This is a genomic window from Lactobacillus sp. WILCCON 0058, assembly GCF_057198005.1.
In genome coordinates this window covers 1,836,456-1,951,798 of the sequence record NZ_JBUBHM010000001.1, presented here as the reverse complement: position 1 = coordinate 1,951,798, position 115,343 = coordinate 1,836,456, and the positions used below count along the sequence as shown (strand labels likewise).

The 115,343-nt window shown below is 50.2% G+C and carries 96 protein-coding genes, 9 tRNA genes and 3 rRNA genes (2 of these 108 cut by a window edge); 81 read left to right on the top strand and 27 right to left on the bottom strand.

Translation table 11 applies throughout. The features are described 5' to 3' along the window. The 12 genes from ACYVUU_RS08980 to ACYVUU_RS08925 all read left to right on the top strand — a co-directional run. Positions 1-233: the final stretch of a glycosyltransferase family 4 protein gene (locus ACYVUU_RS08980; protein WP_484500701.1), read on the top strand. It extends 817 nt beyond the left edge of the window; only the last 233 of its 1,050 coding nucleotides appear in the window; its start codon lies beyond the left edge, outside the window; the stop codon is at positions 231-233. Next, complete coding sequence (locus ACYVUU_RS08975) at positions 226-1,239, top strand: lysylphosphatidylglycerol synthase transmembrane domain-containing protein (RefSeq protein WP_484500700.1); 1,014 nt, start codon at positions 226-228, stop codon at positions 1,237-1,239. Before ACYVUU_RS08980 ends, ACYVUU_RS08975 begins: the two co-directional genes overlap by 8 nt. Positions 1,240-1,258: 19 nt before the next feature. Continuing rightward, positions 1,259-3,331 (top strand): LTA synthase family protein, encoded by a 2,073-nt coding sequence (locus tag ACYVUU_RS08970; protein ID WP_484500699.1) that lies wholly within the window; start codon positions 1,259-1,261, stop codon positions 3,329-3,331. 54 nt (positions 3,332-3,385) lie between these two features. Beyond that, positions 3,386-3,619 carry a preprotein translocase subunit SecG gene (secG, locus tag ACYVUU_RS08965; RefSeq protein WP_002876914.1) on the top strand — a complete coding sequence of 78 codons (234 nt, stop codon included), beginning with the start codon at positions 3,386-3,388 and terminating at the stop codon, positions 3,617-3,619. Between the two features lie 67 nt (positions 3,620-3,686). After that, a complete protein-coding gene (gene rnr, locus ACYVUU_RS08960; RefSeq protein WP_484500698.1) occupies positions 3,687-6,056 on the top strand; it encodes a ribonuclease R in 2,370 nt (789 codons plus the stop codon). Between the two features lie 22 nt (positions 6,057-6,078). Continuing rightward, entirely contained in the window at positions 6,079-6,540 is a 462-nt protein-coding gene (smpB, locus tag ACYVUU_RS08955; RefSeq protein WP_003611142.1) for an SsrA-binding protein SmpB, read from the top strand. A gap of 146 nt (positions 6,541-6,686) precedes the next feature. Continuing rightward, positions 6,687-6,854, top strand: a complete 168-nt coding sequence (locus ACYVUU_RS08950; protein ID WP_484500697.1) for a hypothetical protein — start codon at positions 6,687-6,689, stop codon at positions 6,852-6,854. Positions 6,855-7,118: 264 nt separating this feature from the next. Further along, entirely contained in the window at positions 7,119-8,453 is a 1,335-nt protein-coding gene (locus ACYVUU_RS08945; protein WP_484498920.1) for a family 4 glycosyl hydrolase, read from the top strand. A 70-nt stretch (positions 8,454-8,523) separates the two neighbouring features. Then, on the top strand, positions 8,524-10,407 hold the full coding sequence (locus tag ACYVUU_RS08940; protein WP_484500696.1) for a PTS sugar transporter subunit IIBC: 1,884 nt from the start codon (positions 8,524-8,526) through the stop codon (positions 10,405-10,407). Positions 10,408-10,500: 93 nt separating this feature from the next. Continuing rightward, on the top strand, positions 10,501-11,283 hold the full coding sequence (locus tag ACYVUU_RS08935; protein WP_484500695.1) for a MurR/RpiR family transcriptional regulator: 783 nt from the start codon (positions 10,501-10,503) through the stop codon (positions 11,281-11,283). Continuing rightward, entirely contained in the window at positions 11,283-11,783 is a 501-nt protein-coding gene (locus tag ACYVUU_RS08930) for a hypothetical protein (protein ID WP_439775893.1), read from the top strand. The genes ACYVUU_RS08935 and ACYVUU_RS08930 overlap by 1 nt, the downstream gene beginning before the upstream one ends. Positions 11,784-11,788: 5 nt before the next feature. After that, a complete protein-coding gene (locus ACYVUU_RS08925) occupies positions 11,789-12,277 on the top strand; it encodes a PTS sugar transporter subunit IIA (RefSeq protein WP_439775897.1) in 489 nt (162 codons plus the stop codon). A 169-nt stretch (positions 12,278-12,446) separates the two neighbouring features. On the opposite strand, the gene ACYVUU_RS08920 is transcribed toward ACYVUU_RS08925, so the two are convergent. Continuing rightward, the gene (locus ACYVUU_RS08920) at positions 12,447-12,920 is read right to left on the bottom strand and encodes a GNAT family N-acetyltransferase (protein WP_484500694.1); all 474 of its coding nucleotides are present in this window, start codon (positions 12,918-12,920) and stop codon (positions 12,447-12,449) included. A 233-nt stretch (positions 12,921-13,153) separates the two neighbouring features. On the opposite strand from ACYVUU_RS08920, the gene sufC reads away from it, so the two are divergent. The 5 genes from sufC to sufB are packed head-to-tail and all read left to right on the top strand — an operon-like array spanning position 13,154 to position 18,156. Next, positions 13,154-13,933 carry a Fe-S cluster assembly ATPase SufC gene (gene sufC / locus ACYVUU_RS08915; protein ID WP_484500693.1) on the top strand — a complete coding sequence of 260 codons (780 nt, stop codon included), beginning with the start codon at positions 13,154-13,156 and terminating at the stop codon, positions 13,931-13,933. A 9-nt stretch (positions 13,934-13,942) separates the two neighbouring features. Continuing rightward, the gene (gene sufD, locus ACYVUU_RS08910) at positions 13,943-15,106 is read left to right on the top strand and encodes a Fe-S cluster assembly protein SufD (protein ID WP_484500692.1); all 1,164 of its coding nucleotides are present in this window, start codon (positions 13,943-13,945) and stop codon (positions 15,104-15,106) included. After that, positions 15,087-16,301 carry a SufS family cysteine desulfurase gene (locus ACYVUU_RS08905; protein ID WP_484500691.1) on the top strand — a complete coding sequence of 405 codons (1,215 nt, stop codon included), beginning with the start codon at positions 15,087-15,089 and terminating at the stop codon, positions 16,299-16,301. The genes sufD and ACYVUU_RS08905 overlap by 20 nt, the downstream gene beginning before the upstream one ends. Beyond that, the gene (sufU, locus tag ACYVUU_RS08900) at positions 16,288-16,728 is read left to right on the top strand and encodes a Fe-S cluster assembly sulfur transfer protein SufU (RefSeq protein ID WP_484500690.1); all 441 of its coding nucleotides are present in this window, start codon (positions 16,288-16,290) and stop codon (positions 16,726-16,728) included. Before ACYVUU_RS08905 ends, sufU begins: the two co-directional genes overlap by 14 nt. Then, positions 16,729-18,156 carry a Fe-S cluster assembly protein SufB gene (gene sufB / locus ACYVUU_RS08895; RefSeq protein ID WP_439775554.1) on the top strand — a complete coding sequence of 476 codons (1,428 nt, stop codon included), beginning with the start codon at positions 16,729-16,731 and terminating at the stop codon, positions 18,154-18,156. 45 nt (positions 18,157-18,201) lie between these two features. Here the strand turns inward: sufB and ACYVUU_RS08890 are convergent, their stop codons facing one another. Next, positions 18,202-19,839 carry an amino acid ABC transporter ATP-binding/permease protein gene (locus ACYVUU_RS08890; RefSeq protein WP_484500689.1) on the bottom strand — a complete coding sequence of 546 codons (1,638 nt, stop codon included), beginning with the start codon at positions 19,837-19,839 and terminating at the stop codon, positions 18,202-18,204. Then, positions 19,829-21,538 (bottom strand): ABC transporter ATP-binding protein/permease, encoded by a 1,710-nt coding sequence (locus tag ACYVUU_RS08885; protein ID WP_484500688.1) that lies wholly within the window; start codon positions 21,536-21,538, stop codon positions 19,829-19,831. Before ACYVUU_RS08885 ends, ACYVUU_RS08890 begins: the two co-directional genes overlap by 11 nt. A 712-nt stretch (positions 21,539-22,250) precedes the next feature. On the opposite strand from ACYVUU_RS08885, the gene ACYVUU_RS08880 reads away from it, so the two are divergent. The 3 genes from ACYVUU_RS08880 (at position 22,251) to rrf (ending at position 27,124) form a co-directional block, all read left to right on the top strand. Next, a 16S ribosomal RNA gene (locus tag ACYVUU_RS08880) occupies positions 22,251-23,813 on the top strand. Between the two features lie 217 nt (positions 23,814-24,030). Further along, positions 24,031-26,936: ribosomal RNA gene (locus ACYVUU_RS08875) — 23S ribosomal RNA — on the top strand. Between the two features lie 71 nt (positions 26,937-27,007). Then, positions 27,008-27,124, top strand: a 5S ribosomal RNA gene (rrf, locus tag ACYVUU_RS08870). The 16S, 23S and 5S rRNA genes sit together here, the layout of an rRNA operon. Positions 27,125-27,402: 278 nt before the next feature. Here rrf and nhaC read toward each other — a convergent pair. Continuing rightward, positions 27,403-28,779: a Na+/H+ antiporter NhaC gene (gene nhaC / locus ACYVUU_RS08865; RefSeq protein WP_484498921.1), complete on the bottom strand. Its 1,377-nt coding sequence runs from the start codon at positions 28,777-28,779 to the stop codon at positions 27,403-27,405. A gap of 489 nt (positions 28,780-29,268) precedes the next feature. Here nhaC and ACYVUU_RS08860 point away from each other — a divergent pair, with 489 nt between their 5' ends. From ACYVUU_RS08860 to ACYVUU_RS08830, 7 genes are all read left to right on the top strand, one after another. After that, positions 29,269-30,639, top strand: a complete 1,371-nt coding sequence (locus ACYVUU_RS08860; RefSeq protein ID WP_484499798.1) for an ISNCY family transposase — start codon at positions 29,269-29,271, stop codon at positions 30,637-30,639. A gap of 265 nt (positions 30,640-30,904) precedes the next feature. Further along, a tRNA-Ser gene (locus ACYVUU_RS08855) sits at positions 30,905-30,992 on the top strand. Between the two features lie 269 nt (positions 30,993-31,261). Further along, complete coding sequence (locus ACYVUU_RS08850) at positions 31,262-32,266, top strand: PTS sugar transporter subunit IIB (protein ID WP_439774807.1); 1,005 nt, start codon at positions 31,262-31,264, stop codon at positions 32,264-32,266. Positions 32,267-32,284: 18 nt separating this feature from the next. Further along, entirely contained in the window at positions 32,285-33,097 is an 813-nt protein-coding gene (locus ACYVUU_RS08845) for a PTS mannose/fructose/sorbose transporter subunit IIC (RefSeq protein WP_439774806.1), read from the top strand. 28 nt (positions 33,098-33,125) lie between these two features. Then, a complete protein-coding gene (locus ACYVUU_RS08840) occupies positions 33,126-34,040 on the top strand; it encodes a PTS system mannose/fructose/sorbose family transporter subunit IID (protein ID WP_484500687.1) in 915 nt (304 codons plus the stop codon). A gap of 9 nt (positions 34,041-34,049) precedes the next feature. Then, complete coding sequence (locus ACYVUU_RS08835) at positions 34,050-34,418, top strand: DUF956 family protein (RefSeq protein WP_439775106.1); 369 nt, start codon at positions 34,050-34,052, stop codon at positions 34,416-34,418. A 102-nt stretch (positions 34,419-34,520) separates the two neighbouring features. After that, a complete protein-coding gene (locus ACYVUU_RS08830) occupies positions 34,521-35,006 on the top strand; it encodes a hypothetical protein (RefSeq protein ID WP_484500686.1) in 486 nt (161 codons plus the stop codon). Positions 35,007-35,059: 53 nt separating this feature from the next. Here the strand turns inward: ACYVUU_RS08830 and ACYVUU_RS08825 are convergent, their stop codons facing one another. After that, on the bottom strand, positions 35,060-36,430 hold the full coding sequence (locus tag ACYVUU_RS08825; RefSeq protein ID WP_484500685.1) for an amino acid permease: 1,371 nt from the start codon (positions 36,428-36,430) through the stop codon (positions 35,060-35,062). A gap of 194 nt (positions 36,431-36,624) precedes the next feature. On the opposite strand from ACYVUU_RS08825, the gene ACYVUU_RS08820 reads away from it, so the two are divergent. The 4 genes from ACYVUU_RS08820 to ACYVUU_RS08805 all read left to right on the top strand — a co-directional run bounded on the left by ACYVUU_RS08820 (position 36,625) and on the right by ACYVUU_RS08805 (position 39,366). Next, positions 36,625-37,467, top strand: coding sequence for a C40 family peptidase (locus ACYVUU_RS08820; RefSeq protein ID WP_484500684.1), 843 nt, complete (start codon positions 36,625-36,627; stop codon positions 37,465-37,467). Positions 37,468-37,649: 182 nt separating this feature from the next. Continuing rightward, complete coding sequence (locus ACYVUU_RS08815; protein ID WP_439775110.1) at positions 37,650-38,264, top strand: hypothetical protein; 615 nt, start codon at positions 37,650-37,652, stop codon at positions 38,262-38,264. A 19-nt stretch (positions 38,265-38,283) separates the two neighbouring features. Further along, positions 38,284-38,472, top strand: a complete 189-nt coding sequence (locus ACYVUU_RS08810; RefSeq protein ID WP_439775111.1) for a hypothetical protein — start codon at positions 38,284-38,286, stop codon at positions 38,470-38,472. A gap of 108 nt (positions 38,473-38,580) precedes the next feature. Continuing rightward, positions 38,581-39,366: a helix-turn-helix domain-containing protein gene (locus ACYVUU_RS08805; protein WP_439775112.1), complete on the top strand. Its 786-nt coding sequence runs from the start codon at positions 38,581-38,583 to the stop codon at positions 39,364-39,366. 53 nt (positions 39,367-39,419) lie between these two features. Here the strand turns inward: ACYVUU_RS08805 and galE are convergent, their stop codons facing one another. Both galE and ACYVUU_RS08795 read right to left on the bottom strand, forming a co-directional pair. Next, complete coding sequence (galE, locus tag ACYVUU_RS08800; protein WP_484500683.1) at positions 39,420-40,409, bottom strand: UDP-glucose 4-epimerase GalE; 990 nt, start codon at positions 40,407-40,409, stop codon at positions 39,420-39,422. Positions 40,410-40,489: 80 nt separating this feature from the next. Next, positions 40,490-43,630: a DUF3427 domain-containing protein gene (locus tag ACYVUU_RS08795; RefSeq protein WP_484500682.1), complete on the bottom strand. Its 3,141-nt coding sequence runs from the start codon at positions 43,628-43,630 to the stop codon at positions 40,490-40,492. Positions 43,631-43,774: 144 nt separating this feature from the next. Here ACYVUU_RS08795 and ACYVUU_RS08790 point away from each other — a divergent pair, with 144 nt between their 5' ends. Then, positions 43,775-44,080, top strand: a complete 306-nt coding sequence (locus ACYVUU_RS08790) for a hypothetical protein (protein WP_484500681.1) — start codon at positions 43,775-43,777, stop codon at positions 44,078-44,080. 44 nt (positions 44,081-44,124) lie between these two features. On the opposite strand, the gene ACYVUU_RS08785 is transcribed toward ACYVUU_RS08790, so the two are convergent. Both ACYVUU_RS08785 and ACYVUU_RS08780 read right to left on the bottom strand, forming a co-directional pair. Beyond that, positions 44,125-44,556: a helix-turn-helix domain-containing protein gene (locus ACYVUU_RS08785; RefSeq protein WP_484500680.1), complete on the bottom strand. Its 432-nt coding sequence runs from the start codon at positions 44,554-44,556 to the stop codon at positions 44,125-44,127. Positions 44,557-44,665: 109 nt separating this feature from the next. Continuing rightward, positions 44,666-45,901 carry an L-lactate MFS transporter gene (locus ACYVUU_RS08780; RefSeq protein WP_484500679.1) on the bottom strand — a complete coding sequence of 412 codons (1,236 nt, stop codon included), beginning with the start codon at positions 45,899-45,901 and terminating at the stop codon, positions 44,666-44,668. Positions 45,902-46,188: 287 nt separating this feature from the next. Between ACYVUU_RS08780 and ACYVUU_RS08775 the strand changes: the two genes are divergently transcribed. Continuing rightward, complete coding sequence (locus ACYVUU_RS08775; RefSeq protein ID WP_484500678.1) at positions 46,189-47,478, top strand: alpha-amylase family glycosyl hydrolase; 1,290 nt, start codon at positions 46,189-46,191, stop codon at positions 47,476-47,478. A gap of 103 nt (positions 47,479-47,581) precedes the next feature. After that, positions 47,582-47,654, top strand: a tRNA-Thr gene (locus tag ACYVUU_RS08770). Positions 47,655-47,723: 69 nt separating this feature from the next. Here the strand turns inward: ACYVUU_RS08770 and gap are convergent. After that, positions 47,724-48,728 carry a type I glyceraldehyde-3-phosphate dehydrogenase gene (gene gap / locus ACYVUU_RS08765; RefSeq protein WP_484500677.1) on the bottom strand — a complete coding sequence of 335 codons (1,005 nt, stop codon included), beginning with the start codon at positions 48,726-48,728 and terminating at the stop codon, positions 47,724-47,726. Positions 48,729-48,906: 178 nt separating this feature from the next. On the opposite strand from gap, the gene ACYVUU_RS08760 reads away from it, so the two are divergent. The 13 genes from ACYVUU_RS08760 to ACYVUU_RS08700 all read left to right on the top strand — a co-directional run bounded on the left by ACYVUU_RS08760 (position 48,907) and on the right by ACYVUU_RS08700 (position 74,355). Next, entirely contained in the window at positions 48,907-49,740 is an 834-nt protein-coding gene (locus tag ACYVUU_RS08760) for a helix-turn-helix domain-containing protein (RefSeq protein WP_484500676.1), read from the top strand. Between the two features lie 135 nt (positions 49,741-49,875). Further along, positions 49,876-50,694, top strand: a complete 819-nt coding sequence (locus tag ACYVUU_RS08755; protein ID WP_484499364.1) for an oxidoreductase — start codon at positions 49,876-49,878, stop codon at positions 50,692-50,694. Between the two features lie 411 nt (positions 50,695-51,105). Continuing rightward, positions 51,106-60,303 carry a mucin-binding protein gene (locus tag ACYVUU_RS08750; RefSeq protein WP_484500675.1) on the top strand — a complete coding sequence of 3,066 codons (9,198 nt, stop codon included), beginning with the start codon at positions 51,106-51,108 and terminating at the stop codon, positions 60,301-60,303. A gap of 169 nt (positions 60,304-60,472) precedes the next feature. Next, positions 60,473-61,000, top strand: coding sequence for a hypothetical protein (locus tag ACYVUU_RS08745; RefSeq protein ID WP_484500674.1), 528 nt, complete (start codon positions 60,473-60,475; stop codon positions 60,998-61,000). A gap of 16 nt (positions 61,001-61,016) precedes the next feature. After that, positions 61,017-61,727: an acetolactate decarboxylase gene (gene budA, locus ACYVUU_RS08740; protein ID WP_484500673.1), complete on the top strand. Its 711-nt coding sequence runs from the start codon at positions 61,017-61,019 to the stop codon at positions 61,725-61,727. Positions 61,728-61,741: 14 nt separating this feature from the next. After that, on the top strand, positions 61,742-62,128 hold the full coding sequence (locus tag ACYVUU_RS08735) for a YkvA family protein (protein WP_484500672.1): 387 nt from the start codon (positions 61,742-61,744) through the stop codon (positions 62,126-62,128). A 526-nt stretch (positions 62,129-62,654) separates the two neighbouring features. Further along, the gene (glgB, locus tag ACYVUU_RS08730; protein ID WP_484500671.1) at positions 62,655-64,553 is read left to right on the top strand and encodes a 1,4-alpha-glucan branching protein GlgB; all 1,899 of its coding nucleotides are present in this window, start codon (positions 62,655-62,657) and stop codon (positions 64,551-64,553) included. Positions 64,554-64,608: 55 nt separating this feature from the next. Beyond that, the gene (locus tag ACYVUU_RS08725) at positions 64,609-65,757 is read left to right on the top strand and encodes a glucose-1-phosphate adenylyltransferase (protein WP_439775840.1); all 1,149 of its coding nucleotides are present in this window, start codon (positions 64,609-64,611) and stop codon (positions 65,755-65,757) included. Beyond that, positions 65,744-66,886, top strand: coding sequence for a glucose-1-phosphate adenylyltransferase subunit GlgD (gene glgD, locus ACYVUU_RS08720; protein ID WP_439775841.1), 1,143 nt, complete (start codon positions 65,744-65,746; stop codon positions 66,884-66,886). The genes ACYVUU_RS08725 and glgD overlap by 14 nt, the downstream gene beginning before the upstream one ends. 15 nt (positions 66,887-66,901) lie before the next feature. Next, positions 66,902-68,332, top strand: coding sequence for a glycogen synthase GlgA (gene glgA / locus ACYVUU_RS08715; protein WP_439775842.1), 1,431 nt, complete (start codon positions 66,902-66,904; stop codon positions 68,330-68,332). A 24-nt stretch (positions 68,333-68,356) separates the two neighbouring features. After that, positions 68,357-70,807: a glycogen/starch/alpha-glucan phosphorylase gene (locus tag ACYVUU_RS08710; RefSeq protein WP_484500670.1), complete on the top strand. Its 2,451-nt coding sequence runs from the start codon at positions 68,357-68,359 to the stop codon at positions 70,805-70,807. Between the two features lie 9 nt (positions 70,808-70,816). After that, positions 70,817-72,619: a glycoside hydrolase family 13 protein gene (locus ACYVUU_RS08705; protein WP_484500669.1), complete on the top strand. Its 1,803-nt coding sequence runs from the start codon at positions 70,817-70,819 to the stop codon at positions 72,617-72,619. A 14-nt stretch (positions 72,620-72,633) separates the two neighbouring features. Further along, on the top strand, positions 72,634-74,355 hold the full coding sequence (locus tag ACYVUU_RS08700) for a phospho-sugar mutase (protein WP_439775845.1): 1,722 nt from the start codon (positions 72,634-72,636) through the stop codon (positions 74,353-74,355). An 86-nt stretch (positions 74,356-74,441) separates the two neighbouring features. Here ACYVUU_RS08700 and ACYVUU_RS08695 read toward each other — a convergent pair whose 3' ends face one another. Continuing rightward, positions 74,442-75,521, bottom strand: coding sequence for a 6-phosphofructokinase (locus ACYVUU_RS08695; RefSeq protein ID WP_484500668.1), 1,080 nt, complete (start codon positions 75,519-75,521; stop codon positions 74,442-74,444). 171 nt (positions 75,522-75,692) lie between these two features. Then, positions 75,693-77,633 (bottom strand): sucrose-specific PTS transporter subunit IIBC, encoded by a 1,941-nt coding sequence (locus ACYVUU_RS08690; RefSeq protein ID WP_484500903.1) that lies wholly within the window; start codon positions 77,631-77,633, stop codon positions 75,693-75,695. Between the two features lie 284 nt (positions 77,634-77,917). Between ACYVUU_RS08690 and ACYVUU_RS08685 the strand changes: the two genes are divergently transcribed. The 4 genes from ACYVUU_RS08685 to ACYVUU_RS08670 all read left to right on the top strand — a co-directional run bounded on the left by ACYVUU_RS08685 (position 77,918) and on the right by ACYVUU_RS08670 (position 81,402). Beyond that, complete coding sequence (locus ACYVUU_RS08685) at positions 77,918-79,375, top strand: sucrose-6-phosphate hydrolase (RefSeq protein WP_484498926.1); 1,458 nt, start codon at positions 77,918-77,920, stop codon at positions 79,373-79,375. Positions 79,376-79,398: 23 nt separating this feature from the next. Next, positions 79,399-80,385 (top strand): LacI family DNA-binding transcriptional regulator, encoded by a 987-nt coding sequence (locus tag ACYVUU_RS08680; RefSeq protein ID WP_439775849.1) that lies wholly within the window; start codon positions 79,399-79,401, stop codon positions 80,383-80,385. A gap of 122 nt (positions 80,386-80,507) precedes the next feature. Next, positions 80,508-80,693, top strand: a complete 186-nt coding sequence (locus ACYVUU_RS08675) for a hypothetical protein (RefSeq protein WP_439775850.1) — start codon at positions 80,508-80,510, stop codon at positions 80,691-80,693. A gap of 124 nt (positions 80,694-80,817) precedes the next feature. Continuing rightward, positions 80,818-81,402: a TMEM175 family protein gene (locus ACYVUU_RS08670; protein ID WP_439775851.1), complete on the top strand. Its 585-nt coding sequence runs from the start codon at positions 80,818-80,820 to the stop codon at positions 81,400-81,402. Positions 81,403-81,460: 58 nt separating this feature from the next. Here the strand turns inward: ACYVUU_RS08670 and ACYVUU_RS08665 are convergent, their stop codons facing one another. Further along, positions 81,461-81,991: a GNAT family N-acetyltransferase gene (locus ACYVUU_RS08665; RefSeq protein WP_484500667.1), complete on the bottom strand. Its 531-nt coding sequence runs from the start codon at positions 81,989-81,991 to the stop codon at positions 81,461-81,463. Between the two features lie 144 nt (positions 81,992-82,135). After that, positions 82,136-82,221, bottom strand: a tRNA-Leu gene (locus ACYVUU_RS08660). A 151-nt stretch (positions 82,222-82,372) separates the two neighbouring features. Here ACYVUU_RS08660 and ACYVUU_RS08655 point away from each other — a divergent pair. Both ACYVUU_RS08655 and ACYVUU_RS08650 read left to right on the top strand, forming a co-directional pair. Further along, positions 82,373-82,444 (top strand) — tRNA-Glu (locus ACYVUU_RS08655). Positions 82,445-82,447: 3 nt separating this feature from the next. Next, positions 82,448-82,520: transfer RNA gene (locus tag ACYVUU_RS08650), tRNA-Val, on the top strand. A 104-nt stretch (positions 82,521-82,624) separates the two neighbouring features. Here the strand turns inward: ACYVUU_RS08650 and thrC are convergent. After that, positions 82,625-84,103 carry a threonine synthase gene (gene thrC, locus ACYVUU_RS08645; RefSeq protein WP_484500666.1) on the bottom strand — a complete coding sequence of 493 codons (1,479 nt, stop codon included), beginning with the start codon at positions 84,101-84,103 and terminating at the stop codon, positions 82,625-82,627. Between the two features lie 166 nt (positions 84,104-84,269). Between thrC and thrB the strand changes: the two genes are divergently transcribed. From thrB to ACYVUU_RS08610, 7 genes are all read left to right on the top strand, one after another. Further along, positions 84,270-85,133, top strand: coding sequence for a homoserine kinase (gene thrB, locus ACYVUU_RS08640; protein ID WP_484500665.1), 864 nt, complete (start codon positions 84,270-84,272; stop codon positions 85,131-85,133). A gap of 141 nt (positions 85,134-85,274) precedes the next feature. Beyond that, positions 85,275-85,347, top strand: a tRNA-Lys gene (locus tag ACYVUU_RS08635). Positions 85,348-85,379: 32 nt separating this feature from the next. Next, a tRNA-Lys gene (locus tag ACYVUU_RS08630) sits at positions 85,380-85,452 on the top strand. A gap of 33 nt (positions 85,453-85,485) precedes the next feature. Then, positions 85,486-85,558: transfer RNA gene (locus ACYVUU_RS08625), tRNA-Lys, on the top strand. Between the two features lie 32 nt (positions 85,559-85,590). Further along, positions 85,591-85,663 (top strand) — tRNA-Lys (locus ACYVUU_RS08620). A 257-nt stretch (positions 85,664-85,920) separates the two neighbouring features. Beyond that, on the top strand, positions 85,921-86,760 hold the full coding sequence (apf, locus tag ACYVUU_RS08615) for an aggregation-promoting factor (protein ID WP_484500664.1): 840 nt from the start codon (positions 85,921-85,923) through the stop codon (positions 86,758-86,760). 169 nt (positions 86,761-86,929) lie between these two features. Next, positions 86,930-87,823: an SEC10/PgrA surface exclusion domain-containing protein gene (locus tag ACYVUU_RS08610; protein WP_484500663.1), complete on the top strand. Its 894-nt coding sequence runs from the start codon at positions 86,930-86,932 to the stop codon at positions 87,821-87,823. A gap of 97 nt (positions 87,824-87,920) precedes the next feature. Here the strand turns inward: ACYVUU_RS08610 and ACYVUU_RS08605 are convergent, their stop codons facing one another. Beyond that, positions 87,921-89,390: a UDP-glucose--hexose-1-phosphate uridylyltransferase gene (locus ACYVUU_RS08605; RefSeq protein ID WP_484500662.1), complete on the bottom strand. Its 1,470-nt coding sequence runs from the start codon at positions 89,388-89,390 to the stop codon at positions 87,921-87,923. A gap of 24 nt (positions 89,391-89,414) precedes the next feature. Further along, positions 89,415-90,581: a galactokinase gene (locus ACYVUU_RS08600; RefSeq protein ID WP_484500661.1), complete on the bottom strand. Its 1,167-nt coding sequence runs from the start codon at positions 90,579-90,581 to the stop codon at positions 89,415-89,417. Positions 90,582-90,928: 347 nt separating this feature from the next. Between ACYVUU_RS08600 and ACYVUU_RS08595 the strand changes: the two genes are divergently transcribed. Next, entirely contained in the window at positions 90,929-92,296 is a 1,368-nt protein-coding gene (locus tag ACYVUU_RS08595) for an aspartate ammonia-lyase (RefSeq protein WP_484500660.1), read from the top strand. A 95-nt stretch (positions 92,297-92,391) separates the two neighbouring features. Here the strand turns inward: ACYVUU_RS08595 and ACYVUU_RS08590 are convergent, their stop codons facing one another. Further along, positions 92,392-93,156, bottom strand: a complete 765-nt coding sequence (locus ACYVUU_RS08590) for a DUF1129 family protein (RefSeq protein WP_484500659.1) — start codon at positions 93,154-93,156, stop codon at positions 92,392-92,394. A gap of 330 nt (positions 93,157-93,486) precedes the next feature. Between ACYVUU_RS08590 and ACYVUU_RS08585 the strand changes: the two genes are divergently transcribed. The 11 genes from ACYVUU_RS08585 (at position 93,487) to ACYVUU_RS08535 (ending at position 101,891) form a co-directional block, all read left to right on the top strand. Further along, the gene (locus ACYVUU_RS08585; protein WP_439774872.1) at positions 93,487-93,975 is read left to right on the top strand and encodes a PTS sugar transporter subunit IIA; all 489 of its coding nucleotides are present in this window, start codon (positions 93,487-93,489) and stop codon (positions 93,973-93,975) included. Between the two features lie 30 nt (positions 93,976-94,005). After that, complete coding sequence (locus tag ACYVUU_RS08580) at positions 94,006-94,320, top strand: PTS sugar transporter subunit IIB (protein ID WP_439774873.1); 315 nt, start codon at positions 94,006-94,008, stop codon at positions 94,318-94,320. A 51-nt stretch (positions 94,321-94,371) separates the two neighbouring features. After that, complete coding sequence (locus ACYVUU_RS08575) at positions 94,372-95,793, top strand: PTS transporter subunit IIC (RefSeq protein WP_439774874.1); 1,422 nt, start codon at positions 94,372-94,374, stop codon at positions 95,791-95,793. Between the two features lie 30 nt (positions 95,794-95,823). Beyond that, on the top strand, positions 95,824-96,081 hold the full coding sequence (locus ACYVUU_RS08570) for a hypothetical protein (protein WP_484500658.1): 258 nt from the start codon (positions 95,824-95,826) through the stop codon (positions 96,079-96,081). Positions 96,082-96,129: 48 nt separating this feature from the next. Then, on the top strand, positions 96,130-97,122 hold the full coding sequence (locus ACYVUU_RS08565) for a tagatose 1,6-diphosphate aldolase (RefSeq protein ID WP_484500657.1): 993 nt from the start codon (positions 96,130-96,132) through the stop codon (positions 97,120-97,122). A 229-nt stretch (positions 97,123-97,351) separates the two neighbouring features. Further along, positions 97,352-98,284 (top strand): hexose kinase, encoded by a 933-nt coding sequence (locus tag ACYVUU_RS08560; RefSeq protein WP_484500656.1) that lies wholly within the window; start codon positions 97,352-97,354, stop codon positions 98,282-98,284. Between the two features lie 12 nt (positions 98,285-98,296). Further along, a complete protein-coding gene (locus ACYVUU_RS08555; protein ID WP_484500655.1) occupies positions 98,297-99,169 on the top strand; it encodes an aldose 1-epimerase family protein in 873 nt (290 codons plus the stop codon). Between the two features lie 245 nt (positions 99,170-99,414). Then, positions 99,415-100,182 (top strand): DeoR/GlpR family DNA-binding transcription regulator, encoded by a 768-nt coding sequence (locus tag ACYVUU_RS08550; RefSeq protein WP_484500654.1) that lies wholly within the window; start codon positions 99,415-99,417, stop codon positions 100,180-100,182. An 18-nt stretch (positions 100,183-100,200) separates the two neighbouring features. Further along, complete coding sequence (gene lacA, locus ACYVUU_RS08545) at positions 100,201-100,629, top strand: galactose-6-phosphate isomerase subunit LacA (protein ID WP_003615881.1); 429 nt, start codon at positions 100,201-100,203, stop codon at positions 100,627-100,629. Positions 100,630-100,648: 19 nt separating this feature from the next. Continuing rightward, positions 100,649-101,224, top strand: coding sequence for a galactose-6-phosphate isomerase subunit LacB (gene lacB, locus ACYVUU_RS08540; protein WP_439774880.1), 576 nt, complete (start codon positions 100,649-100,651; stop codon positions 101,222-101,224). Then, positions 101,217-101,891 carry a DUF4867 family protein gene (locus ACYVUU_RS08535; RefSeq protein WP_439774881.1) on the top strand — a complete coding sequence of 225 codons (675 nt, stop codon included), beginning with the start codon at positions 101,217-101,219 and terminating at the stop codon, positions 101,889-101,891. Before lacB ends, ACYVUU_RS08535 begins: the two co-directional genes overlap by 8 nt. 89 nt (positions 101,892-101,980) lie before the next feature. Here the strand turns inward: ACYVUU_RS08535 and ACYVUU_RS08530 are convergent, their stop codons facing one another. Together ACYVUU_RS08530 and pepV are read right to left on the bottom strand one after the other, a co-directional pair. Continuing rightward, positions 101,981-103,378, bottom strand: coding sequence for an amino acid permease (locus tag ACYVUU_RS08530; RefSeq protein ID WP_439774882.1), 1,398 nt, complete (start codon positions 103,376-103,378; stop codon positions 101,981-101,983). A 234-nt stretch (positions 103,379-103,612) separates the two neighbouring features. Continuing rightward, a complete protein-coding gene (gene pepV / locus ACYVUU_RS08525) occupies positions 103,613-105,025 on the bottom strand; it encodes a dipeptidase PepV (RefSeq protein WP_484500653.1) in 1,413 nt (470 codons plus the stop codon). Positions 105,026-105,137: 112 nt separating this feature from the next. Between pepV and ACYVUU_RS08520 the strand changes: the two genes are divergently transcribed. Next, a complete protein-coding gene (locus ACYVUU_RS08520; RefSeq protein WP_484500652.1) occupies positions 105,138-105,593 on the top strand; it encodes a hypothetical protein in 456 nt (151 codons plus the stop codon). Between the two features lie 7 nt (positions 105,594-105,600). Next, entirely contained in the window at positions 105,601-106,194 is a 594-nt protein-coding gene (locus tag ACYVUU_RS08515; protein ID WP_484500651.1) for a hypothetical protein, read from the top strand. A 102-nt stretch (positions 106,195-106,296) separates the two neighbouring features. On the opposite strand, the gene ACYVUU_RS08510 is transcribed toward ACYVUU_RS08515, so the two are convergent. The 5 genes from ACYVUU_RS08510 to ACYVUU_RS08490 form a co-directional block, all read right to left on the bottom strand. After that, positions 106,297-107,052 carry a MurR/RpiR family transcriptional regulator gene (locus ACYVUU_RS08510; RefSeq protein ID WP_439775141.1) on the bottom strand — a complete coding sequence of 252 codons (756 nt, stop codon included), beginning with the start codon at positions 107,050-107,052 and terminating at the stop codon, positions 106,297-106,299. 81 nt (positions 107,053-107,133) lie between these two features. Then, entirely contained in the window at positions 107,134-107,874 is a 741-nt protein-coding gene (locus tag ACYVUU_RS08505) for a serine hydrolase (RefSeq protein ID WP_484500650.1), read from the bottom strand. Between the two features lies 1 nt (position 107,875). Continuing rightward, positions 107,876-108,934: a dipeptide epimerase gene (locus ACYVUU_RS08500; protein ID WP_484500649.1), complete on the bottom strand. Its 1,059-nt coding sequence runs from the start codon at positions 108,932-108,934 to the stop codon at positions 107,876-107,878. A gap of 46 nt (positions 108,935-108,980) precedes the next feature. Further along, the gene (locus ACYVUU_RS08495; RefSeq protein WP_484500648.1) at positions 108,981-109,508 is read right to left on the bottom strand and encodes a GNAT family N-acetyltransferase; all 528 of its coding nucleotides are present in this window, start codon (positions 109,506-109,508) and stop codon (positions 108,981-108,983) included. Between the two features lies 1 nt (position 109,509). Further along, entirely contained in the window at positions 109,510-110,091 is a 582-nt protein-coding gene (locus ACYVUU_RS08490) for a DJ-1/PfpI family protein (RefSeq protein ID WP_484500647.1), read from the bottom strand. 228 nt (positions 110,092-110,319) lie between these two features. On the opposite strand from ACYVUU_RS08490, the gene ACYVUU_RS08485 reads away from it, so the two are divergent. The 7 genes from ACYVUU_RS08485 to ACYVUU_RS08455 all read left to right on the top strand — a co-directional run bounded on the left by ACYVUU_RS08485 (position 110,320) and on the right by ACYVUU_RS08455 (position 114,560). After that, on the top strand, positions 110,320-111,060 hold the full coding sequence (locus tag ACYVUU_RS08485) for a sulfite exporter TauE/SafE family protein (RefSeq protein ID WP_484500646.1): 741 nt from the start codon (positions 110,320-110,322) through the stop codon (positions 111,058-111,060). A gap of 59 nt (positions 111,061-111,119) precedes the next feature. After that, positions 111,120-111,800 carry a histidine phosphatase family protein gene (locus ACYVUU_RS08480; RefSeq protein WP_439776197.1) on the top strand — a complete coding sequence of 227 codons (681 nt, stop codon included), beginning with the start codon at positions 111,120-111,122 and terminating at the stop codon, positions 111,798-111,800. Between the two features lie 20 nt (positions 111,801-111,820). After that, positions 111,821-112,006, top strand: coding sequence for a hypothetical protein (locus ACYVUU_RS08475; RefSeq protein WP_484500645.1), 186 nt, complete (start codon positions 111,821-111,823; stop codon positions 112,004-112,006). A gap of 1 nt (position 112,007) precedes the next feature. Beyond that, positions 112,008-112,193: a hypothetical protein gene (locus tag ACYVUU_RS08470; RefSeq protein WP_484500644.1), complete on the top strand. Its 186-nt coding sequence runs from the start codon at positions 112,008-112,010 to the stop codon at positions 112,191-112,193. Between the two features lie 12 nt (positions 112,194-112,205). Further along, positions 112,206-112,883 carry a 2,3-bisphosphoglycerate-dependent phosphoglycerate mutase gene (locus ACYVUU_RS08465; protein ID WP_484500642.1) on the top strand — a complete coding sequence of 226 codons (678 nt, stop codon included), beginning with the start codon at positions 112,206-112,208 and terminating at the stop codon, positions 112,881-112,883. Positions 112,884-113,051: 168 nt separating this feature from the next. Further along, entirely contained in the window at positions 113,052-113,513 is a 462-nt protein-coding gene (gene fabZ / locus ACYVUU_RS08460) for a 3-hydroxyacyl-ACP dehydratase FabZ (protein ID WP_484500641.1), read from the top strand. A gap of 111 nt (positions 113,514-113,624) precedes the next feature. Further along, positions 113,625-114,560: an AAA family ATPase gene (locus ACYVUU_RS08455; protein ID WP_484498935.1), complete on the top strand. Its 936-nt coding sequence runs from the start codon at positions 113,625-113,627 to the stop codon at positions 114,558-114,560. A 58-nt stretch (positions 114,561-114,618) separates the two neighbouring features. Here the strand turns inward: ACYVUU_RS08455 and ACYVUU_RS08450 are convergent, their stop codons facing one another. Both ACYVUU_RS08450 and ACYVUU_RS08445 read right to left on the bottom strand, forming a co-directional pair. Beyond that, positions 114,619-115,188, bottom strand: a complete 570-nt coding sequence (locus tag ACYVUU_RS08450; RefSeq protein ID WP_484500640.1) for a peptidylprolyl isomerase — start codon at positions 115,186-115,188, stop codon at positions 114,619-114,621. 9 nt (positions 115,189-115,197) lie between these two features. Further along, positions 115,198-115,343, bottom strand: partial view of a peptide ABC transporter substrate-binding protein gene (locus ACYVUU_RS08445; protein WP_484500639.1) — the final stretch only. 1,465 nt of this gene lie beyond the right edge of the window; only the last 146 of its 1,611 coding nucleotides appear in the window; the start codon falls outside the window, past its right edge — the gene reads right to left on this strand; its stop codon occupies positions 115,198-115,200.

The following is a 115,343-nucleotide window of genomic DNA, read 5'->3' as shown; positions in this document are numbered from 1 at the left end:
ACCTCTACCGGGCCATCATCGATGGCTACTACCTGTCTGGCAAGGACTTTGCCGAAATGAACGAACAGCTGCGCTTCGCGGCTACTCATCCGGAAGTCCTGGCCCGCCAGCAGGAGCTTTCCCGCAAGGCCAGCCAGCAGTACTCTGAAGACCACCTGGCTGAAATCTGGCGGGACTTCTACCAAGAGCAGTACCAGCTGGGCCGGGAATTGGGGCAGATCAGCTATGAATAAGAAAAATCTGTGGGGAGTTCTGATCGTCTTATTGATCAGCTCCCTTGTTTTATACTTTGACCTGCGGTCAACGCCAATGGCCACTTTAAAGGCGGCAGCCGGAGAGATCATTCCCTGGCGCCTGGCCCTAGTCTTTTTGGCCATGGCCTTGTCCTATGTCTGTGAAGCCTTGATCCTCCGTCTTTTGGCCAAAAGGCCGGGGACAGCCAAGCGGAGCTTCTGGTCTTATATGCGGATTCCACTCATTCAGGCCCTTTTCAACGGGATCACCCCGATGGCGACAGGCGGGCAGCCGTCGCAATTAGCGGCCATGGTGGAAATGGGCATGGCCGGTGGCCGGGCAACTTCAATTTTGATGATGAAGTTCATCTGCTACCAGCTGGTGGTCTTATTTGCCTACTTGACTGCCTTTATCTTTGGCTTTCACTTTGTGGCTGGCAAGTTCGCGGCTTTGGCCATCTTTATTTTCCTGGGCTTTGCCCTCCACGTTTTCTCAATCATCCTGCTCCTGCTAGCCATGTTCGCCCATGACTGGACGGTTAAGGCGGTTAAGAAGCTGATGAAGCTTTTGGGGCGGATTTTTGGCCAGGAAAGGGCCCAAGCTTGGGAGAAATCGACCCTGGAGCAAGTGGAAAGCTTCTACCAGGAAAGCCAGGCCCTCAAGGCGGAGAAGAAAAAGCTCTGGGGCGTGGTGCTCCTAACGGTTGGACAACTTCTTTGCTACTACTCAGCTCCATACTTGACTTTGCGGGCTTTGGGCCAGCCGGTTGACTATGTCCAGGTGACCTTGATGACGATCCTAATCATCATGTTCATGGCCGTGATCCCCTTGCCTGGGGCCAGCGGAGGGGCGGAATTCAGCTTCCAGACCCTCTTTGCCAGCTTCATCAGCCAGCCGGGGGTGGTCGTTTTGGCCATGTTCTTGTGGCGGTTCGCGACCTACTTCTTTGGCATGATTCTTGGCATCTTTGGCTGGTCCTTCAAGCCGGCTAAGTTGCGGGACTGATTTTTTTGAGGTGAAAGAAATGCAGAAAATCAAGGCATTTGGGACCTGGCTCAGGACCTCTAAGAACGGCTTCTTTGCCCTGGCGGTCTTCGGCTACTGGCTCAAGTGTTACCTAATCTATCTGACCAAGTTTACCCTGGGGGCGACGGGGCCGATGCAGAACTTCCTCTTGCTCATCAACCCCATTCCGTCGGGGATGCTGATTCTGGGTTTGGGGATGCTGATGAAGGGCCGCAAGTCCTACTGGACCATGATTGTCCTGGACTTTCTCTTGGCCACCTGGCTTTTTGCCAACATCCTTTACTACCGGGAATTCTCCAACTTCCTCTCTTTCTCTTTGCTGCAGAATTCGGGCAGTGCTTCGGAGAATTTGGGCAAAAGCATTGCCGGCATCCTCAAGGGCAGTGACTTTTTAGCCTTCGCTGACCCCTTGATTTTGCTGGGGCTTTTATTGGGGAAATTTTTCAAAATGGACCTCTACGCCCAGTCCTGGAAAAGGAAGGTCGCGATTGAACTGACGGCCCTCATCTTGATGGGGGGCAACCTCCTTTTGGCCCAAAAGGACCGGTCAGGGCTGCTCACGCGGACTTTTGACAACAACTACATCGTCAAGTATTTAGGGATCAACGAATATGCCCTTTATGACGGGATCAAGACGGCCCAGACCAATGCCCAGATGGCCAATGCCAAGGTGTCGGATTTGAGCTCGGTCAAAAAATACCTCAAGGCCAATTACGTTCAGCCAAACTCAGCTTATACGGGCGCAGCCAAAGGGAAAAACGTCATCGTCATCCACCTGGAAAGCTTCCAGCAGTTTTTGATCGGCTACAAGTGGAAGGGCAAGGAAGTCACGCCTAACTTGAACAAGATCTACCATTCCAAGCACACCCTGGCTTTTGACAACTTCTTCAACCAGGTGGGGCAGGGGAAGACTTCTGACGCGGAACTGATGCTGGAAAACTCCCTCTTCGGGGTCCAGTCCGGCTCAGCCATGTCGACTTACGGGACCAGCAACACCTTTGAATCCATGCCGGCCATTTTAAAGCAAAAGGGCGGCTACACTACCGCCGTCATGCACGGGGGGACGGGGTCCTTCTGGAACCGGAACAATGCCTACAAGTCTTTTGGCTACGATTATTTTGCTTCCTTGAACTACTACCAGTACCAAAACAGCTGGTACTTGGGCTACGGTTTAAAGGACAAGATCTTCTTCAAGCAGTCGGCCAAGTATATCTCTGAACTGCCCCAGCCTTTTTACCTGAAGATGATCACGGTCACCAACCACTATCCATATACCCTGGACAAGCAGAACCAGTCGATCAAGAAGACCACGACCGGTGACAACACGGTTGACGGCTACGTGCAGACGGCCCACTACCTGGACCAGGCGATCGGTGAATTCATGACCTGGCTGAAGAAGACCGGCCTGGACAAAAAGACCCTCTTGGTCTTCTACGGAGACCACTACGGGATTTCCAACAACCACAACGAGGCCATGGCCCAGCTGACCGGCAAGAAAAATTACGGTGAGTTCGACGACCAGCAGCAGCAAAGAGTGCCGCTCATGTTCTACTCAAGCAACTTAAAAGGCGGCATCAAGCATACCTATGGCGGGGAAATCGACGTGATGCCAACCCTGCTCAACCTGCTGGGGATCAAGAGCAAGGACCTGATTTTGTTTGGGCATGACCTTTTAAGCAAAAAGAACCCGCAAGTCGTGGCCCAGCGAAACGGGAACTTTATTACCCCGGTCTACACCAAGGTGGGGAGCAGCTACTATTACACTAAGACGGGCAAGAAGGTTACGAATGCCAAGGAAAAGAAGGCCTGCCGCTTGATCGCCAACCAGGTTTTGACCCAGCTGACTCTGTCTGACCGGGTCGTCACCGGGAACTTGCTCCGCTTCTACCACCCATCCTGGTTTACTCCGGTCAAGACCAGTGACTATGACTACAACAAGACCGACTCTTTAAAGAAGCTGGAGGAAGCCGGAAAGAGCAAGACCAGCTTAAAGAGCCAGCTGGGCAAGAAGGACGCAGAGAAGCTTTATAAAACTGACGCGCCTGAACTGAAAAAAACTAAGACAAAGTAAGTCTATCTATGATAGAATAGTAAAGTAATTGTAGAATAAATTGGAGGCAGTGCATTGTACAACTTTATTATGACGCTGTTGATCATTGTTTCAGTGCTGATCATTATTGCGACAATGATGCAACCACAGAAGCAGCAAGATGCCTTGAACGCTTTGTCAGGCGGTGCCGTCTTTAGCGGCCAGACCAAGAAGCGGGGCTTTGAAGCCTTTATGGAAAAAGTGACGTCAGTTCTACTGGTATTGTTCTTTGCTTTTTCGATTATTTTGGCAATCCTGTCTTCTAAATAATCATTAACCTCCCGATCACTTGCTTGATGGGAGGTTTTTTTTAACGAAAATACAGATGGAGAAAATAATGGCGCAAAATGAGACTGTATTGGCGGGCGTGCTGGAGATCTTCCGGCACAACCCGCAAAAGCAATTCAGCGTTGACCAAATTGAGCGGCAGGCCCGCCGGGACCGCTTGGGCAACTTTACCGACCTGGTTAAGGCCCTGGCCTACCTGGAGCAGGAAAAGCAGATCATCACTGATGGCAACGGCCGCTACCAGCTGGCCCAGGAAAATACTGAAGTCGAAGGGGTCTTCCGGGCCAACGACAAGGGCTTTGGCTTTGTCCGCTTGGATGATGAAGAGGCCGATGACGTGTTCATCAACTCTGACGCTACCAAGCTGGCTTTAGACGGGGACCGGGTCAAGGTCAAGATCACGGCTGGCGGCAACCCTTGGAACGGGAAGGGGCCGGAAGGACAGGTTGAAGAAATCTTGGAGCGCGGGGCCAGCAGCATTGTCGGCGAATACACGCCTTTAGAAGACCTGCAGGTCAAGATCAGCCACTTTGCCGGCTACGTGATTTCGACCAACAAGAAGTTCAAGAAGTACCGGGTCTATGTATCGGAAAACGGCTTGATTCCGCAAATGGGGGACATGGTCAAGGTATCTCTGAAGACCTACCCGACTGAAGACTTGCCAGACCAGATGACCGGGGCAGTTGTCGAAATTATCGGTAACAAAAATGACCCGGGCGTGGACATCATGTCCATCGTGGCTGAACACGACATCCGGACTGAATGGCCAGAAGATGCCTTAGAGCAGGCCAATGCCATCCCGGACCACGTGACTGAAGAAGAAAAGCATGAACCAGGCCGGCGGGACATTACTGACCAGCCAGCCGTCACGATCGACGGGGATGACTCCAAGGACTTTGACGACGCGGTCGTTTTGTGGAAGCTGGACAACGGCAACTACCACCTGGGCGTTCACATCGCTGACGTGGCCCACTATGTTAAGGAAGGAACGCCACTAGACCGGGAAGCTTTTGCCCGGGGCAACAGTACCTACTTGGTCGACCGGGTTATTCCGATGCTGCCGTTCAGACTGTCCAACGGGATCTGTTCCTTGAACGAAGGCGTTGACCGTTTGGTTCTGTCCTGCGACATGGAAATCACCCCGGAAGGTGAGCGGGTATCTTATGATATCTACCCAGCCTTGATGCGGTCCCACGGCCGCTTGACCTACAACAAGGTCAACCAGGCCTTGCGCGGCGACGTGCCGGACAGCGACTTGGAAGACAAGTATGTCAAGGTGCGGCCAATGCTTAAGGACATGGCGGCCTTGCATGAAGCCCTGTATAACCAGCGCCATGCCCGGGGGGCCATCGACTTTGAAGAACCAGAAGCCAAGATCATCGTGGATGAAAAGGGCAAGCCGGTGGATATCGTCCTGCACAGCCGGGGGACGGCCGAAAAGATGATCGAATCCTTCATGCTTTTGGCCAATGAAACGGTAGCGGAAGCCTACTACAGAAAAAAGGTGCCTTTCCTTTACCGGGTGCACGAGACGCCGGAAGCTGACCGGATCACCAGATTTTTTGAATTCTGCAGTGCCTTCGGCTTGAACGTCAAGGCAGATCCAAACGACATCAAGCCGCTGGACTTGCAGAAGGTGGTTACCAAGACTTTGGGGACGCCGGAAGAAGCGGTTGTCCAGATGATGATGCTGCGGAGCTTGAAGCAGGCCCACTATTCAGAAGATCCGCTGGGGCACTTCGGGATCGCGGCCAAGTACTACACTCACTTCACTTCCCCGATCCGCCGGTATTCAGACACCATGGTCCATCGGATGATCCACGCCTACCTGGAAGAAGGAACAGGCGAGGAAGTCAAGGAGCACTTTAAGGAAGAACTGCCAGAAGTAGCTGACCAGACTTCAACCCAAGAGCGGCGGTCAATCGACACGGAACGGGCAACCAACGACTTGAAGATGACCGAATACATGGCTGACCAAGTTGGCAACAAGTTTGACGCGGTCGTTTCATCAGTCACCAGCTTTGGGATGTTCGTTCAGTTGGAGAACACGGTGGAAGGTTTGATCCACATCTCCAACTTGAAGGACGACTACTACTCATACGATGAAAAGACCATGACTTTGACCGGCCGGGCAACCCACAAGAAATATAAGGTAGGGATGCCGATCAAGGTTGTCTTGACCAATGCTAATGTTGAGCAGCACCAGCTGGACTTTGAAGTTTACGATCCAGATGCCAAAAAGCGGGCCCACAATGACCGCGGGATGGGCAGAAGAAACGGGGACCGGAACTTCAAGGGCCGGCGCAATTACGGCGGCCGCGACAAGAGCGGTGACAGACGCCACAAGCCAAGCCGCAACAACCGCGGCCAGCGGCTGGGGCAAAGCGAGCGAGGCAATCGCCGGCGGCCAAACCGCTAGAAAGTAAGCGGGAGGATTTTTTATGAAACAAAAAGCCAAGGATGAAAATGTCCTCGCGCAGAACCGGCAAGCCCGGCACGACTACTTCATCAAGGATACTTATGAAGCCGGGATTGCTTTGACGGGGACGGAAATCAAGTCAGTCAGAGCCCGGCATGTGACCTTGCGTGACGGCTATGTGCAGATCATCAACGGGTCGGCCTTCCTGGAAAATGTTCATATCGATGAATATAAGGAAGGCAACCGCTACAACCATGACCCGCTGAGAAGCCGCCGACTCCTTTTGCACAAGAAGGAGATTGCCAAACTGGCCGATGTGAAGGCCCAAAAGGGGATGACCATCGTGCCGCTCAAGGTTTACTTGAAGCACGGCTTTGCCAAGGTCTTGATTGGCGTAGCGCAGGGTAAGAAGGAATACGACAAGCGCGAAACGATCAAGAAGCGCGACCAGGACCGGGAACTGCGCAGAAAATACAGAATTTAGGAAATCCGCCGGAAGGCGGATTTTTTGTATTCACGTATACTTATCTACATATTAAGCTTTCAAAAAAGTCCTTGAAAAGGCCAGCATTAGTTGTAGAATGGATATAAGCAAAAAAATTAGTTTAGAGTGATAGAAAGAGGATAGCAATGGGTTTTTGGATGATGCTTTTGTCTGGCTTGATTGGTCTGGGCTTGGTAATTTTTGGGGTTGAAAAGGATATGCCAAAGGGGCAGAAGATCATTTTTTGGGGGATCGGTGCTGCTCTGCTGATCTTCGCTGTGGCCTTGGCTCTGCCAAATGGTCTGCAGCTTTAGTTAACTAAATTAAGTCAATCGCGAGGTACTGGCAAGACCAGTGCCTTTTTTCTTTGCAAAAATTCTTCCAGCTTGCTTTCCGAAATATTTTTCGCCCTTGCGAAATACTTTTCTCAATCTGAAATATGGTCCGTTGTTTTCGTAAACGCTTTACATATCTGGAAGCGGTGACATAATTAAAGTGTAAGCTAGCTCACGGGAGGTCGGGGCGCCTGAAAGGCCCCATGTGATGAAACAATGTCTTTTGTAAGGAGCAATTGATTTATGTCAGACAAGAAATTTTCAGTAGTTATTGCCGGCGGTGGCAGTACCTTCACCCCTGGCTTTGTCATCAGTCTCTGTGCCAACCAAGACAAGCTTCCCCTGCGGAAACTGAAACTGTACGACATTGATGCTGACCGGCAAAAGAAGATCGGTGACGCCTGCGCCATCATCGTCAAGGAAAAGGCACCGCAAGTCGAATTCGAATATACGACTGACCCGGAAGAAGCCTTCACTGACGTTGACTTCGTCTTGGGCTCAATCAGAGTCGGCAAGTACGAAATGCGCAGCCAGGATGAAAAGATTCCTTTGAAGTACGGGGTCAACGGCCAGGAAACTACCGGCCCCGGAGGCATGGCCTACGGTTTGCGGTCAATCCCGGCCATCATTGAAATCATCGACTTCATGGAAAAGTACTCGCCAAACGCTTGGATGGTCAACTACTCCAACACGATCGCGATTGTTTCTGAAGCCTGCCGGCGCTTCCGCCCGAACTCCAAGGTCGTCAACATCTGCGACATGCCAATCGATGACATGGGCAGAATGGCTGCCATTGCCGGGCTCAAGAGCTTCAAGGACCTCGACTTTACCTACTACGGCTTGAACCACTTCGGCTGGTGGAAGAGCGTCACCAACAAGAAGACCGGGGAAGACCTGATGCCGCTTTTGAAAGACTATGTCAAGAAGAACGGCTACTATGTGGGTGGAGACTTCGACAAGGAAACCGAAGCCAGCTGGGTCGCAACTTTCAAGAAGGTTGCTGACTGCTACGCCTTGGACCCGACGACTCTGCCAAACAACTACATGCAGTACTACTACTTCCCGCAATACGAAGTGGAAAACGCCAACCCGCACTACACCAGAACCGATGAAATCCTGGAATACCGGCAAAAGATCGTCTTCGGTGAATGTGCCCGGATCGTCAAGGAAGGCACGGCCAAGGGCAACCTTTGGGAAAGCGAAGTGCACTCCAACTACATCATTGACATCTGCCACGCGATTGCCTTCAACACCCACGAGAAGTACCTGGCCAACATCCCGAACAACGGGGCCATCAGCAACTTCCCAGACGACGCCATCGTTGAAGTGCCTTGCCTCTTTGGCTCAGACGGCGTGCAACCATTGGTAGTTGGTGAAGCCGGCCGCTTCCAATTAGGTCTGATGATGGAACAAGTTACCTGCGAAAAGCTGGTTGTTGATGCTTATGAGCAAAAGTCCTACATCAAGATGCTGCAGGCCTTTGCCTTGAACAAGACTGTTCCAGACGCTAGCGTTGCCAAGAAGATCCTGGACGACATGATGGTCGTCAACAAGCCTTACTGGCCGGATTTGAAGTAGTCAGAATGAATTGAAATAAGAAACAACAAGCAAGATACTTGCAATAAGCAGCAAGGGAGGAAGATTGCTTATGATGCAGAAACTGCAGAAATTCGGGGCGGCTATGTTCGTGCCTGTCCTGCTTTTCTCTTTCGCCGGTATCGTGGTTGCCTTGACCAGCCTGTTCAACAACCCGTTGATCTTTGGCTCGCTGGCAAACACTAATACCTTCTGGTACGGTCTTTGGGACACCGTTCAACAAGGTGGCTGGACCGTCTTTAACCAAGTCGACATGCTCTTCGTGGTCGGCCTGCCAATCGGGCTGGCTAAGAAGGCCCATGGGCGGGCAGCCATGGAAGCCATCGTTACCTACTGGACTTTCAACTACTTTATCGCTGGTTTTCTGACCCACTGGGGCGCCTTCTTCGGCCTTAAGGACTACGTCAAGACCCAGATCGTGGCCAACTCAACCAACAATGGTTTGACCATGATTGCCGGGATCAAGACCCTGGACACCAGTATCGTTGGTTCCCTGGTCATTGCCGGTATCGTGGTTTGGCTGCACAACCGCTACTTTGACAAGAAGCTGCCGGACTTCCTGGGTACCTTCCAGGGCTCAGCCTTCGTTGTCATCCTGGGCTTCGTGGCTATGTTCCCAGTTGCCTTCCTGACCTGCCTTATCTGGCCAAAGGTGCAAATGGGTATCACTGCTTTGCAGGAATTCATGGCTTCCAGCGGCTTGATCGGGGTTTGGATCTTCAACTTCCTGAACCGGGTTCTGATCCCAACCGGCCTGCACCACTTGGTCTACATTCCATTCCAATACGGCCCAGCCGTTGTTGCTGGGGGGCTGCAGCCATGGTGGCTCAAGCACTTGACTGAATTTGCCGAAAGCACCAAGAGCTTGAAGAGCCTGGCTCCAAACATGGGCTTCATGCTTTACGGGAATGAAAAAGTCTTCCTTGTGCCAGCCATCTGCCTGGCCTTCTACCACACCGCCAAGAAGAACAAGAAGAAGCAGACTTCAGCCTTGCTTTTGCCAGCTGCTTTGACTTCATTCCTGGCCGGGATTACCGAACCTGTTGACTTTACCTACCTCTTCGCGGCTCCAATCCTCTGGGTTGTCTACTCAGTTCTGGCCGCAACCATGAACACGACCATGTACATCTTCGGCGTTGTCGGCCAAATGACTGACGGGGCCATCGGGATTGCTTCTATGAACTGGCTGCCACTCTGGGCTAACCACTGGCACACTTACATGGCCCAATTCATCATTGGTCTGATCTATGCCGTTATCATCTACTTCGTCTTCCGCTTCATGATCGTCAAGTTCAACTACGCTACTCCAGGCCGGGAAGCTGACGACCAGGAAGTCAAGCTGATGAACAAGAAGCAATACAAGGAAGCCAAGGCTGCTGAACAAGCAGCTGAAGCTGCCGGGCAAAACTCCTCTGACCCATACATCGCCAGAGCTACGGCTTACACGACTCTCTTGGGCGGGCCGGAAAACATTGCTGAAATCACTTCCTGCGCTACCCGTTTGCGGGTAACTGTCAAGGACCCTGACAAGGTCGGTGCCGACGCTGCCTTCAGAAAGAACCAGGCAGTCGGGGTTGTCCGTCACGGTTCAGCCATCCAGGTCATCGTTGGTCTGGACGTTGCCCAAGTTCTGGAAAGAATTGAAAGCATCATCGCCGACAGCGGCAATACCGTTGCCAAGGCTGAAGCCGATCCTGACGAAGAAAAGGCTACCGGCTACCTGGACCTGCTGGGCGGCAGAAGCAACATCAAGGACTTGACCTCCTGCTCAACCAGAGTAAGAGCCCACGTCTTTGACACTAAGAAGGTCGCTGCTGACGATGACTTCAAGAAGGTCGGGGCCAGTGCCGTTGAAAGACGGGATGACCAGGAAATCGACATCGTGGTCGGCCTGGAAGCTGAACGAGTTGTCGATAAAATGAAAGAAATTATGTAAGTAGTGTAAGCCTTTTAAATTGGTCTGAAAGCGTAAAAGTGCTATTCTGTTAACTAGGTGAAAACGTCAACAAGTTAGCAAGAGGAGACTTTTATGGCAGGACTAAAAGCACGAATCGTGGACAAATCAAGCGATCTCAATCCATCGGATAAGAAGATCTTGAATTACTTGCTGAACAATGCTGCTGAATGCAGCGAACTCAGTCTGGCGAAATTGGCCAAGAAACTTTATGTTTCAGAATCGGCCATTTTTCGCTTATGCAAGAAGATCGGTCTAAGTGGCTACAGTGAATTGAAATACGAGCTGGCGGATTTTTCCAAGGGGGAGAAGCAAATGGTCAAGCAACAGGATACCTTTGCCGAGCGCCTGGTCAAAAATCTCCGTTCAGAGCTCAGCTATTTCAGAACTCTGGATTTTGAAAGCTTCTATTCGACCTTAAACCAGACGAAAAATATCTACATTTACACCACCGGCTGGCAACAGGCATCAATCGCCAGTTATCTCTCCAACCAGCTGTTGGTGAATGTGGGCAAGCCGACGGTCATCATGCCGTCAGCGATTAGTGAATTGAAGATGTCGAAGAATTGGCTGCAAGATCATGACCAATTGATCGTGATTTCCTTCTCCGGGGAAGATCCCGACTTGTGCCAGCTCCTAGAAGAGCTGCACCTGGTCAACGCGGATTTGACGATTACTTCGCTGACGACCATCAAGGAGAGCCGGCTGGCCAGCCTGTCTGACTACAGTCTCTTTTTCCAGCCAAGTCTCTTCCATGAGAGCATCAGCACCAAGAACTGGGCTTTTAGTCCGGCTTACATAATGATTGATTTATTGATTAACGGCTACTGCGAGTGGCTGAGAAAAGAGGATGAATAATGCAGGAGAAAGCTTTGAATTGGCTGGACAGGTTGACCAAGTCAGCAGGTCTGACGCCGAAAAGAATTTTAAAGATCTACACCTTTGTCCTCTTTTTCGCCCCGCTGGCCTACCTGCTGCTTTTGCAGCTGCGGGCCGGGGCGGCCAAGCAGACGATCACTGACTTTATCGCGGCCAGTCCCGCGACCACGGTGTCAATCATCGTGGCAGCCGGTGACTTCCTCTTGGGCTACCTCTGCTGGATTGACGGCGGGGCCCTCTTGGCCGACCGGCGCCAGTATATGAAGTTTATGAAGCTGCAGCTGTGGACCCAGCTGATCGTTGGCAACTGGTTCTGCCTTCTCTTCGCCATTTTTGCCCTGCGGCGGGGAGGAGATCTGCCTGAAGAGAGCAAGGTAAAGCCGAGCCAGCTGCTGTCCTTGACCTACTTGATTGCTTCTTTATTCGTAATTTGTTTTGTATTCTATGTAGTTCTCGCCTTTAGAGCGGTGAAAGGGTGATGTTCATGTTTAATTTCTTTAAAAAGTCCAAGTCAAAAGGCAATGAAGTCAAGGCGCCCATCAAGGGCAATCTGATTCCCCTGTCCGAAGTCAGCGATGACGTCTTCTCCCAAAAGATGCTGGGCGACGGTTTTGCCGTTAAGCCGACCGGCCAGGAAGTAGTTGCCCCGGTTTCCGGGACCATTACCACTCTTTTTCCAACCAAGCACGCCATCGGCATCAAGACGGCTGAAGGGCTGGAAGTCCTGATCCACTTGGGGATCGACACGGTGGAACTGAAGGGGGAACCCTTCAAGCTTTTCGTCGACCAAGGCGATTCTGTCAAGGCCGGCGACAAGCTGGCTGAAATGGACATCAAGGCAGTTGCTGACCACGGCCTGGACAACACGGTCATGGTGGTTTACACAAACATGGACCTGCTTAAAGAAGTCAAGGATGTCGACCCGCGCCCTGTAGAGGCGGGTGACGACGCGCAGGAAATTGTCTTTAACTAACGCGCGGCGCGATGATTTTTACCATTTTTAACATTACTCTTTAATCCAAATTTTTTATTTTTACTCCTCTATTTAATAAAACTTTCTTTACTAACTCACAAATCGCCAGACTGCTCCAGGACCTTTCCCGGGGCAGTTTTTTGCATGAAAAAAGCAGCCTTGCGGCTGCTTAAGCGAGGGATTTAGCCATCATTTGGTGGGGGATGCCGGCTTCCATGAAGACGGGGCCAACATCGTGGTAGCCATTGGCCAGGTAGAAGTCCCGGGCACTGGCCTGGGCGTGGAGGTAAAGCTCCTGGGTCAAATCGTTCTCCAAGACATAGTTCTCAATGGCCTTTAAAAGCTGGCTGGCGATGCCGCGGTGGCGGGCAACTTTTTGCACGGCGACCCGGCCGATGTAAAAGCGGCCTTCTTCGTTAAAGAAGCGGGCGGCGGCCAGGGCATTGCTCTTGTCCTCGTTTAAAAGGAAAACGTGATAAGCGGAAAGGTCCTGGTCATCCAGTTCAGGAACCGTGATTTCCTGCTCGGCGACGAAAACGTCATCGCGGATTCTGGACAGGCAGAAGACCTCCCGGGCAGAGAGCTCGTTAAAAGGCTTGACTTGGATTTCTTTGGCAAAGTCGTTTTTTTGACGTTTTTTCACGGTTGACAGAGTTCCTTTCCATAACTGCTTGATTATGTTTAGCTATTGTAGCAGGCTAAAAAGATTTGTCAAATCACTTGCTTATTTTCTGAAAAAAGTCGGATATTTTTCTGCTGATTTGCAATCTTTTAAAAAATCGCATATTTCTCCTTTTGCCCTCTGTAACCACTAGGTCTTGTGTGCTATAAATAGACGTGACACTAAATTTTGTAGATAACTAGTTGAGGTGAGTCATGTCAGAGTTAGCAATCACTGATTTGCACGTAGAAATTGCCGGCAAGGAGATTCTCAAAGGGGTCAACCTCCAGCTTAAAACCGGAGAGATCCATGCCATTATGGGGCCAAATGGGACGGGGAAGTCAACCCTGTCAGAAGCCATTATGGGCAACCCGGCATATAAGGTGACCCAGGGGTCTGTCAAGCTGGATGGGCAAGAACTGCTGGATTTGCCAGTTGACGAGCGGGCCCGGGCCGGCCTCTTTTTGGCCATGCAGTACCCGGCTGAAATCCCCGGCGTCAGCAACGCCGAATTCATCCGGGGCGCCTTGAACGCCCGCCGGCCGGAAGGCGATCCAGTCCCGGCCAGGGAATTTCTCCAAGAGCTCTATGAAAAGATGGACTTTTTGGACATGAAGGCTGAAATGGCCCAGCGCTACTTGAACCAGGGCTTTTCCGGCGGGGAAAAGAAGCGCAACGAGATCTTGCAGATGCTGATGATCAAGCCTAAGTTCGCGATTTTAGACGAGATCGACTCGGGCCTGGACATCGATGCCTTGAAGGTGGTCTCAAAAGGGGTCAACGACTTGCGGGGGCCGGACTTCGGCGCCTTGATGATCACCCACTACCAGCGCCTTTTGGACTACGTGGTGCCTGACAAGGTCCATGTCATGATGGGCGGCCGGGTCGTGGCTGAAGGCGGGCCGGATTTGGCCAAGCGCCTGGAAAAGGAAGGCTATACCAAGCTGCGCGATGAGCTGGGCCTGGATATTGAACTGACAGATGAAGACGTTTAAGGAGGTAGCATGACCGCACAAGCATGGTTTGCAAAAATGCAGGCAGAAGCCGCTGCCGCTTTGCCGGACTTGCCTAGGCCCGACTTTGCCAAGGTGGACTACCGGGCCTGGCCCCTGTCTTTGACCCGGCCCTTGCAAAAGACGGCAGCTTTTTCCATTGAAGCTGGAGCTGAATTTTGGACAAAAGGCTGCGTCGCCTGCGACTGGGAGACGGCTTTAACTGAGCACGGGGACCTGGTGGAAAAGTACTTTGGCCGGGCGGCCAGCTTTAAGGAAAACCGCCTTTTAGCCGAAAACGTGGCCAAAATGGAGCAAGGGCTCTTCGTCTATGTGCCAGACAACGTAGCCTTGGCTGAACTCTTGACGGTGACTTATTTGCAAGATGGCCAAAAGCAAGAGGACTTTGCCTTGCACGTCTTGCTCGTCGCCGGGAAGAACGCGGATTTTTCCTATTTTGAAAAAGTGGCCAGCCAAGGAGACAACGAAGCTACCGCCAACCTGGTGGTGGAGATCTGCGCCTTAGCCGGCAGCCGGGTTAAGTATGCCGGAATCGACCGCTTGAGCAAAAACACGACCGCCTACTTAAAGCGGGTGGCCTGGGTCGGCCGGGACGCCAAAGTTGACTGGGCCATGGGGATGCTGAGCGACGGGAAGATTCTGGCTGACTATGACTCCGACCTTTACGGGCAGGGAGCCAGAGCTGAGATGAACGTGATCGCCATCACTATCGGCGACCAGGTCCAGGGCCTGAACACCGTCGTCAATAATTACGGCAAAAAGTCAGATGGCCGCATCCTCCAGCACGGGGTGATCCTGCAGAAGTCCTGCCTGGTCTTCAACGGGATCGGCCATGTCATGAAGGGGGCAAAGGGGGCCAACGCCCAGCAGGAAAACCGGGTCTTGATGCTGTCCAGGTCGGCCAGAGGGGATGCCAACCCTATCCTTTTGATCGATGACAACGATGTTTTTGCCGGGCACGCGGCTAGCGTCGGCCGGGTCGATGACCAGCAGCTCTATTACCTGATGAGCCGGGGCCTGCCCAAGCCTTTGGCTGAGCGTTTAGTCATCCGGGGCTTTTTGGGTCCGGTTTTGACCAAGATCCCGGAAGCCAGCCGGCAGCCTTTGTTTGCAATGGTAGAAAGAAAGCTGATCGATGGACAAGAATTGGAATAAATTCAGGCAGGATTTTCCCATCCTGGCTGAAAAAATGAATGGCGAGCCCTTGGTCTACCTGGATAACGCGGCGACCAGCCAGAAGCCCAAGTGCGTGATTGAGGCAATCAATACTTTTTATCAAAAGGAAAACGCCAATATCTACCGGGGAACCTACGCTTTGTCGGCAAAGGCAACTGAGGCTTACGAAGGGGTCCGGCAGAAAGTCGGTGATTTTATCAATGCCGAGGCCAGTGAAATAGTTTTTACCAAGGGAACGACTTCAGCCATCAATTTGGCTGCCTTTGGCTATTTTTCGCGGCATTTAAAAAAGGGAGACGAGATCGCGTTAACTGCCGCCGAGCACCACAGCAATCTGGTCCCTTGGCAGCAGCTTGCCGCCTTGACTGGGGCCAAGCTGGTCTTTTTGCCCCTGGACAAAAAGGGCCGGGTTGACTTAAAGGAAGCAGAAAAAGTCATGTCTGACCGCCTCCGCCTTTTGGCCTTGGCCCAAGTTACCAATGTCTTAGGGACTGAGCAAGCGGTCAAAGAGCTGGCCGCTTTGGCCAAAAAGCGCGGGGCCCTGGTCTTAGTCGACGGGGCCCAGGCAGCGGGCCATTTGCCGGTTGACGTCAAAAAATTAGGCGCTGACTTTTACGCTTTTTCCGCCCATAAGATGCTGGGCCAGACCGGGACCGGGGTCTTGTATGGCCGAAAAGAACTCTTAGACCAGACCCAGCCTTTGGAATTTGGCGGGGAGATGATCCAGGAGGTCAGCAAAACTACAGCAACTTTCAAGCCGGCCCCGCAAAAGTTTGAGGCTGGCAGCCAGAATGTGTCCGGCGTAGTTGCCCTGGGAGCAGCGATTGACTATTTGAATGAAATCGGCTTAGACGCTGTTAAAGACAGGGAAGCAGAATTAGGCCAGGCCATGGCTGCCGGCTTGAGAAAAACGGGAGTCACGGTTTACGGCCAAGGTGGCGGCATCGTCTCTTTCAACCTGCCTGGCGTTCACCCCCATGATCTGGCAACGGCCCTGGACGCCCAGGGCATTGCCATCCGGGCCGGCCAGCACTGCGCCCAGCCCATGATGGACTGGTTAGGAGTCAAGGCAGTTGCCCGGGCCAGCGCGGCTTTTTACAATAACGAAGCTGATGTGGAAGCCTTGATTAAGGGGGTTCAGGCGGCGAAGGAGTTTTTCAATGGCACTAGATGATTTAAAGCAGGTCTACCAGGCAGTCCTTTTGGACTACGCGGCTAGCCAAAAATACCGGCAGCCTTTGGCCAGTCCGACAAAGGTGGTCAGCCTGGTCAATGAAAGCTGCGGGGACCGGTTGACCTTGCAAGTCGAAATCGCCGATGGCAAGATCGTGCAGGTCGCCTGCCTGGCTGAGGGATGCACGATCTCCCAGGCTTCAGCGGCGATCATGGCCGGCTTGGTCGACCAGGCCCCAGTTGAAAAAGCACTTGCTCTTTTGCCAATTTTTTGGCGGATGCTTGAAGGAGAAAAAATCAGCCAGGAAGAAGAAAAGGAGCTGGGCGACGCGGCCCTTTTACAGGGCGTTTCCCGCTTTCCGGCCCGGGTCAAGTGCGCGGGTCTGGCCTGGCAAGGCTTGAGTGAAGCAATAGAAAGGAAAAATTAGATGACCGCTGAAAAAGATGAAACCTTACAGGCCCTGGACCAGGACTACCAGTACGGCTTCAAAGACGAGATCGAACCCATCTATACCACGGGTACAGGCTTGAGTGAAGAGGTGGTCCGGCAGATTTCCGCGGCGAAAAATGAGCCGGACTGGATGCTGGACTTCCGCCTCAAGGCCTACCAGACCTATCTTAAAATGCCCCTGCCGACTTTTGGCCCGGATTTGACCAAGATCGACTTTGACCACTTGAACTACTTCCGCCGGGATGCCAAAAAGGCGGTCCGGGACTGGGACGAGGTGCCGGACAAGATCAAGGAGACCTTTGAAAAGCTGGGTGTTCCCCAGGCCGAGCGCCAGTATCTGGCCGGATCATCCGCCCAGTACGAGTCAGAAGTCGTTTATGAAAAAATCAAAGAGGACCTGGCCCGGCAGGGCGTTTTGTTCATGTCAACCGACGCCGCCGTCCAAGTGGTGCCTGATTTGGTCAAAAAGTACTTTGGTAAGCTGGTCAAGCCGGATGACAACAAGATGGCGGCCCTCAACTCCGCCGTCTGGTCCGGTGGGACTTTTATCTACGTGCCAAAAGGGGTTCAGGCCAAAGTCCCGATTCAGAGCTACTTCCGGATCAATGCCGGCAATTCCGGCCAGTTTGAGCGGACCTTGATCATTGTCGATGAAGGGGCCAGCGTCAACTATGTGGAAGGCTGCACGGCACCCAACTATTCAGCTGACAGTCTGCACGCGGCGGTCGTGGAGGTCAATGTCTTAAAAGACGCCTACTGCCGCTACACGACCATCCAGAACTGGTCAGACAATGTCTACAGCTTGGAAACCAAGCGGGCGCAAGCTCTGGAGAACGCGACCATGGAATGGGTGGACGGCAATCTTGGCTCTAAAGTTACCATGAAGTACCCCAGCGTCTACCTAAACGGCCGCCGGGCCCGGGGGACCATGCTGTCGATTGCTTTTGCCGGCTGCGACTCAAATGGCCAGGGGATCGACTCCGACACTGGTGCCCGGATGGTTCATAATGCTCCCCAGACCACCAGCTCCATTGTTTCCAAGTCCCTTTGCAAAGATGGGGGCCGGGTGGACTACCGGGGGCAGGTCCGCTTCAATCCGGACAGTGATGGGTCTTTGGCCCATGTGGAATGTGACACCATCATCATGGATGACAAGTCAGCCAGCAATACGATTCCTTATAATGAGGTTTTGAACGGGAACGTCTCCATGGAGCATGAGGCCAAGGTGTCCAAAATTTCTGAAGAGCAGCTCTACTATTTGATGAGCCGGGGGATTTCAGAAGCCAAGGCCACGGAGATGATCGTGATGGGATTTTTGGAACCCTTCACCAAGGAACTGCCGATGGAATACGCGGTGGAACTGAACCGCCTGATCAAGTACCAGATGGTGGGCTCGATCGGCTAAGATGAAGCAAAAAAACGTCTGGAATTTCTTCCAGGCGTTTTTAGTTTATTCGCGGCTTGGCAGCTCGATGACCTGGTCGGCGATGGCCAGGGTGCTGAGCCGGTGGGAGACCAGGATCACGGTCTTGCCGTGTCTGGCTTCCTTGAGGGCCTTGAGGATGATGCCTTCGTTTAAGGCGTCGAGGTTGGCAGTGATTTCGTCTAAAAGGAGAAGTTCGCCTCCGTGCAGGAAGGCCCGGGCGATCCCGATCCGCTGCTTTTGCCCGGCTGACAGGCTGTTGCCATTTTCGCCCAGCAGGCTGTCGTAGCCTTTGGGCAGGGTCATGATAAAGTCGTGGATGTTGGCCATTTTGGCGCAGGCGACTACTTCTTCGCGGCTGGCGGATTTGCCCAGTTTGATGTTGTTTTCAACCGTGTCCGTAGCCAGCCAGGTCTCCTGGGGCATGTAGCTTTCCAGGCCCCGGAGGGCGGAAGTTTCGATGTCCTTGATGTTGGTCTCTGAAATTGCCACTTGCCCTTTTTGCACGTCATAGAAGCGGGCGAGGAGCTTGAGGATGGTGGATTTACCGCTGCCGCTTGGGGCGTGGATGCCGATGATTTTTCCTTTAGGAATGGTCAAGGAGTAGTCTTCTAGGACTGGCCGGTCTCCATCTGGGTAGGTGAAGGCAACTTTTTCTAAGCTGGCTGAGGAAAAAGCCGGCTTGACCCCGGCCGCGTTTTCTTCTACGACTGGCTCTTCAGCCAAGATTGCCAATACCCGGCGGGCACTGGCGACAGTTTCGGTCAAGCCTGTCGAGAGAGCGGAAAGGGCGCTGACCGGGCCAAAGCTGGCCAGCGCGGCGCTGGTTGCTGTTAAGCTCTGGCTAAAGGGCAGGTGAAGGAGCCGCGTGGTCAAAAAGAGCATGGTACTTGCGGCTAAAAGGATGACCAGGCTCGTCAAGGTCTGCTGAAGGGCAGTCAGCTGGTTTAGCTTGGCCCGGCTTTGGGTCAGGTCCTGGTCAGTTGCTGCCAATTCTTTTTTCCGCTTATCTCCTTGCCCGTACTGGAGGCTTTCTGCCAAACCCAGAATCGAGTCCAGCATAAAGTTGCTGATCTGGCCCATTTTTTCCCGGATATCCTGGCCAGGGAGGCTGGAGAAGCGGGAAAAAACAAGTGGGATGACGAGGCCGGCCAGGGCGTAAAAAATTAGGGCCAAAAGGGCACAGGCGAATGAGTAGCGGGCAAAGAAGGCCAGCAGGCAAATGGTATAGACGCAGGCGATGGCGATGGGGGAAATGGTGTGGGCGTAAAAGACCTCCAGGAGCTCGATGTCGCTGGTGATAAGGGAAAGCAGGTCCCCCTTGTCCTTGCCTTCCAATTTAGCGGGGCTGAGCAGACGGAGTTTATGGAAGACTTTGACCCTGATTAGGGCCAGCATTTTAAAAGCGAGCAAGTGGTTGCAGTAGTGCTCTCCGTAGTGGAGGATTCCCCGGGAAAAGGCGCAGATGAGGAGAAGGATAATCAAGGCAGAAGCATTTTGTCCGTTAATTAATTTGCCAGCCGCGGCCACGGCATTGATGGTGACGAAGCTGGCGGCTAATTGGCCGGCGCTGCCCAAGATGATGGCCAGGACCATGACCGGCCAGAGGGGCTTGACCAGGCCCAGCAGGCGCCAGAGGATCTTAAAGTTGCTGTTATTCTTCATGCTTTCCTCCAAATTTCGCGTAATTTTCCAGGTCAGCCTGGTCTTTAAAGAGCTGGGCGTAGGAAGTTCCCTTGGCTAAGAGTTCTTCATGTTTGCCCTTTTCAACTAAGCGACCTTTTTCCAAAAAGTAGATCTGGTCGCTCTTAGTGACGTTGGCCAGGCGGTGGGAGATGAGGATGACGGTCTTCTTTTGAGCAAGTTCGTGCAAGACGGCCATGATGGCGGCTTCGCTTTCCAGGTCGATATTGGAAGTGGCCTCATCGAAGATGTAGATCTGGCTGTCTTTTAAAAGTGCCCGGGCCAGGGCCAGGCGCTGCTTTTGCCCGCCGGAGAGGTTGGTCGCCCCGGCTGTCAGCTGGTAGTCCAGGCCGGAATTTTTGGCCAAAAAGTCCCAGAGGCGGACTTCCTTTAAGGCGGTGACTAAGTCGCTGTCACTGGCTGGTCCGGCCATAAGCAGGTTGTCTTTGACGCTGCCCTTGAAAAGGTAGCTGCCTGAAGTGACTAGGGTGACGGTTTTTTGCCAGGCGGAAGGGGAAAGATCGGATAAAGGGATGCCGGCAATCGTGATTTGCCCCTTGCTTGGCGACAGGCGGCCGGCTAGAAGAGCGGCCAGGGTGCTTTTACCCGATCCAGACAGGCCAACGACGGAAGTAAAGCCGGGGGCAGGGATGGTCAGATTGATTTCCCTTAAAGCGGCCTGATCAGCATCCGGATAAGCAAAGGAAAGATCTTTGACGGAAATATCGGTATTTTCCGGCAGGGAAATTTGCCCGGCGGCTTTTTCTGGCAGGTCCAGGAAGGCAAAAATCTGGTCACTGGCCTTCATGCCGTTCATGCCAATATGGAAGTAGCTGCCCAGCTGCCGCATGGGAAGGAAGTAGGCAGCGGCCAAGAGAATCAAGATGATGGCTCCTTGCTTGTCCACCTGTCCTTGGCGCAGGTTATTAAGGGCAATGACGATCCCGCAGGCAGCGCCGCCATAGGCCACGGTATCCATGACCACGGTGCTGAGCAGTTGCATGGTCAGGACTTTCATGGTGATCTGCCGGAAGTGTTCAGATTCTGCTGCCAGTTCGGCTTCAGCGGCAGAATCGTTTTGGTAGACCTTTAAAGTAGTCATGCCCTGCATTTTTTCCAAAAAGGTATCGGCTAATTGGTGGTAGATGGCAAAGTAGCGGCTGAGGATCTTTTTAGCGACCAGCATGACGACCATGATGACGATGGGAATCAGAGGCACAGTGCATAAAAGGAAGATGCTGGCCGGGGCATTGATTTTGACTAAGATGGCAAAAAGGGTCAAGGGAGCCAGGAAGGCATAGGCAAACTGGCTGAGGTAGCGGCTGAAGTAGCTGTCGACGGATTCGATCCCTTCGCTGGTCAATTGGACCAGTTCGGCTGGCTTGACTGCTTCTTTATAGCTGTCGCCTAAAATAAGCAGCTTGGCGTAGATTTTTTGCCGCAAGACTTCTTTGACCTTGCTGCTTGCTTGGAAGCTGGCCTGGTTATAGGCGTACTGGCCCAAAAGCTGGATAGCAGCGCCAGCGAGTAAGGCAAGCCAGGAATTTTGCCCGGTTAAGATTTGCGCCAGGGCAAAGATAAAGACGATTTGGCCCAATAAAGAGAGCCATTGGCAGAGGATCTGCCAGAGGACATAGCGGCTGGAAGAGCCCAGCTGCTTGATAAGACGGATTTTGATCATGGAAGTTGGATCAGCCTTTCTAAACAAGAAAACAATAGTCCAAAATGGAATATAGAACATAAAGGACACAAGAAAAATTATATGAAAAATCAAGGGGATTTGATAACTGTACCGAGGCAGAAAAAGTGAGGGAAAGGGCTGTCATAAGCCCAATATCGCGGCGACTTTATTTTCGAAGATCTTTATATAAGCGAGACAGACAAGCAAATAAAGGAAAAAGAGAGTTAATAAGCACAGTTAAAAGAGAAAAGAGAAGCTAAAAAGGAAAAATAGAAAAGATAAAAATATTTTTTCCGGTAAAAAAAGCAAAAAGCGAACAAAGAATTCATTGAGGAATTAAAAAGAAAGATAAAGCAGAATAAAAGAGGCGGGACTGACAAGGTTAAATATTACAACACCACCTGCTGTTCCTCACGTAAACCGGATGAAAAGGTTAATTTGACCTTTCAAAAATAACGAGTATACTAATATTTGTTGCCGCGTGAGACAGGAAGTTCTCACGGAGGCACGAAAAAGAAAATATCGAAAACTTGTTGACAAGAATCAAACAAGCGAGTAAGATATAAAACGTTGCGTCACTTGACGCAAGTTGGTACTTTGAAAACTGAACAAAGTTTCGCAGTGTGCGGGTCAAACATTGTTTGATCCAAACAAATAAGCGAAGTCAATTCGCAAGCAAATAATCTGGAGCAGATTAAAAAGGCTCAATTTTCAAATTGAGAGTTTGATCCTGGCTCAGGACGAACGCTGGCGGCGTGCCTAATACATGCAAGTCGAGCGAGCTGAATTCAAAGATTCCTTCGGGATGATTTGTTGGACGCTAGCGGCGGATGGGTGAGTAACACGTGGGCAATCTGCCCTAAAGACTGGGATACCACTTGGAAACAGGTGCTAATACCGGATAACAACATGAATCGCATGATTCAAGTTTGAAAGGCGGCTTTTAGCTGTCACTTTAGGATGAGCCCGCGGCGCATTAGCTAGTTGGTGGGGTAAAGGCCTACCAAGGCAATGATGCGTAGCCGAGTTGAGAGACTGATCGGCCACATTGGGACTGAGACACGGCCCAAACTCCTACGGGAGGCAGCAGTAGGGAATCTTCCACAATGGACGCAAGTCTGATGGAGCAACGCCGCGTGAGTGAAGAAGGTTTTCGGATCGTAAAGCTCTGTTGTTGGTGAAGAAGGATAGAGGCAGTAACTGGTCTTTATTTGACGGTAATCAACCAGAAAGTCACGGCTAACTACGTGCCAGCAGCCGCGGTAATACGTAGGTGGCAAGCGTTGTCCGGATTTATTGGGCGTAAAGCGAGCGCAGGCGGAATGATAAGTCTGATGTGAAAGCCCACGGCTCAACCGTGGAACTGCATCGGAAACTGTCATTCTTGAGTGCAGAAGAGGAGAGTGGAACTCCATGTGTAGCGGTGGAATGCGTAGATATATGGAAGAACACCAGTGGCGAAGGCGGCTCTCTGGTCTGCAACTGACGCTGAGGCTCGAAAGCATGGGTAGCGAACAGGATTAGATACCCTGGTAGTCCATGCCGTAAACGATGAGCGCTAGGTGTTGGGGACTTTCCGGTTCTCAGTGCCGCAGCAAACGCATTAAGCGCTCCGCCTGGGGAGTACGACCGCAAGGTTGAAACTCAAAGGAATTGACGGGGGCCCGCACAAGCGGTGGAGCATGTGGTTTAATTCGAAGCAACGCGAAGAACCTTACCAGGTCTTGACATCCTGTGCTACACCTAGAGATAGGTGGTTCTCTTCGGAGACGCAGAGACAGGTGGTGCATGGCTGTCGTCAGCTCGTGTCGTGAGATGTTGGGTTAAGTCCCGCAACGAGCGCAACCCTTGTCTTTAGTTGCCATCATTAAGTTGGGCACTCTAGAGAGACTGCCGGTGACAAACCGGAGGAAGGTGGGGATGACGTCAAGTCATCATGCCCCTTATGACCTGGGCTACACACGTGCTACAATGGGCAGTACAACGAGAAGCGAACCCGCGAGGGCAAGCGGATCTCTTAAAGCTGTTCTCAGTTCGGACTGCAGGCTGCAACTCGCCTGCACGAAGCTGGAATCGCTAGTAATCGCGGATCAGCACGCCGCGGTGAATACGTTCCCGGGCCTTGTACACACCGCCCGTCACACCATGGAAGTCTGCAATGCCCAAAGTCGGTGGGATAACCATTAGGAGTCAGCCGCCTAAGGCAGGGCAGATGACTGGGGTGAAGTCGTAACAAGGTAGCCGTAGGAGAACCTGCGGCTGGATCACCTCCTTTCTAAGGAAAGACACACAATCAGAGAGTGGCAACACTAATAGACGATTGTGAGTTACGGAAGCACACTGCAAAGAAACTTTGTTCAGTTTTGAGAGTACCAACTCTCACTTGTACGTTGAAAACTGAATATCTTAATTCCAAGAAAAAACCGAGAATCATTGAGATCAATGAGAACATTGCAAAGCGACCGAGAGAGTTCGAAAGAACAAACTTGCAAGGTCAAGTGAAGAAGGGCGCACGGTGAATGCCTTGGCACTGGAAGCCGATGAAGGACGCGACTAACCGCGAAAGTCTTCGGGGAGCCGTAAGTAGGCTTTGATCCGGAGGTCTCCGAATGGGGGAACCCAGCATGTGCAGACATGCTATTCTTGTGTGAATACATAGCACAAGAAAGGAACACGCAGTGAACTGAAACATCTAAGTAGCTGCAGGAAGAGAAAGAAATATCGATTTCCCAAGTAGCGGCGAGCGAACAGGAAAGAGCCCAAACCGGCAGATTTATCTGCCGGGGTTGTAGGACTGAGACATGGCACTTCAGAGGATAGCAGAAGCGTTTGGGAAGACGCGCCAGAGAGGGTGAGAGCCCCGTAAGCGAAATCCAAAGAAGGCCTATCAGTATCCTGAGTAGGGCGGGACACGTGAAATCCCGTTTGAATCCGCGAGGACCATCTCGCAAGGCTAAATACTAACCAGTGACCGATAGTGAACCAGTACCGTGAGGGAAAGGTGAAAAGAACCCCGGGAGGGGAGTGAAAGAGAACCTGAAACCGTGTGCCTACAAGTAGTCAAAGCCCGTTAAGGGGTAATGGCGTGCCTTTTGTAGAATGAACCGGCGAGTTGCGTTAGTCAGCAAGGTTAAGTCAGAAAAGACGGAGCCGCAGCGAAAGCGAGTCTGAAGAGGGCGAGCAGTTGGCTGACGCAGACCCGAAACCAAGTGACCTACCCATGACCAGGTTGAAGGCGCGGTAAAACGCGCTGGAGGACCGAACCCACGTAAGTTGAAAATTGCGGGGATGAGTTGTGGGTAGCGGTGAAATTCCAAACGAACTTGGAGATAGCTGGTTCTCTCCGAAATAGCTTTAGGGCTAGCCTCGCAAAGAGGATGCTGGAGGTAGAGCTCTGTTTGGACTAGGGGCCCGTCAAGGGTTACTGAATTCAGATAAACTGCGAATTCCAGACATTTATGTGCGGGAGTCAGACTGCGAGTGATAAGATCCGTAGTCGAAAGGGAAACAGCCCAGATCACCAGTTAAGGTCCCAAAATTCATGCTAAGTGGAAAAGGATGTGGAGTTGCGCAGACAACTAGGACGTTGGCTCAGAAGCAGCCATCATTCAAAGAGTGCGTAATAGCTCACTAGTCGAGTGACGCCGCGCCGAAAATTTACCGGGGCTAAGCATGATACCGAAACTGTGGATGTGCGCAAGCACGTGGTAGGAGAGCGTTCTAGCGGCGGTGAAGCATGACCGAGAGGACATGTGGAGCTTCTAGAAGTGAGAATGCCGGTATGAGTAACGAAAGACAGGTGAGAATCCTGTCCGCCGCAAGACTAAGGTTTCCTGGGGCAGGCTCGTCCGCCCAGGGTAAGTCGGGACCTAAGGCGAGGCCGAGAGGCGTAGTCGATGGACAACAGGTTGAGATTCCTGTACTGCACCGAATCGTTATGAGCGATGGAGGGACGCAGGAGGCTAGCAGCGCGTGGTGCTGGATACCACGTTCAAGCGTCAAGTCTGAGAGCGAGTCAAATGCTTGCTTTCATAAGGACAAGGCGTGATGAGGAGCGAAATTAAAGTAGCGAAGGCTGCGACGTCACACTGCCGAGAAAAGCTTCTAGCCAGAGACGGTGCACCCGTACCGCAAACCGACACAGGTAGTCGAGGAGAGTATCCTCAGGTGAGCGAGAGAACTCTCGTTAAGGAACTCGGCAAAATGGCCCCGTAACTTCGGGAGAAGGGGCGCTGGTCGCAAGATCAGCCGCAGTGAAAAGGCCCAAGCAACTGTTTATCAAAAACACAGGCATCTGCAAAATCGTAAGATGAAGTATAGGTGCTGACACCTGCCCGGTGCTGGAAGGTTAAGAGGAGAGCTTAGCGCAAGCGAAGGTTTGAATTGAAGCCCCAGTAAACGGCGGCCGTAACTATAACGGTCCTAAGGTAGCGAAATTCCTTGTCGGGTAAGTTCCGACCTGCACGAAAGGTGTAATGATTTGGGCACTGTCTCAACGAGAGACTCGGTGAAATTATAATACCCGTGAAGATGCGGGTTACCCGCGACAGGACGGAAAGACCCCATGGAGCTTTACTGCAGTTTAATATTGGGTATCTGTCAAGCATGTACAGGATAGGTAGGAGCCTGAGAAGATAGGACGCCAGTCTTATCTGAGGCGCTGTTGGGATACTACCCTTGCTTGACGGATGCTCTAACTCAGGCCTGTGATCCAGACCGAGGACAGTGTTTGACGGGCAGTTTGACTGGGGCGGTCGCCTCCTAAAGTGTAACGGAGGCGCCCAAAGGTTCCCTCAGAATGGTTGGAAATCATTCGCAGAGTGTAAAGGTAAAAGGGAGCTTGACTGCGAGAGAGACAACTCGAGCAGGTACGAAAGTAGGGCTTAGTGATCTGGTGGTACCGCATGGAAGGGCCATCACTCAACGGATAAAAGCTACCCTGGGGATAACAGGCTTATCTCCCCCAAGAGTTCACATCGACGGGGAGGTTTGGCACCTCGATGTCGGCTCGTCGCATCCTGGGGCTGAAGTCGGTCCCAAGGGTTGGGCTGTTCGCCCATTAAAGCGGCACGCGAGCTGGGTTCAGAACGTCGTGAGACAGTTCGGTCCCTATCCGTCGTGGGCGCAGGAAATTTGAGAGGAGCTGTCCTTAGTACGAGAGGACCGGGATGGACGCACCGCTGGTGTACCAGTTGTCTTGCCAAAGGCATCGCTGGGTAGCTATGTGCGGACGGGATAAGCGCTGAAAGCATCTAAGTGCGAAGCCCCCCTCAAGATGAGATTTCCCATTTCTTCAAGAAAGTAAGACACCTCAGAGACGATGAGGTAGATAGGCCGGGAGTGGAAGAAGCGTGAGCTTTGGAGCGGACCGGTACTAATCAGTCGAGGACTTGACCAAAAGAGCAAAGCAATGAAGGTTTTGACTTGGAAAGAGATATTCAGTTTTGAGCGTGCAAGCTCAAGCAAGAGTGCGGTGGCAATGGCAAGAAGGATACACCTGTTCCCATGCCGAACACAGCAGTTAAGCTTCTTAACGCCGAAAGTAGTTGGTGGGAAACTGCCTGCGAGGATAGGAAGCTGCCGCGCGAATCAAGAGTCAGACGGAAGTCTGGCTCTTTTTGTTTTTCTTGGTTTTTGTGCTATAATACCTACTAGATCAACTTATATGCTAGATGCCTTATTTAACTTGTGACACATGCATATGGAGTTGATTTTTTTATTGATATGAACAATATAGCCTTCTGCTGGTTAATGTCTGCAGAAGGCTGTTTTCCTTTTTGCGTTGAGGACTATCAAAGAAAAAGTGTTGAACAACTACTCTGCTTGGTAGTTATTCAACACTAAACTGCTATTATTCTGATATTCTATTTACTTGCCTTCTTCCACTTCAAGCCAATACCGGTAAAACCACTGAGAATGGAGAAGACTGGTGACAAGAGGCTGAACATGGTGAAGGGGAGGAAGTCCAAGACTGGTACGCCTAAAGCAGAGGCGACGAAGGAACCAGCCACCCCCCAAGGGATCAAGTAGTTGATGACGCTGCCCCCGTCTTCCAAGACCCGGCTGAGGGCCAGGGGATCAAGGCCGATCCGCTTGTAAGCTGGCTTAAAGGCGTTGGCCGGCAGGATAACTGACAAGTATTGTTCACCGACGAAGAGGTTGATCCCGATCCCGGCCATGATCGTCGTCAAAATCAGCCAGCCTGGCTTCTTCAAGCGTTCAACCAAAGGCTTCATGGCGCTGTCGATGATGCCCAGGTGCATCAAGATCCCGCCCAGGGCCAGGGTCATGATAATCAAGGAAACAGTCCCCATCATGCTGGAGATCCCGCCCCGGGTCAAGAGGGCGTCAACGGTCTTGTTGCCGGAATTTGAAACGTAGCCGGATTCAATCAAGGTAGCCAGCTTTTGCATCTTGAAGCCCGGATGTTGGATGAAAATCATGGCAACAGACAAGAAGATGTTGGCAAAAAGAGTTTGAATGGCTGGCACCTTTTTCCACGCACAGGCAAACATCAAGATGATCGGCAAAGCTGCCCAGAAGGAGACTGAGAAGTGCTGGCGGAGGCTGCTTTCTACAGCCGCGATGCCGGCTAAGGAAGTTGCCTTATTGCTCTGGCCCAGGAAGAAGAAAAAGAGCAAAGAGCCGATAAAAGCAGGAATGGTTGACCACATCATGTTCTTGATATGGTCAAAAAGGTCGGCTTCAGCTACCGCGGAAGCCAGGTTGGTTGAGTCAGACAGAGGAGACATCTTGTCGCCAAAGACGGCACCGGAGATGATGGCCCCAGCCGTCAAAGCCGGGTTGATGCCCAAAGTGCTCCCCATCCCGAAGAGGGCGATCCCAACGGTAGACACGGTCGTAAAGCCGGACCCGATGGCCAGGCCGACCAAAGAGCAGACCAGGAAGACCGATGGAACGAAGAAATGGCTGCTGATCATGTGAAAGCCCAGGACCATCAAGGATGGAATAATCCCAGCCTGGATCCAGACAGCAATCAAGGTCCCAATTAAAAGGAAGATAAAGATCGGGACAATGGCCGTGGAAATCCCCTGGCTGATCCCCTTCATGACTTCCTCCCACTCAAAGCCGCGGATCTGCAGCCAGAAGATGAGGAGGGCAATGACGGTCAGGACCGGGATCTGCGGGGACAGGCCAAAGCCGATGACGCCCCAGCCGAGAATGACCAGCATCAAAATAAGAATAGTTACTGCTTCTTTAAAAGAGATTTGTTTGTTCATGTGTTTTTCCTTAGTTAAAATCCAGTATTACTTATTGATTGAAACCAAGGCCTGATATCGTTTCATATTTTTCCTTTCTTAAAAACAAAAAGCCCCAGCCGAGTCGGTTGACTCAGGCTGGGGCGCTTATCGGCACGGTACCACCCAACTTTGCAGCATGCTGCACTCGTTTTAGCCGTAACGGGGCTAGACCGGCCGAGCATCTTGATCCTGTAATTCGCTGCTCCAGGCCTGTCCGGTTCGCATCAACCACCGGTTTTCTGAGCGCTGAGCCTGGCTGCTACTGAATGATCACTCGAAATTCATGTTTACTACTATAACATTAAGAGCTTTATTAAGCAACGGCTTTGCTTAATTATTTTTTAAGCTTGTGTTTAACAAGTGATAATGTCTTAAGTAATAACAGAGAAAAATGTCCCAAAAAGGTAAATGTCTGAGATAATCTCCATATATCGGAGGTTACGGACAATGAAGAAAGTTAGGTTAACTATGAAGTACGAAGAACAATACAGAATCATCAAAGAGCTGGTTGATCATGGCGGAAACAAGAAAAGAGCTGCCCTTATCTTGGGGATCTCTGTCAGACAGCTGAACAGAAGAATCAACCAGTATCGAAGCAAAGGAAAAGCGGCCTTTGTTCATGGGAACGCCGGTCGCTTACCTGTTAATTGTCTCACCACAGAAATTAACAAACAAATTGTAACTCTATATCGCACCAAATATCAAGACTGCAACTTGACTCACTTCGTTGAGCTACTTGAAGAAATCGAGCACATCTCTGTTTCTTACACCAAAGTCTATAGCCTGCTTAAGGACAATTACATCCTTTCGCCAAAGCCTTGTAGGCAAACTAAGCGGAAAATGGCCAAAAAGAAGTGGTACCGGGATCACCCAAAGCAGACAACCAAAGTTTCCGAAAAGGTTATCGACCACCAGGTAGCCTTGGAAGACGCACATCCTCGCCACGAGCGCTGTAAGTACTTCGGTGAGGAAATTCAAATGGATGCCTCTTCCCTGCTCTGGTTTGGCGATAAGAAGGCTCACCTGCACCTAGCCATAGACAACGCCACAGGTAACCTGGTCGGCGCCTACTTCGACTGGCAGGAGACTCTGAATGCATACTACCACGTCTATGAGCAGATTCTCGTGGATTACGGTATCCCTCTTAGATTCAAGACCGATAATCGGACTGTTTTCAACTACGAGACGGCTAAGACCAAGGCAGAGCACAAAGATGTACTTACGCAATTTGGTTATGCCTGCAAGACCCTCGGAACAGATATCGTAACCACTAGCGTCTCACAGGCCAAAGGCATGGTAGAACGGGCGAATCAGACCGTACAGAGCCGTTTGAAGCCCGAACTGAGGCTTCACAATATTACTACAATCGAAGATGCCAACAAGTATCTCCGGGAGGTTTTTGTGCCAAAATTCAACGAGAAGTTTGGACAAGATGTAGGCAAATTTGAATCAGCTTTCGACGACAGCCCTGATGGCGAGAAGATCAACTACACGCTGGCAGTACTATCTCCACGCACGTTTGACAGCGGCTCGGCTATCTCCTACAAGAATCACTATTATCAAGCCACAGATGCCTCAAACAAGCTTATTTGCTTTGCCAAAGGCACTAAATGCCTGGTTATCCAAGCGTTAGATGGCCAGTTGTTGGTCACCGTTGACGAGAAAGTGTATGCTTTAACCGAGATTCCGAAGAATGCCAAGGTCTCTCCGGATCTCGACTTTGAGACCAAGAAGAAGAAACCGCGGAAAAAGTATATTCCACCGATGTCCCATCCTTGGAAGCGGGCTTCGTTCATTGAGCAGCAGGAAAAAGCGCACAAGTATCACAGATTCACATAAAAATAGCGGGGAAAATTCCCCGCTAATAATTTAAATTTTACGGGACATTATCCCAAGTTATTGACACGGCTTTGCTTAATTATTTTTTAAGCTAAACGAAAGAGGATAGCTAAAGATAATGAAAAATGAGATATGCTTTCAATTGATTTGCAGAGACCCTGCTTTTGAAAATAAAAAAGCAAGAATTAGCCAGAAAGAGACAAAAAATCTGTCAAAAGGGTTTGACGGACCCGGAAAAGTTTGCTAATATTAATATACATGACTTGGAGTAGTACTCAAGTGGCTGAAGAGGCGCCCTTGCTAAGGGTGTAGGTCGGGAAACTGGCGCCAGAGTTCGAATCTCTGCTACTCCGTTATAACAGCAAATATATAAAGAAAACGACTGATTTAGCTGATCAGCCGTTTTTTCTTTCTCCAAAAAGTATTTTTCCTTCCTTAATTAAATCCGGGATTTTTTCTAAATAATTCAATTTTTAGGCCACTTTTTGCGTTATTGTAATGCATTTTCAGTTATAGAGATAAAATTAACAAAAAAGTTGAAAAAGGTTTCAAGAAAGTGCTTCACGTAAGCGCTTTTTATTGTATAATAGGAACGTACCGAAGTTTTTGAGGAGGAAATATCATGGTAGGAATTGTTTTAGCTAGCCATGGCGGTTTCGCGGACGGCATTGCCGAATCCGCGCAAATGCTCTTTGGCCCACAAGACAATTTTGCCCATGTCATTCTGAAGCCTTCTGAAGGCCCAGATGATATTAAGGGTAAGATGAATGAAGCGATTGCTTCTTTTGCAGACCAGGAAGAAGTTTTGTTCCTGGTCGACCTGTGGGGTGGCACGCCTTTCAACCAGGCCAACGGTTTGCTCGATGGTCACGACAAGTGGGCAATCGTTTCTGGTTTGAACTTGCCAATGGTAGTCGAAGCCTTGACCCAAAGAATGATCAATGACAAGGCTACCGCGCAAGACATCGCAACTGCAATCATTAAGCCAGCCAAGGATGGTATCAAGACCAAGCCTGAAAGCTTAATGCCTGCAGAAGAAAAGGCAGCTGCACCTGCAGCCGCAGCTGGCGCGCCTAAGGAAGCAATCCCAGAAGGGACTGTTTTGGGCGACGGTCACATCAAGATCGTTGGTGCCAGAATTGACTCACGTTTGTTGCACGGTCAAGTTGCAACTGGTTGGATTCCATCACTTCACCCAGACCGGGTTATCGTGGTTTCTGACAAGGTTGCCAAGGACGACCTGCGCAAGAGCATGATCCGTGAAGCTGCTCCAGCTGGTACGGTAGCACACACCGTTCCGCTGAAGAAGATGAAGGAAATCTCTGAAGACCCGCGTTTTGGTACTACGCACGCCTTCTTGTTGTTTGAAAACCCAGAAGATGCTTTGCAAACGATCAAGAACGGCGTAGACATCAAGACTTTGAACGTCGGCTCCATGTCATACAGCAAGGGCAAGGTTAACGCCAACACCGTTCTGTCCATGGACCAGACTGACGTCGACACTTTCCGTGAACTCGAAAAGATGGGCATCAAGTTCGACGTCCGCAAGGTTCCTTCAGACAACCCAGAAAACATGGATTCAATTCTGAAGAAGGCACAAAGCCTGCTCGATGAGCAAAAGAAGTAGTGGGAAAAGGAGTTAAAAATGGACTTAAATGCTATTCAAGTCATCCTGGTGATTGTGGTAGCTTTCCTGGCCGGGATGGAAGGTATCTTGGATGAATGGGAATTCCACCAACCATTGGTTGCATGTACTTTAATCGGTTTAGTTACTGGCAATCTTACCTTGGGTATTATGCTGGGCGGTTCTTTGCAAATGATCGCTTTGGGTTGGGCAAACATCGGTGCCGCTGTCGCACCTGACGCCGCTTTGGCCGCTGTTGCCTCAGCCATCATTTTGATCAAGGGTGGTCAAGGTACCAAGGGTATCGGGACTGCCACCGGTTTGGCCATCACTTTGGCCGTTGCCGGTCTGTTCCTGACTATGTTGGTCCGGACCATTTCAACTGCCATCGTTCACATCATGGACAAGCACGCCGAAGAAGGCAACTGGCGCATGATCAACGTATGGCAATGGATCGCTGTCAGCCTGCAGGGTTTGCGTATCGCCATCCCAGCAGCCTGCTTGCTGGCTATCCCTACTGAAACTGTTAGAAGCGCCTTGGCCGCTATGCCAGCCTGGCTGTCAGATGGTATGACCATCGGTGGTGGTATGGTTGTTGCCGTAGGTTACGCTATGGTTATCAACATGATGGCCAGCCGTGAAGTATGGCCATTCTTCGCCATTGGTTTTGCTTTGGCCGGCGTTAAGGACTTGACTTTGATCGCCTTGGGTGCGATTGGTTTATCCCTGGCTCTGATGTACCTTGCTCTGGAAGACAAGGTAAGCAAGGGCTCTGGCGATGCTGCCGCAGCTGGTACTGGTGACCCGCTGGGCGACATCATTGATGACTATTAGAAATCAAGCCAGAAAGGAGAGATAAATCATGACTGAAAAGAAAGTAACTTTATCAAAGCGTGATCGTTGGGACGTTATGTGGCACTCACAACTTCTGCAGGGTTCATGGAACTACGAAAGAATGCAGAACGGTGGTTGGGTCTACAGTATGATCCCAGCTTTAAGAAAGCTGTACCCAAAGAAGGAAGACATGGCTGCTGCTTTGCAACGTCACCTGGTCTTCTTTAACACTCACCCTTACTTGGCTTCACCAATCATTGGTGTTACCCTGGCTTTGGAAGAAGACAAGGCCAATGGCGTTGAAGTTGACGACGAAGCCATCCAAGGTGTTAAGGTTGGTATGATGGGGCCTTTGGCCGGTGTCGGTGACCCAGTCTTCTGGTACACTGTTCGTCCAATCATCGGTGCTATTGGTGCCTCAATGGCCACCAACGGCAACATCCTCGGGCCAATCCTCTTCTTCGTTCTTTGGAACTTGATCCGTATCGCCTTCTTGTGGTACACTCAAGAATTGGGTTACAAGGCTGGTGCCGCTATCAGTGCCGACCTTTCAGGTGGTCTGCTGAAGAAGGTTACCCGTGGGGCTGCCATGATGGGTATGTTCGTCCTGGGTGCCTTGATCGAACGTTGGGTAAGCATCACCTTCACTCTGAAGGTTTCAGAAGTGCCAATCCAAAAGGGTGGCTACATCGACTGGACCAAGCTGCCAAGCGGTGCTGCTGGTATCAAGGAAGCCTTGACCCAACAAGCTGCTGGTCTGTCCTTGACTAATACTAAGGTTACTACTCTGCAAGACAACTTGAACATGCTGATTCCAGGTTTGGCAGGTTTGCTGCTTACCTTCCTCTGCATGTGGCTCTTGAAGAAGAAAGTTTCTCCAATCATCATCATCTTGGGGATCTTCGTTGTTGGTATCCTCTTCCACGTATGGGGCTTGATGTAAGATTAACAAATGGCTCAATCAATGAATAAGACCGTTGATCTGGCTGTAGAAGGAACTTGGTTCCGTGCCATGTCTACCTATGGCAAAGTCATGATCGGCGATGAAGCTTTTGAATTCTATAACGAGAAGAATGTTGAAGACTATATCCAGATTCCTTGGGATCAGGTAACTTATGTAGTTGCAGATGTTCACTTCAAAGGGAAGTACATTCCCCGTTTTGAGATCCGGACTAAGAAGGATGGCAAGTTCATCTTTATTACCAAGGATCCGAAGAAGACTCTGCGGGCGATCCGTAAGTACGTCCCAGCCGACCACATGCGGCAGGCTTTGGGAGTTTGGGATACGATCAAGCTCTTCTTTACTCGCAAAAAGAAATAGAATGGAAATAAGCCCGGACTTGGTCCGGGCTTATTTTTGTGCTCCAATGATTACATATCTCCGTGTTATACTGAATAGATAGTTTTGAAAGAGGGGATAGCCATGAAAGCAAAGCAGGCTTATAAGCTGGTGGACCAGCTTCGCCATCCAGGACCAAGGGATTACTACATCGATTGTTTTCCTAAAATGGAGCCGCCAGACAATTATGATGAGATATTCGAATGCCTGAGGTCGCATACGATTGGCGAAGCATATGCGGACAAAATGCTTTTGTTGGTATTAATGCTGGTCAGCCAGTATGAGACACACATTTTTCTGGACCATGATCTGGCTAAAGAAGCTTATCCTGACTTGCTTGACCGTGATTTGACCAAGCTGCCTGTAGCTGATTTGCTGGAGATCATCAAGAAGTTGATCGTGACAGACCACTACCTCGGGGTAAATGTCCTTTTTAAGGAGAAGAAGCATTATTCCTTGCTCCGGATCGAAAGCGGCATTGATGCTGATCTGTATAAGCTTTCTAAGAAGTCGAAGAAGCTGGTCAATAAGCTGCTTAAGCGTAACGGCCTCTTCTTGTTGAAAAAGTAAAACACCACATAAAAAAGCTGACCTTGCGGTCAGCTTTTGTTGTATCTCATTAATTATTTTGTTTCTGCTTTTTTCTTGTTGAAAGCCTTGCTGAAGCCGTAGAGGACAGCGAAGGTAATCAAAGCAGTGATCATTGGCACCCGGTAGCTCTCAAGACAGAGAAGCAGGACAACCATGGCGCCGAAGAAGGCTAAGAGCAGGTAGTCAAGGTAAGGATAAGCTGGCATTTGGAATTCGTGCAGCTGGTCCTTTGGCGTAACTTGCCGGTAACGCAGGTGAGTCATGGTCATGATGATCCAGATCAAAAGGAACATGCTGGTCGCGATTGATGAAATGAAGCTGAAAGCTTCGTCACCCATAATCAAGGTGATCAAAGGCGCGCAGATGATGATCAAAGCAGAGAAGACCAGGGCTCTCATTGGCAATTGCCGGTGGTTGAGCTGGCCGAAGAACTTGCTCCACTTGCTTTCCCCGCCTAAAGTAACGGAGAAGAGCAGACGGCCGGCACTGTAGAGGAAGCTGTTGGTAGCTGAAATAGCTGCCGTGATGACCACGAAGTTGATCAAGTTGCCGGCGCCCTTAAAGCCTGCTCCCATCAAGGCTTGCACGAATGGTGAGCTGGAAGTGGAAACCTTGTCCCAAGGCAGGATCACCAGAATGCCGATAATGGCCAAAACGTAAAAGAGGATGATCCGCAGTGGCAATTCATTGATCGCGCTCTTAATGGTCTTGTGCGGGTCCTTGGCTTCAGCGGCCGTCAGCCCGATCAGTTCCACCCCGATGAAGGAAAAGATGACCATCTGGAAGCCTTGCAGGAAGCCGCCTGCTCCGTTATTGAAAAAGCCGTCAGCGTACAGATTGCTGAAGCTGGCCTGGCCGTACTTGGTTGAGCCGGAGCTCAGCAGCATAAAGGCCGCGAAGATGACGAAGCCGACGATCATCAAGATTTTGATGATGGCGAAGGCAAACTCCAGATTCCCGAAGAAGCGGGCAGAGATCAAATTGATCAAGAGCAGGACCGCGACTGAGAGCACTCCGGGCAGCCAGGTCGGCAGGTTGGGCAGCCAGGACTTGAAGTAGATGCCTAAGGCCGTCGTTTCCGCCATGGCCAGGATCAGCCAGCTGAGCCAGTAGAGATAGCCGGTCACCTTGCCGATATCCTTGCCGAGATATTTTTCAATAAACTCGATATAAGTGTGCTTCTTTAAGTCAGATAAGATCAGTTCACCCAAGGCCCGCATCAAGATAAAGAGGAAGAGGCCGACGATGATATAAATCAAGATGACTGCCGGTCCTGCCTTCTGGATGCTGTTGCCGACCCCAAGAAAGAGGCCAGTCCCGATCGTCCCGCCCAGGGCAATCAGCTGAATGTGTGCATTGGTCAAAGACCGCTTGTAAGTACTTTGTGTTTTCTTTTCTTCCATAAAACCTCCATTGAGTTACATGAAATATTTTAACACAAGCTAGTAAAAAGTGAAATTAATTTAAGGAAATAGTCTATAAGGCAAAGGAATCTTAAGAAATAGGCCGATTTGTCCTCTTGCAAAAATGACCGGGATTATCTACGATTAGGATAAAGAAGGAAAAAATAAGTGATTAAAGTTAGGAGGAAGGCAAAATGTACGGCTTGATCAATCAACCAGCAGTCTTCATGACAGAAGACGACCTCAAATCCAGGAGCGATGAACTTTTATACGGCTGGGCCGTCAAGGCGACCGGGAAAAAGGAAGACTTTTGGTACGTGACCAGCCATTATGGCTATGAAGGCTACGTGCCAAAGGCTGCGGTAACGCCGGTGAGTCTGGAAGAAGTCAAGGCGCGGGAGGTCAAACTAGTCCGGCGGTCAGTCATTGATGTCCTGGCTGAGCCCAAGGTTTCAGCCGACATTTTGCTGACGGTTTATAAGGGCAGCCTGCTTAATGTGACGGATGAACTGGTAGACGGCTATTACAAGGTTAAGCTCTTGGACGGGCGAAGCGGCTGGGTATCCAAGACTGCTTTAGGGCCCCGCTTGGATGAAGACGACTTCTTGTGGTCAGCTGACCCGGAGTACTTTTTGCTGCAGGGAAAGCCAGATGAAGAAAGCTTCAGAAAGCAGGTAACGGAGACCGCCAAAGAATATTTGGGATGCCAGTACCGGTGGGCGGGCAAGAGTCCCTTGGGGATCGACTGCTCGGGCCTGGTCTTCATGAGCTACATGCTAAACGGGGTCCTGCTCTGGCGGGACGCGGAAATCAAAGAAGCCTGGCCGGTACATGAGATTGAGTTTGAAGACCTGCGGCCAGGGGACTTGATTTATTTCCCGGGACATATCGCCATGTACCTGGGCCACGGCAAGTACATCAACTCGACTGGCTATAAGGAGCACTTCGGGGTAGCCATCAGCAGCCTCCGCAAGGAAGACCCAGACTACCGGGCTGACCTCTTCCAAATGATCGAGAAGTGCGGTTCCCTGTTTTAGGAGGAATAAAGCATATAGCAAGAAGCCTTTCTGCCATGAAAGGCTTTTTTATGTGCAGATACAGTTATACTTTTAGCAAAAGCAATGAAATGGATTTGCAAATCTGCAATTTTTAAGACAAGCATTTATTTTTTGGCTAAAATACAAAACAAATAGAAAAATAGGAGGCAAAATAATAGAAAATGAGGAAATTACCAAAAAATAGTTTGTTAAAAGTATTTACTGCCGTTGTCTTAACAGGAATTTGGTTTTCAAGCTATGAAGAAATGGCTACTGGTTTAATTGTAAAAGCAGAAATTGTAAAAGCAGAAGATAATCGATACGAGCATGATTTCTATGAGGCATATGAGGTTATCAATTCTGATGAGACAGATTCTTTACCAAATCAAGACAAGGATGAATTGAAAACTTATGTCGATTTAGCACCTGGTATTATCGAAACAGATGCAAACTCTGAACTGCCACAGCAGGAGATTCCTAAGGCTGTTGCATTAACAGAGCATGTGGACGCAAGTGTTCAAAGTACCTTGTTGAAGAAGCTAGCCAAAAAATATGGCAGGAAATTCATTCAAAAAGAGCTTCCAAAGAAAATTTATGGCAGACTCCCAAAGGCAGTCATTAAAAAGATTTCACTAAAGAAGTTCAGCAAGTATTGGAATACTTTTCTCCTTGGAAGTCTAGCAAATAGTGTTTCACCGAAAATTTATAAGTTTCTTGTAAATAACCATGTTCCAAAGTGGGCTGCTAATGCAGCAACTGCCGTAATTGCCTCGGTTATTTGGTATTATATTAATTAGATTCGAGTGGGAGTTAAGCATGAACAAATTCTTAGATAAAGCCAAATCGTTAGGGAGCTTTGTTGTTATTTTTGTGATTATGGAATACCTGTTTTCGAAGTTGTCGATAAACATCTATCTGTCAAATCTGCTGGCCGGAATTGTCAGCACAATAATTTTCGATTGGATTGCACCAAAATTGGGGATTGAAAAGCATGGTGCTGATTAAGTAAAGGAAAGATAAGCTTAGTTAGTAGCGGTAGATAATCGAGGATCCGTTTAATATTTTTGTGTATTAGTGTGGAGAGTAAGAATAGTTATGGGATGCAGTACAAAGGTGGGTGAACTGCTGAAAAGGATAAGATTGGATTTGGGCTTATCTCAAAAGCAAATGGCTGGTATGACTATGTCTGTAACGCAGTATTCCAGAATTGAGAGTGGGGATCAAAGAATAAGAGCTGACGACCTGTTCGAAATCCTTACTGCGCAGCAGGTAAGTGCCCGCTGCTTTGTTAACCAATTGCTAGGAGAACTGTCTGCTTTAGATAGTGATGAAGCTTTTTTAAAAAAAGACTGTGCCAGTCTCGCCCGTATGTTGGAAATAAACTGGACAAGTAAAACAAATATTCCTAAGTTGCATGCTGAGATCTTGCTTGACCGGTCACATGGTAAAAAGCGTTTTGCCTATGATGAAGAATTGACTGTAAACGTAATTAGACAATTGTTGCGGCTCGATGATTGGACAAACGATGATATGGCAATCTCGCTTTTTGTGGATGCAATGACCAATTTTGACTTTGAAAGAGCAGCAGATTTCACTGACGTCTTGCTGTCGAGCTATTGCAATAAGTTGCGAGAGGTCCCCTTAGATCGGATTGAGATGTTGGCTAAAGCAAGTCTTAATTTCATGTATATGTGCTCTACCAACTCTGCAAAAGAAATGTTTGAGCAGGCATACGAGTTTATCAATGTTCTGCCAGCGTATCCAGGGTTGTTTATATATAAGCTGCTAGCAAATTATCTGCGTCAGTTGAATAAAGGTGAGAGTGACAACGCACATGGAATCAAGCGATTGATTTACTTGTGTGGATACGGGGCAGTACTAGAAGAATACGAATTATAGGCAAAAAAATAGTGGACCTTCCATCTGAGGAAGTTCCACTATTTTTCTTTGTCTTACTTGCTAAAGCCGTTAGGATGCTTTTGGTGCCAGTTCCAAGCGCTGGCGATGATGTCGTCGACGTTTTCGTACTTCGGACTCCAGCTCAGCACCTTCCGGGCCTTGCTTGAGTCAGCAACGAGTGAGTCCGGGTCACCGCCGCGGCGTGGCCCAATAGTATAAGGAATGTCAACGCCGGTAACCTTGATGGCTGCTTTCAAGATTTCCAGGTTGGAGAAGCCGTTGGCCGTACCCAGGTTGAAGACGTCGCTTTGGTTGGTTTCCATCAAGTGCTTCAAAGCCAGGACGTGGGCGTCGATCAAGTCAACCACGTGCACGTAGTCGCGGACATTGGTACCATCCTTGGTGTCGTAGTCGTCGCCAAAAATAGTAAAGTCACCGCCGCCAGCCAGGGCAGCCTTCATGATGTTAGGAATCAAGTGGGTTTCTGGGTGGTGGTCTTCACCAATTGACCCGTCCAGGGAAGCACCAGCCACGTTGAAGTAGCGCAGGGCGATGGACTTGATCCCGTTGGCCTTGTCAGCCCAGTGCATGATCTTTTCCATCATCATCTTGGTTTCCCCGTAAGGGTTGATTGGGTTGAGCGGAGTTTCTTCGGTGATTGGCAGCTTTTCAGGGATGCCGTAAGTAGCAGCGCTGGATGAGAAGACCAGGTACTTAACCCCGGTTTCTTCCATGGCTTCCAGCAGGCTGATCATGCCGGATACGTTGTTCTTGTAGTACTTGAGCGGCTTCTTGACTGATTCGCCGACCAAAGAGTAAGCAGCAAAGTGCATTACAGCTTCGATCTCTTCCTTCTTCAAGACGTCAGCGACTGCTTCCGTGTCCAAAAGGTCAACTTGGTAAAACTTGGCCTTTGGGTCAATGGCTTCCTTGTGGCCAGTGAACAGTGAGTCCAAAACAACTACGTCGTTGCCATCGGCAACCAGCCGTCTTACAGCATGGGAGCCGATGTAGCCGGCACCACCTACAACTAAAATTTTCATATTAACTCCTTTTTTATACTTTTTTGCAAAACCTAACTGATACCTAGTATAACAGAAAATGCTTTCCCCGGCTGAAGCAATTAGAGGGCAATCGCCTTGTTGGCCTTGGCTAAAAGACTGGCCGGGATCGCCTGGTGCAGGTGCCAGACAAAGGAAACTGGCCGGTCTCCTTCACTTGAAACATAATCCGCGTTGCCTAAGAAGGTGTAAGGAGCCGTATAATTTCCCTGCTTTTTGAACTCTCTGACAAAAAGGGAAATCATGTTGCCGGTCTCCCCCTGGTGGATGTAGCGCTGAATCTTGGGGCTAGCTGGTCGGTCCTGGCTCTGGCTCTGCCAGTGGAAGAGCTGAGCATTGATGGCGTAGTCCTCGTACATGGTTGACGGGGAGAAGTCTTTTTCACTCTTGTTCAAATTAATAAGGAAGATATCCGTCTTCTTGTCAGCGAAGTACTTGACCCCCTCCCGGAATTCCGGGGCCTGGTCCTGGTTGAAGTAGTCAAAGGCGGCCATGATCTGGTTGACATTGTAGTGGCAGTGGACTTCCAAAGGACAGGTGAAGGGGTATTCGTTAGCTTCGGGCAGGACGGTTAACTGACTACGCCGGTAGCGGAGGACTTCCATCAATTCTTCTTTGACGAAGTCTTCCTTTAAAAAGCTTGCGATCCCTTCATGCAGGTCCTTAAAGCCCATTTGGGCCGGCTTTTTCTTGTAGAAGCTGTAGTAAAGCATCCCCAGCATCAAGCGTTCATTCTCGCTGGCTGCTTCTTTTGCCGTCTCCAGGTAAGCCAGCCAGTAGTCCAGGAGCTTCTTGGAATCGATGTGGAAAAAGCTGCTGAACTTCTGGTAGACCTGGTTTTCCACATCCCGGTCATCCTTGATTATCCCGGCCCACTTTTTCAAGCGGAAAAGTGACCGCGATCCGCTGGCGTGGTAAAAGTCGTAAAGACTCATGTCATAGGCCTTGAGGAAGTTGGCCAAGGTTAATTCCAGGCCTGTGTCTTCGCTAAAAGTCTTCACCCGCTGGGTCAAGCCCTTTTTGTTAGCGGCGTTTTGGCCAAGGTTGGCCAGGATGTACTTTTTGGCAACAGGTTCAAGCTCCAGATAGCAGGCTGCCGGAAGATGCGGGAAGCCCTCGCTGATTTCATATGGCAGGGCGTGGCCTGGTCCGGTCAAGGCCTTGAACTTGGCCTCGTAGTTATAGTGGCGGTTGGCTTGGCCGATGAAGTCCAAAACCGTCAGGCAGTCCTTGCCTGGACTGAGCCGCAGGCCCCGACCCAGTTGCTGGAGAAAAATGGTCGGGCTCTGGGTTGGCCGCAAAAAGAGGATGGTGTTGACGGCCGGGATGTCGACCCCTTCATTATAAAGGTCAACGACAAAAATAAACTTGAGCTTGCCGGAGGTCAAATCCTCTTTGGCCTGCTGGCGGTCAGCCTGGGCAGTTTGGCCAGATAAAGCGGCGGAAGGGATGCCGGCTTGGTTGAAGGCAGCGGCCATGAATTCGGCGTGTTTGACGCTGACGCAGAAGCCCAGGCCTTTGATGTCTTCCAAATTGTTGCTGTACTTGTCCAGGCTGCGCAAAATCAACTTGGCCCGGGCGTCGTTAGCCGTATAGACATTTTCCAGCTCGCTGACCTCGTATTGGCCCCGGCTCCACTTCATGCTAGAATAGTCGACATTGTCGGTGACCCCGAAATACTGGAAGGGGCAGAGGAGCTGCCGGTCGATAGCTTCGCCTAAAAGCATTTCGGCGGCGATGTTGCCGTCAAAGTATTGCAAGATGTCCTGCCCGTCCATCCGGTCGGGGGTAGCGGTCAGGCCTAGAAGGATCTTGGGCTTAAAGTGACTGAGCAATTTTTGGTAGGACTTGGCGGCGGCGTGGTGGAATTCGTCGATAATGATGAAGTCGTAGTAGTCGCTGGGCAAGAGGTCAGCCATTTTTTCTGAATTAAAGGACTGGATGGAGACGAAAAGCTGGCTGACATCGTCAGTCTTGTACTGGCCGACCAGCAATTGGCCGAAGTTGAAGTCGTTGAGGACCTCGCGGAATTTCTGCAGGCTCTGCTCCAGGATTTCCTGCCGGTGGGCAACGAAGAGCAGACGCGCGTCGGGATGCTTTTCCAAGTAGCGCTTGAAGTCAAAGGCGGCGATGACGGTTTTCCCCACCCCGGTGGCGGCGACGAGGAGATTTTTATAATGGCCGTAGACTTCCCGCTCAGCCTGGAGGCGGTCCAGGATCTCCTGCTGGTAGTTGTAGGGGCGGATAGTGGTCTCCAGGTGGAAAGTACTTTCCTTGTGCCGGTTCAGTTCCGTCTGCAGTTTTTGCCGGCAGTCTTCCTTATCCGGGTCAAAAGTTTCAAAAGAGGGGTCGTTCCAGTAGCTTTCAAAGGAAACGGCGAACTTGTTGACGATGTCAAAGGACTCCTGCTCAGTGACCTTGACATTCCATTCCAAGCCAGTGGTCAAGGCCGCGCTGGAGAGGTTGGAGGAACCGATGTAGGCGGTAGAGAAGCCAGTCTCTCTTTTAAAAAGGTAGGATTTGGCATGCAGGCGGGCGTGGTCGGTCTCGTAGTTGATCTTGACTGTAGTGTTGGGCAGCTGGCTCAAGGTCAGGATGGCCTTGTAGTCAGTTGCCTGGGTATAGGTCGTAGCGATCACCCGCAGCTGGTGGCCGGCTTTTTGGCAAAAAGCTTCCAAATCTCCCAGAAGGGGGCGGATGGCAGACCATTTAATAAAGGAAACAAGCAAGTCGACCTGGTCGGAAGAGGCAATTTCCTTCTTGATTTCGCTGAGCATGCTGGGCTCATTTTTGCTGCCGGTAAAAAGGGCATTCTCCACTATGGAAGTCTGGGGCCGGATGGGAGTAATCTTCTGGGACTGGGTCAGCTTGTGGTAGATGGAGGTCAAGACTTCGCCTTGTTCCAGGATCTGCAGGTCCTCATAGTCAGCTTCGCCGGTATGCTGGGCGACCTGGTCGACGATGGAGTTGGCCAGGCGGATCTGGGCGATGAGGGCAGATCTGTCTTCGCCGGATTTGAAGCTGTCACGTAGATAGTGCAGGCCTGACCGGATGACCTGGGAGAGGTAGATGGTCAAGAGCTGGCGGGAGTCATCGGCGTCCAGTTCTTCCAATTTATAAACTGTGGTTTTAGGGTCAAGTTTTTCCAGCTGGTCCAGGATTTCTTGGTTAAGGATTTGTTCGTAAATACCGTCTTTCAGCATGCTGTTCCTGCTTTCTGAAGTGTTTTGCCTTAATTGTATCAGGTTCGGGGAAATTTGCTAAATTATGGATTTTTGTTACCATTCTCACAAAAAAGACTATAATATGCTTATAGAAGAAATCTAATTTTTACTAGGGGGAAAATGATGAAGAATTACATGCAGCATCTTAAAGAGCGGGCAATCAGCGCCTATCCGCCCGAAACCAGCCGGCGGTGGACTATCTGTATTGTGGTCGCTGTCCTTGCTGGATTAGTGTTGAGTCACTTTGGCCAAGCCAAGTTTGGGGCTTCGCTTGCTGATTTTGCCCTGCTTTGCGGGATTGACCTCCTGGCTGTGACTTTTGCCAAACATGGCGTCAATATTATTCTAGCCTACTTGCTGGCAACGGTCCTGTACCTGGTCGTGACAGTCCCGCTGACTTTTTACATCATGTCATCCAACAATTTATAAGAAAGCAAAAGGAGCTGACTTCTAGTTAAGAAGCAGCTCCTTTGTTATTTAGTCGAATTGATCCAGTGAAAACCAGCCCCGATGAGCCAGATGGCGCCCCCTAAAATAAAGAGGACCCAGCTGGTAGACCAGCGGCCGGTCGCGATGCTGGCCAGCAGGTAGACGGCGATAACGATAGTCCAGTAGATGCTGTTGATCCTGCCCAGGCGCTTAGGATCAGCATCTTTCTTGTTCGGCCGGTCCATCTCTTCGCCTGGTTCGATGGTCTGGCCTTCTTGCTTGTCGTCTTTTAGCAGGTAGTCAGCTGACACGTCGTATAAAACCGCCAGTTTGGCAATGTAAGATATGTCGGGCACGCTGTCGCCGTTTTCCCAGCTGGCCACGTTGGCTTGCGTGGTCATTAATTTTTCCGCTAATTCTTTTTGGCTTAAGCCATGCTTCTTGCGCAGGTCGCGCAACTTGCTTGGAAGCATCATGTTTTTCCCCCTCATCAATCTCTCTTCTATAATATTATAGCCTCTAGCCTGGCTAAAAGCTCGCGGGGAAAAGAAAAAGTTCCCGCCTAAGCAGGAACTTGAAAATTCGTTAATCTAATTCGTCAGCCAGGTCGGTCAGCTTGGCAAATTCACGCTGAACCAGGAAGGAGACGCAAAGAGCCAGGCCGGCCAGGACGATGAAGGCGGCCAGGGTGATGTAGTAGCTCTGCAAAACTTCGTGGGTGAAGGAGAGCAGGAGCGGGCCAACCATGCCGGCCGCTGCCCAGGCGGTCAAGATGGACCCGTGGATGGCGCCGAGCTCTTTAGTGCCGAAGATGTCGCCCAGGTAAGCCGGGATAACTGAGAAGCCGGCCCCGTAGCAGGACATGAGCAGGCTGAGGGCTACAGCGAAGACAAATGGTGAGTGGGTGAAGATCAAGATCACAAACATAGCCATGTCAACGACAAAGATCAAGCTGTAGGTCAAAGGCCGGCCGATGTAGTCGGACAAGGTTGCCCAAATCAAGCGGCCAAAGCCGTTGAAGAGGCCGATGATGCCGACCATGACAGCGGCAGTAGCCGCGCTCATCCCAGTCAATTCCTGGGCCATCGGTGAAGCGGCAGAGACCAGGGCGATCCCGCAGGTGATGCTGATAAAGAACATGAACCAAAGCAGGTAGAAGGTCTTGGTCTTCAGTGCCTGGTTGGCCGTCATTTGCAGGCCGCCGGTTAAGGAAACAGCTTCCTTGTCTTCGCTCTTGAAGTTGGCCAGGTCTTTTGCACTTGGCCGCTTGATGAACTGGGCAGAAACGATCATGACCAGGAAGTAGCCGGCCCCCAAGATGTAGAAGGTACCCGCCAAGCCAACGCTGGACATCAGGAATTGGGCAATTGGGCTGGTCAAAAGAGCGGCAAAGCCGAAGCCCATGATGGCCAGGCCAGTTGCCAAGCCACGTCTATCCGGGAACCACTTGATGATGGTTGAGATCGGGGTGACGTAGCCGGCACCCAGGCCCAGACCAGCGATGACGCCGTATGAAGCGTACAAGAGCCAGAGCTGCTGGCTTTGAACAGCCAGGCCAGTCAAGGCAATCCCGCTCCCGTAAAGGATGGCGGAAACAGTCCCGGTCAAGGTCGGGCCGAATTTTTCAACCAGGCGGCCCATGAAAGCCGCGGACATCCCCAAAAAGAAGATGGCCAAACTAAATGCAAATGCAACTGATGATTCGCTCCAGCCGGTCTGTGCCGCGATTGGCTTAGTGTAGACGCTCCAAGCGTATACTGAGCCGATCATCAGATGCAGCATGACCCCCGCCAAAGCAACAATGTAACGATTAGTCTTCATTGTTAAGATATTCTCCTTATTAATCTTTGGACTTTTAGACAATACACGAACAATATTCTTAAATAGGGTCAATATTATTCGATGTGTTAAGGATACCATGTCAGCAATGTAAGGACAAGGTGAAATTTTCAAGATCTTGTGCTGGAAACGCTAAACATGCTACTAAATCTAGGACGCTTTTTTAAAAAAGAGTTACCGGTAACATGACCGGAAAATGTGAAAGCGCTTAGGAAAACCGCTAAGATAGAAGGGTGAGAAAAAAGTGGCCACAGGCCAAGGAGGAAAAAATGGCTAGCGATACCAAGATCGACTTGCGCAAGCAAATGATTTACAGCATTTTTGTCAGAAACTACTCGCCAGAGGGCAATTTTGAAGGGGTCCGGAAGGATTTGGACCGGATCAAGGATTTGGGGACGGATATCATCTGGCTTTTGCCAATCCAGCCGTCAGGCAAGAAGAAGCGGAAGGGAAGCCTGGGTTCACCATACGCGATTTCCGACTACCGGGCCATCAACCCGGAATACGGGACCATGGAGGACTTCAAGCGCCTGTGTGACGACGTCCACGCCAAGGGGATGAAGATCATCATCGACTGCGTCTACAACCACACTTCACCAGACTCAGTCTTGGCTAAGGAGCACCCGGACTGGTTCTACCACAAGAAAGACGGCAGCTTCGGCAACAAGGTGGGCGACTGGAGCGACGTTATCGACTTAGACTACAGCCATAAGGACCTGTGGCAGTATCAGGCGGAGACTTTGGTCATGTGGGCCAAGTACGTGGACGGCTTCCGCTGTGACGTGGCCCCAATGGTGCCGGTGGACTTCTGGAAATATGCCAGAGAAGAAGTGGCCAAGGTGCGGCCAGGGGCTATTTGGCTGGCTGAATCCGGTGCTCCGGACTTTATCCGCTTTTTGAGAAGCAAGGGAGCAGTCGGCGGGTCAGATTCTGAGCTCTACCAGGCTTTTGACATGACCTATGACTATGACATCTACCCAGACCTCAGAGCAGCGCTTTTGGGGCAAAAGGACTTGACTGACTACCTGGCTGGTCTTAACCGGCAAGAGGGGGTCTACCCGGAAAACTACGTCAAGGCGCACTTTTTGGAAAATCATGACGTGGTCCGGGCCCACGGGATGATTGATGATCCGGCGTCTTTGCGGGCAATGACGGCCTTTATCTACTTCATGAAGGGGGCCATGCTGCTCTACAATGGGGAAGAAAAAGGGGATGCCCACCACGTGACCCTGTTTGACAAGGACCCGGTTGACTGGAGCGGCGATCTTGACTTGACTGACCTCTTAAAGAAGATGCATGAAATCAAGCAGCTGCCAATCATGGCCAAGGGCAGCTATGAGGCTAAAGAGGTCAGAAAGGGCGTTCTTGAAGCAGTCCACAGCCTGGGTGAAGGCGAAGAAGAAGAGCAGCTGATCGGCTTGTTTAATATGACTGGCAAGAAGCAGGCGATTCCGACCCAGCTGCCAGAAGGAATTTACAAGAACCTTTATGATGGCAGCAGCGTCCAGGTTTACGAAGGAGTCATGAGGATCGGCGAGATTACAATTATTGAGAAATAAGAGCTGAGAAGGCGGCCTAAAGTAGACAGATTTTTTGCGAGAATTGGCGAAAACTTTTTTGACAAAAGCAGATTGTTTGCTATAATGAAAGAGTTGATAAATTGCCAATTTAGCTCAGTTGGTAGAGCATCTCCCTCGTAAAGAGAAGGTCGTTGGTTCGATTCCAATAATTGGCACTCAGAGTATCAAAGAAGTCCGTTGCAAACGCAGCGGACTTTTTGTTGTTCTTAAAGAGGGATGCAGACTTACAGTTGGGCGAAGTAACGAATAGTGCGCACCATCTGTGAAGTGTATGAATTTTCGTTGTCGTACCAGCTGACGACTTGAACCAGGGTCTTGCCTTCAGGCATTGGGATAGTCTTGGTTTGGGTGGCATCAAAGATTGACCCGGCCCGGGAGTTGATGATGTCTGAAGAAACGATTTCGTCAGTGTTGTAGGCAAAAGATTCAGTTTCACTGGCCTTCATCTTAGCGTTGACTTCTTCAGCGGTGACCACGCCGTCGACTACGGCATCCAGGATAGTGGAAGACCCGGTGGCTACTGGCACTCTTTGGGCTGCCCCAGTCAATTTGCCGTCCAGCTGAGGAATAACCAGGCCGATAGCCTTAGCGGCACCGGAAGATGCAGGTACGATGTTTTGCCCAGCAGCTCTTGACCGGCGCAAAACGCCCTTTCTCTGCGGCCCATCCAAAAGCATTTGGTCACCGGTGTAGGCATGGATGGTGGTCATGACGCCGGCCGTAACGGGAGCCAGTTCGTTCAAGGCTTGGGCCATCGGGGCCAGGCAGTTGGTGGTGCAAGAAGCAGCAGAGATGATCTTGTCGTCAGCTGTCAAAGTTTGGTGGTTGACGTTATAGACGATAGTTGGCAGATCCTTGCCAGCTGGAGCGGAAATGACGACCTTGCGGGCGCCGGCTTGCAGGTGGGCGCTGGCTTTTTCCTTGGAAGTGTAGAAGCCGGTGCATTCCAGCACAACGTCAACGTGTAATTCGCCCCAAGGTAAATTGCTGGCATCTTTTTCAGCGTAGACTGAGATTTCCTGCCCGTTGACGAGAAGGGCATGGTCGTTATATGAAACGTCACCTGGGAACTGGCCGTGGGTAGTATCATATTTCAGCAGGTAGGCCAGCATTTCCGTGCTGGTCAAGTCGTTGATGGCTACTACTTCATAGCCTTCAGCTCCAAACATTTGCCGGAAGGCCAGACGGCCGATTCTGCCGAAACCATTGATGGCAACTTTTACTGACATATTTGTAATCCTCCTTGATTCTTATCCGAATTCCGGCTAGCCGCCGTTTGCTTCATAGTTCCGAGAAACGGCTTGATTGGCTGGCCTTTACGATTATCATTATACGAACGCGCTGGATGTTTTATAATAAAGAATATGAAAAAAGGAACTATACAATCTGTCAATTAAGGAGGAAGTCATGCCGCAAAAAGACCGCTACAAGGACCGGGTGCTGAATATTGAATTTAAGCCGGTCGCCGTCCTGGAGACGCCCCGGGCTATGAGCCTGGCCTTGCTGACTCATGGCAAGGCGAAAATGAAGATCAATGGCCAATCGGCTACCGTCAAGGCCCCGGCCCTGCTTTTCTTAAATGAGGCCGATCGGGTGACGGCCAGCGGGGATTTCGCGGCCCAGTCCTTCAGCTTTGACGAGGCTTTTTTGAAGACGGCTCCGTTCAGCCGTGAGCCGGACCAGGAATTCCATCTGGCGCTCAAGACCGGCCAGCGTCTGTTTGCCAAGGATGCCAGGCAGAAATACTGGGAGCTGCCAAATAAGATCTACGAGCAGATCCGGGAATGGTTCTTTATCATGGGGATGGAGGTGGCAGCCCAGAGCGATGAGTTGTGGTGCTGCAGGATCAAAAAGTACCTGATTCAGATCTTGAGCATGGCGGAGGATTTGAGCGCTTTGACCGCGGAAGACCCGGTCAGCCTGGCTTTGAGCTACATCTATTCGGCTTACTATGAAAAAATCAGCCTGGAGGATCTGACCAGACAAGCCTGCATCAACCGGGTGACTTTGAACCAGCTTTTTAAAGACCGCTTTGGCTGCACGGCCATGGAGTACCTAACCAGGTACCGGATGAAGATTGCCGCGCAGATGCTTACGCACACCGGAATGAAGGTAGTGGAAATTGCTGAGGCGGTCGGCTTTGACTATGATACCTATTTCATCAGGATTTTTACCGCTAAAAAGGGCCTGTCGCCGACTTCTTACCGCCAGCAGACCAGGCAGGCGGCTGAAAGAGTTTGAATGGCACGAATTGATTTTACCCTGGCATCTAGTGATGTTCTGCTTTTTGCTTAGAGCAGATATACTGTAATCATCAAATCAAGAGACGAAGCAGAAATTAAGAAAATAAGCCAAGAGAAAGCTAGGTAAATGAAGATGGAAAAGAAAGTTATTTTGATTACTGGTGCCAGCAGCGGGATGGGTTACGAAACTGCCAAGAAATTAGCTCAGCAGGGCAACAAGGTCTACGGGGCAGCCCGCCGGGTAGAAAAGATGGTGTCTTTGAAGGAATACGGGGTAACCCCAATTCACCTAGACGTGACTGATGAAAGCTCCTGCAGAGAAGCGATTGAAGAGATCATCAACCAGGAAGGCCGCATCGATGTTTTGGTCAACAACGCGGGTTACGGCAGCTATGGCGCGATCGAAGACGTGGACTTGACTGAAGCTAAAAGGCAGTTTGACGTCAACCTCTTTGGTCTGGCAGCTTTGACTAAGGCAGTTTTGCCATACATGCGGGCTCAGCATTTAGGAACCATCATCAACATTTCTTCCATGGGCGGCCGGATTGTTTCCTTCATGGGCGGCTGGTACCACGCGACTAAGTACGCGGTTGAAGCCTTCAGCGACGCCCTGCGGATGGAAACCAAGCAGTTTGGGATCAACGTTGTATTGATTGAGCCAGGCGGCATTAAGACCAACTGGGGCCATATCGCGGCTGATCACCTGGCAGAATCAGCCAAGGGCGGCGCTTATGAAGAGACTGCCAATAAGGTTGCGGCAGGGATGCACAAGCAGTACAGCGGCAACATGATGAGCAACCCAAAGGTTGTGACTCGGGCGATCAGCCGGGCAGTTAACGCTCGCCGGCCACGCCCTCGTTATTTGATTGGTTTTGGGGCCAAGCCATTGGTCTTCGCGCACGCTATTTTGCCAACCAGAGCTTTTGATTTCATTATAACTCACGCATCTTAATATTTGTGAATCCATAAGCAGGTAAGCTTATGGATTTTTATTTTTTACTTAGATTTTGCATGAAAATCATTAGTGTAACCGGTTAACAAAGAAATGAAAAGGCGGTAAAATAGACTTAAATAGGATAAGCATGTACTTAAGACATAGCTAACTCGTGGTGAATTAAATAATGATGACTATTTTATCTTAGGTATAGTAAGCTATTCTAAATTTGAAGAAAAAAGTTTAGTGAGAAATTATGACGAGAGAGAGGGATGCAGAAATTTTATGACTAAATGTGTGTACTTCTGTGTGGAAAATATAGGCTATAGAGTTGGCTAATTGCTCAATACAATTTGGATGAGTGATGGCAAGTGAACCTGTTGTGAGCTATTTCTAGAAAATGGCTAGTTTTGTCTAAGAGGTGTAAGCATGTTATCAAAGAACAATCGGCATCTTCAAGAACAACGAATGAGCGACTCCAAGCAGCGTTTTAGTATCAGAAAATACAGCTTTGGTGCCGCTTCAGTTTTGCTGGGCTTGTCTTTTTTGACTTATGCTTGGGGGAGTCCTGTATCAGCGGATACGACAGACCAGTCGGCAGTAACGGTTACTGAGACTAAGGTGACGAGCACGGATAAGGCAAGTAGTGCTCAGACGACTGCAGCTAGTGAAGCTACTGTTTCTACGGCGACTAGCGAAGCAAGCAGCAATGCGACTGGTGAAGCAGCAAGTACGGCCAGCGAAGCTGTAAACTCAACCGCGACTAGTGAGTCAGCAGCGGCAGAAACGACTCTAAGCAGTGAAACTGCAAGTAAGGAAACGGTTACTAGTGAAGCGGCTAAGGAGAGCACCGCAACTAGTGAAGCAAGTAAGACCAGCACTGCAACGAGTGAAGCTAGTGAAAAGGCAAGTACGGCTATCAGTGAAAGCACGACTCCAGCCACGGCCACCAGCGAAGAAAATAGTCAAGAGCAAACGGCCACTAGCGAAACAGCTGACGCTAATGCTTTGACTGCTTCTAAGGTGGCTAAGGCTTCAGCACTTAAGTCAGTAAAGTTGGCAGCGGCTACTACGGCTACGACTGACACCACAACTTCTACGGATGATGCGGCTTCTTCAAGCGGTGAGATTACTACTGAAGGCAAAGCAAAGGGGCTGACTGACAGCGATGTTGATCCAGCGATGAGTGATGCCAACGGGGCAAGTCTGTTACTTGACAACTCTGCAAAAAAGATTCCTAGTGGCTACAAGGCTGACCCAACTGAGGGACGTTACACTTTTGGGATTCTTAGCTTAGGGCCAATTAATCAATCTGGCTATACCAGCTATAACCAAACGTATAATGTCAATTACTACATCCGGGTATCAACGGCTGCTAAAGCTACCAATGGGGTATATGATGATACTGTTTATATTCAATTGGTTGACGCTGATCAAGACACAGTTCTTTGGGAAAGCTCAGCCAAGCCGGGTGATTTAAACAAGACCATTGATGCATTAAATTCTACAAACGGTAATCCGTTCCAATACTCATATGCAGAAAATGTTGTCAATGGTGTAACTACAAAGGCTATTAAATTTGATGCCAGCCCAATTGATGCTAATAATGGTCCAATGTACTCTACGGCTGTATATCAAGCAGACAGCGATAATCAAACTTCTGGGACCTCTATCAGTTTCAATTATCCGGATGCAAGTACTATTGAAACACGCTACATTGCAAAGGACGCTGCCGGTAACGAAACTGTATTAGCAACATACGATGAAACCGGTAGACCGGGTTCAATCTATACCGCGTCAGGTCTGCGTTATTTCGTTGGTTATGACTTGGTATCCGTCCCTTCTGAAACAACTAGCACTTTAAAGCGTAGCTATACAGTCGGTGATCTTTTAGTTCCAACTCCAAGAAAGTATTCAAATTACATTCAAATGGTTCGGACGAGTTTGATCACGAGTACTGACGGTAGTAGCATTATCAGTATTCGCATGGCTCTAAATGGTGCGAGCCTTGATGATATTAATAATCCTGACGTTTGGAAGGTTGTCTTTACTAGTGAAGAGCTGAAGCCTGGTGAATGGTCTACTACTGGTAATAATCTTGCAAATTATAATGGTTCTCACGAAAAGGGAGCATTTGCTATTCCAGACGAAGCGGTCAAGGCTGCTGGCTTTACCGATGAGCAAATGGTGGGCAAGTACGTATTTAACTGGTTATTGCTCAACATTAACCCAGAAGGTCAATCTCCAGTTGACTACTACTACGCTCCACAAGGCCAAGTACGAGTAAACTACGTAACTAGTGATGGTACGGCAATCCAAACGCCAGTCACTGCGTATAAGAATTCTGCGTATAAGAATTCTGATACTTATGATGTAACCGGCTCAACTTACAGACCAGCAACCATTACTGTGAACGGTAAGACTTATCGTTATGTTAAGAGTGACAAGTCTTTGGGGACTGCAGGAACGACTGACGTCAATGGCTATACTTACACTTTGACCCCATCAGACGCTACTGGTACGATCATTTCCAACACGGTTAACGACGTTTACTACGTATACGAACAGGTTAAATATCACACTGAAGCAGGTGATTCTAAGACAGTAACTCGGACGATCAAATACTATGACAGTGTGACTGGCAACCCGATTCCAGAGAACTTAGAGCCGACGGTTAAACAGAGCGTAACGTTGACTGGAAACAAGATCTACGATGACCAAAACAACTTCATTGGTTATGGTACCGTTTCAGCTGATGGTTCAAGTTACACGATTGAACAGAAAACCTGGACTCAACAGGACTCTGCAAATCTGTCAGACTACGGCTACACTGCACCAGACAGAGCTTCAATTGCTGCGGTAACGGTTGATCACAATACTACCGATGTGACGGAAAAGGTATACTATGGCCACCAGACTACGCCGGTAAAGCCAACGGATCCGAAGACTACTACTGACAAGATTAACCCTAAGGGTGATGTGACTTATCCAGATGGCGTGTCAAAGAATGACTTGAATGCTAGTGTAACTCGGACTATCAACTACGTTGACGAAGACGGCAACGCAGTTAACGGTTCGCCAGATGGTACTAGCTCATACGAACAAACTGCTGAATTCACTCGGACTGCTATCGTTGACAAGGTAACTGGCAAGATCCTTGGTTACGACACTAACAACGATGGCAAGGTCGACACTGAAAGTGCAGACCGTGCATGGATGCCAACCGAAAAGACTTTGGCGGCGGTTGATTCGAAGAAGCCTAGCGAAGTAGGCTACGACAATGTCGACAAGTCTACTGTTGAATCACTCGTAGTTACGCCAGATCAAGCTGTTACTCCTGTTACCGTAACTTACAGCAACAACCCTGTTTCAGGCACGATTAAGTACATTGACGATACTACCGGTAAAGAACTTGACAGCGACAATTTGAAGGCTGGTAAGATCGGTTCAGTCATCGACTACAAGACTGAAGACGAGATTAAGAGCTACGAAGCTCAAGGCTATGAACTTGTTTCAAACAATTTTACTGATGGTACGCAAACCTATGCTAAGACTGGCAACGACTTTGTTGTTCACTTGAAGCACGCAACTGAAGAAAAAACAACTTATAGGGATGCAACTCAAACTATCCACTACGTTGGTGCTGGTGATAAGACTCCAGCTGACAAGGTTCAAACTCAGAAGAATGCCTTTAGCAAGACTGACACGATTGATAAGGTAACTGGCGAAGTAACCAAGAGCACTGGTTGGACTGGCACTAAGACTTTTGGTACTGAAGATACTCCAGTAGTTGACGGATACCACGCAGACAAGAAGGCTGCTGGTGGTTTGACCGCAACTGTCGATAACCCAGATGTAGAAGCAACCGTAACCTACACTCCAAACGGCAAGCTGGTCCCAGTTGATGAAGACGGCAAGCAAATCCCAGGTACTGACACGCCAACTTACACGACTGATCCAACAGACCCAACCAAGGTCTTGGATCCAACTGTTCCAGACGTAGATGGCTACACGCCGAAGAGCAACAAGGTTGGCGACAAGGTAACTCCAGAAGATCCATCCAAGGATACTGAAGTGCCTTATGTTCAAGTTGTAACTGGTACCATCAAGTACGTTGATGATATTACTGGTCAAACCTTAAGCAGCGAAGATCTTGAAAAGGGTACTGTAGGTTCAACTATCAACTACACTACTGCAGACAAGATCAAGAAATACGAAGCTAAGGGCTACGCGCTCGTTTCAAACAACTTTACCGATGGTACTCAAACTTATGCTAAGACAGGCAATGACTTTGTTGTTCACTTGACCCACCAAACTGTCCCAGTAACGCCAGAAGATCCGAAGAACCCAGGCGAGCCGATCATTCCTGGCGGGGATGTAACTTACCCAGCAGGCTTGACTGAAAAGGACTTGAAGGATACTGTTACCCGGACGATTGTCTACATTGACGATAAAGACAATGCGGTTAATGGTTCACCTGATGGTACCAGCAGATATGAACAAACTGCAGAATTCGCTCGGACCGCTATTGTCGATAAGGTAACTGGTGAGATCCTCGGTTACGATACTGATGGTGATGACAAAGTTGATACCACCAAAGCCGATCAAGCATGGACGCCAACTAAGAAGACCTTGTTAGAGGCTCAATCAAAAGATCCAAAGTTATTGGGCTACGATGAGGTTGATACTCCTGTTGTTCCGGATCTGGTAGTTACTCCAGGTCAAGGGGATAGTGTGGTTACTGTAAAATACAGTAAGATCACGTACACGCTCAAGGATGAAGAAACTAAGACTGTTACTAGAACTATCAACTACGTTGACTCAGTAACTGGCAAGGCAATTCCATCAGAACTTGAACCTTCAGTAACTCAAACTGCTACTTTGACCCGGTCAGTAATTTATGACAGCAAGGGCAACAAGATTGGTTACGGTACTGTCTCAGTAGATGGCACTAGCTACACCCTTGACGACAGTTACAAGGTTATTGGATCTTGGGATGAACAAAAGTCAGCTGATCTGTCCAGTCATGGCTATACTGCTCCAGACAAAGAAACTGTAGCAGCTGTAAATGTTGATGGCTCAACCAAGGACACTGTAGTGACTGTATACTATGGCCACCAAACTGTCCCAGTAACGCCAGAAGATCCGAAGAACCCAGGCGAGCCGATCATCCCGGGTGGTAACGTAACTTATCCAGAAGGCTTAACTGAGAAAGACTTGAAGGATACTGTTACCCGGACGATCAAATATGTTGACGCTAAGGACAACCCAGTCAACGGTTCTCCAGATGGCAAGAGTTCATACGTACAAATTGTAACGTTTGAGCGGACTGCAATCGTTGATAAGGTAACTGGCAAGATCCTTGGTTACGATACTAACAAAGACGGTAAGGTTGACACTGTTGATGCTAACCGTGCTTGGAAGCCATTGAATGCGGATCTTAGTGAAGTTAAGTCAGCTGATCCAACGACTCTTGGCTTTGACCATGTTGACAAGGACACTGTAGCTAAGGAAACTGTAGTGCCAGGCCAAGCTGACTTGACTGAAAAGGTTGTCTACAGCAATAACCCGATGGTTGTATCTGGTACGATCAAGTACATTGACGATACGACAAAAGTCACTCTTGATGAAGATGCTCTGCCAAGCGGTGAGGTTGGTTCAAAGATCAACTACACTACTGCAAAGGAAATAGAATACTACGAAAACAAGGGCTACGAACTGGTTTCTAACGACTTCACAGACGGCAGCACAGTTTACGCTAAAGAAGGCAACAACTTTGAAGTTCACCTGAAGCACAAGACTCAAACCATCACGCCAAATGACCCGAACCCAGTAACTCCAGGTAACCCGATCAACCCTAATGACCCGAACAGTCCAGTTTATGGTGAAGAAACTGACCGGAAGAACCTGGTTAAGGACGCTACCCAAACCATTCACTACGTAGGTGCAGGTGACAAGACTCCAGCTGACAAGGTTCAAACTCAAAAGGATGCCTTCACGCGGACAGTTACGATTGACAAGGTAACTGGCAAGGTGCTTGAAACTAGTGCATGGGAAGGCACTAAGACCTTCGGCTTTGAAGATACTCCAGTAGTTGAAGGCTACCACGCCAACAAGAAGAGTGAAGGTGGCTTGACGGCAACTCCGGATAATCCAGATGTTGAAGCAACTGTAACTTACACGCCAAATGGCAAGCTGATCCCAGTTGACGAAGAAGGTGTTCACATTAAGGACACTGATACGCCAACTTACAAGACTGATCCAAGTGACCCAACCAAGGTTGTAGACCCAACTGTTCCAAAGGTTGATGGCTACCAGCCAAGAGACAACAAGGTTGGTGATAAGGTAACGCCGAAGGATCCAGCTAAAGATACTGAAGTTGTTTACGTCAAGACTCCGGAAATTAAATACGGCTTGACTGAGAAGTTTGTCGATGTAGACGGCAATGAACTTGTTCCAAGCGAATCCAAGGGTACTGAATACAAGACTGGTGACAAGTACGACGTAACTAAGGATGCCAAGGTAATTAACGGCTACGTTCTGGTTGACACGGATGAAACGACTGGTACTTTTGACAAGAGTGACAAGACTGCTACCTTCATCTACAAGAAAGTTGGTAAGATTATCCCTGTAGATCCAAATAACAACCCGATCCCAGGTGCTGAAACTCCAAGCTACAAGAATGACCCAGATGATCCAACTAAGGTAACTCCAAACGAACCAACTCCAACGGTTCCAGGTTGGACGACTAATGTTCCAAACGTAACTCCAGAAGATCCAACCAAGGATAAGCCAGTTGTCTACACTCAAGATAAGTATGGTTTGACTGAGAAGTTCGTCGATGTAGACGGCAACGAACTTGCGCCAAGCGAAAGCAAGGGTACTGAGTACAAGACTGGTGACAAGTACGACGTAACTAAGGATGCTAAGGTAATTACTGGCTACGTTCTGGTTGATACGGATGAAACGACTGGTACTTTCGACAAGAGTGACAAGACCGCTACCTTCATCTACAAAAAGGTCGGCAAGATTATCCCTGTAGATCCAAATAACAACCCAATTCCAGGAGCCGACACGCCAAGCTACAAGAACGACCCAGATGACCCGACTAAGGTGACTCCAAACGAACCAACTCCAGGCGTTCCAGGTTACAAGACTGATGTTCCAAACGTAACTCCGGATGACCCGACTAAGGATACTCCGGTTCCTTACACCAAGAACGAAACCCCAGAAACCAAGTACGGCCTGCTTGAAAAGTTTGTTGACGAAGAAGGCAATGAACTTGCAGAAAGCGTCGACAAGGGCAGCGACTACAAGACTGGCGATAAGTACGACGTAACTAAGGACGCTAAGGTGATCACTGGCTACGTATTGGTCAAGACGGAAGGGACGACTGGTACCTTCACGGATAGTGGCAAGCTTGCTGTCTTCACCTACAAGAAGGTCGGCAAGATTATTCCAGTAGATCCAAATGGCAACCCAATTCCGGGCGCTGACACGCCAACTTACGAGAACGATCCAGATGATCCAACTAAGGTAACTCCAAATGAACCAACTCCAACGGTTCCAGGTTGGAATACTGATGTACCAAATGTAACGCCAGAAGATCCAACCAAGGATACTCCGGTTGTCTACACTCAGGATAAGTACGGCTTGACTGAGGAGTTCGTGGACGAAGAAGGCAATGAACTTTCACCAAGCGAATCCAAGGGTACTGAGTACAAGACTGGTGACAAATACGACGTAACCAAGGATGCCAAGGTAATCACTGGCTACGTATTGGTTAAGACGACTGATACGACTGGTACCTTCGAAAAGAGTGACAAGACTGCAGTCTTCACTTACAAGAAGCTTGGTAAGATTGTTCCAGTAGATCCAAAGGGTAACCCAATCCCAGGCGCAGACACTCCGACCTACAATAACGATCCAGAAGATCCATCTAAGGTAGTTCCTAACGAGCCAACTCCTTCTGTCCCAGGCTACAAGACCAACGTTCCAAATGTAACTCCAGAAGATCCGACTAAAGATACTCCAGTTCCTTACACGAAGAACGAAACTCCAGCAGCTAAGTACGGCTTGACTGAGAAGTTCGTGGACGAAGAAGGCAACGAACTGTTACCAAGCGAAAGCAAGGGTACTGAGTACAAGTCTGGTGACAAGTACGACGTAACCAAGGATGCCAAGGTAATCACTGGCTACGTATTGGTTAAGACGACTGATACGACTGGTACCTTCGAAAAGAGTGACAAGACTGCAGTCTTCACTTACAAGAAGCTTGGTAAGATCGTTCCAGTAGATCCAAAGGGTAACCCAATTCCAGGTGCTGACACTCCGACCTACAAGAACAACCCAGATGATCCAAGCAAGGTAGTTCCAAACGAGCCAACTCCATCTGTCCCAGGCTACAAGACTGATGTTCCTAATGTAACTCCGGAAGACCCAACTAAGGATACTCCGGTTCCTTACACTAAGAATGAAACTCCGGCAGCTAAGTACGGCTTGACTGAAAAGTTCGTTGACGAAAACGGCAATGACCTTGTGCCTAGTGTATCCAAGGGCACTGACTACAAGTCTGGTGACAAGTACGACGTAACCAAGGATGCCAAGGTAATCATTGGCTACGTATTGGTTAAGACGACTGATACGACTGGTACCTTCGAAAAGAGTGACAAGACTGCAGTCTTCACTTACAAGAAGCTTGGTAAGATCGTTCCAGTAGATCCAAAGGGTAACCCAATTCCAGGTGCTGAAACTCCAAGCTACAAGAACGATCCAAGCGATCCATCCAAGGTGCTTCCAAATGAACCAACTCCATCTGTACCAGGCTACAAGACCGATGTTCCGAATGTAACTCCAGAAGATCCGACTAAGGATACTCCTGTTGTCTACACGAAGAACGAAACTCCAGCAGCTAAGTACGGCTTGACTGAAAAGTTCGTGGACGAAAACGGCAATGATCTTGAATCTAGCGTATCCAAGGGCACTGACTACAAGTCCGGTGACAAGTACGACGTTACTAAAGACGCCAAGGTAATCACTGGCTACGTATTGGTTAAGACGACCGACACGACTGGTACTTTTGGTGACAGCGACAAGACCGCCGTCTTCACCTACAAGAAGATCGGTAAGATTGTTCCAGTAGACAAGGACGGCAACCCAATTCCAGGTGCTGAAACTCCAAGCTACAAGAACGATCCAAGCGATCCATCCAAGGTGCTTCCAAATGAACCAACGCCAGATGTCTTAGGCTACACGACTGACGTTTCAAAGGTAACTCCGGAAGACCCAACCAAGGATACTCCTGTTCCTTACACTAAGAGCGTGACTCCGTCTAAGCCAAGCAAGAACAAGCCGGGCAAGAAGGGGGCTCCATCCGCGCCAACTGGTCCAAACAGTCCAACCCTGCCAGGCAAGAAGGGCAAGACCGCTCCAGCTACTCCGAACGCTACTGCCTTCTCAACTGGCTCAAGCAAGCAGACGGCTAGTCTGAAGCAAAACGCGCAAGCCAAACTGCCGCAGACCGGTGAAGCAACTGACAAGTCCCGTGCTCTGTCAGTCCTCGGCCTCGGCGTAATGGCCTTGACCGCTCTGCTCGGTCTTGCTATCGACAAGAAGCGCAAGAATTAATCTCTTTCTTTAAAAAGCTAACTGCTTTTCAAGACGTGATTCTGTTTTTTAACAGGTCACGTCTTTTTTTCGTCTTTTTCCTGTTTTTTCGCAGGCTTAACATATTTAGGATTGACAAAAGAGCTTTAAAGCATAACTATGTAATTTAAGAAAAGGCGGGGTGATAAAAATGACTGACTACAACAATGAATACGACAACGACTATGTGGAAGAGCTGGAGATTGATCCTAGCGAAATCCTGAGCTACAGCATCTCTGAAAGACTTGCTGGCTTAAGCGGAGAGGAAAAAGCTGCCTTCTGGCGCTCCTTTTACCAGCAGGCCCGGCAGATACACCGCTTCTTTATCGATAGCGCTGACCTCCGGGAAAACTTTGACGTCGACGTCATCTACAACCGCCGCAACCAAGACGCGGTCTACCAGGCGATCCCTGCTGGCTGCAGAAAAGATGGACCTTGCCTGCTTCTGCAGGGTGTGATCGATGACTATTCTTTCTCAGAAGACGACACTCTGGAAAGCCGCCAGTCCCTCTTTATCCCCGAGAACGAATCTGCCTTCGTCTACGAGCTGAACACCGACGACGGCTTGATCGACCTCTTCGCCTTGACCTACCAGCAGAATAGCCACGCCCTGGAGGCCCTTGGCTTTAACTTGAAGCACCGCCAGCAGATTCACCATGCCGGCGAACTTGATTACTAGTTTTTAGGAGGAAAAAATGAGCAAGGAAGCAAAACTTTTCCAGCACGGCACATTAGCTATGCTGGTCGCTGGCCTCTTTGACGGGACCATGTCTCTCGAAGAATTACTGAATCATGGCGATAGCGGAATCGGCACCTGCAGCGGCCTGGACGGTGAAATGGTCATCCTTGACGGCACAGCCTATACCATCCGCCGGGACGGGACCGTCGAAGCCCTGTCCGGCAACATCAAAACGCCCTTTGCCTGTGTCCACTTTGACCAGAAAAGTCCTGGCCAAAAGGTAAGTGGCTTATCTTTGCCAAAACTTGAAGCCTATCTGAAAGGGCAGGGGATGAACAATATCTTCTATGCCGTTAAACTCACCGGCACTTTTGTCAAAATGAAGACCCGGACCGTCTTCAAGCAGGAAAAGCCATACCCAGGCTTAACTGAAGTTGCTGACCAGCAGGCCATCTTTGAAGGTAAAAACACGACTGGCACCTTAATCGGCTACTACGCTCCCGACCTCTACCAGGGGATTGCTTCCAGTGGTTTCCACCTCCACTATTTAAGTGGCGACCATGCCTTAGGCGGGCACGTTCTGGATCTAGAGCTGGCTGAAGGCGAGCTCAGCCTTACGCCTTTTAGTGACTTTAACCTCCACCTGCCAACTAGCAACGCCGACTTCATGCAGGCCGATTTTGACCTCGCCAGCTTGGGTGATCAGATCAAGCAGGCTGAACATTAAAGCGAAAGGATATCATGAAGAAAAAGCTCCAAGCCCTGGCCGCCAGAGTCAAAGTTGAACTCCCGGCCCTCTTTCTCGCCCTTAAAGACCGGCGGACCTCCTGGCTGGCCAAGCTCCTTGCCTTCTTGACCGTGGCCTATGCCTTGTCCCCAGTCGACCTGATCCCCGACTTTATCCCGGTAATTGGTTATTTAGACGATCTTTTAATCCTGCCTCTTCTGGCTGCTTTGACCATCAAGTTGATTCCCGCAGACGTCTGGCAGGACTGTCTGGACAAGAGCCAGGGGATGTGGGAGAGCGGAAAACCGAAGAAATGGTACTATGCCTTGCCGATTATTATTTTCTGGTTATTCATCCTATTTTGGATTGGAAAAATGGTCTACCAAGGACTTAATAACTAAATGATTAACAAAGCCGCCGGCCTTAGCCGGCGGCTTTTCATTTTATATCCCTTACTGGCGCTCGTTATTTGTTTATCAGATTCGGAATGTACAAAATCCTTGTTGAAACAGTATTGAAAGAATGTAATAATTTTAGAAAAAAGAAATACGATACAAGTATATGAAAAAGCCCCAGCCTTTAAATGGCAAAGAACATAATATTCACAATATAGAAAGCGCTTTAAATTGTTTTAGCAATCAAATGAAAGCAAAATAAGAATATGGTATCATTTATTTGTAAAACTACACACTTTATAAGCTGCTCGAATCGTTCGATTTTTCGACCAAAAAATAAGCGTGAAGCTAGATGAAATCTACTTTTGGCAGAAAGAAAACGTTTTTTTGAGAAATGTCATTTTTTATACTGAAAAATACCAAAAAAGGCTTATAATGTAAGTAGGCGAAAAACGCTTACAGCGTTGACGCGAAAATGATTTGATGTCTTTATGAATAAATGGTGATGTTTTTATAGGAAGTGAGGTAAGAAATGGACGAGCTGGAGCAACATTTACAGAACTTTGCCGCTGGCAATGAATTTTATCTGCAAAATTATCTTGGCTGTCACGCGGCTGGAAATGGCTATGCCTTTCGCGTCTGGGCGCCTAAAGCACAGCAAGTCTGGCTGGTCAGCGATTTCAACAATTGGGAGAAAGACCTGCCCATGCGGCAAAACGCTTATGGAGTTTGGTCTATTGAAACTGACCGTGCCCAGCCTGGCCAGCTTTACAAATTCTTAGTCAAGCAAGCAGGCGGGGAAGAGGTCATGAAATTTGACCCGATGGCCCTGGAATATGAACACCGGCCAGGCAACGCTGCCGTGGTAAGCAACTTGCCGGAGAAACGGTGGACTGACGGGGCTTGGTTTGGCTGGCATAAGCGGTCAAACCACTTTGCCCGGCCAATCAACATCTATGAAGTGCATGCCAGCTCCTGGAAGCAGCATGAGGACGGCAGTCTTTATACCTTGCGCGACTTGCAAAAGGAATTGATTCCCTACGTTAAGGAACAGGGCTTTAACTACATTGAATTCTTGCCTTTGACTGCCCACCCGCTGGATGCTTCCTGGGGTTACCAGACCACCGGCTACTTTGCATTGGAGCGGGCTTACGGAGAGCCGCGGGATCTGCAGGATTTCGTGGAAGCCTGCCACAAGGAAAACATTGGTGTTCTGGCCGACTGGGTGCCAGGCCACTTCTGCATTAACAACGATGCTTTGGCCTACTACGACGGGACACCTTGCTACGAATTTGAAGAAGGTTGGCGGGCCCAGAACAAGGGCTGGGGCGCCTTGAACTTTGACCTTGGCAAGCCGCAAGTGCAGTCATTCCTCTTGTCAAGCGCCCTCTTCTGGCTGGAATACTACCATCTGGACGGGCTCAGAGTCGATGCGGTGTCCAACATGCTTTACCGCGACTATGACCGGGGACCGGGCGAGTGGAAGCCAGACCAGTACGGCGGCAACCGCAATATTGAAGGAATTGAATTCTTGCACAAGTTCAACAAGACGATCAAGGGGATGCACCCGGAAAGAATCTTGATCGCGGAAGAAAGTTCTTCTCAAGTCAAGATCACCGGCCGGGTCGAAGACGGGGGCCTGGGCTTTGACTACAAGTGGAATATGGGCTGGATGAATGATGAGCTCCGCTTCTATTCCATGGACCCTTACTTCCGCAAAGACAACTTTGACTTGTCTACTTTCTCATTCATGTACCGAATGAGTGAGAACTTCATCTTGCCGCTGTCGCATGACGAAGTCGTCCACGGCAAGCGCAGCTTGATGAACAAGATGTTCGGCGCCCGGCCAGACCAGTTCGCTCAGCTGCGGAACTTGAACACCATGCTGATGACCTACCCGGGCAAGAAATTGCTCTTCATGGGCGGGGAATTCGGCCAGTACCTGGAATGGCGCTACCAAGAAGGCTTGGAGTGGTCTTCTTTAAGTGATGAATTAAACGCCAAGATGCTCAAGTTCAACCGGGAATTGAACCACTTTTACTTGAATGAACCGGCTTTGTGGCAATTGGAACAGGAAGACCGGTCAGTCCAAATCATTGACGCGGACAACCGCGACCAGTCCGTCCTTTCCTTCATCAGACAAGGAAAGGTGCGGCATGATTTCCTGATCGTTCTGCTCAACTTCACGCCGGTTCAGCGCGACGGCTTTAAAGTCGGCGTGCCTTACCCCGGGACCTATAAGGAGGTCCTCAACAGCTCACGCAGTGAATTTGGCGGCGACTGGACCGCGAAACCACAGGAAATGGCTACCACAGAGGAGAAATTCAAGGATTTCGACTACCAGATTTCTGTTGACCTGCCAGGCTTCAGTGCCATGATCATCAAGCCTGACCAGGTAACAATCAAGAGAAAGCGTTCGAAGAAACGTTGATGTAATGTGATAAAAGATTAAAGATAAAAGATTAAGTAGGGAAGGATTTTTTACCATGAGTACAAAAATGCTAGGTTTAATTTTAGCCGGGGGCAAGGGGACCCGGCTGGGCAAACTGACCGCCAATCAAGCTAAGCCGGCCGTGCCATTCGGCGGCCGCTACCGGATCATCGACTTTCCGCTGAGCAATTGCGCCAACTCCGGCGTGCGCAATGTCGGCATCATCACCCAATATGAACCACTGCGGCTGAACAACCACATCGGCAACGGTTCCAGCTGGGGGCTGGACGGCTTGAACTCCAGCGCCACTATCCTGCAGCCATACACGGACAACGGCGGCAGCAAGTGGTTTGAAGGGACCGCCCACGCCATCTACCAAAACATCGACTACATCGACAGCCAGGACCCAGAATACGTCTTGATCCTGTCCGGTGACCACATCTACAAGATGGACTACGCCGACATGCTGGAAGAACATGAAAAGAACCACGCTTCTTTGACTGTTGCTGTTATCGACGTGCCTTGGGAAGAAGCGCCGCGTTTCGGGATCATGAACACCGACTCCAGCGGCCGGATCATCGAATTCGAAGAAAAGCCAGCTGAGCCAAAGAGCAACCACGCTTCAATGGGGATCTACATCTTCAACTGGAAGCGGCTGCGCGACGTTTTGACCGCGGGCTTTGCGACTGCCGATGACATGGTCGACTTCGGCAAGGACGTCATCCCTTACTACCTGAAGAGCGACGAAAGAGTCTTCTCTTACCAGTTCTCAGGCTACTGGAAGGACGTCGGCACCATCGACTCTCTCTGGCAAGCCAACATGGAATTCCTGGACGGCTCTGACGGCCTGGCCCTGGACGACCGCAGCTGGCGGATCTACTCCAAGAACACCATTGACGCTCCGCAAATGATTACGGAAAACGCCGAAGTTACTGACTCCATGATCGTTGACGGCTGCTACATTGACGGGACGATCAAGCACTCAATCATCTCAGCCAACGTTGACGTCCAGCGCGGCAGCGAGATTGTTGACTCAGTCATCATGCCGGGCGCCAAGATCGGCAAGAACGTCAAGATCACCAAGGCTATCGTTGGTGAAGGCGCCGTGATCGGCAGCAATTCTGTCGTTGGTGAAGAAAATGGGGAAATTGCCGTAGTCGGCAACAAGGAAAAGATTGGAGTGTTACCAAATGAAAACAAGTAAGATGTGTGCAATCTTCAGCAACCAGCACGAATACAGCCAGCTGAAGCCGCTGACCGATGAAAGAGCCCTGTCAACTCTTTACTTTGCCGGCAAGTACCGCTTGATGGACTTTGCCCTCTCCAGCATCGTCAACGCCGATATCAACCACGTCTACACCTTGATCAGCCAGGAAAAGGTCCGTTCTTACCTGGACCACCTGGGCGGGGGCAAGGAATGGGGCTTGGACACGATCGGCTCTTACGAATACCTGGACTTCTACCAGAACTTGATGCGGCGGCGGTCAAGAGGGGAAAACTACTTTGATGACTTGATCCTCTTCCTTAAGACCTGCAAGATGCCATACACTGTTTTCATCGGCAATAAGATGGCGGCTAACTTTGACCTCAAGGCTATCCTCCACTTCCACCAATCAAATGAAAACCGGATTACCCCTGTTTTCAAGCGGGTTGACCAAAAAGACATTGCGCCAGATGACCACACCTTTGTCTTAAGTGATGACAATATCGTCATTGAACAAAGAGAAGCCATCGAATTGACTGGTGAAGGTCCGGTTAACCTGTCAGCTAATGTTTATGTCATGAACACTGATTGGCTGATTCACGAACTGGAAAAGGCCCAAAAGAGCGGGGCTTCCTATGACGTTGCGGAACGTCTGGCAGCCTTGACTGTTAAGGAAAAGGCCAACGCTTACGAATACACCGGCTACCTGCGCAACATCCACGACATTTCCAGCTACTACGAGGCCAACTTGGACATGCTGGAAAAGGACAAGCGCGACTCCCTGCTTTACGGCAATCAAAAGATCATCACCCGGATCAGAAACGAAGTCGGCACTTACTACGACAAGGAATCTGACGTCAAGAACACTTTGATTGCCACTGGTTGCACGGTCAAGGGTGAAGTCAAGAACAGCGTCGTTTCCAGAAGAGTAAACTTTGCTAAGGATTCTGTTGCCAAGAATTCCGTAATCATGGCCAACTGCAAGCTCAAGAGCGGATCTGACGTTGAATACGCCATCCTGGACAAGAATGTGGTGATTGAAAAGGGCGTGACCGTCAAGGGTAAGCCTGACAGCCCTGTTGTCATCAAGAAGGGCAGCGTCATCAGCAAGGACTTTGTACTGGATTAATCGGGAGGAAAAAACGTGAGAGTTTTATTTGTCGGGGCCGAATGTGCGCCCTTCTTTAAGACTGGCGGTTTAGGCGACGTCTTGGGCTCTTTGCCCAACCAATTGGCCAAGGACGGCGATGAAGTCGGCGTGGCTTTGCCTCTTTACCAGGACATGCCGCAGGAATACCGCGAAAAGCTGGAATACCAAGGCAACTTCTATGTTCCAGTTGGCTGGCGGAACCAATACTGCGGGATCTTCACCCTGGAAATGAACGGGGTCAAGTACTTCTTCATCGACAACGAATACTACTTCAAGCGGCCAGGCATCTACGGCTACTACGACGATGGCGAACGCTACGCCTTCTTCCAGCAGGCCGTGATCATGATGATGGAGCGCTTCAACTTCGTGCCGAACATCCTGCACTGCAACGACTACCACACTTCCTTCATTCCATTCCTGCTCAGAGAAAAGTGGGGCTTCGTGGACGCCTACCGCGGCATCAAGACTGTCTTGACCATCCACAACCTGGAATTCCAAGGCAAGTACGATGCCAAGACCCTGCCGAACTTCTTCGGCCTGGGCTATGAATGGTTTGACAACGGGACCGTCCGCTTCAACAATGACGTCAACTGGATGAAGACCGGGATCTTGTACGCCGACCGGGTAACCACGGTCAGCCCATCCTATGCTGAAGAAATCCAAACGCCAGAATTCGGCCAAGGCTTAGACGGCATCTTGCGGTCAGTCAACTTTAAGCTGGTCGGCATCTTGAACGGGATTGACTTTGAAAAGTACAACCCGGCTACTGACCCGGTCATCAAGGTCCGCTACGACGTCAACCACCTGAAGCACAAGCGCCGCGACAAGACTGACCTGCAAAAGCAGGTTGGCCTGCCGGTAGCGCCAACCACCCCGGTTATCGGGATGGTCAGCCGCCTCACTGCTCAAAAGGGCTGCCAGCTGCTTTTGGAAGAACTGGATAACATTCTCCAGTTTGACTTGCAAGTAGTTATCTTGGGCAGCGGGGACCAGTACTACGAACATGCCTTAAGCGACATTGCCAGCCGCTACCCGGACAAGTTCAAGCTGATCCTAGCCTTTGACGTCAACCTGGCGCAAAAGATCTACGCTGGGGCCGACTCCTTCTTGATGCCATCCGCCTTTGAACCATGCGGCTTGTCACAATTGATCAGCCTGCGCTACGGGACCTTGCCAATCGTTCACCAAATCGGCGGTTTGGCCGACACGGTCTGGGTTTACGACAAGACCAAGAACGAAGGCACCGGCTTTGGCTTCCGCGAATTCAGCGGCTACCAAATGGTTGAAGCCATCAAGAAGATGCTGGAACTTTACCATGAAAAGGACAAGTGGGCCAAGGCACAAAGAACTGCCATGCGGTCTGACTTCTCCTGGAAGAACTCAGCAAGCAAGTACCAATGGATGTACGGTGAATTACTGGGATAGTCGAAAATGATGAGGAAGATGAGCATGAAATCAAGTAAAGTATCAGTCGCAAACAGCAATTTGCGGGAGATTACTCCTGAAGAATTCAAGGAAAGATTAGCAAGCAAGCTGGATCGGCACTTTGAAGAAAGCGTGGAAGAAGCTTCTAAGGAAGACATCTTTGCTGCTTTGGCTTCAATGGTCCGTGACGGTTACTCCAGCAAGTGGCGCAGAACCCGGATCGCGGAAAGTGCCAATGGCCACAAGCAGACTTACTACTTCTCCATTGAATTTTTGCCTGGGACTCTTTTAAAGAGCAACCTTTTGAACCTGGGCTGGCTGGACACGGCTAAGGAAGCTTTGGCTGACTTAGGGATTGACCTGGATGAAATTGCCGCTGTTGAACCAGACATGGCCCTGGGTAACGGGGGCTTGGGCCGGCTGGCTGCCGCCTTTATGGACTCTTTGGCTTCAACCGGCTATGCCGGCAACGGGAACGGCCTGCGCTACAAGTACGGCCTCTTTAAGCAAAAGTTTGTCAACGGCTACCAAAAGGAACTGCCAAATGACTGGCTGAAGCAGGGGGACTACTGGGAAGTGCGCCGGGAAAGCAAGTCTGTCCTGGTTAAGTTCGGCGGCCGCGTCAACATGGTTGATGACCACGGCTGGCTGACTCCGCAATATGAAGGCGCTACTGTCGTCCGGGCCGTGCCTTATGACGTGGCCATGGTCGGCTACCACAACGGGGTGGCTAACACCCTTCGTCTGTGGGACGCGGAAATTGCCCCGGAAGACGAATTGAAGTACCCGTCAATCGCTGACCGGCGGAAGGTGGAAGACTTGACTTCCATCCTTTACCCGGATGACTCCAGCTATGATGGCCGCCTTTTGCGGCTGAAGCAGGAATACTTCTTTGTTTCCGCCGGCTTGCAGAGTATCTTGAACAACTTTGTGAAGGACTATGGCGAAGAAGGCCTGCCTGACTTGCCGAAGTACGTTGCCGTTCACATCAATGACACTCACCCGGCCATGTGCGTGGCTGAAATGATGCGTCTTTTGGTCGACAGATACCGGATGGACTGGGACAAAGCCTGGGAAGTTACTGTCCAAGTGATGAGCTACACCAACCACACCATCATGGCTGAAGCCATGGAAAAGTGGGACGTAGGCATGTTTAGTCAGCTTTTGCCGCGGCTCTTTGACATTGTTAAGGAAATCGACCGCCGCTACGTGGCTGGCCTGGAAGGCAAGGTTTCCGGCGACGTGATTGAAAGAACCAGAATCGTCAAGAATGGGCAAGTCCACATGGCCCACCTGGCCATCATCGGTTCCCACTCAGTCAACGGGGTTGCTGCCTTGCACACCCAGCTACTGGAAACCGAAGTTTTGCGCGACTTCTACCAGCTCTACCCAGACCGCTTCAACAACAAGACCAACGGGATCACCCTGCGCCGCTGGATTCAAATCGCCAACCCGGATTTGGCCAAGCTTTTGGACAAGACCATTGGGACCGACTGGCGCTTTGACAGCAAGGAAATGCTGAAGTTTGAAAAGTTCTACCACGACACCGCAACCTTGACCAGCCTGCAGGAAATCAAGCTGGCCAACAAGAAGAAGCTGGCCAAGGTCATCAAGGCCAAGACCGGCATCGTGGTTGACCCTGAAGCCATCTTCGACGTCCAGGTCAAGCGTCTGCACGCCTACAAGCGGCAAACCTTGAAGCTGCTCCACGTTCTGAAGCTCTACCAAGACCTCAAGGCCGGCATCGACCATCCGAAGCGGGTAGTCATCTTTGGGGCCATCGCTGCTCCAAGCTATGTCTTTGCCAAGCAGGTCATCAAGGTGATCAACTCTGTAGCTGACCTGGTCAACAATGACCCAGACATCAAGGGCAAGCTGAAGGTTGTCTTCCTGGAAAACTACAATGTTTCCCTGGCTGAACAAATCATTCCAGCCGCTGACCTCAGTGAACAGATCTCAACGACCACCAAGGAAGCCAGCGGGACCAGCAACATGAAGCTGATGGCCAACGGGGCTTTGACGGTGGCGACTATGGACGGGGCCAACATCGAAATCAAGGACGCGGTCGGCAGCGACAACATTTTTGCCTTCGGCTTGGACAAGGATGAAGTTTACAACTACTACGCAAACCACTCCTACCACCCACGCGACCTTTACGAAAGCGACCCGGTCATGAAGAAGACGGTTGACGCCTTGATTGACGGGACTATTCCAGACTGCGTCAGCGAAGGCCGGGCCCTTTACGACGACTTCTTGAAGGACAACGAGGAATTCCTGGTTTTGGCCGACTTTGAAGCCTACTTGAAGGCCCAGAAGCTGGTTGAAAAGGTTTGGGCAAACAAGCGGCAATGGGCCCAGATGAGCCTGGTCAACATCGCTCACTCTGAACGCTTTGACGCTGACAAGACCATTGAACGCTATGCCAGTGAAATCTGGCACCTGGACAAGGTGGAATTTGACGCTGAAAAAGCGTAAGAGTGACTGATGAGAGCTATTTTTAATTCTTGGGACACCAAATACAAGCAGCCCTTTGGCGCCACGCAGGCCAATACCAGCGTCAAGTGGGCGGTTGAAGTCGATGAAGAAATCCAGGAGATCACCCTCTGGCTGACTAAAAACAATGAGTCGCCGGTAGCCTACCCCTTGACTTACAACGATGAAAGCAAGATGTATGAGACCAGCGTCAAGATCAGCAGCTCCGGGCTCTACTATTACTACTTCAATATCAAGCAAAATGACCAGTACTACTTTCTGCAAAGAAGCCAGGATGGTTTTGGCGAAAGCGAGATTACCCAGGACAGCCGGGACATCCGGACTTTCCAGCTGACCTGCTATGACCGGGCAGTCCCGCAGGCTCCCTGGTACACCCAGGGGGTGGTCTACCAGATTTTTCCTGACCGCTTCAACAACGGCAACCCGCATGGGGAGATCCGAGGCCGCAAGAAGGACAGTTTCATCTACGCGACCAAGGAAGACAGTCCTTACTACATTAAGGATGAACATGGCGACATTGCCCGCTGGGACTTTTTTGGCGGCAACCTCGAAGGTATCCGGCAAAAGATTCCCTATTTAAAAGATTTGGGAGTGACGGCCATCTACTTGAACCCGATCTTCCAGTCTTCCAGCAACCACCGCTATGACACCCAGGACTTCATGAAGATCGACCCCATGCTGGGGACTGAAGAAGACTTTAAGAACTTGATCAAGGACCTGCACAAAAACAGAATTTCCTTGATCTTGGACGGGGTCTTCAACCATGTCGGAGCGGACAGCAAGTACTTCTTGAGCGCGGTCACAGACAAGACAGGGCCTTACTACTCCTGGTTCAACTTCATCAACTACCCGACCAAGTACCAGTCCTGGTGGGGGGTAACTACCTTGCCAGAAGTCAACAAGAACAATGCTGACTACCAGAACTTCATCTGTGGTCCCGACGGCGTTTTAGCCAAGTGGACCCGGATGCATGTCGATGGCTGGCGTTTGGACGTGGCTGACGAGCTTCCGATGCCGCTTCTGCGGGAAATCCGCGAGCGCCTGCAAAACGAAGACTGCCATGTCTTGATCGGGGAAGTCTGGGAAGATGCCTCCCACAAGTTCGTCAACAGTGAATTCCGGACCTATATGGACGGGGACAACCTGACCGGGACCATGAACTATCCGGTCCGCAACTTTATCGTTTCGCTCTTGCAGGCCAATAACGAAACGGAAGAAGTGGCCGCCTTGAATGACCTGGAAAAGCTGGTTGAGAACTATCCTAAGGCCTTTCTGGAAAACTGCCTGAACAACATCGGCACCCACGACACGGCCAGAATTAAGACCGTCTTGGGGGGAGACGAGAAGCTGGTGGCCCTGGCCTTTGGCCTCTTGTTCGCCGTGCCTGGCGTTCCCTGCATCTATTACGGGGATGAAGCCGGCCTGGAAGGGGACAAGGACCCGGACAACCGCCGCTACTTCCCATGGGGCAAGGAAAGCGACTTTTTGGAAAAAGAAGTCAAGGAACTGGCCCACTGGCGGCGGGCAAACCGGGCTTTGGTCGACGGGAAAGTCGGCTATGTCAAGATTGCTTACGGCATCAACGCTTTAGTCCGCTTCAACCAAAGAGAACTGGTCATTTACTGCTACAATAAGACCGACCAGGATATGATCCTGGACGCGGGAGAATTTCAAACATATTGCCTGCCAGAGAAGATTGGAGAGCTGGTAAGTGATATACTGGATCAAGAAAGCATAGCTCAGAAGGCTTATCTGTTGAAGACATTTAAGCTGGACAGGAATGAAAAAGAATAAAAAGGAATATATAAATGGACGCAAAAGAAATTTTTGAACAATGGAAACAAGCTGCTTTGCCAGAAGATTTAGCTGAACAAATGGCTGAATTAGGTGGTGACGACAAGTGGGTCGAAGACGCCTTTGGCCAGGACATCAACTTCGGTACTGCCGGGATGCGGGGGCTCTTGGAACCAGGGACCAACCGGATCAACGTCTTCACGGTCGGCCGGGTAACTGAAGGCCTGGCCCGCCTGATCGACGAAAACGGCGAAGAAGCCAAGAAGCGCGGCGTGGTAATTTCTTTTGACTCACGCTACAACTCACGCGAACTGGCAACTCACGCTGCCCGCGTTTTGGGGGCTCACGGCATTCACGTCTACCTCTTTGACGACCTGCGTCCAACGCCGGAACTGTCCTTCGCTGTCCGCTACCTGCACACCTTTGCCGGGATCAACATCACTGCTTCCCACAATGCCAAGCAGTACAACGGCTACAAGGCTTACGGTGAAGACGGTGCCCAGATGGGGCCAGAAAACGCCGACCGCCTCTTTGCTTATGCCCAAAAGGTTGAAGACATCTTCAGCGTTAAGGCAGCTCCAGTCAAGAAGCTGCGTGCCGAAGGCACTTTGCAATTGATCGGTGAAGATGTTGACGAAGCCTACCTGGCCAAGCTGGAAACGGTCAATGTCAACAAGGACATGATCAAGGAAAACGCCGACAAGCTGAAGATTGTTTACACTCCTTTGCACGGGACTGGCAAGATGCTTTACGACCGCGCCTTCAGACGGGGCGGCTTCAGCAACGTTGTTCCAGTGCCAAGCCAAGCAATTGTGGACCCAGAATTCCCAACTTGCAAGAAGCCTAACCCGGAATTCCGTGACGTCTTCAACCCAGGTGTTGAACTGGCCAACGAAATCGGTGCTGACATGATCGTGGCTACCGACCCGGACGCTGACCGGATGGGGGCCTGCGTAAGAACTGACAAGGGCGACTTCCAAGTTTTGACTGGGAACCAAATCGCTACTTTGATGTCTTACTACCTTCTGCAAAACTTGAAGGACTCAGGCAAGCTGACTCCGGATTACGAAATCGTTACCTCAATCGTATCCAGTGCCTTGCCATTCAAGATTGCCAAGGACTTCGGCATCAAGACCAAGTCAGTTCTGACTGGCTTCAAGTACATCGGTGAAGAAGTCGACCGGATGAACAAGGAAGGGGACGGCAAGTTCCTGATGGGCTTTGAAGAAAGCTACGGCTACCTCTTCCAAGCCTTCGCCCGTGACAAGGACGCCATGCAAGGGGCTTTGATGTTCGCCGAAGTTGCCAGCTACTACGCTTCCAAGGGCATGACTGTCTTTGACGGCCTGCAGGAAATCTGGAAGAAGTACGGCGTTGCCTACGAAATCACCCGGGCAATTGAAATGCCAGGGATTGGCGGGCAAAAGAAGATGGCTGAACTGATGAGCAAGCTGAGAGAAGAACGCCTCAGTGAAATCAACGGCGTCAAGGTAGTCAAGATCGAAGACTACCAAGAACAAGTTACGCTCGAAAACGGCGAAGAAACTCCATTGACTGGCTTCCCGAAGTCAAACGTCTTGAAGTACTTCCTGGATGACGAAACTTGGGTAGCCCTTCGCCCATCTGGTACTGAACCAGTAATCAAGGCTTACGTTGGCGTCAACAAGGCTGACATCGAAACTGCTGAAAAGGCAGCTGAAAGCTTCCAAGACGCCATCAGCGAATTGCTGAAGTAAAGCAGAGAAGTTAACAACAAAGAAAGAAGCACCGCTAACGCGATGCTTCTTTTTTGTGCTTGTATGCTGTTAAGAATTATAGGTTCTTACTTGTCCCCGAAGGTGACACCCATGAGGCGGGCGTTATTTACGGTCTTGCCATTCGGGTCAACGTACTTGAGCTTGCCGGCCGTGTCTTCCAGGGCGATGGAGTCGACTTCGCCTTGCTTCAAGACAACCAGGCGGCCAAAGGACCGGTTCATGATGAGGCGGGCGCCTTCAATCCCGAAGCGGGTTGAGATTTGCCGGTCGTAGGCATCTGGCCGGCCGCCCCGTTGAGCGTGGCCGATAACCGCCGTTCTGATTTCAGCGTCTGGCAGAACTTCTTGCAATTGGCCAGCGATTTCGTTAACCACGCTGATGCCGTTTCTAGCCGCTACCTTAGCCTTGTACTTCTTCTTAGGCAGGGCAGCGTCTTCCTTGGAAATTGCCCCTTCAGCAGCGGCAATAACCGTGAAGCCCTTGCCAGCCTTTTGCCGCTGCTTGATCTTCTTAGCTACGACATTGATGTCGTAAGGAATTTCCGGCAAAAGGATGATGTCACTGCCGGCAGCCAGACCAGCAGCCAGGGTAATGTGGCCAACCTTGTGGCCCATGACTTCTACGACGAAGACCCGGGAGTGGCTTTGGGCAGTAGTGTGGATGTCATCCAGGTATCTGGTGGCAATGTCAATGGCGCTTTGGAAACCGAAGGTGTAGTCGGTGCCCCAAGTGTCGTTGTCGATGGTCTTTGGCAGACCGATCACGTTCAGGCCTTCTTGGGCCAGCATGTTGGCTGACTTAAGGGACCCGTTGCCGCCCAAAACAGCCAAAGCGTCCAGGTTGAGCTTCTTGTAGGTCTTCTTCATGGCGGCGACCTTGTCAAAGCCGTCAACGATAACCCGCATTTCCTTGAATGGTTGGCGGGAAGTGCCCAGAATCGTCCCGCCTTCGTTAATGATGCCGGAGAAGTCCCGCGGCTTCATCTTGACGTAGTCTTCATGCATCAAGCCGTAGTAGCCCCGCTTGAAACCAATGATTTCCACGTCGTCAACACAGTTGTAAAGGGTCTTGGCCAGGCCCCGCATGGTCGCGTTGAGCGCCTGGCAGTCGCCGCCGCTCGTTAAAATACCAACTCGTAAAGTCATGCTTAAATTCCTCCCCGTGCTAAACAGTTCTCTATAATTTGGCTTAATTTAAATCTTAGTCATGTCCTTGCCAAGATGCAAGAAAAAATCTCATGTAAATTCAAAATAAGGCTTTCAATAAAAGGAAAAGCAGCCCAGGCAGGGCTGCTTCATGGTAGTAATAGTTTTTGATTAGTGAGCAGTTAAAGCAATCAAGTTGTCGCCGTGCTTTACGTCAGTTGCTTCAACCCGGTCTACTTCGTTGTATGAAGGGGTGTTGGTGATGACAACCATGACAGTGGTGTCGTAGCCGGCAGCCTTGACAGCATCCAGGTCAACTTCACCGATCTTTTCACCCTTTTCAATGTGCTGGCCTTGAGTGACCAGGGACTTGAAGTGCTGGCCATTCAAGTTAACCGTGTCCAGACCGATGTGGATCAGGACTTCAGCCCCGTTGTCAGACTTAAGACCGTAAGCGTGGCCAGTCTTGTAGGCAACGGAAACAGTACCGGTAACAGGAGCGTAGACATTGCCGTCGCTAGGAACGATGGCTGCCCCGTTACCCATCAGCTTTTGGGAGAAGACTTCGTCATTTACGGCTGACAGGTCTTCAGAAACGCCGTCTACAGGTGCCAGAACTACTTCGTCTTCCAGACCAGCAGTCTTGGCAGCTTCAACTTGTTGTTCAGCTGGAACTTCAGTTTCAGCGCTGACGCCGGATTCGCCTTCAACGCTGGCAACTTCTTCCTTTAAGTGGCCCTTGCCCCAGAAGAAAGTCAAGGCGAAGGCGATAGCGAAGGAAACAAGTTCACATACAACGTACATTGGGATGGTCTTTGGGTAGATGGACAAGAAGCCCAGGAAACCGGCAGAACCAAGGGATGCAGCTTCAACGTGCAGCAGACCTGCAAGGGCTGAAGCAACACCGGACCCGATCAAGGCGCAGAAGAACGGGAAGCGGTACTTCAAGTTAACCCCGAAGAGGGCTGGTTCGGTGATACCCAGGAGGGCAGAAACACCGGCTGATGAAGACAGACCCTTCATCTTTTCGTTCTTAGTCAAGAACCAGATAGCGAAGGTTGCGGCACCTTGAGCAACGTTGGCCATGGAAGCAACAACGAAGATGAAGTCGCCCGCGCCCTTGCCGGCAGCGAAGGCAGCCAGCAATTGAGTTTCGATGGCCGGGAAGCTTTGGTGCAAACCAGTCATAACGATAGCTGAGTAGCAAAGACCGAACAGACCCATGCCGACAAAGCCAGCAGTGTCGTACAGCCATACGAAGCCGTTGGTGATCCAGTCAGAAACGGTCTTCATCACTGGCCCGACGATGGTGAAGGTCAGGAAGCCAGTGATCATGATTGACAGAAGCGGGGTGAAGGTAAAGTCAACCGCGCTTGGCAGGACCTTGTGCAGGCGCTTCTCTAAGAAGGCTAAGATCCAGATGGCTGCCAGGACTGGAATAACTTGGTATTGGTAGTTGGTTTGTGCTACGTGCAGACCGAAGATGTTCCAGTAGTGGGTTGAGCCGGCCAGCTGTGGGGTGGTCATGATCAAGCCCATTGCCGCCCCGAGGAATTGGTTGGCCCCGAAACGCTTAGCGGCGGAAATACCGACCAGAACTGGCAGGAACATGAATGGGGCAGCTGACATAAGTTGGATCATGTCAGACAGGCCCTTGATGGCTGGGTTGATTTGCACCAGGGACTTAGGCCCGAACAGGCCAGGGCTGGTGAAGAAGTTGTTCAAGGCCATCAGCAAACCACCCGCAACCAGGGCTGGGATGATTGGCACGAAGATGTCACTCAAGAGCTTGATGAAGGCCATAACTGGGTTGACCTTCTTGCCGCTGGCGGCGATCTTCTTCAAGTCGTCGGTAGAAACTTCAGACAGGCCGGTTTGCTTGATCAGTTCGTTGTAGACGTTGTCAACGTCACCAGGCCCGATGATGACTTGGTACTGGCCGTCAGTCTTGAAGGTACCCTTAACGTCAGGATCCTTGTCCAAGGCTGCTTGGTCGATCTTGGTATCGTCTTTTAAGACTAAACGCAGACGCGTTGCACAGTGGGCAGCTGCTACCAGGTTGTCTTCACCTACGGCAGCGATCACCCGCTTGGCAACTGCATTGTAATTCATTGCCACGAGAAACACTCTCCTTATCCTCTGAAAACGCTTTTCTCTAATTCACTTAACATGATAACGGTTTCTGACAAATATGTCAATCGTTTGACAGAAAATATTTTATAAAAGTTCTGTTAACTGAAAAAGGCCTGTTAACCGTTTGACATGTTAGCGCTTCAACCATAAAATAGAAAGTGATAAAGTGCTGATTATTCAGAAGTTTTTGCGTGACAATAATCTGGCAAATGAAGTATAGAAATTAAAAGAAGAGATTAGTGATTAGGCGGAGGTTGCTTAATATGGAATGGACAAGAGAAAAAAGATATCTTCCTTATGAGAAATGGGATGCCAAAACTTTGCTTAAATTGCAGAGCCAGGCAGCCCGGTCAGACTACCAGCTGCACTACCACATCCGGCCAACTTCAGGCCTTTTGAACGACCCTAACGGCTTTTCCTACTATAATGGCCGCTGGCAGGTCTTCTACCAGGCTTACCCGTTTGGGGCCGTGCACGGCTTGAAGTCCTGGGTCCACTTGACCAGTTCCGACCTGGTTCACTGGGAGAACTTGGGCGAAGCTGTTTACGCTGACAGTCCGCTGGACAGCCATGGGGCATATTCCGGCTCAGCCAGAGCAATTGGTGACAAGCTTTTTCTGATGTACACGGGCAATGTCCGCGACGAAAACTGGGTCCGCCACTCCTACCAGGTTGGGGCCTGGATGGATGAAGATGGAAAAGTAACCAAGCTGGAGACGCCTTTGATCAACGCGCCAGAGCATGTGACTGAACACTTCCGTGACCCGCAGATCTTGGAGCACGGCGGCAAGTATTATGCCATCCTTGGCGCCCAAGACAAGGAGACCAAGGCCGGCAAGATCAGTCTTTACAAGGCTGACGAATTAACTGGTCCATGGCAGGATTTGGGTTATGTTGACCTGCCGGACATGGGCTACATGGTTGAATGCCCGAACCTGGTCTTCGTTGACAGCAAGCCAGTCTTCATCTTCTGCCCGCAGGGCCTGGACAAGAACGTGACCGACTACCAGAATGTCTACCCAAACATGTACTGGGTTGGGGAAAGCTTCGACTTTGAGACCGGCCACTTTGAGACAAAGCAGAAGGCCCCAATCAACCTGGACGGGGGCTTTGACGTTTACGCTACCCAAGCCTTTAATGCCCCGGACGGCCACGCTTACGCGATCAGTTGGGTTGGCCTGCCGGACATGACTTACCCAAGCGACGATGAAGGCTGGGCTAATTGCTTAAGCCAGGTCAAGCGCTTGTCTTTAAAGCACGGCCGCTTGATCCAAAAGCCGGTCAAGGCCATGAAGAGCTTGAGAGAAGCTGAAGAAGACTTCACTGGCGATTTGGCCTTCGATGCAGGTGCGCAAAGCGAACTTAGACTGACGATCAAGAAGGGGCAGAAGGGTATGCTGGTCTTGGCCGCGGACAGCGAGGGCAAGAATGGCATCAAGCTGCGCTTTAAGACCGGCAAGCACGCCCGCTTAACCGTTGACCGGGGTGAATGCGGCAAGGCCGTCAACCCAGACTACGGGACTAGCCGGACGGTGAAGTTACCAGCCGGGGAAGACCTGGATCTGCGGATCTTTGTCGACCACTCCCTCTTTGAAATTTTTGTCAACGGCGGCGAAGAAGTCATCACGGGTAGATTTTTTGCTCAAAATGGACAAAGCTTTGTTAAGATGGACAGTGATGTTGACTACCAGGCCAAGACTTGGCGGTTAAAGGACATGTAGGATAACAGAAGAGGGGGATGGCAATGAGGCCAAAATTAACTGATGTGGCGGAAAAAGCTGGCTGCTCACCAACCACGGTGTCGCGGGTGATCAACAATTACGGCTACATCAGCCAGAAGACCAGGGACCGGGTCTACGCGGCCATGCGGGAGCTGAACTACCAGCCCAACACCCTGGCCCGGTCTTTGCAGGGCAAGCAGACCAAGATGATCGGGGTAATCATGCCCAGCATCACCAATCCCTTCTTCGCGGAACTGGTTGCGGCAATTGAGGACAAGCTGGAAGCGGACGGCTACAAGATGCTGCTCTGCGACGCCGGCCAGGACAGTGAGAAAGAACGGCGTTATCTGCGGATGCTGGAGGCCAACCAGGTTGACGGGATCATCGCGGGTTCGCACAACCTGGGCATTGAAGAATACCGGCGCTACGGCTTGCCGATCGTGTCTTTTGACCGGGACTTGTCCGACCAGGTGCCGATCGTGACTAGCGACAACTACCAGGGCGGCTGCCTGGCCACCCAGGCTCTCTTGGACGCGGGATGCGGCCATATTTACTTTGTCGGCAACCCGGTCAAGACGGGAAATCCGACTTCTCGCCGCTTTGATGGCTACGCGGATACGGTAGCCGCGGCGGGGTTGACGGTCCACACTGCCCGGTCAGCCTTTTACGAATTGCCAGCCGCCAAGGGCCGGGAACTCCGGGAACTCTTGACCAGCGGCCGGAAAATCGACGGGGTCTTTTGCTCAGACGACCTGACGGCGATCCTGCTCTTAAAAGAAGCTAAGAAGTTAGGAATCAAGGTGCCGGAGGACTTGAAAATAGTCGGCTTTGACGGGACCCAGCTGGTGCAGAATTATGTGCCAGAACTAGCCACGATCGTCCAGCCGATTCCGGATTTAGCCGGGACTTTGGTCAAGCTGCTTTACGAGCGGATCGCGGATCCGGAGAAGAAGCTGGCCCAAAACAGTTACCTGCTGCCGGTCAAGCTGCTCAGAAACCAGACTGTTTAAGCATCTCCTAAGAGGGATGCTTTTTCCTTTGTGCTGATCGTTTTTTTGCCTGTTATTTTTTATAAAAGCGCTTATAATAAAATTAGGAAGTAATTTTTGTCAATAGAAATAAGGTGACAAGCATGGAAAAGAAGAAACGCGTTTGCCTGTTCCTTCTGGCTTTTGGCCTGGTCGGCCTCTTGGTCTACGCGGTTGAGATTGCCTATGCTTTTATGAAGGACCGCAACAAGAAGATGGAATACAGCTTCGATGAAGAAGAGGCGGAAGATCCGCAAGAAATGGAAGCTGATTACAAGAATCAAGAGTAAAGTTGATAGAATTTAGCCTGGGTTTGCCAGGCTTTTTCTTTTTGGCAAAAGTAGGCTAAAATGGTTAAGAGACAATAAAAGTATTTTTAACGCGCATATTGAGTATTTCTGTTTTGGAGGAAAAATGAACAAGAACCGCTTGGAAGCATTCAGCGATGGCGTTTTGGCCATCATCATCACCATCATGGTCCTGGAAATGAAGGCCCCGGAAGAAGCAACTTTCCAGGCCCTAAAGCCGCTTGTCCCGCAGCTGACCATCTACCTGCTCAGCTTCTTTTATATGGCTATTTACTGGGTCAACCACCACAACATCACCCACGCTTTGCCGTCAGTCAACCACAAGGTAATCTGGACCAACATGGTCTGGCTCTTCATGTCGTCTTTAATTCCCCTGGCCACAGCTTGGGTGGGCAAGAACCCCTTGGCTGGGCCACCCCTGTTCTTTTATGGCCTGGTTCTCTTTTTGACCTCGGTCAGTTTTATCCTCTTGCAGCACTTTGCCTGGCAGATTGCCTGCGACAGCCAGGACTTGCGGGTTAATATGGGGATCAAGGGCTACTTGACCCTGGCCGCCAATTTGGGGATCGCCCTGTCTGCTTTTGCTTGGCCGGTCTTGTCCTGGGTCTTTATGGCTTTGGTCATGCTGATGTGGTTCTTGCCCGACCGGCGGGCCAAGGAATGGCGGGAAAAGAGCAAGAACAAGGAATAGAAAGAAACAAATAAGAACAGAGAAAAAATCCACAAGCTGAGCTTGTGGATTTTTCTTGTTATAAGGCTAATTCAAGCAGGTCAACCTTGGTGTCGCCGATGTCGTCGTAGTGGACCGTTTCCTGGCTGACGAAGCGGTAGCCGTTCTTTTCATAGAGGCGGCGGGCAGGGACGTTACCGGCCATGCTGTCTAAGCGGATCGCCTTGCAGCCAAGTTCTTTGGCATGGTCCTTGATAAAGGTCAAAAGAATGCCGGACAGGCCTTGCCGGCGGAAGGAGGGGTGGACGCCGTAAAGGTGAAGAACGGCGATTTCATCGTCTTTAGCTGGGGTAGGCCAAGTGAACTTGCTGTAAAGGGGGTCATTACCGATAGTCAAGATGCCAGCTGAGGCGATCTTGCCGTCCTTGATCCCAACGACGGCCCGCTTTTGGTCGATGGCTTCTTTGATGTCCTGTTCAGCCGGGTAGATTCCCCAGTGCCAGTCGGCCCCGTACTGGTCCTGGCTCTGGTGGTCGCAGATATCCTGGTAGAACTGGCAGAGGGCGTCTAAATCGGCGCTGGTGGCCAAGCGGCAGTTTAATTCAGTCATATGTTTTTCTCCTTTAAAAGTGTACTTCTTACAACTTATTTTACTTAGAGCTTTGCTTTTCAATTAGCACTCTAAGAATATTTTAGCAAAAAAGTTCTCGGAGAAAGAAAAAAGGAACTGGACAAACCAGTTCCTTTCGCTTAGTGCGGACGAGAAGACTTGAACTTCCACGACCAAAAGCGGTCACAAGATCCTTAGTCTTGCGCGTCTGCCAATTCCGCCACGCCCGCAAGCACATCTACTAGTATAGCAAAGGCAGGGAAAAGTGCAAGAGCTTTTTGCAAATAAAAATAATAAGTTTTTTGTGTTAGCCCCTTGCTTTTTCTCCTGGATCGGGTATACTAGTAATCGTGCCTTGCGAAAAGGCCAAGCAAAATAAATGGCCCGTTGGTCAAGTGGTTAAGACACCGCCCTTTCACGGCGGTAACATGGGTTCAAATCCCGTACGGGTCATATGGAGGATTAGCTCAGCTGGGAGAGCATCTGCCTTACAAGCAGAGGGTCACAGGTTCGAGCCCTGTATCCTCCATTTTTTATTTTCTTTTTATTTCTTATTTCCAATTACATGGCAAAAGCAGCTCAAGGAGTAAATCCTGAGCTGCTTTTCGTTTATCTATTCTCTTTTTGGAAAAATCAGTCCAAATCCAGCTGCCGCTTGACTTCGTCAGCCATGTCGTCGGCCGGGATGACGATTTCCCGAGAGCTGTGGCCAAGGAAGGCTTCCATGGCCTTTGGAGCAGGGCAGGTCAAGTCTGTAAGTTCCTTAAGAGCTGGCAGGCCTTTTTCCTTAACGCTTTGCCCGCTGATCGCGTGGTATACAGTTTCCGGGAACTTGTAAGGACTGGCGGTAGAGAGGACGACAGTAGGCTTGTCGTCTTCTGCTTTAAAGCGCTTGGCGGCTAAAGAAGCCACAGCCGTGTGCGGGTCGATGACATAGTCGCTTTCTGCGTAAACCCGCTTGATTTCGCCTTCGATTTCTTCTGGAGTCGCGTAGTCAGCCCAAAAGCCTGACAATTTCTTTTGCATGTCTTCTGGCAATTGGTATTCGCCCTTAGTGTTCAGCTGCTCCATCAAGCCCTTGACCGTATCTGGGTCTTGGCAGAGGTCAAAAAGCAGGCGCTCCAGGTTGCTGGAAACCAGAATGTCCATGGACGGAGAGTTGGTCACGTAGAAGTCCCGCTTCTTGTCATACTTGCCCGTCTTGAAAAAGTCGGTCAAGACATTATTCTTGTTGGAAGCGCAGATCAGGCGGCCAACTGGCAGGCCCAGTTTTTTAGCATAATAGCCGGCCAGAATATCGCCGAAGTTCCCAGTTGGCACGGAGAAGTTGACAGGATCGCCGAATGCAATCGCCCCTTGGTCCAGCAGCTGCTTGTAGGCGGCGAAGTAGTAGACGACTTGGGGCAAAAGGCGGCCGACATTCATGGAGTTGGCGCTGGAGAAGGTCAAGTCATGGCTGGCCAGCAACTTGTTCATGTCCTGGTCGTTAAAAATCTGCTTGACCCGGCTCTGAGCCTGGTCAAAGTTGCCTTCAACCGCAACAGCCACAGTATTGTCGCTGTTTTCGCTCAGCATCTGCTTAAGCTGGATTGGAGCCACCCCTTGGTAAGGGTAAAAGACGATGACCCGGGTCTTGGCTAAGCTCTGGAAGCCCCGCATGGCCGCAGTCCCGGTATCCCCGGAAGTAGCGGTCAAAATAACGATTCCCCGCTGGTCGTCTGCGTTCTCCAAGGCCGTCTTCATCAAGCGGGGCAGGCACTGCAAGGCTACGTCCTTAAAGGCCAGAGTCGGACCGTGGAAGAGCTCCAGGTAGTAATTGCCGGCTTTCTTATCAGTCAGCGGGGCGATTCTCTCGTCATCCCATTGCTGGCCATAGGCGCCTTTAACGATCTCTGCCAGCTGCTCTTCGCTGTAGTCGGTCAAGAACAGAGCCAGGATCTTTTTAGCCATTTCCTGGTAAGGCAGGGCAAAAATTTCCTTTAAATCAGCGGCTGAGAATGGAGCCGGGAATTCTTTGGGCACGAAAAGGCCGCCGTCTGGGGCCAGACCTTGAACAATTGCCTGGGCAGCGGTAACTTCCTGCCCTTGGCTGCGAGTACTGCGGTAAATCATAAATCCTCCCTAAAAGTCAGATGCGCGATCTATAAACTAGTAACGATGGTTGCAAAAGATTTTTTCCTTTATGGCTAATTATAGCGGGGAAATCATTTTTCTAAAAGAGAAAACATGATAGAATGATTAAAAAGTCAGCAATTGCCAATTATTGAGGTGAAGAAGCGTGAAAATCAAAGTTCCAGCATCCAGCGCCAACCTGGGCCCGGGTTTCGACTCCATTGGAGTAGCCATCTCCTTGTACCTGACCATTGAAGTCTTGGGCGAAAGCGACCACTGGCAGGTAGACCATAACTTAGGGGACCTGCCGAGCGGGAAAGGCAACATGATCGTCCAAGCGGCTTTAAGCGTCAAGCCAGATTTAACTCCCCAGCACTTGCGGGTTGAGTCAGACATCCCCCTGGCTCATGGCCTGGGCTCTAGCTCCAGCGCAATCGTTGGCGGGATCGAGCTGGCTGACCAGCTGGGCCAGCTCCACTTGGCCCCGCATGAAAAAATCGAAATCGCGGCTCAACTGGAAGGGCACCCGGATAACGTGGCTCCGACCATCCTGGGCAGCCTGGTTGTCGGCTGCAAGGTCAACGGCCACTTTACGGCTGTTAAGGCCCCGGTGCCGCCATTTGCCATGATCGCCTATATCCCGGCCTACAACTTGAAGACCAGCGATGCCCGGGCGGTTTTGCCCAAGGAACTTTCCTTTAAAGACGCCGTCCAGGCCAGTGCCGTGGCTAATACGGCGGTAGCAGCGCTTTTTGCCCAGGAATATGAAAAGGCCGGGGAGTTAATGGAGGCTGACCTCTTCCATGAGCGCTACAGAAGCCAGCTGGTACCGGAACTTGAAATCATCCGCAACGTTGGCCATGAGCACGGGGCGGTAGCGACTTACCTGTCTGGGGCGGGCCCGACCATCATGAGTCTGGTTGACCCCCAGCATATCAGCGACTTCGTCGACGCAGTCAGAGAGGCGGGCTTAAAGGATGAGATCCGCCGGCTGGAAGTCGCCCCGCGGGGTGCTTTTTGGCAAAAATAAGGAAGAAAGAGAAGGTTTTTAGGAGGGCTGGTCAGGAAAAGCAAGTTTTTGAGCAAAAATCTTGCCAAAAGGCTTGCATTCCTGTCGCATTTCTGTATAATAAATAAATGTCGGTTGACGAAAGTCAGCCGCAGCCCACTTGGGTCGTTAGCTCAGCTGGCAGAGCACCGGACTCTTAATCCGGGTGTCCAGGGTTCGATCCCCTGACGACCCATCGCGCTTCGGCGCCAATTAAATAACCCATTTGGGTCGTTAGCTCAGCTGGCAGAGCACCGGACTCTTAATCCGGGTGTCCAGGGTTCGATCCCCTGACGACCCATCGCGCTCAGGCGCTAATTAAATAAATCCATTTGGGTCGTTAGCTCAGCTGGCAGAGCACCGGACTCTTAATCCGGGTGTCCAGGGTTCGATCCCCTGACGACCCATCGCGCTTCGGCGCCAATTAAATAATCCATTTGGGTCGTTAGCTCAGCTGGCAGAGCACCGGACTCTTAATCCGGGTGTCCAGGGTTCGATCCCCTGACGACCCATACCAAGACATCACGCGTTTGCGTGGTGTCTTTTTTGCTTCCAGCGATATTTTTAGCGAGGAAATATTACAAATGTTACAAAAAGACTTTTTCCTGTAATCTCTTCTTAACTGGACCGTTACTCTTTTGCTATCGTTTTGAAATTTGGCCCTGTTAACATATAAACTGTCAAATGACACAAGAGCAGCAAGAAGGAATTTGCCAAAGGAGAAGTAACTTGGCAGACGAGAGCTTGCGACAAACAAAGGAGAATTTTTTTGAACATCAAATCTAACGTACTTAAATCAGTATTTGCTGCAGGCTTGGCTTTGACTGGCGTGGCAGCGATCAGCTTAGGCACGAACGGTCAAGCAGACGCGGCAACCATCGGTGACAGCGTAACGGTTGACTACATTGATGGACAATCAATTGCAACTTGGTCAAACTACCACACTGCTACGGTTACCGGCTCCGTTAAGGACGGCAGCTCATGGCAGGTAGTTAAGACCGCCCGCGATGCTTCAGGTGAAAAGTGGTACAAGATCGGCAACCGCCAATGGATCATGGCCAAGTACACCACTGAAGCATCAACTGCTTCAAGCAGCACTTACAACGCGAATACCAGCAGCACTAACACTGCTAACAACACTACCAGTTCAACTACTGGCAACGGTTACCAGGCCAAGAGCACTAACAGCTCAACGGCTACTGGCTACACTACGAGCTACAGCTCATCAGCTAATAACTACGGCTACGGCTCAAGCTACAACTACAGCTACAGCGCAAACACTGGCTCAGCCAACACTTCCAGCTCTAGCGCAAGCACGACCAGTTCAAGCACTTCTGCTTCAACTTCAACTGCTTCCGCAAGCACTTCAAGCTCAACTTCTTCATCATCTGAAGAAGCGGCTAAGGCTTGGATCGCAAACAAGGAAAGCGGCGGCTCATACACTGCCTCAAACGGTAACTACTACGGCAAGTACCAATTGAGCTTGAGCTACTTGAACGGTGACACTTCTGCCGCCAACCAGGAAAAGGTTGCCAACAGCTACGTTCTGAGCCGGTACGGTTCATGGACCGCAGCCAAGGCCTTCTGGCAGGCTAACGGCTGGTACTAATAACGACTAGACACGTGCTATGCGAAAATGGTTCCTTTCGGGGAACCATTTTTCTTTGTTTCATTGCTTGTTTGCTGGTCATTTGCTTTTTTAAAGAGAAAAAAGCTGCCAAACAAGTTATAATAAAAGAAATAGGATAGAATTTGAATTGAGAAACAGAGGTTTAACAATGAAGAAATTTTTTGCAAGTACTGTAGCGGCTTTGGCAATGGGAGCAGTTTTTACCATTAGTCAAGTCAAGCCAGCCCAAGCCAGCAGCCGCAAGGCAGTTTTTACCTTGCCGGCGGGCTATACCAAGGCTAACTTGAAGAAGGCCTACAAGTACTCTACTTTGTCTTCGAGCCAGCAGAAGAAGTGGCTGAAAAACAAGAAGAACGCGGCTTGGCTGAAGAAGTGGCGGCAAATCAACGTCAAGGGGATGCAAGTTAACACTTTCGACCAAAGTGCTTTGCCAGAGAGCAGCAAGGACGACAAGACCATCGTCAAATTGACCAATGGCCACTTGACGACCAGCCAGTCCAAGACTCTGGCCGTCTACTCCTTGCGCTTGATCAACCAGGCCCGGGTAAAAATGGGCTTGAAGAAGTGGAAGTACAGCAAGGGGACCCAGAAGCTGGCGCTTGAAATTTCCAAGGAGTACGTGGCAAACAAGAAGACGATCGCCACCGGCCACTATGTCCCGGGGATCGTCCGGGCCACCAAGCGGGTTGGCCTGAAATTGCCAGGCAACTACAACTATGTAGAAGATATGGCGGGCTTTAAGGATGGCCAGAAGCTCACCATGACGGCCATGAAGAAGGACATCTACTTTGGTTTGAAGACAATGATGTTCGGCTACCGCTACGCCAACCAGAGCAAGGTTACCCAGCTCAGTCAATACACTGAATGGGAGCACGCCGGGGACTTGATGAACACCCAGGGCGGCAAGTACGACGGCGACTGGGACTACTACGGCTTCAACGTGTCATACACCAACGGCACTTACTCCATGCACTACATCGGGGTGCCGTCCCACCTCAAGTGGGCCTACGGCGGTGCCTACTGGGGCAGCTTTAAGGCGTAAGCTGGAGAAAAATAAACAAAATACAGCAAAAGAAAGGCATGATTCCATTTGTTTGGGAACCATGCCTTTTTACTTTGTTTCTGTTTTCTGTCTCTTATTATTTGTTTTCAGCTGCAATCATGGCTAAGAACTTTTGCCAGCCAGCTTCACCAGCCGCGGTGTCTTTGTAGACCCCGGCGTCGGCCAGGACCTGGTCAAAAACGTCCAGCAATTCCTGCTGCAGGATCTGGTCAACGTTTTGTTCATTGATATCAGTGTGCTTTTCCTGCAATTTTTTGGCCCATGGCAGGTGGATCTCAGCAATATTATTCTCCTGGCCAAGCAGGTATTTCTTGACCTCGCTCAGTTCACCCTTCAATCGTCCAGGCAGGATGGCCCGGCCCATGACTTCGATCAGGCCGATATTTTCTTTCTTGATGTGCCACTTGTCCTGGTGGGGGTGGAAAATGCCCAGCGGGTAGTCACTGCTGGTGTTGTTGTCGCGCAAGACGAGTTCTAAGACGTATTCATCCCCGTCCTTATGGGCAATCGGAGTAACCGTATGATGATGAACGCCATCTTTTTCTGCCACAATCCCCAAGTCAGGATCGCTGTACTTTTGCCAGGATTTGATGATCTTAGTGCCTAATTCAATCAAGGCTTCAGTGTCCTGGCTGATCAAGCGGATGTCGCTCATTGGCCAGTCAACGATGCCGCCTTTTACCTGCGGGTAGCCGGCAAAAGTGAGCTCCTGCTTGACTGCGGCGTTCATCATTGGGAAGCGGTGGCCGCCACCCTGGTAGTGCTCATGTGACAGAAGGGAGCCGCCGACGATTGGCAGGTCAGCATTTGACCCAACCATGTAGTGGGGGAAGGTCTTGACGATTTCCAGCAGATTGATCAAGGTTTGCTGCTTGATGACCATTGGCTCATGGATCTGGTCTAAAAAGATGCAGTGTTCGTTAAAGTAGGCGTAAGGGGAGTACTGCATCCCCCATTTCTCCCCGCCAATATTCATGCGGATAATCCGTAAATTGCTTCTGGCATTCTTTCCGTAGTCGCCCAAGTAGCCTTCGTTTTCCAGGCAGAGGTCGCATTTCGGGTAGTCAGTATCTTTCTTTTTGGCCGCGGCGGCAATGGCCTTGGGATCCTTTTCCGGCTTGGAGAGGTTGATGGTGATTTCTAGCGGGTGGCCATAGGAGCTATTGCCGGAGAAAAAAATATTCTTGGCAATAGCGGTCTTTTTAACATAGTTGTTATGGGTGCAGAGGTCATAGAACCAGTCCGTGGCTGCCTTTGGGCTTTGGTCGTACTTGTTCCAGAAAAGTCTATTGGTCTCACTCGGGGCCGGAGTCAAAAAATCTGCCAGCTGGTCGGCCAAAATCTCCCGGCTGGTCACGTCGTCTGGAATCTTGCCCCTTTTAACGGCCAGGTCAACCAGCTGCAGCAAGCTGCTTTCACCGGAAGTCTCTTCTTCAACGTCCCCATCACCAACTAAAGCTTGCAGGCGGTTGAAGAGGTAGACCCGGTCCATTTCTTGATAATCAGTATTAGCGATAATTTTTCGCACAAAGTTTTCAATCAGCATTTCGGCTTCTCGTCTCCTTATTTTTTACAGTTTATGAGTCCCATCAACGATCTTGGCTTCGTAAAAGCTAGCGGCGTAGCCGATGGTGTCTTGGTAGATCCTGCCAACCTTTTCCTTGAATTCTTCTGCCTTATCTTCTTTGACGATGGCAATGGCGCTGCCGCCAAAGCCACCGCCGATCATTCTGGCGCAAAGGCAGCCATCTTGCTTCCAGGCGCTTTCTACCAGGGTATCCAGTTCTTTCCCAGTAACTTCGTAGTCAAAGCGCAGAGAAACGTGGGAGGCGTTGATCAAGCGGCCCAGCTGCTTTAGATTCTTTTCCTGCATGGCTTTAGTGGCCTTGATGGTTCTTTGGTTTTCAAAAACGGCATGGCGGGCCCGCTTAAGCAGGGTCTCATCATTGATCAAGTAGGAGTATTCGTCAAAAGTTTTCTCATCAATATCGCCTAAGTGGTCAATGCTGAGCTTTTCCTGCAGCCTTCTGGTAGCTTCCTGGCATTCACGGACGCGGTCGTTATAGGCTGAGTCGGCCAGGGTATGCTTTTTATTAGTGGACATGATGATGATTTCGTAATCGCCCAAATCCAGCGGCAGGTAGTCGTATTTCAGAGTGGCACAATCAAGGAAAATGGCATGGTCTTTCTTGGACATGTTGACGGCAAACTGATCCATGATCCCGGAAGAGAGACCGATAAACTCGTTTTCGGTCTTCTGGCCAAGTTGGGCCAGCTTGACTGGATCAATCTCTAGCCCGTATTCATCAGTTAGGACGTGCCCGATCAGCATTTCGATTGAGGCTGATGATGACAGGCCGGCCCCGTATGGCAGGTTGCCCCAAACGTAAAGGTTGAAGCCATGGTCAATTTCGCGGCTTTCGTCTTGAACGTAGGCGGTCATCCCCTTGAAGTAGTTGATCCACTTGTGGTCTGGGTCGTTTTCCAACTTGCGGTCGCCAATTTCAAAGACGACCAAGGCATTATTCATGTTGCCAGAGCAGATGGCAATCTTCTTGTCCTCTCTTGGTCCGTAAGCGGCGTAGGTCCCTAAGCTGATGGCACAAGGGAAGACGTGGCCGCCGTTGTAGTCGGTGTGTTCACCGATGATGTTGATCCGGCCTGGTGAGAAAAAGAGGTCGGCTGCTTCTTGCTTGAAGATTTGCTCAAAATTACTTTTTAAAAATTTTGTGTTCATTTTTGTTACCTTTTGTCGCAATTTGTTTGTCATTAACATTCTAACCGCTTCCACGAAAATAAACAATGTTTTAGGAGAAAAAAAGGCAAAATGTAACTAGGAGATTAAACTCATTTTTGCATGATTTTTTGCTTTTATTCTGTCTCACTAATGACTGGTCTAAACTCTTTCGCCTTGGATGATAAATTTTTCCCTCAGACAAAGTTAATAATCTAATTTTTGTAAGCCTTTTCCAAAAAGATGGCAAAGAAAACGGGAAAGGGTCTTAACATTGGTCTAATTTTAAACTATAGTATTGGCCATAGAAAGAAATCAAAAAAAGAGCTAAAAAAACGAGGCAAAAACAGATGAAAGCAGCAAGCAGATTAGAAGCAGATTCAATTGGTAGTCTTGAAGTCCCTACAGCCGCCTACTACGGCGTTCAGGCTGAACGGGCCAGCCGGAATTTTGAAATCACTCACTTAAAGATGAGTCCGGTTTTCTTGAGCAACCTGGCTTTGATCAAAAAGGCAGCTGCCAGCGTCAACCAGGAAATTGGTCTACTTACCAAAGAACAAGCGACAGCAATCAAGACTGCCTGTGACGAAGTAATCGCTGGCAAGTTTGCAGCTGATTTCATCGTCGACCCAATCCAAGGCGGAGCCGGGACCAGCGCGAACATGAACATGAACGAAGTCATTGCCAACCGGGCCAACGAACTCTTAGGCGGCAAGCGGGGGACTTACGACCTGGTTCACCCGAACGACCAGGTCAACATGGCCCAGTCCACCAACGACACGATTCCAACTGCCGGCAAGATGACCACCATCTTGCTTAGTGAGAAGCTGGTGGAAAGCCTGGACAAACTGGAAGCTGCTTTGCGAATCAAGGCGGATGAATTCTCTGACGTGATCAAGATGGGCCGGACCCAGCTGCAAGACGCCGTGCCAATGACCTTGGGCGATAGTTTTGCCGGCTACGCTTCAATGGTAGCTCGTTTAAAGAAGCGCTTGGAAAAAGCCACCATGGAAATGCACGAGATCAACCTGGGGGCAACAGCGATCGGGACTGGGATTAATGCTTCTCAATACTATGAAGACCACATCGCTGGTGAATTGAGCAAGCTCTTTGGCTTTGAACTCAAGCAGGCAGATGACCTCTTTGATGCTACGGAAAACCTGGACTCCTTTGTGGAAGTTTCCGGTGCTCTTAAAGCTTGCGCCATCAGCCTGTCCAAGATGTCCAACGACCTCCGTCTCTTGTCCTCTGGTCCGCGCTGCGGTTTTGCCGAAATCAACCTGCCAGCCAAGCAAAACGGGTCGTCTATCATGCCAGGCAAAGTCAACCCGGTTATCCCGGAAGTTGTCAGCCAGGCAGCCTTCCTGGTCTGCGGGCACGACACCACCATCACCATGGCGGCTGAAGCGGGGCAGCTGGAATTGAACGCCTTTGAACCAGTCGTCTTCTACCAGCTTTTTGAATCTTTTACTGCTTTGACTGGAGCAATCGACACTTTGGTAGAAAACTGTATTACGGGCATCACTGCCAACAAGGGCCGCTGCAAGCAGCTCAAGGAAGGCAGCGTCGGCATCGCCACCGTTCTTTGTCCATACCTGGGCTACCAGCTTTCCGCCAAAATCGCCAAGCGGGCCCTTAAGGAAAAGCGCAGCGTCCGTGAACTTGTTCTGGAAGGCCATTTGATGAGTGAAGAAAAGCTGGACGGCTTGCTGGGGTAAAAAATAAACTTGTTAAAGAAACAATCTATTTATTTAAGAAAGGCGCTAGCGTTTGCTCAGTGCCTTTTCTTGTCCCAAAAATATTTGAAAACTAATTACTGCTTAGCTTGCTTTCTTCTCTCTTCAAAAAAGATATGGCTGATCTTAAAGTGCCGCATTAAGAAGACCAAGCCGGCGATTGCGCTAGCGGCGACAATGAAACATAACGGAGCTGGCAGGGCAGGGTTGACAGTTCTTAAAACTGGCAAGCGCAGGAGCCAGATAATCGCGCCGGCCATGACCAGACTCATGATTGACCAGAGCTGCAGGTGACTGTGCTTGATTCCCGCTTTGACCAGGTCTTTATAGCGGGTAACGACCCAGCCCATAAAGAGGGCGAGGACTAAAATTGTCAGCCAGCCGATCTGTCTATTTGGATCAAGCTTTCCTTTTGCGATTGACTCATAGACGCCGGCCAGGATGCTGAACATGGCCAGAAAGGCCAGGCAGACGACAAAGAAGTATGGCCACTTGCTCTCTGCCTCGTTCTCTTCTTTCGGCTGCAGCAGTTGCCGGGCCAGGTCTGTTGGAGCCAGGTCAAAGAGTCGGCGGGCAGTTTGCCCTTCTTCCTGGGCGATGACGATTTTGGCCAAAAGGGGAGCAGTTAAATCTTCTGCCTCTGTTTGACCAAGTTTTCCTTCGGTTATTAGTGCCTGCTTGAGACTGGTTAGGTACTTTTGATTCTTCTTGGTTAGCTTTTCCGTTAACTTTTTAGCTGGCAGTCTCTTTAACTGTTCATATTTGTTCGTTTTTTCTGCCCGCTTACGTAAGCTGTCCTGCCGGGAATTAGCAGAAAGTAGATTTTTCGTACGTGCGTTCATGGTTGCTTTTCCTCCATTCTTGTGTTTGTTGCCAATAAATAATATAGCGCTTTCTCACGATTATGCCAAAAAAATTGCCGATTTTTGTTGCTTTTTGTTCTGTTCTTTACATTTTCAGCTTGAAATAGCTGAAAATATGTCCATATATATCTATCCAAAGCGCTATTCCACAGTGCTTTTAACAGGCATAACGAAAAAACACAAAAAAACACAAAAAGCGCTTGCACAATTGAAAACGGTCAACTATAATAATCAGTGTAATCAAACAAAAGCAAACAAAAAGTGTTCAGAATAGTTCATTGATTGTCTGTGATTGAAAGGAGTGCTGTGATGTTGACAGCGACGAAAACTGACTTGTTTGCTGATGACGCGGTGTTCATCAGTGAGCAGCTTGACAAGGAAGCCGTGATTCGCGAAGTTTACCAAAAGTTGCTCGATCGGGGCTATGTAAAAGGAGACTTCATTGCGCATATCTTGGAGCGTGAAAAGCAATACCCAACCGGGATTGACACTTCGCCGATTTCCAAGGAACTGCCAAATGTTGCCATCCCACACACGGAAGGCGAGTTCGTGAACACGCGGATGATCGTGCCGATCGAACTGGTCCACCCGGTTAAGTTTCACAACATGATCGAACCGGACAAGGAATTGGATGTTAAGTTTCTGTTCATGATCTTGAACAACGATCCGGAAGGACAGGCAAACATCTTGGCACAAATCATGGATTTCTTGAATTCGACGCCAGTTGATCAATTGAAGAAGCTCTTCAATTCCAAATCCACAGACGAAATCTATGAATTTATGATCGGACATTTTTAGGAAACAAGGTTTTATAGGAGGCTTTTAACAATGGCTAGACAAATCAAGCTTTTGGCAGCATGTGGTGCCGGGGTTAACTCATCCCACCAAATTAAGGATGCAGTTGAAGCGGAAATGAAGAAGCGCGGGCACAATGTTAAGTGTGACGCGGTCATGATCAAGGACGTCAACGAAGACTTGCTGAAGGACTACGACGCTTACTTGACGATTGCTAAGACCGACCTGGCTTTCACTCCAAAGATCCCAGTCGTTGAAGCCGGTCCAATCCTTTACCGGATTCCAGCCATGGCTCAGCCGGTCTATGATGAAGTAGAAAAGATCTGCAAGAAGATCGAAGCGGAATAAAAAGGCAAAGAGTAAAAGAGTAAAAGATTTTTGTCGGGAGGACAAAAAGAAATGAATGCGATTATTTCCTTTGCGAACGCGGTTTTTAAACCGTTGATCGACATGGGCGCGCCAACCATCATGCTGGTGGTTTTGACGGTGATTGCCCTGTGTTTCAGAGTTAAATTCAGCAAGGCGCTTGAAGGTGGTATGAAGCTGGCCATCGCCTTGACAGCCATCAGCAACGTCATGTCAATGCTGACGACGGCCTTCCAAGTGCCAATGAAGCAATTCGTTGAACACACCGGGATCCACATGGATATCCTGGACATGGGCTGGGCACCTCTGGCTACCATCACCTGGGGTTCACCTTACACCCTGTACTACCTGCTGGTTTTGATCATCTTGAACGTGGTCATGCTGCTCTGGAACAAGACCAACACCTTGGACGTCGACATCTTCGACGTTTGGCACTCAGCCTTTGTCGGCCTCTTCTGCATGTACTGCGGGGCTCCGCTTTGGCTGTCAACCATCCTGGTTCTCTTCATCGGGACTTTGAAGATCATCAACTCTGACTTGATGAAGCCAACCTTCAACGACCTGTTGGACGCTCCAGACACTAACCCAATGACCACGACCCACATGAACTACATGATGAACCCAATCATCATGGTCTTCGACAAGCTCTTTGACAAGGTCTTCCCATGGCTGGACAAGTTCGACTTTGACTCAGCTAAGCTGAATGAAAAGATTGGCTTCTGGGGCAGCCGCTTTGCCATCGGTGTTTACCTTGGGGTCTTCGTTTCCCTGCTGGCTGGCACCAACTTCACTACTGAAGCCGGCTGGAAGAATATGTTTACTCTGTCCTTCACTGCTGGTACCTGCATTGAATTATTCTCAGTCATTGGTTCTTGGTTCATTGCATCCGTTGAACCACTTTCCCAAGGTATCTCTACTTTCGCTACCAAGAAGTTTGAAGGCCGGACCTTCAACATTGGTTTGGACTGGCCATTCATCGCCGGTCGGTCAGAAATCTGGGCTGCATGTAACGTTTTGGCCCCAATCATGATGCTTGAAGCCATGGTTCTGCCAGGCAACAGACTGATGCCTTTAGGCGGGATCATCGGGATGGGGATCGCACCTGCCTTGCTGGTTGTCACCCGCGGCAAGATCATCCGCATGATCATCATCGGTGCCTTGGAACTGCCTGTCTTCCTGTGGGCTGGTACTTTGGTTGCTCCATTCGTCACTAACGTCGCTCACCAAGTTGGTGCTTCAATTCCTGCCCACACTTTGGTTTCCGACACGACTATGGAAGGGCCAGTTGAAAAGTTCCTGGGCTACCTGGTTGGTAACGCCTGGAGCAAGCAAGGGATGTTCATCGTCTACGCGCTTTTGGCTCTGGCTGCCTACCTGCTGCTCTTTATGTGGTACGCAAAGCAAATGAAGAAGCGCAACGCTGAATACGCTGCTGCTAAGGCAAAGAAGAATTAGTAAATAATTACTTGCTTGGAGGTTTTTGTTATGAAAAAGTCTGACTCACCAGTATCGGCTGCTGAAAAAGCACGCCGTGACCGGGTCTTTATGTGGACTGTATTTGTGATCATCATCAATGCCGTCAGCCTTTTGACCAAGCTGTGGGTCTTTCAAGCGGCGGCCATGATCGGTACGACCTATGCTCTTTACAAAATCGTTGTCTGGGACAACAAGAAGAACCGTTACAGCCGGAAATACTACAACTGGGCTGGACATGCTTTAGACAAAAAAGATTCAAGCAAGTAGTCCGTGTAATAAATGGAATAGTAAAAAGAAAAATAGAGGTAAAACTTAATGATTAAAATTACTGCGGATGTTGCACAGCACTTGGAAAATCTGTCAACTGCTGACGGCGTCATTTCTGCTTTGGCCATCGACCAAAGAGGGTCTTTGAAGAGAATGCTGGCTGAGGCTGCCAACAAGCCAGCCGATGAAGAAACCATCGTTGAATACAAGAAGGCAGTTTCAGAAGAACTGACCAAGTATGCCTCTGGTATTTTGACTGACCCTGAATATGGTCTGCCGGCAACCAAGGTTCGCGACAAGAATTGCGGTCTGCTGCTTTCATACGAAAAGACTGGCTACGACACCAGTGAACCAGGCAGAATGTGCGACTTGATCGAAAACCAATCTGGCCTGCGGATCAAGGAAGAAGGCGCTGACGCCATCAAGTTCCTGCTCTACTACGACCCAGACGAAGGCGAAGCTATCAACGATAAGAAGCATGCCTTTGTCGAACGTGTTGGTGCCGAAGCCAAAGCTGTTGGCTTGCCATTCTTCCTGGAACTGTTGACTTATGACGCCAACATTGCCGACAATCAAAGTCCGGAATTTGCCAAGGTCAAGGCCCACAAGGTAATCGAAGCTGAAAAGGAATTCTCCAAGCCGCGTTACGGCGTAACTGTCTTAAAGGTGGAAATTCCTTTCAACATCAAGTATGTCGAAGGCTTCAACGGTGACAACGAAGTCGTTTACAGCCAGGAAGAAGCTAAGAAATTGTTCAAGAAGCAGTCCGACGCTACTGACCTCCCATACATCTTCCTGTCTGCCGGCGTAACTTCAGAAGAATTCATCGCTGAAATCAAGCTGGCCGAAGAAGCCGGTGCCCAGTTCAACGGCGTTCTCTGCGGCCGGGCAACTTGGAAGCCATCCATCAAGATCTTCGCGGCTGAAGGCGAAGAAGCCGGCCGCAAGTGGATGCGGACCCAAGGCAAGGAAAATATCGAAAACTTGAACAAGGCTCTGACTGGTGCCAAGTCATGGCGTGACAAGCTGGAAGTTGAATAAGGCGACTCTCCCAAACTTACTTATTACAACTCCTCAATTACTCCCATATAGATTAGAACGTTGCGTTATTAATCCATGGAAAACTCTCTTCCTCTAACCATTGAGTAAATAGACACTTAACAAATTCACTTTCATCACATTAATCCGCGAATTCTCTAATAAATTCGCGGGTTTTCTTTTAAACTCCTTCATTGAAAAAATGAGCACATAACAGAAAGGAAAAGAAAAAATGATCCTAACCATCACCATGAATCCGTCAATCGACATCTCTTACCCCCTAGACCACCTGCAGATCGATGACGTCAACCGAGTCAGCCAGGTCAGCAAGGTAGCCGGCGGGAAGGGGCTCAACGTCTCCAAGGTGATCAATCTGTTAAACCATGAAGTCCTGGCCACGGGGATTACCGGTGGCTACTTCGGCCAATATATCGAAGACCAGCTCAAGAAATTGGAATTGCCTTACAAGTTCTGGCACATCAACCAAGAGACCCGGAGCTGCATCGCTATTTTGCACGACGGAGGCAAGCAGACCGAAATTTTGGAAGCCGGCCCGACCTTAACGGAAGCTGACGGGGACCAGTTCCTGGACCACTTTAAGCAGCTTTTAAAGGATAGCAGCTTGGTAACCATCTCTGGTTCCTTGCCAGCGGGCCTTCCAGCTGACTACTATGCCAAGCTGATTGATCTGGCCCACCAAGCCGGCAAGAAGGTCCTCTTGGACAGCTCAGGCAAGAGCTTGGAAGCAGGCCTCTCTGCCAGCCCAGACTTGATCAAGCCAAACGAAACTGAGCTCCAGCAGCTCTTAGGGCAAAAAATCGATCTGGATGACCTGGACGCTCTTAAGGCGGCCTTGAGCCAGCCAGAATTGGCCAATATTGAATGGGTAGTCGTTTCCCTTGGCGCCCGAGGTGCCTTTGCCAAGCACGGCCAGGACTTCTATGAAGCTAGAATTCCGAAGATCAAGGTGGTCAGCCCAGTTGGGTCTGGCGACTCAACTTTGGCCGGGATGGCGGTTGCTATCGACCGGGGTGAAAAGGCAGAGGATGTCCTGCGCTGGGGGATGACGACGGGGATGCTGAATACCATGCAGGCCAAGACCGGCTGGATCGATCCAAGCCAATTTGACAAATACTACAAGCAAGTTACGGTCACTAAATATTAGGGGGCAAGCAAAATGGCTAAAGAATACGCGATCGCTAATGAGCAACTGAAAGTAAAGATTTCTTCTTTAGGCGCCGAACTGCAGAGCGTTAAGAGCAAGCAAGACGGCTATGAATACGTCTGGCAGGCAGATAGCCGCTATTGGGGTCGGCACGCCCCGCTGCTGTTTCCTTTTATTGGCCGGTCAAATGATAATTCCTACCTGCTGGATGGCCAAAAATACGCGATGAAGCAGCATGGCTTTTTGCGCGACTATGAATTTAAGCTTGTCAGCCTGGAGAGTGACCAGATCGTCCTGCTCTTTGAATCAAGTCCTGAAACAAAGCAGGTCTATCCTTACGACTTTGCCTTCAAGGTCAAGTACCAGCTGCGGGGGAAGGAATTGCTAATCCGCTACCGGATCGACAACTTCAATGACAAGAAGATGTACTATTCTCTGGGCTTTCACCCGGCCTTCAACCTGGAAGGGGACTTGGCCGACTACCGCCTGGAATTTGCTCCAAAGCAAACCGAACTGACCTCTTTGCTGATTGATCCTGCTCCTTTTAGAAGCGGCAAGGAAGAAAAAGTTGCCCTTAAAGATGGCAACCTGCCTTTGAGCTGGCCGATGCTGGACAAGGGCTTGAAGATCTACAAGGCAGACGCTGTCAGCCGCGTTAAGCTGGCCAGCGGCCACCAGCACGCTGTTTCTTTGGATATCAGCGACTTCCCTTACCTGGCCGTCTGGAGTCCGGAAGAGAATCAGGCGCCTTTTGTCTGCGTTGAGCCTTTCCGCGGCCTGCCAGACCGCTATGGCCAGCCAGTTGAACTGAGCGAAAAGGATGGGGAGCAGTGGCTCTTCCCAGAGATGTACAACCAGATCACGGCCACACTGACTTTCGATTAATCATTTTGAACATTTTCTTGGTAGAACTGATTGCTTTTTGTGCGAAATTATCAAAAAGTGTCAGTTTTTTTGCCTTGCTTGGTTTACAATTAAACAAGATGGTTTTGCCTTTTAGCGTAAAACTCAAAAGAAGTGCGCGAAAAGTGCAAAAAATTTTGTTTAAAAGTATTGAAAAAGGTGTTCACCGATGTTATATTATGTTTGTAAGCGAACATGAATTAACAAAGGTGATCAAGAGGTGGAGAATGTTAAAGAGAGAACGTCTTGATCAAATAATGATCGCGGTTACCAAGCAAGGTTATGTTTCAGTTGCTGATCTGGCAAAGGCATTGAATGTCTCGGAAATGACCATTCGGCGGGACCTGGATGAATTGTCCAAGTCCGGCAAGGTCATCCGCCTGCACGGCGGGGTCCAGGCTATCTCATCCCAGACCCAGATCGAGCAGAATTTCCAGGAGAAAAGAGAAATCCACATCCAGGAGAAGCAGGAAATTGCCAAAGTGGCGGCAAGTCTGGTTAATGACAATGAAACCATCTATGTCGGCCCGGGAACCACGTTGGAATTTATGGTCGCTCGCTTAAATCAGGAAAATCTGCGAATCGTGACCAATTCGCTGCCGATTTTTGAAATGGCACGCAGCAATCCGCGCAACTACATGCTGGTTTTGGTCGGCGGCTCCTACCGCCGGGTCAGCGGCAGCTTCTATGGCGCGCTTTCCAATAATGAGCTGGATTCGATGAATTACGACAAGGCCTTTGTTGGTGTCAATGGGATTAGTGATGCTGCCCTTTTGACGGCGGATATTGAAGAAGGACAAACGCAGAGCATTGGCCTTAATAATTCGCAAAAGCGGATTCTGGTGGCCGACATGTATAAGTTCAATCACCGGGACTTTTACCAGTTCTACAGCCTGTACGATATCGACGAATTGGTTACCAATGAACAGATTTCTCCTGACGTGTTGGAATATTATCGGCAATTTACATCGATACGAACGCGCATCGAGGAATAAACGAAAGGAAGCATAACAATGAAAGTTGTTATCGGCAGCGACAAAGACGGATTTAACTTGAAGGAATCAGTCAAGGACTACCTTCAAAAGCATGATTATGAAGTCCTGGATGTTACTCCAGAACCAGCGGAAGACTTTGTGGAATCAAGCCTGAAGGTGACCCACGAAGTTTTGGACAACGGCATCAAGAAGGCCGTAATGTTCGACCGCTACGGCGTAGGTTCAGCCATGGCCTCAAACAAGGTCAAGGGGATGGTAACCGCCGATGTTAACGAAGAACGGACCGCGCACATGACCGCGATGCACAACGGTGCCAAGGCAATTGCTTTGGGCAGCGGGGTAGTGGGGCCAGACCTGGCCAACACGATCGTGCAAAGATACTTGGATACTGAATACGCCGCAGGGCGTCACCAAGTTCGTTTGGACATGCTCGAAAAGATGATTTAGTTAACGGAGGCTTCAAAAAATGTTAGATAATGATCGTCCACAACCAGAATACGTTGATCCAAAAATTGACAAGCACACGGTTATCGCTTTAGGTAATGACCACATTGTTACTGCAACCAAGATGCTCATTTCCGACCACTTGAAGGATGAAGGCTACCAAGTCCTGGACATGGGGACTTACGACAACTCCCGGACCCACTACCCGATGTACGGCAAGCGGGTGGCAGAAGCTGTTGCTGACGGCCGGGCCGACCTGGGGATCGTTCTTTGCGGGACTGGGATCGGTATCTCAACTGCCGCTGACAAGAACGAAGGGATCCGGGCAGCCATGGTCGGTGACGTTACCCAAGCCATTTACGCCAGAGAAGAACTGAACGCCAATGTTTTGGGCTTCGGCGGCATCGTTTTGGGCCGGGACTTCATTTTTGACATTGTCGACGGCTACTTGAATGCTGAATACAAGCCAAGTGAAGAAAACAAGAAGCTGATCGATAAGATCGACCACATTGCCAAGCCAAATCCAGACCAAAAGGACAATGAACACTTCTTTGACGAAGAAAACAAGAAGTGGGCTCAAGGTGTCTACCATGACTAAACTGGAGGCCTTCCGCCAGGCCAATCCGGATTTGACCATTTTGGAAGCAAGTGATCCGGATTTTGCCCAATACGGAGTCAAGTATGACTATCCGCTGGATGAAATTGAGCAGGTGATGGCTCAAGTCGAAATGCCGGCTAAAGGGTCAAGCTACCTGCAAAAGATTCCGGCTTTGGAAAAGACGGAAACGATCCAGCGGATCGGCAGAGATGTGTTCGCGGGGATGCCGGTTGACGCCGGGGCCACGATCGGCCACACGGATGACTTTTCCGCTTTTGAATACCACCAGTGCTCAGAATTAAACATTATGCTTGATGATGTGCTGATGGTATTGGCCAAGCGGCAGACATTGGATCAAAGGGGAAAAATTGACCCGCAAAAAGACGGGCAGCTCTTCTACGTGCCAAAGGGCTCGATTGTTGAACTTTACAATACGACTCTTCATTACGCGCCGATCCAGATTACTAAAGCCGGCTACAAGGTGATCGTTGTCGTTCTGCACGGAACCAACCTGCCTTTGCCAGACGGCTTCAAGAGCGACAACCCGCGGGTAGTCAAGCAGGGCAAGTTCCAAGTAGTCCACCCGTCCCGGAAGGACAAAATCGCTCAGGGCTACCAAGTTGCCTTGACAGGTGACCTGCTCACTACCCGGCCGCTTGATCGATGAGCAGATAAATAGACAAATATACACTTGTAAAACCTAACTAAAAAGGCGTTGACAGTTTTTCTGTCAACGCCTTTTATTTTTATTTGACTTTAATTGCTTAAACTTGGATGGGCACTTCTGTGCTTTTCGCTGAGCCAGCACCAGCCACCAAAGAGGAGGGTCCAGCTGGCAGCCAGACTTGCCCCGAAGACATCAGCTGGAATAAAGAAGAGGCTGAAGAAGATGACCAGGAAGAAGGCGATGGTCAAAGGACTGGAGACCTTGTAGAAAGGCATCTTGAAGCCGTCAGCCATGAAGTCGCTGGATTCCCGGTACTTGCGGTGGGCCAGAAGGGCCAGAACATAAACCAGGATGTACATGTCACTCGTTGCCCCGGCTACCGTGCCGAAAACTTCAATAGCAGTGCTGGAGAAGCTCATGATTGGCGCGATCAGCATTAAGGCAACGGAGACCGCGATCCCCGCGGCTGGTACGCCGTTTGCTGAAATCTTGGCGAAGTGCTTTTTCAAAAATGACCCCTTAGGGGCTTCTTCAGCCAATTGAAAGAAGTGGCGGCCGGCGGAAAAGATGCCGGAGTTAAGAGAAGATGCTGCGGCAGTCAATACGACAAAGTTAAAGATCGAGGCTACGGCATTAAAGCCGGCAATCTTGAAGACTTGGACGAAAGGACTTGTCCCGCTGGTAATTTTTCCCCAAGGGATGACGCACATGATTACGGTTAAAGTAGCAATGTAGAAAAGAAGGATCCGGAGCAAGGTTTCGTTGACGGCCTTCTTGATGACTTTCTTCGGGTTCTTGGCTTCGCCGATGGTAATCGTCACGAACTCAATCCCGGCAAAGGAGAAGAAGACCATCGGGAAAGCCGTGAAGAAGGCGTACTTGCCTTTTGGCAAAAGGGAGAAGTTGCCGGTGAAGTTGCTGAGGCTGGCCTGGCCAACCGGTGTCTTGGCATTCGCGGCAACCATGATGATCCCGGTTACGACCAGGGAGATGATGGCGATGATTTTGATCATGGCAAACCAGAATTCAGTTTCGCCAAAAAGCTTTGCCGCCGTCAGATTAAGCAGGGTCAAGAGGCCTAAAACCGCTACTTCAATCAGCCAGGCGGGCAGGCCGGGCAGCCAGTACTGGACATAGGTTGAAACGGCCGTCAGTTCCGCCATGCAAGCAAAAAGGATGCCAATCCAGTAGGTCCAGCCGGCAAAGCGGCCAGCTGCCTCGCCCAGGTATCTGCTGATGAAGGAGACGAAGGTGTGGCTGTTAGCGTCAAAATAGAACATCTCTCCTAATGCCCGTAAGAGGAAAAAGAAGAAGAGGCCCATGATGGCGTAGATAAAAATAACTGAGGGGCCAGTGGCAGAAATCGTGGTCCCGGCCCCCAAGAACAGGCCGGTCCCGATCGTGCCGCCAATGGCAATCATTTGCACGTGCCGGTTGGACAAGGAACGGATGGTTCCGTCCGTGTTTTGAATGCTGCGGTCTTCCATAAAGCAAGTCCTTTCTGCTAAACAAAAAATTAAAATCAAATAAGAATTTATGGTTTTATAATATAAGCTTCAGCATTTTTTGTAAAGGAAAAATCGCTTAAGAAAGGGCAAAAAAAGTGGGGTGTCAAAACAAAATTAGTTTGATACCCCACTAAAGTTAAGAATATTTTGCTTTAACCAGGCTAAACTAAACAAAATTAAGTCAGCCCAGGAAATTGCCTTTTCAGCTTTTTCTTACAGATTTTCGTCCTTGGTCAATTCGTAGATGGCTTCCGCGTAGATGGAGATGGACAGGATCAAGTCGTCCAGCATCATGAATTCGTTGGCCGCGTGCATAACCATTGGGCCGTTTTCCGGCTGGGCCCCAAAGGCAACCCCGCGGTCAAAGAGGCGGCCGTAAGTCCCGCCGCCGATTACGACTTCGTGGCCCTTTTTGCCGGTCTGCTTTTCGTAGACCTTGAGCAGAGTCTGCACCATTGGGTCGCTGCCTGGCACGTAGTGCGGTTCTTCAAAGCCGCTATAAGTGACGTCCAGGATGCCGCTGAACTTGTCCATGACCTGCTTGATCATGGTGTCCGGGTCAGTCCCTTGTGGGTAGCGGACATTGTTCAAGAGGCTGGCCTTGCCGGCGTGTTCGTAGTCAAACATGGACGGGCTGCTGGCCAAATCTCCCATCAAGTCGTCGTGGTGGAAGATGCCCAGCTTTTTGCCTTGGAAGTCTTCGTGTTCAACTTCAGCCAGGAAGTGAAGGAAGTTCTTGTCCCGGCCGGCAAAAGCGTACTGGTCTAAGAAGAGGGCCAGGAAGGTAGCTGAGTTCTTGCCGACTTGCGGAGCTGAAGCGTGGGCCCCTTGGCCGATCAATACGATGTCGGCTGAACCGTCATTAATTTCAAATGACCCGTCCAGCTCCTTGTCTGCCAAAAAGCTTTCGTAAGCCATTTTGACTGCTTCCAGGTCAGGACCGGAGATGGTTGCCCGGGTAACCTGCGGAGTCACATTAGTGGCAATCCCGGCCTTGAACTTGTCTAAGACATAGTCACCCTTAGCATTATCATTCTTGAAGCTGAATTCCAAAGTGAAGATCCCTTGTTCACCGTTGATGATCGGGTATTCAGCGTCTGGTGAGAAGACGATGTCTGGGGTCGGTTCGTGCTTCAAGTAGTAGTCGATCCCGACCCAGTTGGTTTCTTCGTTGGTCCCTAAGACGAAGTCGATCTTCTTCTTTGGCTTAAAGCCGGCTTCCTTGAGCAAAAGCATCCCGTAGTAGGCAGCCAAGCTTGGCCCCTTGTCGTCGGCGCTGCCCCGGCCATAGATCCGGCCTTCGTCGTCGATTTCCATCTTGAACGGGTCCCGATTCCAGCCTTCACCAGCTGGCACCACGTCCATGTGGCCGATGATACCCAGGCGCTTAGCGCCTTCACCGAAGTTGACCCGGCCGGCGTAGTTGGCGAAGTTTTCCGTGTCAAAGCCGTCCCGCTTGGCAAAGCTGAGGAACTTGGTCATGGCCTTGACCGGGCCAGGGCCAACGGGGTATTCTTCAGTGGCGTTTTCCAGGTCTTCGGAAGAGTCGATGGCGATCAATTCGCTCAAGTCCTTTAAGATTGCGTCCTTTTTGGCGGCCGCGAGTTCTTTGTAGTTTAATTCCATTATTTTCTCCTGTTTCAGCTGCTTTTATCAGATTAGTTACAAAAAGTAACCAAATGCTTAAGTAAAATTCTAACAATCTTCGCCAGCCCTGGCAAACAATTAGGCATGGACTTTGGCTGCGGAAAAACCGGGGCTGATTTTTGTTGATTTGGCTTTGGCTGCGGTAAAAACGGGGTTGATTATTGTTGATTTGGCTTTGGCTGCGATAAAACCGGGGCTGATTTTGTTTGATTTGGCTTTGGCTGCGGTAAAAACGGGGCTGATTATTGTTGATTTGGCTTTGGCTGCGGTAAAACCGGGGCTGATTATTGTTGATTTGGCTTTGGCTGCGGAAAAACCGGAGCTGATTTTGTTTGATTTGGCTTTGGCTGCGGTAAAACCGGGGCTGATTATTGTTGATTTGGCTTTGGCTGCGGAAAAAATGGGGCTGATTATTGTTGATTTGGCTTTGGCTGCGGTAAAAATGGGGCTGATTTTGTTTGATTTGGCTTTGGCTGCGGTAAAAACGGGGCTGATTTTGTTTGATTTGGCTTTGGCTGCGGAAAAACCGGGGCTGATTTATTGTTGATTTGGCCATGGCTGCGGTAAAAACGGGGCTGATTATTGTTGATTTGGCTTTGGCTGCGGTAAAAACGGGGCTGATTATTGTTGATTTGGCCATGGCTACGGTAAAAACGGGGCTGATTTATTGTTTAGATCCCCGTTTATTACTGAACCAAGCGATTTTTTCGAAAAATGATCCCCGTTTATTACTGAACCAAGCGATTTTTTCGAAAACCGATCCCCGTTTATTACTGAACCAAGCGATTTTTTCGAAAAACGATCCCCGTTTATTACTGAGCCAAGCGATTTTTTCGAAAAACGATCCCCGTTTATTACTGAACCAAGCGATTTTTTCAAAAAATGATCCCCGTTTATTACTGAACCAAGCGATTTTTTCGAAAAATGATCCCCGTTTATTACTGAACCAAGCGATTTTTTCGAAAAACGATCCCCGTTTATTACTGAACCAAGCGATTTTTTCGAAAAATGATCCCCGTTTATTACTGAGCCACGAGATTTTTTCGAAAAACGATCCCCGTTTATTACTGAACCAAACGATTTTTTCGAAAAACGATCCCCGTTTATTACTGAACCAAACGATTTTTGCATCAGTTAGGTACTTTTAGGGGCTGATTTGCGATGTAGTTAGTCATTTTTGAAAAAATGTTCCCCGCAAAGTCCCCAACTGCCGCCTCCAGCTCAAGCAAAAAAGCTGCCTTCCGGCAGCTTTAGCGGCGGTGTTTGGTTGCCGCAATATCAATGACTCTTTCAGTAAAGACCACCGGGATCGACTGGGGGTCGACCGGCAGGCCCTGGGCCAGGTTCTTGCCCGGCAGGACGATGACCTTCTTAAAGTACTTCTTCAAAGGCGTGTCCGGGTTCATGGTAACCAGGTAGCTGTGCTTGAAGTGGGAGATCGACTTGGGCAGGGGCGAGGAGCCAAAAAGCTTGGAGATCCCGGAGACTGAATAAAAGACTGCCGTGGAGTTTTCGTCACTTAAGGGGAAAAGGTGCTCGCCAGCCGCCAGGTTGTCCCCAAAGTAGGTCGACTTGCCCAAATCCCGCATCCCCATGCTTAAAAGCCTTGCCGGCAATTCAGAATAGTAGATCCCGAAAATAAAGTTGGTCGAGCTGGTCGTCAGGACTTCCGCCAATTCTTCGGCGTCCTTCTCATTGCTCATCCAGACCCGGTTGATGGCATCATGGTAGTCGTCCAGGTACTCACTGCTTGAAACTGCCGCTTCCTGGCTCTCCTGCTTCTTAATGTAGGTCAGCAGCTGGAACTTAAATTCCTTAAAGCCGGAATAGCCCATCTTTTGGCAGAAGCGCTGAACTGAAGCCAGGGAAGTTCCCGCTTCTTCGGCCAGGTGGTTGATGGTCAGCGACTCAACATTGGTCAAGTCGGAGGTCATTCGCTTCATGATTTTCCGGTCAGATTTAGAGAGCTCCGAAGTCTCAACCGTGAAAAAATTGGTAATGTCCATTTATATCCCCACTTTTGATAATTTGTTTTAATTTTATCACAGTAGTGATAAAAATGGCTAGTTATCCAAAAAGAATATATTTTATTCTCTGGTTAAATCCTGGTAGGCCAGTTTGCCGACCGCGTTCTGGGCCAGGAGGATCTGCTCGCGCTCTTCCAGGCCTTCATAGTGGCTCATGAAGCAGATGTCATAGTAGTTTTCCCCGGCAAAAATCCGGGCCGCGTCATGTTCCGTGTCTTCCAGCTCCCCGGTCTTGCTGTAAGAGCAGCCTTCTGGCAGGTCCTGGAGGAGCTTGTTGACGGACTCCTGGTAAAAGAGGGCTTTTTGGCAGACCTGGCCAAAAGGAGACGGGTCAGCTAAGAGCCGCTCTAAGAGCTCCAGGGCAGTTTCAGCGGAAATGTAGTTTTCCCGGTCAGTCACTTCCATCAAGTACCGGCCCAGGTGAAGATGAGCAAAGTTTTCTTCAAACCAGGCGGCCATCTTGTCAAAGCCGGCGAAGTCGATCAAAAAGTTGGTGGCCGTGTTGTCTGAGTCTGACAGCATCAAGTCCAGAATGTCCCGCAGCATCCAGTCCCTTTGGGCCAGGTGGCAGAGCATCCCGCCGTCAACGATTTTGTCTTCCGGGACATGGACGACTTGGCTCAAGTCTTGCGGATGAGCCTGGTAGTAGCAGGCCACGGCCAGCTTGATTAGGCTGGCTGACTTGAATTCTTCCCCGGCTAAGGGGCTGGCGTAGAGGACGCCGGTTTTATTTTTGATTAACAGGGCAGTTTTCCCTGGCAAGGAAGCCAGGATGTCATCAATCTTCTTAAAATCCAGCATTTTATCTCACCACGATATTGTCGCCGACGCATTCGGCATAACTGCTTAAATCCGGGTCCTGGTCAACCATGAAGATGGCGTCCAGGTCAGCAAAAATCGTATTCGGGTTGGCCCGGTAAAAGGCGCAGGCCGCCGCTAAAGATTCGATTGACTCAATCATGCTGCCGACCATGGTTGCTACGCCCCGGCTTTCGGCCAAGTCGTTGATCTTCTGGGCTTCAGACAAGCCGCCCGTCTTCATCAGCTTGATGTTGATGTAGTCGCAGGCATTTTTTGCCAAAACTTTCTGGGCGTCTTGGTAGCTTTCTACCGATTCATCAGCCATGATCGGGTAAGGGGAGTGGCGGGTGAGGTAGGCCATGGAGTCCAGATCCCAGGCCGGGACCGGCTGCTCGATAAAGTCGATCAAAAGGCCCTGCTTGTGCCAGTACTGGGCCGCCTGCATGGTTTGCCGGACATCCCAGGCCTGGTTCATGTCTAAGCGCAGGTGAACCATGGGACCAGCCGCGTAGGCCAGGTCTTCGACCAGCTTGATGTCCCGCTTTAAGTGGCCGGCCCCCAATTTCAATTTAAGGGTCTTGAAGCCCTGGTCGACCATCTTTTGGGCGTCAGCGATCATCTGCTCAGCCTTGCCGATGCTGATGGTATAGTCGGTCTCCACGCTGCCCCCCTTGCCGCCTAAGAGCTGGGAGAGGGTGAGGCCAAAAAGGTTGGCCCGGGTGTTGTAGAGGGCAATTTCTACCGCTGCCTTGGCCGGGGCATTGTGGACGATGGAAGTCTTGACTGTGTTCAAAAGTTCCTTCCAGTCGGTCAGGTTTTTGCCCAAGATCAAGGGCTTGATCGTTTCTTCAATAACGGCCCGGGCGCTGGACAAGCTGTCCCCGGTCACTTTTTCATTAGGGGTGCAGGTGCCGACCCCAGTTACCCCATTAGCCAGGCGGACCGTCACCCGGACGGCGTTGACGGCGTCAACTCTGTGCAGGGCCGTGACGAAGGGCTGCTTTAAAGGAATCTGCTTTACGTCGACCTGCAGGTCTTCAATTGCCAATTGTTCAGCCATTTTTTCCTCCTTGTGTCTTTATTTTCCTTCTAACTAGTTTTGTCTGTTATTTTTCCTGTTTATCAAAAATCAGCTCATAGGCCCGCCGCTCCGGGTCAACCGAGTCGCTGGTCACCGTGATGATGCCCCGGTAGACGAAGCCAAGCTTGTCAGCCAGGTGCTGGACGGCCTGGTTCTGCTTGCCCGTGTCCAGGCGGAAGCTCTTGATCCCGCTCTCTTGGCCAAAAGCAATCACTCTTTTCAGCAAAAGCTGGCTCAAGCCTTGTCCTCTGAAAGACTTTTTAATGGCGAAGCGGTGCAGGGCCCAGTAGGGAGCACTTCCCGCCCAAATCGGGACTTCATAATTGGGGTCAAAGCTGGTTGCGGCCATATAAGCGGCGACCTGGCCATCTTTAAGTAAAACCCAGCCCTGGCGGTTTTCCAGGTCTTCTTCAATGCTGGCCCGGTTTGGGTAGCCTTCCTGCCACTGGCTGGAATTTTGCGCCTTTAAAAGAGCCTTGGCATCCTTGATGATGGTCACAATGTCCTCTAAGTCCCGGCTTTCTGCCTTTCTGACCATTTTTTCTTCGCTCATCTTAAGCCTCGTTGATGTGCTCTCTTAAGTAGCTGTACTGCATGGCGTCTTCCAGCTTGCTGGTGTCCACGCCTAAAACTTGGGCCAGGGCATAGGCAAAGGCCCAGGAAGTTGCCGGCCCCCGGCTGGTGACCAGCTTGTGGTCCTCATCGATCACGGCCGGGGTGTCCACGTAAGTGCTGGCTGGGTTTTCCTCAGCAACTTGCTTTTTAAAGTCCGGGTGGCTGGTCCACTTGGCTTCTTTTAAAAAGCCGTACTTGGACAAGGCGATCGGGGAGGCGCACATGGCGGCGTTCCACTTGCCGGCGGCGAAGCGCTGCTTCATCAAGGCCGCCAATTTCTCGCTTTCTCTTAAGTGCTTGGCGTTCGGGGCCCCGCCTGGGAAGGCGACCAGGTCGTAGTCAAGCAAAGACTCGTCCACTAATTTGTCACAAGTAAAGCGGATGTCGTGTCCGCCGGTGATGGTCAAATTGTCCAGGGCCACCATGTCGCAGGGGATGCCCAGCCGGCGCAGGACGTCGACCTGGCTCAAGCCTTCGATTTCTTCACATCCGTCTGAAAATACAATTGCTGCTGTTGGCATAGTTTTGTTCTCCTTTTTTCAATTCAAAAAATAGTTTTTTAGCTATTGCTTTTAATTTTTTGTTAATGATTGTCTACCCTCTATTGTACAAAATTGCGGTCAGCTTGTCGCTGAAAGCGGACTTTTTTAAGCAATTTGCAATTCTGTCAGCTAACGGCTAAAATAAAGAACGGCTTTGTTACTTACAAAATATAAGTTAATTGTCTAGAAAAAGAAAAGAGAAAAGAAATGGAATTCATCTACCTCATCATCTTAGGCATCCTGGCCGGCATCGTGGCGGCGGTGGCCAGCATGGCGTCACTTGTCTCCTACCCGGGCCTGCTTCTTTTTGGCCTCAGCCCCGTCACAGCCAACATGACCAATACGGCAGCCCTGGTCACGACCGGCTTTGGCTCCTTGTCCTCCTGCTTAAAAGAGATGCGGGGGCACTGGGGGGAGCTCTGGCGCTATGCCTTTTTCCAATTGACCGGGGCCCTCATCGGCGGCTGGCTTTTGGTCCAGTTCCCGGGAAAAATCTTCCAAAAGCTGGTGCCCTTCTTTGTGCTTTTTTCCGCGGCCATGCTGCTCTATAGCGGCCGGCAAAAGCAGGCAAAAAAAGCGACCAAGCTGGGAAGGGTCGGGGCCTACTTTGGCTTGTTTATAGCTGGAATCTACGCCGGCTACTTTGGGGCAGCTTCAGGCGTTTTGACCTTGATCTTTTTGACAGCTTTAAGCGATTCTTCTTTTGTCGTCATCAATGCCATTAAGAGTCTGATTGGCTCTTTAGCCAACCTGGTGGCCCTGTCGCTTTTCGCCTTTAAGGGCGGGGTCGACTGGCCGGTAGCTTTTCCTTTGGCAATTGGCCTCTTTATCGGTGGCTATTTCGGGCAAAAAATGATTAAATATCTAAAGCCTGCCTGGGTCAGAGGAATCACGGCCTTCTTCTCGGTCCTTTTGGCCGCCTATTTGGGCTGGCAAGCTTGGGGCTAAGCTACCCAAGCCGGGCAAAGTAAGTTAGAATAGTTATGATTGATTTAAGGAGGCAGCGCATGAAAACTGAAGTTTATCTGGTCAGACATGGGGAAACGCTTTTCAACCGCCTGAACAAGGTACAGGGTTGGTGCGACACCCCCTTGACCATCAAAGGAATCGACGACTTAAAGAAGACGGCTGATGCCTTGTCGCAGATCCATTTTGACAACATGTACTCGTCAGACTTGAAGCGGGCGATCGACACCGTCCACTTGATGAAGGATGCCAACCAGGTGTCTGAGATTGGCAAGATCAAAAAGCTGCCGGAATTCAGAGAAGTTTTTTACGGCTCTTTTGAAGGTGGCAGCATCGACGACATCTGGCACAGCGTTTCTAAAGCTGCGGGCATCCCGGCAACGACTGACGTGAAAAAGATCATCGACACCATCGGCATCTATAAGTTCCGGGAAGTCACCAAGAAGGCTGACCCCCGCCATTTGGCTGAAAATACGGAAGAACTGGAAACCAGAATGAAGCGGGCCATCCAGGTCTTAAGAAAAGAAACCATGGGCGAAGGCCGGGTCCTGCTGGTGTCCCACGGGGACTTCATCAAGACCCTGGGGATCAAGTACTGGAAGGAAAGCGACGGCCTGCACGACATCACCTTCCCGGACAACGGCAGCGTCAGCCGGGGGATTTTGGACGAAGAAGGCAATTTTGAAATCGTGGACTACAACTGCAAGGCCGCGGATTTATGAACAAGGAGACAAATTAGACGATGAAGTGGGATACGCACACTTTTACGATCGTTTTGCTGGTGATCGTGGGCCTGTGGGAATTTGCCCGGGGCTATAACGCCCAGCGGATGGGCAAGAAGGGCAATCTGCCAGCTCAGTCTTACTATCTGACCGGGGCCGGGATTCTGGCCGTGGCCATTTATTACGCGGTAAAGTTGTGGAGTTAATATGAACGTTCATTCCTGGTGGGTTCCTTATGCCGTTTTGCTTTTCGGCATCTGGGATTTAATTACCGGCATCACGCGCCTGCGCCGGCAGAAGCAGGGCGTCAAGCAGAAGGGGCTGGGGGGCAAGGCTTTTGTCCTCTTGGGCATCCTCTTCATCATTACTGGAATCTGGGCTTTTTGGCTCTAGAAGGCAAAAATTATGGCAAAGTTGGCACTGCTGAGGCATGGGGAAAGCCAGGCCAATGCGGCAAACGTATATACAGGCTGGAACGACGTCCCCTTGACAGACAAGGGCCGGCGGCAGGCCTGGGCAGCGGGGGAGAAATTAAAAGAAGTCGGTGATTTTCACCCGACCTTGATTCATACTTCTCTTTTGTCACGGGCAATTGAGACGGCGAACATCGCGGCAGAAGCAGCGGGCTTTTTGTACCTGCCAATTTCCAAAACCTGGCGGCTGAACGAACGCCACTACGGGGCATTGCGGGGGCTTGACAAGGACGTGTCCAGGAAGATTTTCGGCAAAGAACAGGTTTTAGAGTGGCGGCGGGGCTTTGACGCGGTACCTCCTGCGCAAGGGTCGCCAAGTATTGACCGCCGCTATTGGGGAGTGGACCCCAAGCTTTTGCCAAGAGCTGAGAGCCTGCACCAGACTCAGCTCCGCCTTTTGCCTTACTATGAAGACGAGGTAGCCAGCCGCTTAATGGCCGGGCAAGACCAGCTGATCGTGGCACATGGCTCCAGCCTGCGGGCCCTGATCAAATACTTAGAAGATATCAACAATGTGGATATCCTCAAATTGGAGGTGCCTAACGCCCAGGCCATCGTCTATGACTTTGACCAGGAGCTGAACATTGTGGATAAAATAATCACCAACTAACTGATAAACTTAAACAGGCTGAGGCCTGTTTTTTTATTTTGTCCTTCTTTTTTGCTAAAAAAGTCAGCGGTTATTGAAAAACTTGACATCGCTTTTGGGAGTGTTACACTTAGTCACAAGTTATCAGAAAACTTGTGAAAAGATTTTATAAACAGAAAGTGTGACAAGATGCCAGTAATGACAGCCCAAGAAGTGATGGATTTGATTCCTAACCGCTACCCGATCTGCTACATCGACCGGGTGGAGGAAATAGAAGCCGACAAGAGCATCAAAGCCGTAAAGAACGTGACGATCAACGAGCCCTTTTTTCAGGGACATTTCCCGGGAAATCTGGTGATGCCCGGGGTCTTGATCATTGAGACTTTGGCCCAGGCAGCTTCGATTTTGATCTTGAAGTCGCCGGCTTTTTACAAAAAGACCGCCTACCTTGGGGCGATCCACCAGGCTAAGTTCAGAAGGATGGTCCGGCCGGGGGATGTTTTGGAGATGGAAGTGAAGATGCTCAAGGTCCGGGCCAAGACCGGGAGCGTGGCGGCGGTGGCGAAAGTAAACGGGGACCTGGTCTGCCAGACGGAATTAGTCTTTATCGTGGGCGACCGGGACGGCAAGGACATGCAGGCAAAAAGTTAGAAAAAGCGAAAAAAACTGGAGACTTTTTCCAGATTGCTAAATGTCGGGGGCAATCTATGGTAAAATCTATTCTGATATATTTAAAATAGATTTTTTAAAATGGAGCTAAGTATGCGCAAATTATTTCTTTTGAGAGGCGCGCCCGGCTCTGGCAAGTCTTCATTTATCGCCCGGCACCACTTATTGCCGTACGCGATCAGCGGGGATGCGATCCGCCTGCTTTTGGCGGATTTGACCGTTTACTATGACCAGAAGACTGACGTTCTGCACCAGGTTATTCCGCGGCATGTCACGGAACAGACCAAGCGGATGAAGGACAACTTGGTTGAGCACAAGATGTCCTATGGGGAAACCGTCATCGTGGACGGGACCCACATTGTCGCCAGCGAGATCGATCACTACAAGAAGTGGTGCGAGAAGTACCATTACGAGTGCTATGTGGTCGATTTGATGCAGAACCAGACTCTGGAAGGTTTGTTGAAGAGAAACCAGATCCGGATGCAGTATGACTGGGTGAAGCCGGAAGTCATCACGATGATGTACAATTCTTACAAGGCTCATCCGGAATTGCCCAAGTGGGTCAAGGGGATCAAGCCCAACCAGATGGAGCAGGCCCTGCAGCAGAGAGAGAACAATCTGGACCATTATTCACATGTGGTTGCCATCCCAGACGAGGTGGCGGAAGAAGATTTTCCACATGTGCACATTTCCAACTTCTACTTCTCTTTCAACGACAAGTTCAGTGAAAAGTACGGGACTTACCGGAATGTGGTGACGATCGGCAAGACCAAGGAAGAGGTGGTCGACGAGTTCCGTCTGCCATACTTTGCCTTCAAGTTCCACCACAAGCACTTTTTGATTTCGGCTTACCCGATCAGAAACGAAATGCTGGACCCAGTCAAGAAGGTCAAGGGGACCTGGTCTTACACGACTGGCCTCTACAATGTGGCTGACTTTATCAGAGAATTTCCGGAGAACGAGAAATCACACGTTCACCAGTTTAATTTGAGCAAGCTGGACCGGACCAGACTTTTGCACATTTGGTAAAAGGCAAAGAAAAAGCTTTTCCTCAAGATTGTGGGGAAAAGCTTTTTTATGTAAAAAATTACTGCCAGGTCAAGGGAATTTGCCCGTGGGTCATGCGGACGGGATCGGGCAGGGTGAAATCTGCCGGTTCCAAGGTAACCTTGTCGATAACTTGTGGAATAACAGGTTCGTTGACCTCGACTCCTTCATAAGGAAAGTCAGTCACGGGCCGGGTTTGGACCTGGCCCAGCCGCTTTATTTCATCAAAGCCGGAGACAACTCTGGCAAAGACAGGGTAGGTCCCGGTCAGTTGGGGCTGATCAGTCAAGGGAAAGAAGACTTCGCAGCCGGCCAGGCCCAATTCGTCGTAGCCGCCCATGCAGGCCGTTCCGGCAGTGACGGGAACTGGCGGGAGGTCGGGATGCAGGTCAAACTCATTGGGCAGGAGGTACTTGGCCTCTTTTTTGCCAAAGGCATTGTAGCTTAAATCGACCCATTTGCCGGGCACGATCCGCTGGATCGCGTGACCGTCATAAATATGGTGCTTGACGGCCCAGACGAAGCTGGCGCAGGTATTCGGGGCGGCGTCTGGCAAAAGGTCCAAGACGATCTTGGCCCCGTTTCTCAGCCAAAAAACTGCTTTAGCCATATATCCTCCTTACTTGAAGTAGGCCCGGGTGTAGTCGGCCGTACCGGTGGTGTTCCAGAGAACCCCGCGCAGGCTGGAGTTGACCAGGTGGTCTTCAACTTCGGTGCACAGAGGGATAACTGGGTTGTCCTTACTCAGCTGCTTTTGGGCATTCA

Excerpts from the sequence above, each read along its gene's own strand:
- ACYVUU_RS08975 (WP_484500700.1), top strand. The coding sequence starts at position 226 with ATGAATAAGAAAAATCTGTGGGGAGTTCTGATCGTCTTATTGATCAGC.
- ACYVUU_RS08970 (WP_484500699.1), top strand. The coding sequence starts at position 1,259 with ATGCAGAAAATCAAGGCATTTGGGACCTGGCTCAGGACCTCTAAGAAC.
- rnr (WP_484500698.1), top strand. The coding sequence starts at position 3,687 with ATGGCGCAAAATGAGACTGTATTGGCGGGCGTGCTGGAGATCTTCCGG.
- smpB (WP_003611142.1), top strand. The coding sequence starts at position 6,079 with ATGAAACAAAAAGCCAAGGATGAAAATGTCCTCGCGCAGAACCGGCAA.
- ACYVUU_RS08950 (WP_484500697.1), top strand. The coding sequence starts at position 6,687 with ATGGGTTTTTGGATGATGCTTTTGTCTGGCTTGATTGGTCTGGGCTTG.
- ACYVUU_RS08945 (WP_484498920.1), top strand. The coding sequence starts at position 7,119 with ATGTCAGACAAGAAATTTTCAGTAGTTATTGCCGGCGGTGGCAGTACC.
- ACYVUU_RS08940 (WP_484500696.1), top strand. The coding sequence starts at position 8,524 with ATGATGCAGAAACTGCAGAAATTCGGGGCGGCTATGTTCGTGCCTGTC.
- ACYVUU_RS08935 (WP_484500695.1), top strand. The coding sequence starts at position 10,501 with ATGGCAGGACTAAAAGCACGAATCGTGGACAAATCAAGCGATCTCAAT.
- ACYVUU_RS08930 (WP_439775893.1), top strand. The coding sequence starts at position 11,283 with ATGCAGGAGAAAGCTTTGAATTGGCTGGACAGGTTGACCAAGTCAGCA.
- ACYVUU_RS08925 (WP_439775897.1), top strand. The coding sequence starts at position 11,789 with ATGTTTAATTTCTTTAAAAAGTCCAAGTCAAAAGGCAATGAAGTCAAG.
- sufC (WP_484500693.1), top strand. The coding sequence starts at position 13,154 with ATGTCAGAGTTAGCAATCACTGATTTGCACGTAGAAATTGCCGGCAAG.
- sufD (WP_484500692.1), top strand. The coding sequence starts at position 13,943 with ATGACCGCACAAGCATGGTTTGCAAAAATGCAGGCAGAAGCCGCTGCC.
- ACYVUU_RS08905 (WP_484500691.1), top strand. The coding sequence starts at position 15,087 with ATGGACAAGAATTGGAATAAATTCAGGCAGGATTTTCCCATCCTGGCT.
- sufU (WP_484500690.1), top strand. The coding sequence starts at position 16,288 with ATGGCACTAGATGATTTAAAGCAGGTCTACCAGGCAGTCCTTTTGGAC.
- sufB (WP_439775554.1), top strand. The coding sequence starts at position 16,729 with ATGACCGCTGAAAAAGATGAAACCTTACAGGCCCTGGACCAGGACTAC.
- ACYVUU_RS08890 (WP_484500689.1), bottom strand. The coding sequence starts at position 19,839 with ATGAAGAATAACAGCAACTTTAAGATCCTCTGGCGCCTGCTGGGCCTG.
- ACYVUU_RS08885 (WP_484500688.1), bottom strand. The coding sequence starts at position 21,538 with ATGATCAAAATCCGTCTTATCAAGCAGCTGGGCTCTTCCAGCCGCTAT.
- nhaC (WP_484498921.1), bottom strand. The coding sequence starts at position 28,779 with ATGAACAAACAAATCTCTTTTAAAGAAGCAGTAACTATTCTTATTTTG.
- ACYVUU_RS08860 (WP_484499798.1), top strand. The coding sequence starts at position 29,269 with ATGAAGTACGAAGAACAATACAGAATCATCAAAGAGCTGGTTGATCAT.
- ACYVUU_RS08850 (WP_439774807.1), top strand. The coding sequence starts at position 31,262 with ATGGTAGGAATTGTTTTAGCTAGCCATGGCGGTTTCGCGGACGGCATT.
- ACYVUU_RS08845 (WP_439774806.1), top strand. The coding sequence starts at position 32,285 with ATGGACTTAAATGCTATTCAAGTCATCCTGGTGATTGTGGTAGCTTTC.
- ACYVUU_RS08840 (WP_484500687.1), top strand. The coding sequence starts at position 33,126 with ATGACTGAAAAGAAAGTAACTTTATCAAAGCGTGATCGTTGGGACGTT.
- ACYVUU_RS08835 (WP_439775106.1), top strand. The coding sequence starts at position 34,050 with ATGGCTCAATCAATGAATAAGACCGTTGATCTGGCTGTAGAAGGAACT.
- ACYVUU_RS08830 (WP_484500686.1), top strand. The coding sequence starts at position 34,521 with ATGAAAGCAAAGCAGGCTTATAAGCTGGTGGACCAGCTTCGCCATCCA.
- ACYVUU_RS08825 (WP_484500685.1), bottom strand. The coding sequence starts at position 36,430 with ATGGAAGAAAAGAAAACACAAAGTACTTACAAGCGGTCTTTGACCAAT.
- ACYVUU_RS08820 (WP_484500684.1), top strand. The coding sequence starts at position 36,625 with ATGTACGGCTTGATCAATCAACCAGCAGTCTTCATGACAGAAGACGAC.
- ACYVUU_RS08815 (WP_439775110.1), top strand. The coding sequence starts at position 37,650 with ATGAGGAAATTACCAAAAAATAGTTTGTTAAAAGTATTTACTGCCGTT.
- ACYVUU_RS08810 (WP_439775111.1), top strand. The coding sequence starts at position 38,284 with ATGAACAAATTCTTAGATAAAGCCAAATCGTTAGGGAGCTTTGTTGTT.
- galE (WP_484500683.1), bottom strand. The coding sequence starts at position 40,409 with ATGAAAATTTTAGTTGTAGGTGGTGCCGGCTACATCGGCTCCCATGCT.
- ACYVUU_RS08795 (WP_484500682.1), bottom strand. The coding sequence starts at position 43,630 with ATGCTGAAAGACGGTATTTACGAACAAATCCTTAACCAAGAAATCCTG.
- ACYVUU_RS08790 (WP_484500681.1), top strand. The coding sequence starts at position 43,775 with ATGAAGAATTACATGCAGCATCTTAAAGAGCGGGCAATCAGCGCCTAT.
- ACYVUU_RS08785 (WP_484500680.1), bottom strand. The coding sequence starts at position 44,556 with ATGATGCTTCCAAGCAAGTTGCGCGACCTGCGCAAGAAGCATGGCTTA.
- ACYVUU_RS08780 (WP_484500679.1), bottom strand. The coding sequence starts at position 45,901 with ATGAAGACTAATCGTTACATTGTTGCTTTGGCGGGGGTCATGCTGCAT.
- ACYVUU_RS08775 (WP_484500678.1), top strand. The coding sequence starts at position 46,189 with ATGGCTAGCGATACCAAGATCGACTTGCGCAAGCAAATGATTTACAGC.
- gap (WP_484500677.1), bottom strand. The coding sequence starts at position 48,728 with ATGTCAGTAAAAGTTGCCATCAATGGTTTCGGCAGAATCGGCCGTCTG.
- ACYVUU_RS08760 (WP_484500676.1), top strand. The coding sequence starts at position 48,907 with ATGCCGCAAAAAGACCGCTACAAGGACCGGGTGCTGAATATTGAATTT.
- ACYVUU_RS08755 (WP_484499364.1), top strand. The coding sequence starts at position 49,876 with ATGGAAAAGAAAGTTATTTTGATTACTGGTGCCAGCAGCGGGATGGGT.
- ACYVUU_RS08750 (WP_484500675.1), top strand. The coding sequence starts at position 51,106 with ATGTTATCAAAGAACAATCGGCATCTTCAAGAACAACGAATGAGCGAC.
- ACYVUU_RS08745 (WP_484500674.1), top strand. The coding sequence starts at position 60,473 with ATGACTGACTACAACAATGAATACGACAACGACTATGTGGAAGAGCTG.
- budA (WP_484500673.1), top strand. The coding sequence starts at position 61,017 with ATGAGCAAGGAAGCAAAACTTTTCCAGCACGGCACATTAGCTATGCTG.
- ACYVUU_RS08735 (WP_484500672.1), top strand. The coding sequence starts at position 61,742 with ATGAAGAAAAAGCTCCAAGCCCTGGCCGCCAGAGTCAAAGTTGAACTC.
- glgB (WP_484500671.1), top strand. The coding sequence starts at position 62,655 with ATGGACGAGCTGGAGCAACATTTACAGAACTTTGCCGCTGGCAATGAA.
- ACYVUU_RS08725 (WP_439775840.1), top strand. The coding sequence starts at position 64,609 with ATGAGTACAAAAATGCTAGGTTTAATTTTAGCCGGGGGCAAGGGGACC.
- glgD (WP_439775841.1), top strand. The coding sequence starts at position 65,744 with ATGAAAACAAGTAAGATGTGTGCAATCTTCAGCAACCAGCACGAATAC.
- ACYVUU_RS08710 (WP_484500670.1), top strand. The coding sequence starts at position 68,357 with ATGAAATCAAGTAAAGTATCAGTCGCAAACAGCAATTTGCGGGAGATT.
- ACYVUU_RS08705 (WP_484500669.1), top strand. The coding sequence starts at position 70,817 with ATGAGAGCTATTTTTAATTCTTGGGACACCAAATACAAGCAGCCCTTT.
- ACYVUU_RS08700 (WP_439775845.1), top strand. The coding sequence starts at position 72,634 with ATGGACGCAAAAGAAATTTTTGAACAATGGAAACAAGCTGCTTTGCCA.
- ACYVUU_RS08695 (WP_484500668.1), bottom strand. The coding sequence starts at position 75,521 with ATGACTTTACGAGTTGGTATTTTAACGAGCGGCGGCGACTGCCAGGCG.
- ACYVUU_RS08690 (WP_484500903.1), bottom strand. The coding sequence starts at position 77,633 with ATGAATTACAATGCAGTTGCCAAGCGGGTGATCGCTGCCGTAGGTGAA.
- ACYVUU_RS08685 (WP_484498926.1), top strand. The coding sequence starts at position 77,918 with ATGGAATGGACAAGAGAAAAAAGATATCTTCCTTATGAGAAATGGGAT.
- ACYVUU_RS08680 (WP_439775849.1), top strand. The coding sequence starts at position 79,399 with ATGAGGCCAAAATTAACTGATGTGGCGGAAAAAGCTGGCTGCTCACCA.
- ACYVUU_RS08675 (WP_439775850.1), top strand. The coding sequence starts at position 80,508 with ATGGAAAAGAAGAAACGCGTTTGCCTGTTCCTTCTGGCTTTTGGCCTG.
- ACYVUU_RS08670 (WP_439775851.1), top strand. The coding sequence starts at position 80,818 with ATGAACAAGAACCGCTTGGAAGCATTCAGCGATGGCGTTTTGGCCATC.
- ACYVUU_RS08665 (WP_484500667.1), bottom strand. The coding sequence starts at position 81,991 with ATGACTGAATTAAACTGCCGCTTGGCCACCAGCGCCGATTTAGACGCC.
- thrC (WP_484500666.1), bottom strand. The coding sequence starts at position 84,103 with ATGATTTACCGCAGTACTCGCAGCCAAGGGCAGGAAGTTACCGCTGCC.
- ACYVUU_RS08610 (WP_484500663.1), top strand. The coding sequence starts at position 86,930 with ATGAAGAAATTTTTTGCAAGTACTGTAGCGGCTTTGGCAATGGGAGCA.
- ACYVUU_RS08605 (WP_484500662.1), bottom strand. The coding sequence starts at position 89,390 with ATGCTGATTGAAAACTTTGTGCGAAAAATTATCGCTAATACTGATTAT.
- ACYVUU_RS08600 (WP_484500661.1), bottom strand. The coding sequence starts at position 90,581 with ATGAACACAAAATTTTTAAAAAGTAATTTTGAGCAAATCTTCAAGCAA.
- ACYVUU_RS08595 (WP_484500660.1), top strand. The coding sequence starts at position 90,929 with ATGAAAGCAGCAAGCAGATTAGAAGCAGATTCAATTGGTAGTCTTGAA.
- ACYVUU_RS08590 (WP_484500659.1), bottom strand. The coding sequence starts at position 93,156 with ATGAACGCACGTACGAAAAATCTACTTTCTGCTAATTCCCGGCAGGAC.
- ACYVUU_RS08585 (WP_439774872.1), top strand. The coding sequence starts at position 93,487 with ATGTTGACAGCGACGAAAACTGACTTGTTTGCTGATGACGCGGTGTTC.
- ACYVUU_RS08580 (WP_439774873.1), top strand. The coding sequence starts at position 94,006 with ATGGCTAGACAAATCAAGCTTTTGGCAGCATGTGGTGCCGGGGTTAAC.
- ACYVUU_RS08575 (WP_439774874.1), top strand. The coding sequence starts at position 94,372 with ATGAATGCGATTATTTCCTTTGCGAACGCGGTTTTTAAACCGTTGATC.
- ACYVUU_RS08570 (WP_484500658.1), top strand. The coding sequence starts at position 95,824 with ATGAAAAAGTCTGACTCACCAGTATCGGCTGCTGAAAAAGCACGCCGT.
- ACYVUU_RS08565 (WP_484500657.1), top strand. The coding sequence starts at position 96,130 with ATGATTAAAATTACTGCGGATGTTGCACAGCACTTGGAAAATCTGTCA.
- ACYVUU_RS08560 (WP_484500656.1), top strand. The coding sequence starts at position 97,352 with ATGATCCTAACCATCACCATGAATCCGTCAATCGACATCTCTTACCCC.
- ACYVUU_RS08555 (WP_484500655.1), top strand. The coding sequence starts at position 98,297 with ATGGCTAAAGAATACGCGATCGCTAATGAGCAACTGAAAGTAAAGATT.
- ACYVUU_RS08550 (WP_484500654.1), top strand. The coding sequence starts at position 99,415 with ATGTTAAAGAGAGAACGTCTTGATCAAATAATGATCGCGGTTACCAAG.
- lacA (WP_003615881.1), top strand. The coding sequence starts at position 100,201 with ATGAAAGTTGTTATCGGCAGCGACAAAGACGGATTTAACTTGAAGGAA.
- lacB (WP_439774880.1), top strand. The coding sequence starts at position 100,649 with ATGTTAGATAATGATCGTCCACAACCAGAATACGTTGATCCAAAAATT.
- ACYVUU_RS08535 (WP_439774881.1), top strand. The coding sequence starts at position 101,217 with ATGACTAAACTGGAGGCCTTCCGCCAGGCCAATCCGGATTTGACCATT.
- ACYVUU_RS08530 (WP_439774882.1), bottom strand. The coding sequence starts at position 103,378 with ATGGAAGACCGCAGCATTCAAAACACGGACGGAACCATCCGTTCCTTG.
- pepV (WP_484500653.1), bottom strand. The coding sequence starts at position 105,025 with ATGGAATTAAACTACAAAGAACTCGCGGCCGCCAAAAAGGACGCAATC.
- ACYVUU_RS08515 (WP_484500651.1), top strand. The coding sequence starts at position 105,601 with ATGGCTGCGGTAAAAACGGGGCTGATTATTGTTGATTTGGCTTTGGCT.
- ACYVUU_RS08510 (WP_439775141.1), bottom strand. The coding sequence starts at position 107,052 with ATGGACATTACCAATTTTTTCACGGTTGAGACTTCGGAGCTCTCTAAA.
- ACYVUU_RS08505 (WP_484500650.1), bottom strand. The coding sequence starts at position 107,874 with ATGCTGGATTTTAAGAAGATTGATGACATCCTGGCTTCCTTGCCAGGG.
- ACYVUU_RS08500 (WP_484500649.1), bottom strand. The coding sequence starts at position 108,934 with ATGGCTGAACAATTGGCAATTGAAGACCTGCAGGTCGACGTAAAGCAG.
- ACYVUU_RS08495 (WP_484500648.1), bottom strand. The coding sequence starts at position 109,508 with ATGAGCGAAGAAAAAATGGTCAGAAAGGCAGAAAGCCGGGACTTAGAG.
- ACYVUU_RS08490 (WP_484500647.1), bottom strand. The coding sequence starts at position 110,091 with ATGCCAACAGCAGCAATTGTATTTTCAGACGGATGTGAAGAAATCGAA.
- ACYVUU_RS08485 (WP_484500646.1), top strand. The coding sequence starts at position 110,320 with ATGGAATTCATCTACCTCATCATCTTAGGCATCCTGGCCGGCATCGTG.
- ACYVUU_RS08480 (WP_439776197.1), top strand. The coding sequence starts at position 111,120 with ATGAAAACTGAAGTTTATCTGGTCAGACATGGGGAAACGCTTTTCAAC.
- ACYVUU_RS08475 (WP_484500645.1), top strand. The coding sequence starts at position 111,821 with ATGAAGTGGGATACGCACACTTTTACGATCGTTTTGCTGGTGATCGTG.
- ACYVUU_RS08470 (WP_484500644.1), top strand. The coding sequence starts at position 112,008 with ATGAACGTTCATTCCTGGTGGGTTCCTTATGCCGTTTTGCTTTTCGGC.
- ACYVUU_RS08465 (WP_484500642.1), top strand. The coding sequence starts at position 112,206 with ATGGCAAAGTTGGCACTGCTGAGGCATGGGGAAAGCCAGGCCAATGCG.
- fabZ (WP_484500641.1), top strand. The coding sequence starts at position 113,052 with ATGCCAGTAATGACAGCCCAAGAAGTGATGGATTTGATTCCTAACCGC.
- ACYVUU_RS08455 (WP_484498935.1), top strand. The coding sequence starts at position 113,625 with ATGCGCAAATTATTTCTTTTGAGAGGCGCGCCCGGCTCTGGCAAGTCT.
- ACYVUU_RS08450 (WP_484500640.1), bottom strand. The coding sequence starts at position 115,188 with ATGGCTAAAGCAGTTTTTTGGCTGAGAAACGGGGCCAAGATCGTCTTG.